Source organism: Streptomyces sp. NPDC054757 (genome assembly GCF_053612185.1).
The window spans coordinates 1-82,501 of the sequence record NZ_JBSHBW010000033.1 but is presented as its reverse complement, the minus strand read 5'-3'; the positions used below and the strand labels follow the sequence as shown (position 1 = coordinate 82,501).

Genomic DNA, 82,501 nt, shown 5'->3' with positions numbered 1-82,501 from the left:
GCACAGGTCGCCGGGCCCCCGGCGAAGAGGGCCCGGCACAGGCGTACATCAGAGCCGGTCGAGGATCTTGTGCATCGTGTCGACTTCGGCCCGCTGGTTCTTCACCACGGCGGCGGCGAGCTTCTTGGCCCGGCTGTTGCGGCCCTTCTTCTGCTCGTCCTCGGCCATGGTGATCGCGCCCTTGTGGTGACCGATCATCATCTCGGTGAACCTCTTGTCGAAGTCCTTGCCCCTGGCCGCCTTGAGCCCGGCCATGTCCTGGGCGGACATCATGCCGGGCATGGTCTGGCCACTGCCGTGGTCCATGCCCGGCATGCTGTGGTCCATGGACGGGGAGGCCGGCTTGCCCCACGAGGAGAGCCAGCCCCGCATCGTGTTGATCTCGGGGCCCTGAGCCTTCTCGATGTCCCCGGCCAGGCTCTTGACCTCCGGGTCCGCTGCCCGGCTGTCGGCCAGCTCGGCCATCGAGACGGCCTGCTGGTGGTGCGGGATCATCATCTGCGCGAACGTCACGTCCGCCGCGTCGAAGTCCCCCGGCGCCGAGGCGGCAGGGCTGCTTCCGTGGTGCGCGTCATGTGCGGACGTGTGCTTCTCGCCGGAGCCGCAGGCCGTGAGCCCGAGAGCGAGAGCGGTGGCAACACCCGTGGCCAGGGCGGCACGACGGGGTGCGAGGGAGAGGGAGTGCGGGAGAACAGGCATGGCAGGTCTTTCCGGGTGGGCGCGCCCGGAGGCGCGCGGGTGAACGGGGACCGTTGCCGGGAAACGCCGACCGTGACGGCCGGGTCCGGCGCGGCCCTGTCACACCCGCGCGATACAGACCTGCAGCAGCAGACTTCGCCCGCTTCCCGGCGGGCCTCCTTTTCCGGTCCGGCCCAGGAGCACGGGGCGGCCGTTCAGCACCCGCGCGGCGAGGAGTGCGACGACGGCAAGGGCGCTGAGTCCGGCCTGCCTGAGCGAGGTGTGGTCACGCGCGGGGGTCGACACACAGACCGCGCCGCGCATCGGCTGCTCGGGGCCGGCCCGGAACGCGGTATCGGCCCGGAGACCGGGCCCGGAGTGAACAGTGGCCTCATGGGCGCCTGCGGACGTCATCGCGCGGGCGCCATGGCCGGAGGCCATCGCAGTGGCGCCAAGGCCACCGGGCATCACCGCGTTCCCGGAGGGCGCGCCGTGGCAACCGCCGGCCGCGGTGGCCGGAGCACCGTGCATGAGGAAGAGGCCGAAGAGCACCGCGCACACCGCGGCCAGCCGCGCAGTGGCGCGTCCGCGTGCGGCTCCCCTGCTCACCCGGCTCCCCACTCTCCGTATCCGGTGTCCGGCTTGGCGGCCGTTCCGGTTGGCTCCGGCGTTCCAGCCGTCCGAGCCGCTCTGGTTGGCTCCGGCGTTCCGGCTGTCCGCGCCGTTCCGGTTCGTCCGGGCGTTCCGTTCTGCCGGCGTGCGCTTGTCAAGGGCGGCTGCGACCGCCCGGCCCGACCATACCCCGGCGCGGTATTCAGCGCCCGGTCGGCCCCTGGCCCCGGCCCCGTGCACCGCCCAGTCCCCTGCCCGTACCGGCCTGGTCGCCGGGGTTCCGGCGGCGCCGCTAACGACACTGGTAACCGACATCGGTGCAGCCTTTGCACGGGTGGCCCCTGCTGAGGTTCACTGCCCGTCTCCGACCGCACAGGGGGACACGACGTGAGCAGCCACGATCATCACCATCCGGGCTCGGGCGACCACGGGCACAGCCACGGCGTGGCCCGGGACGCCGACCGCCGCTGGCTCGGCGCGGCGCTCACCCTGATCGTCGTCTTCATGGCAGGGGAGGTCGCCGTCGGGCTGGCGGCACACTCCCTGGCCCTGCTCTCCGACGCGGCCCACATGCTGACCGACGCCGCGTCCATCGTCCTGGCGCTGGTCGCGATGCGGCTGGCGGCCCGGCCCGCCCGGGGCGGCTACACGTTCGGCCTCAAGCGCGCCGAGATCCTCTCCGCCCAGGCCAACGGCATCACCCTGCTCGTACTCGCCGCATGGCTGGCCTACGAAGCGGTGCGCCGCCTGATCGACCCACCCCCGGTGACCGGCGGACCGGTCCTGGTCACCGCGCTCGTCGGGGTCGTCGTCAACCTCGTGGCCGCCTGGTGCATCTCCCGGGCGAACCGCAGCAGTCTCAACGTCGAGGGCGCCTACCAGCACATCCTCACCGACCTGTACGGCTTCATCGCCACCGCCGTCGCCGGTGTGGCCGTGCTGACCACGGGGTTCGAAAGGGCCGACGCCATCGCCACCCTGGTCGTGGTCGCGCTGATGCTCCGGGCCGGCACCGGTCTCGCCCGCGCCTCGGGCCGTATCTTCCTCGAAGCGGCGCCGGCGGGCACCGACCCCGACGTACTCGGCGACCAGCTCGCGGCCCAGGAAGGTGTCGTGGAGGTCCACGACCTGCACGTCTGGCAGATCAGCTCCGAGCAGACCGCCCTGTCCGCGCATGTGCTGGTCACCCGCGCCGGGGACTGCCATGCCGTACGCCGCGACCTCGAACGCCTTCTGGCCGACCAGTGGGCCATCACCCACACGACCCTCCAGGTCGACCACGCCCACGCGGTCGCGGCCGGACAGGAGCTCACCATCGGCTCCGCACCGCCGCCCGTGACCGGGGGCGGCGCCCACTGCGAGGACGCCCACGGCCCCACCCACCACGCGGGACCGCACGACCACTGATCCGGAACGGGCGGGGTGACGACCGGAGGGACAGGCGGGACGGGCAGGCCGAGCATCGGGGGAATACCCCCCTTGGGTATGGTGTTCCTGTGATCGGGAAGGCGGAGACCACAGGCAGCCCCTGTTCCGCCCCCGACCGGCCCACCCACAGCGATCCTTAAGGACGATGCGATGACCCCCCAGGCAGACTCCCGCTCCAGCGCCGCGACCGACATCACGGGCGGCCCTGTCACCACCACGTACCGGGTGTCGGGCATGACCTGCGGCCACTGCGAAGGAGCGGTAACGGAGGAGATCTCGGCCCTCTCCGGTGTCACCTCGGTCGAGGCCGCCGCCTCCACCGGCCAGGTCACGGTCACCTCCGCCGCGGCCCTGGACGACGAGGCCGTCCGCGCCGCCGTCGACGAGGCGGGCTACGAGCTCGCCGGCCGTCTCTGACGTTCCGTACCGCCCGGGGCCGCTCCGCCCCGGGCCCCGGATTCCACTCCGGTCCGTGCCGCCCCGCTGATACGGAAGCCGTACGCACCGGACTCCCCCAGGAGACCAGCAATGACCACTACGGTTCACGAGCACCCGGTGGCTCCGGCCGCCCAAGTCGAACTGTCCATCGGTGGAATGACCTGCGCGTCGTGTGCGGCGCGCGTCGAGAAGAAGCTCAACCGGCTGGACGGGGTCACCGCCACGGTCAACTTCGCCACCGAGAAGGCGAAGATCTCGTACGGCGGAGACCTGGACGTCTCGGACCTGATCGCCACCGTCGAGAAGACCGGCTACACCGCCGAGGAGCCCACGCCGCCGGCCGCCGAGCCGCGTACGGAGCCGGGACCCGCACCCGTCGGCGATGAACAGGCCGCACTCAGGCAGCGGTTGCTCGTCTCGCTGACGCTCTCCGTACCCGTCGTCCTGATGGCGATGGTGCCGGTCCTCCAGTTCGACAACTGGCAGTGGCTCTCCCTCACGCTCGCCGCGCCCGTCGTGGTCTGGGGCGCGCTGCCGTTCCACCGGGCCGCCTGGACCAACGCCCGGCACGGCGCGGCCACGATGGACACCCTCGTGTCCATCGGCACGCTCGCCGCGCTCGGCTGGTCCCTGTGGGCCCTGTTCTTCGGCCGGGCGGGGATGACCGGCATGCGGCACGGGTTCGAGTTCACCGTGGCGCGGGCGGACGGATCGTCCTCCATCTATCTGGAGGCCGCCGCCGGGGTGACCACGTTCATCCTCGCCGGCCGCTATCTGGAGGCGAAGTCCAAGCGGAAGGCGGGCGCCGCGCTGCGTGCGCTGCTTGAGCTGGGCGCCAAGGACGTGACCGTGCTCAGGGACGGCCGTGAGTCCCGGATCCCGGTCGCCGGGCTGGCGGTCGGCGACCGCTTCGTGGTGCGCCCCGGGGAGAAGATCGCCGCCGACGGCACCGTGGCCGAGGGGGCGTCGGCCGTCGACGCGTCGACGCTGACCGGTGAGTCGGTACCGGTCGACGTGAAGGCGGGCGACACCGTCACCGGTGCCACCGTGAACGTCTCGGGCCGGCTGGTCGTCCAGACGACCCGGGTCGGCGCGGACACCCAGCTGGCCCGGATGGCGCGGCTGGTCGAGGAGGCCCAGAACGGCAAGGCCGAGGTACAGCGTCTGGCCGATCGGATCTCCGGGGTGTTCGTGCCCGTCGTCCTCCTCATCGCCCTGGGCACGCTGCTGGCCTGGCTGGTGACGACCGGGGACGCGACAGCCGCTTTCACCGCGGCCGTCGCCGTACTGATCATCGCCTGCCCGTGCGCCCTCGGCCTGGCCACACCGACCGCGCTGATGGTCGGTACGGGGCGCGGCGCGCAGCTGGGCATTCTGATCAAGGGCCCCGAGGTGCTGGAGTCCACCCGCCGGGTCGACACGGTCGTGCTCGACAAGACCGGCACCGTCACCACCGGGCGGATGACCCTCCTGGATGTCTTCCCGGTGCCGGGCGGCGACCGGGAGGAACTGCTGCGGCTGGCCGGCGCTCTGGAGCACGCGTCCGAGCACCCCATCGCCCAGGCCGTCGCGGCGGGAGCCGGAGAACTGGCAGGTCCGCTCCCCGTACCCGAGGAGTTCGAGAATGTCACGGGGCTCGGAGTGCAGGGCGTCGTCGACGGGCACGCGGTGCTCGTCGGCCGGGAGAAGCTGCTGGCCGAGTGGGCCATCGCGCTGCCGCCGGCACTCACGGAGGCGAAGGCCGCGGCGGAGGCGGAGGGCCGTACCGCGGTCGTCGTGGCCTGGGACGGGGAGGCCCGGGGCGTCCTCGGGGTCGCCGACGCCGTCAAGGAGACGAGCGCCGACGCGGTCGCCCAGCTGCGTGCGCTCGGCCTCACCCCGGTACTGCTGACCGGCGACAACAGGGCGGTGGCCGATTCGGTGGGCCGCGCCGTCGGTATCGACGAGATCATCGCCGAGGTGCTGCCCCAGGACAAGGTGGATGTCATCAAGCGCCTGCAGGGCGAAGGCCGTTCGGTGGCGATGGTCGGTGACGGCGTGAACGACGCGGCCGCACTCGCCACCGCCGATCTGGGCCTGGCGATGGGCACCGGGACGGACGCGGCCATCGAGGCCGGGGATCTGACGCTGGTCCGGGGCGATCTGCGCGTGGCGGCGGACGCGATCCGGCTCTCGCGCAGGACGCTCGGCACGATCAGGGGAAATCTGTTCTGGGCCTTCGGCTACAACGTAGCGGCTCTGCCCCTGGCCGCGGCGGGGATGCTCAACCCGATGATCGCGGGGGCCGCGATGGCCTTCTCCTCGGTCTTCGTGGTGACCAACAGCCTCCGGCTGCGCTCCTTCAGGTAGCCCGGGGACAAGCAGGAAGCCCGGCGGACACGCCGGGGGCGGCCCGGCGAAGACCCCCGGCCGCGGTCCCGGCGCCTTCCGGGCCGCGGCCGGGTGCGCCGCCCATCAGGGTGCCGCTTCCACGGCCGCGGCGCTTCAGTCCTCGTCACCCGCGGCCGGCCGTTCCCCGCGCAGCCGTGCGATGTAACGGTCGGCCGAGCGGCGGACGGCCGCGGCGCCGTCGCCGATCACCACGCGTCCCCACCAGCCTCCGTAGACGCGGTCGAAGGCGAAGCGCCCGACCCGGTGGGCGATGCGGTCCACGGTGTGCTCGTCGAGAGGGATGAAGTTGGGGAAACTCCACATGAAGCTGACCCAGCGCCGGTCCTGTACAACGGCGACGGTGTCACCGGTCAGCAGCGCACCCCGGCCGGCCGAGCCCGCGGGCCAGTGCAGCACCGAGGCGCCGTCGAAGTGGCCGCCGATCCGCGCCAGGGTGATCCCGGGGACAGGCTCGACCTCGTCGTCGAACAACTCGATGCGGGGCGAGGGCCGTTGGATCCACTGCCGGTCCGCGCGCGGGATCAGGACACGGGCGTCGAAAGCCTCGGCGAACTCGATGTGGGCGCCGTAGAAGTGCGGGTGGGACATACAGATCGCGTCGATCCCGCCCAGGCCGTCGATCTGCCGCTTCGCCTCGCCGTCGAGCAGCGGGACGCAGTCCCACAGCACATTGCCGTGCGGCGTACGGACGAGGAGCGCGCGCTGCCCGATCGCGACCGACGGGCGCACCCCGATGCCGACGAGATCCGGTTCCTCCTCCCGCAGTTCGTTGCTGTGGCCGCGGGCGAGTTCGCCCGTCGTGGTCCAGCGCTGTCCCTCCGGGCCGACGTACTGACGCTCGTCCTCGCAGACCGGGCAGTGCGCCGGCGGCTGTTCCGTGTCCGGGTACTGCACGGCACAGGTCAGACAGATCCAGGCAGGCATACGGCCGGTTCTCCTCTCCTTCGGCCCCCGGCGACGCCAGGGTCCTATGACGCGTCGCCCGCTTCGCGCACGGCGGCCAGGTCCTGGTGTCCGCTTTCGCCCTCGACGGTCCCGGGGCCCGGCTGTGCGGGCGGCCGCCATTCGATGAGCAGGATGGTGGCGTCGTCGCGGAGTGCGTCGCCCTGGCGTTCCAGGATGGAGTGGATCAGCTGCCGGAGCGCCTCGGACGCGAGCTCTCCCGCCGATGTGGCGCGGATGATGGAGCCGGTGAACCCGGTCAGCCCGAACTCGGCGCCGTCGTCGATACGGGCTTCGGTCACGCCGTCGGTGTAGAGCAGCACCCGGTCGCCCGGCTCCAGCGTGGTCCGGTGCACCTCGCGGGCGATGCCCGCCAGTTTGGCCGGCATACCCAGCGGAGGCTCGCCCGCACGCTCCAGCGCCTGGTCGAGCACCTGCTGGTCCCGGATCAGCAAGGGCGGCGGGTGACCGCAGTTGACCCAGGTCAGGACACCCGTGGACAGCTCAAGACGTACCGCGATACCGGTGCAGAACTGGTCCGGCAGCCAGGCGGCGAGCGCGTCGTCGACGGCACCGACACACTCCCGCAGGCCGGCGTCACTGCGGCGGGAGCTCCTGAAGCCCGCCATGGCGATCGCGGTCGTCAGCCCGGACGCGAGGTTGTGGCCCATGGCGTCGAGGATCACGGCGTGCAGTGCCGACTCGGTCAGCGAGTGGTCGAAGGCGTCTCCGCCGAGCTCATAGGCGGGTTCGAGTACCGCGGTGGAGACCGCCCGTTCGTTGCCGATGGTGCGCGGCGGCAGCAGGGTGCGCACCATCTCGGCCGGGAGGGTCATCGTGCCGCTGCGCGCCCGCTGCACGAGCCGGTCGCTGAAAGCACGTTTGGAGGTGATGACCATCGCGAGGATCGAGGCCAGCGCCCGGCAGCGGTCCAGGAGCGCGCTGTCCAGCGAGTCCATGTGCACGCCCATGACGCCCAGCCGCTCCACGCCGTCGACGAGGGGAAGCCAGGCAACCAGCACACCGTCGGCGGTCGCTTCCATCCGCAGGTCGAGCGCGCGGTAGGCGCGGCCCGCCCTGGAACGTTCCACGGAGAGCTGCTCTCCGCCGGAGAGGGGCGTCAGATGCCGCTGCTGGAGGTCGACCAGGTAGATGACGGCTTTACGGACACCGACCCCCACGGCGTAGCTGTCGACCAGGGACGGCAGCCCCGTCGGCTCCGTGATGTGCACCGCGGCCAGGAATTCCTGGAGCAGCCGCTCCCCCTGTCCCACACCCGGAACGCTCATCCCCGGCATCCCGGCGGCCATCCGGGCCGGGCGCCGCCCCGGGCCACCGGAGGCGGGGCGGGGGGAGCTGGTACGCGGAACATGGGGTCCTCCACGGGAGGCGGGGCCGGGGACCGGTCGCCGGCGGTCCGGCGCGAGCAGCCACGGGGCCTGCTGCCCTCCAGCCAAGTGCCCGTGCGTGCGTCGGCGCCATCCGGCTGGACCATACGGCGGACGGTTCCGCCCGCGGTGGGGGGGGCGGGGACCAGCCGGAGGGCCTCCCCCGCTACTTCAGGCCGTCCCCGCGGCGATCGAAGCGGGGACGGCTTCCTCCCCAGCGTCTTCGGCCGCCCGCACCTGATGGCGGCCCACCCGCCCGGGTGGCGGCCGGTGGTGCAGTACCGCCGCCGAGTCCGGTCATGGACCCGTGAACGTTCAGCAGGCGGCGCCAAGGCAGACCTCAGGCGAACGGCCGTGATTGCGGCACGCGCCGACGGCGCCACCGACAGCTTTCCTGGGCGACTCATGTCGGTGAGGCGTGACCTTCGGGGGCAGCCGTTCGATACTGACCCGCCGGGCAGCGCCCGGCCCGCCGGGACCGGCTACCGTCCGAACCCGGCTTGCGCTGTCACAACGCAGGTCAGCGCCCGAACTGCCCGCCTCACCAGGAGGTACTTATGAACATGCTGATCAATGTCCCGGAAACCGTCGTCGCGGACGCCCTGCGCGGAATGGCCGCCGCCCATCCGGAGCTCTCCGTAGACGTCGAGAACCGGGTGATCGTACGGCGTGACGCGCCGGTGGCCGGAAAGGTCGCGCTGGTATCGGGCGGCGGGTCCGGGCACGAGCCGCTGCACGGCGGGTTCGTCGGGCGGGGCATGCTCTCCGCCGCCTGTCCCGGTGAAGTGTTCACCTCGCCGGTCCCCGATCAGATGGTGCGGGCCGCGGCAGCCGTCGACAGCGGTGCGGGCGTGCTGTTCGTCGTGAAGAACTACACCGGTGACGTGCTCAACTTCGACATGGCGGCCGAGCTCGCGGAGGATGAGGGCGTCCAGGTCGCCAAAGTGCTGGTCAACGATGACGTGGCGGTGAGCGACAGTACGTTCACCGCGGGCCGGCGCGGCACGGGGGCCACTCTCTTCGTGGAGAAGCTGGCGGGGGCGGCGGCCGACGAGGGCGCGCCGCTGGAGCGGGTCGAGGCCATCGCCCGTCAAGTATGCGGGAGCGCACGGTCCTTCGGGGTCGCCCTGACCGCGTGCAGTACGCCGGCCAAGGGCGGCCCCACCTTCGACCTGCCGCCGGGACAGCTGGAGTTGGGCGTCGGGATCCACGGTGAGCCGGGGCGCGAGCGGCGGGGGATGATGACCTCGCGGGAGATCGCCGACTACGCGGTGGACGCGGTCCTGGAGGACCTGCGGCCGGAGCTCCCGGTGATCGCGCTGGTGAACGGCGCCGGGGGAACTCCCCTGCTGGAGCTGTACGGCTTCAATGCCGAGGTGCACCGCGTGCTGGCCGAGCGTGGGGTGCCCGTGGCCCGTACGCTCGTGGGGAACTATGTGACCTCGCTCGACATGGCAGGCTGTTCGGTGACGCTCTGCCAGGTGGACGAGGAGCTGCTGCGGTTGTGGGACGCGCCGGTGAGCACCGCCGCGCTGCGCTGGGGCTGCTGACCGTCCCGTGCACCGACTCACCAAGGAGGACCTGTGCTCGACGCCGAATTCTTCCGCCGCTGGATGGCCGGGGCGGCCGCAGCCGTCGACCGGGAGGCGGACCGGCTGACCGAGTTGGACTCGGCCATCGGCGACGCCGACCACGGCAGCAATCTGCGGCGGGGATTCGCCGCCGTGCGGGACGCACTGGAGAAGGAGGACCCACAGACGCCCGGTGCGGTCCTCGCGCTGGCCGGACGGCAGCTCATCTCCACGGTCGGAGGGGCGTCGGGGCCCCTGTACGGGACGCTGCTGCGCCGTACCGGAAAGGCGCTCGGCGACAGCCCGTCCGTGGACAGGGAGCAGCTGGCCGCGGCGTTGAAGGCCGGGACCGAGGCAGTGGGCCGGCTCGGCGGGGCCGCGGCGGGCGACAAGACGATGCTCGACGCGCTGCTGCCGGCCGCCGACGCGCTCGGGGAGTCCTTCGCCGCCGCGGCGGAGGCAGCGGACGCCGGCGCGCTCGCGACCGTACCGATGCTGGCGCGCAAGGGCCGGGCGAGCTATCTCGGTGAGCGCAGCGTCGGCCACCAGGATCCGGGGGCCACCTCGTCGGCACTGCTGTTCACCACCCTGGCGGAGGCCGCCGCATGAGCGCGCTGGTGGGGATCGTCCTGGTGTCGCACAGCGCACCGGTCGCTGCGGCCGTGGCGGAGCTGGCCACCGGACTGACGGGCGGGGCGACGACGGCGCCGGTCGCCGCCGCCGGCGGCACACCGGACGGCGGGCTCGGTACCAGCTCGGAGCTGGTCTCGGCGGCGGCCGCCGAGGTGGACCGGGGCGCGGGCGTCGCGGTCCTCGTCGATCTCGGCAGTGCGGTGCTGACCGTGAAGGCGCTGCTGGCCGAGGGTGACGAACTGCCCGAAGACACCCGGCTCGTGGACGCGCCGTTCCTGGAGGGTGCGGTGGCCGCCATGGTGACCGCTTCGGCGGGCGGCGATCTGGACGCGGTGGAGGCCGCGGCCGTGGAGGCGTACGACTACCGGAAAGTCTGAGGGCCGCGCCCTCCGAGGACGCTGTTGGTTCCCTCCGAAGTCCTGCCCCTCCCCCGCACACAGAACTGCCGGCGTCCCGCTCAGGGGCGCCGGCAGTCGTGCTGGAGCAGTTCCGGTGGATCAGTTCTGGCTGCTGCGGCGCTTGCGCGCGGCGAACATGATGCCGCCACCGGCGAGGATGACGACAGCGGCCGCACCCGCGATGAGCGGCGTGGCGCTGGAGGAGCCGGTCTCCGCCAGGTCCGACGGCGCACTGGCGCCCGGAGACGGCGCGGGGGCCGCGGCGGCCGGGCTGCTGGGGGCGGAGCTCGGGCTCTTGGCCGGGGCGGGGGCCTCGGAGCTGGGGGCCTGCGCCGGGGTCGTGGCGGGCGGCGCCGAGGGGGGCGGTGTGTCGCAGACGGGCGCCGTCTTCGTGTCGTCCTTCGAGAACCGGTCCCCGTCGCCCGCCTTCACTGCGAGGTGCACGGTGAGCGGCTTGCTGTGCTCGCCCAGCGGCAGCGTCTTGCTGAACGACGAGCCGAACTTCTCGGCGGGAAGGATGTCCTTCCCGTCCACGCTGACGGTCACGGTGTTGGTGACGCCCGCGTTGTACGCCGTCAGGTCAAGGGTGACCTCGGAGCACGAAACGCTCCACGTCGGAGTGTGCGCCTGAGCCGGGACAGCACACAGACCGACGCCGACCACACTCGCCGCTGCGGCTATGAAGGCCCCCCGGAGCCGCCACGATCCATTGGAAACGGTCACAAAATCCTCCACACTTGCTGAGCCGCCCGTTTGGCGGTGCGCGCGCAGGGTACCGCTACGGCACCACGGCTCACACAGGCGCCCCGTACTTCACTCGGGCACCAACGAAAGCTGTTCTCCGGCCAGTTGGTGCAGGGGATTCCTGGGCTCTTTCGCCCCGGGGGCATTCCCTACGCGTCCAGACGGGCTGTCAGGCCCTGACGGGCTGGAATCCTTTCACCTTCCGAACACGCAACTCGGACACATATCCCTTTTCACTTCCATGCGTTCAGACATGAATTCACCTTTCCACCGGGTGGTACAGACCAAGACCTTGACAGCGGGTTGGTTCACTTCTTAAATCTCGAAGTGAACCGCGCGCCCCCCACCCCGGTCGCCGCATTCCACGGGCGACCTCGTTGCGCATGTCTGTCATATCCATGTCAAACATGCCCATTCAGTGCACCTGATCCGTGCACCGGAAGGGAGAACCATGGCCTCCACACGCCTGACCCGGCGGCTCCTCGTCGCCACCGCGTCCGCCCTGCTCCTCGCCCCGGTCATCGCCTCCACCGCGAGCGCCGACAACCCCTCCCCCACCGGCCGTACGGCGGCGAAGGCGGCAGCGTCGACCTTCTCCGACACCTTCGACGGGCCGGCCGGTTCCGCTGTCGACGGCAGCAAGTGGCAGACGGAGACCGGCGACAACGTCGACAACCACGAACGCGAGTACTACACACCGGGCACGAACAACGCCTCGCTGGACGGTCAGGGCCATCTGGTCATCACGGCGCGCAAGGAGAACCCCGGCAACTACCAGTGCTGGTACGGCTCGTGCCAGTACACGTCGGCGCGGCTGAACACCTCGGGCAAGTTCTCGGCCGCCTACGGCCATGTCGAGGCCCGGATGAAGATCCCCAAGGGGCAGGGCATGTGGCCCGCCTTCTGGATGCTGGGTGACGACATCGGGCAGGTCGGCTGGCCCAACTCCGGTGAGATCGACGTGATGGAGAACGTCGGCTTCGAACCGTCGACCGTCCACGGCACCATCCACGGACCGGGCTACTCCGGTTCCGCGGGCATCGGGGCCCCGTACACGCTCCCGGGTGGTGGGGCGTTCTCCGACGACTTCCACACCTTCGCCGTCGACTGGGCGCCCGACTCCATCAAATGGTCCGTGGACGGGACCGTGTACCAGACCCGTACGCCCGCCGATGTGGGCGGCAACCAGTGGGTGTTCAACAAGCCCTTCTTCCTGATCCTCAACCTGGCCGTCGGCGGAGACTGGCCCGGCGACCCGGACGGCAACACCGCCTTCCCGCAGCAGCTGGTCGTCGACGATGTGCAGGTCACCACCAGCAACGCCGCGCCCGCGGCCAAGGCTGCCGGGCAGCACTGAGGCGCCCCGCAGGGCAGGGAGGATACGGCCGGCCCGGCAGCCTTGAGCCGCCGTACGCAGGGGCGGACCCGTGACCACCCGGTCCGCCCCTACGGTACGCCCGGCTCCCGGCAGTGCCCCGAAAAAATCGCCCCACCGCGGACCAGGCCGGGCCGTCCGGCAGCCGCAGCGGCCGGAGTTCCTCAGTCCGGACCGGGACGGGTGCCGTCCCTGCCTCCCCCGGACCGTCCCTTCTCGCACCAGGCCACAGCCTCCTCGCGGGACGGGAACCGCCGCCAGGGCGTCAGCCGCGCCCCGGACGGGGCCCGCGGATCGACCACGACGGCCACCCGGTGCCCCTCCTCCTCCAGCCGGGTCAGGGCCGAGGCCAGGACCGAAGCGCCCGAGGGTTCGATGCTGGTGACGTCGAGGAGGTCGAGCACCACCCAGCCGCCGGACTCCGGGGCCACTTCGGACAGCCCGTGGAGCAGCCGTTCGGCCGCGGTGAAGTCCAGCGCGCCCTGTGCGGCGACCAGTCCCGTCCGCGTTCCGTGGTCCGCCTCCGTGATGGTGGGGGCGGACAGCGTGGGATGGCGCATCAGATGGAGCCCGAACCGCTCGGACAGCTCCCGCAGCGCCTCGATACCGCGCACCGGGGTGCCGGTGGCGTCGAGGGGCGGGCTGTGGACGGCGACCCCGAACCTGGCCGGGCTCACGGCGATCAGCCCGCCGGAGACCCCGCTCTTCGCGGGCAGGCCCACCCGCAGCAGCCACGCACCAGAGGCGTCGTACATCCCGCAGGACGCCATCACGGCGAGGACCTGACAGGCGACGGTCTCGGACACCACCGTCGCACCGGTCACCGGATTGACTCCGCCGTTGGCCAGGGTCGCCGCCATCACCGCGAGATCGCCGGTGGTGACCCGTACCGCGCACTGCCGGAAGTACGTGTCCACGACCGAGGGCGGTCCGGGCAGCGCCCCGAGGCTGCTCATCAGATACGCCAGCGCACGGTTGCGGTCACCGGTCTCGGCCTCCGACGCGTACACCGCCTCGTCGACGTCGAGCCGGCGGCCCGCGAAACGGCTCAGGCAGTCCAGGATCCGTTCGAACCGCTCCTCGTCGGTGGCGCCGGGCACCAGGGCCGTGGTCGCGATGGCCCCCGCGTTGATCATCGCGTTGTCCGGCCGCCCGGTGTCCGGCTCCAGGCTGATCGCGTTGAACCCCTCGCCGCTCGGCTCCGTCCCCACCCAACGCGTCACTTCGTCCAGCCCGAGCAGCGAGAGGACGAGCGCGTAGACGAACGGCTTCGACACCGACTGGACGGTGAACGGCAGTTCCGCGTCGCCCGCCTCGTACCGGTGCCCGTACATGCTCACCAGCGAGAGCCCGAACGTGCCGGGGTCCGCGAGTGCCAGCTGCGGGATGTAGTCGGCGACCGCGCCGTCCCGCAGTGCGCCGAGCCGGTCGTGGAGCTCGGCCAGGGATTCCGTCACCACGTCGAGTACCGGGCTGTCCTTCGCCATGCGGAATGCTAATCACGGATGGCGGCGGGCCGCGTCCGGATGCAGCCGTGCGGCGGCTGGTGGATCGTGAAGGGGCACCAGAACCAGAAAGGGAGTCATGGAAACCAACGCTCTGACGCCTGCGGTCCTGCAGAGCCTGCGCAAGAAGCAGCCCCGCCCGGTGGTGTCCGTCAGTATGCCGACGCACCGGCGCGAGCCGGACAACGCCCAGGACGCGGTACGGCTGCGCAATCTCGTGGCCGAGGCGGGCCGCCGGATCGACGCCTGCCCCGACTCCGGCGAGCCGCTGTCGCGGGAGGTACGGGCCGGTCTCCGGGCCCAGCTCGACCGGGCACACGCGGCGGTCGATCTGCGGTACTCCCTGGACGGCCTGGTGATCTTCGCGAGTACCGACGCGTACCAGACCTGGGAGCTGCCCAGGGAGGTCCCGGAGCGTGTGGTGATCAGCGACAGCTATCTCACCAGGAATCTGGTCGCCGCACGGGCCCGCGCCACCCCCTACTGGGTGCTCGTCGTCGCGGCGAACCGCGCCACGCTCTGGCACGGGACCCAGGAGGCGGTGCGCGAGTACACGGGCAACAGCTTCCCGCTCACCCCGGACGAGGTGCAGACCGATGTGGAGCGCGAGGAACGCATCGGCGACACGGCCAGCACCTTCCGGGACGAGGAGACCCGGCGGTTCTTCCGTGACGTGGACAGCGCGCTCGCCGCGGTACTCGCCGCCACCCCCCGGCCGCTCTACGTGGTGGGGCTCGCTCCGGCCCTGAGCCTTCTGGAGGACGTGGGGACCGCGACCCGCGACGCGGCAGCCAGGATCACCACGGGCGGCCTGGTCAACGGTCCGGGGCCCCAGCTGCTCAAGGAGCTCGGACCGAGCCTGCGCGAGTCCCGGGAGCGGACCGCCCGGCGGACCGCTGACCGGCTGGACGCGGCGCGCGGCAGGCGGACCTTCGCGGCGGGGCTCGACGAGGTGTGGGAGTCGGTGCGGGAGGGGCGTGTCGCCCTGGTGGCCGTCGAGGAGAACTTCCAGCGGACCGTACGGGTGAAGGAGGGCCATCTGGTCCCCGTCGGCCCGGAGGAACCCCAGGTGCCCGCCACCGACGGTGAGACCGTCCGCGAGGACATCGTCGACGAGCTCGTGGAGCTGGCCCTCGACACCGGGGCCGAGGTCGTCTTCGTCCCCGACGGCACGCTCGGCGACCATGACCGGATCGCGGCGGATCTGCGCTACTGACTCATGACCCACTGCTGACTCCCGGCGGGCGCACCTCCGGGCCCCAAGCCCCGGGACGCGGGGTCCCCGCCGCAGGTCTCAGCCGGTCTCAGTCTCAAGCCAGTCCCAGCCGGTCTCAGTCACCGGCCGGGAGCCGCCCCGGAGCCTCGGCCTGCGGCTCGCCCACCAGGTGCACGGCGGCCTCCTCGGCGGAGGCCGCTCCGCCGTCGACGCCCACGTCCTCGGCGAGCATGTCCTTCTCGGCCTCCTCGTGCGCCCCTTCGTCCGGTGCCACCAGCCGCCCCGAGCGGTCGTCGCCGACCTCGTCGTCCAGCGGCTCACCGTCGCTGTCGGACGCGTCGCCGATACCGTCGCCGCCCGGTGCGCGGAGCAGCGCGGGGTCGGGCACTTCCTCGGCCAGGCGCTGGTCCAGCGTCTCGCCCTCCTCCTGCTCCTCCTGCGTGGTGCCCGCGTGGTCGACACCCAGCGGCCGTTCCGGCGGGGACCACCCCTCGTCGTACGGGTCGGACGCACGGCCGGTCAGAGTGTCCTCGCGGTCGAGAATGCCCGAGTCATCGGTGACCTCACTGCCGTCCGGCTGATAGACGTCGTCACCCCTGGCCTCTTCCGCTCCCATCGCCACGGTGTGCTCCTCCGTCCGTCCCTCGGTGCGTCCGTTCGTGCCTCCGGGCCGCTCGCCCGCAGAACCGCCCCGTCCTTCCAGCGTGCTCGCATATCCGTGTCACGACAACGCCGCAGGTCCCGGACGGCCCAGTGCGGGCTCCGGCCTGGGTGGGCAGCAGCCCATACGGCCGGGCGGCACTGTACGGGATATGTGGTACGGTGCCATCAGCACTTGTGTACGCCCCTTCGATGGGCGCCGGTGCCAGTTCGCATCAGTACCGCATATCGCGCCAGTACCGCTTATTGCGTACCGCGTTCTTCTGCTGCCGCGCCTTTCCTCTCATGATCGGCGATTCGGCTCACCAGCACCACCTCTCCCGGCCCTGGGCCCTGCGGCCCTCCGCACGGGGCGTGACGAAGCACCGCCCCCGCCGGGTCTCTTGTCCGCATGTCCGCGAGACGGCATGCCCGCGAAAGGATTCGCCATGACCACCACACTCGAACGCCCGCCTGCCCAGCAGGAACTGTCCGTCGCCGCCTCCGGTGTCCTCGATGTCACCGGACGGGGGCACGGCCTGCTGCGTACCCACGTGAGGCCGGGCTCCCGCCCGTCGCCCGACGATGTCCAGGTGACGGCTGCTCAGGTCCGCCAGTTCGGCCTGCGTGCAGGTGACTTCGTCGAAGGAACCTGCCCGCGTCCCGGCGCCCCCGCCCGGGTCGACCGGGTCAACGGCCGACCGCCCGAGGCCCTTCGGGGCCGTCGGCACTTCCGCGACCTGACACCCCTGCACCCCCGCGAGCGGCTGCGCCTGGAGACTGCGGGCGGCCCCGCGGCCACTCGCCTCGTGGACCTGGTCGCCCCGGTCGGCAAGGGCCAGCGCGGTCTGATCGTCGCGCCGCCCAGGACCGGAAAGACCGTACTGCTGCAGCAGTTGGCCGCCGCCGTCGCTCAGAACCATCCGGAGTGCCATCTGATGGTGGTGCTGCTCGACGAACGGCCCGAGGAGGTCACCGACATGCGCCGCTCGGTACGGGGCGACGTTCTCGCATCGACCTTCGACCGGCCGGCGAAGGAGCACATCGCCCTCGCCGACCTGGCCGTGGAGCGTGCCAAGCGCCTTGTCGAACAGGGCGAGGACGTCGTCATCCTGCTGGACTCACTGACCAGGCTCTGCCGGGCCCACAACAACGCGGCGGCCTCGGGCGGCCGTACCCTCTCGGGCGGTGTCGACGCCTCGGCGGTGCAGGGCCCCAAGCGGCTCTTCGGCGCCGCGCGCCTCGCCGAGGAGGGCGGCTCGCTGACCATCCTCGCGACCGCGCTGGTCGACACCGGCTCCCGCGCCGACGACTACTTCTTCGAGGAGCTGAAGAGCACCGGCAACATGGAGCTGCGGCTGGACCGCGCCCTGGCCGACCGGCGTGTCTTCCCGGCCGTCGACATCACCCCTTCGGGCACCCGGCACGAGGAACTGCTGCTCAGCGATGACGAGTTGACCGCCGTACAGGCCCTGCGCAGGGCGCTGCGCTCGCGCGACGGGCAGACCACACTCGAAGCGCTGCTCGACAGGATCCGGCACACCCCCGACAACGCCGCCTTCCTGCGCCGGATCCACTCCACGGTCCCCGGCGCCTGACCTCCGGCGCACCGGTTCCCGCTGCTGTCGTCAGCCCGCGAGAGCCGCCGAGACGACGGCCTTCGCCTCCTCCTGGACCTGGCTCAGATGACCGGCCCCCTGGAAGGACTCGGCATAGATCTTGTAGACGTCCTCGGTGCCCGATGGCCGGGCCGCGAACCAGGCGTTCTCCGTGGTCACCTTGATGCCGCCGATGGGCGCGCCGTTGCCCGGCGCCTCGGTGAGCACAGCCGTGACCGGCTCCCCCGCCAGGGTGTCCGCGGTGATCTGCTCGGGCGAGAGTCTGGCGAGCACCGCCTTCTCCGTACGGTCGGCGGGTGCGTCGATCCTGGCGTAGGCGGGCGCGCCGAACCGCTCGGTGAGCGCCGTGTAGTGCTCGGACGGGGTCTTCCCGGTGACCGCGAGGATCTCGGAGGCGAGCAGGGCCAGGATGATGCCGTCCTTGTCGGTGGTCCACACCGATCCGTCGCGGCGCAGGAACGAGGCTCCGGCCGACTCCTCGCCGCCGAAGCCCAGCGAGCCGTCCACCAGCCCGTCCACGAACCACTTGAATCCGACGGGTACTTCGACCAGTTCCCGGCCGAGATCGGCCGCGACCCGGTCGATCATCCCCGACGAGACCAGTGTCTTGCCGATGCCCGCTCCCGCGGGCCACTGCTCCCGGTGCGGGTACAGATACGAGATCGCGGCCGCCAGATAGTGGTTGGGGTTCATCAGCCCGGCGTCGGGCGTGACGATGCCGTGCCGGTCGGCGTCGGCGTCGTTGCCGGTGGCGATCCGGTACTCCTCGCACCGCTCGATCAGCGACGCCATCGCGTACGGGGACGAGCAGTCCATCCGGATCTTCCCGTCCCAGTCCAGGGTCATGAAACGCCAGGTCGGGTCGGCGAGCGGGTTGACCACGGTCAGGTCGATCCGGTGCTGTTCGGCGATGCGGCCCCAGTACGCGACAGAAGCGCCGCCCAGCGGATCGGCCCCGATCCGCAGACCGGCGGCGCGCACCGCGTCCAGGTCGACGACGGCCGGCAGATCGCTCACGTACGCGTCGAGGAAGTCGTAGCGGCCGGTCGTGGCAGCGGCCAGCGCCCGGGTGTACGGGAGTCGGCGCACGTCCTTGAGACCGCCGGCGATGATCTCGTTGGCGCGGTCCTGGATCCAGCCGGTCGCGTCGGATCCGGCCGGGCCGCCGCTCGGCGGGTTGTACTTGAACCCGCCGTCGGCGGGCGGGTTGTGCGAGGGGGTGACCACCACACCGTCGGCGAGGCCCGTGGTCCGGCCGCGGTTGTGGGTGAGGATGGCGTGCGAGACGGCCGGGGTCGGGGTGTACCCGTCGGCGGAGTCGATGAGCAGGGTCACCCCGTTGGCCGCGAACACCTCGATGGCGGTCACCCTGGCCGGCTCGGAGAGCGCATGGGTATCGGCGCCGACGAAGAGCGGGCCGCTGGTCCCCTGCCGGGTGCGGTACTCGCAGATCGCCTGGCTGGTGGCCGCGATGTGGTCCTCGTTGAACGCGGTGGCGAAGGACGAGCCGCGGTGCCCCGAGGTCCCGAACGCCACACGCTGGGCGGGCTCGTCGGGGTCCGGGTGCAGCGCGTAGTACGAGGTCACCAGCCGCGCGACATCGGTGAGGTCCTCCGGTCGCGCCGGCTGTCCCGCTCGTTCGTGCGCCATCTGCTCACTCCTCCGCTTCGGTCGTCACGCTCAGTTTGTCAGCTCATCGTCCCGGGTCTGCGGCGTGTTCGGAGGATGACCCGCCGGACGGCTGCCCGGCTACGTGGACGGGCGGGTCGGCCGGACGGCACGGACGGGCGGTCCTCGGTGGCGCCGTGCCGGTGTTCCTCGCCGGGCGGGCAGGCCGCCGTCTCACCCGGGTGGGCCTCGTACACAGTCTTCTCAGGGGCGTGCGCCATCCCCGTACGAGAGCGGACTCCCGCGTAGAGCCGCTCCGGTCACACCCGGCGGGCCACGACGAGACGGCAGTTGGGGCTGCCGTCCGGGCGCCGGCCGAACTCCTCCAGCGGCAGCAGCTCGACCGCGAACCCGGCACGGACCAGATCGTCCCGCACGGCGCCCAGCGGAAAGGTCCGGTAATACATGACGAACCGCGGCCGCCACACCAGGTTGCGCACCCGCATCACCGAGTCGAAGCCGAGCAGCGTCCAGTACAGCGGGTCGCGGAAGGACTGCGGCGCCCCGATGGGGAAGGCGAAGATCCCGCCGGGCCGCAGCACGCGGTGCACCCCGGCGAAGAGGCGGGGGCGTTCGGCGGGCAGGAAGTGACCGAACGCGCCGAAACTCACCGCCAGATCGAAGGCGTTCCGGAACGGGAGCTCCCGGGCGTCGGCCCGCAGCCACTCGGCCTCCGGCGCTCCCGCACCGGTCTCCGGCACCCCCGCATCCGCCTCCGGCGCCCCGGCATCCGCCTCCGCCAGACGTGCGGCTGCCAGCATCCCCGCACTGAAGTCGACCCCGGTGACACGCTCCGTGCAGAGCGGGCGCAGCACCCGGACCCCCGCCCCTGTCCCGCAACAGACATCGAGCCCGGCCCCGAACGGGCCGAGCGGGCGCAGAGCGCCGCCGACCGCGTCCAGGACGCGGTCGGGTGTACGGAACGGAGTCCGGTCGAATGTGGGCGCCAGGAGGTCGTACCCGTGCTCGATCGAGGAGAGCGCCTGCACCGTCAGCTCCCGGAAGGTCGGGCCCTGCGGGGAGAACGGCCGGCCCGCCCCCGCCAGCTGGGCTGCCGCACGGGAGAGGAGCGTCCGGGCGCCGCGGTGCGCGGGCTCTTCGGCGAGTGAGGGCATGGGCCGGGCCACCTTTCGGAGTCTTCAGATTACGCGGACGAGCAGGCGTGGCCGGCGCCGTTCTTGCGGGCGCCCGACGGGGGTGATTCAGTGGTACGAAGATATGAATCGTGATTCATACCATCGTGTCAGACCGTACCGATCCAGACCGTAACCGGGGTTCAGACCATGGCCTACCGACCGACGGCCCGTACCGAGGCGACCCGTGCCGCCCACCGCGAGCGGCTGCTCGAAGCCGCCCGCGGCCTGCTGGCAGAAGGGGGCTACGCCGCCGCCGGTGTCGCCGCGCTGGCGGCGCGAGCCGGTGTCTCGACCGGGAGCGTGTACAACCACTTCGCCTCCAAGCAGGAGCTGCTGGCGGCGGTCTTCCGGCACACCGCGGGTCATGAACTCACCGCGGTACGCGAGGCGGTGCGGGCCGAGGACTCCGCGGCGGCCCGGCTCACGGCCCTGGTCGAGGTCTTCTCGTACCGTGCGCTGAAATCTCCGCGGACCGCCTGGGCGCTGCTCGCGGAGCGGGTGGATCCGCTGGTGGAGGCGGAGCGCCGTACGTATCGCAGCGGGTACCACGGGCTGGCCGACGAGATCATCGCGGCCGGGGTCGCCGGGGGTGAACTGCCCGAGCAGGACCCCGGTCTCTCGGCCGCGGCGGTCATCGGCGCGATCGGTGAGGCGCTGCTCGGACCGCTCTCGCCGGTCGGCGACCAGCAGGAACCGGGGCCCGTGGTCGCCGCGATCACCTCGCTCTGTCTCCGGGCCGTCGGCGCCCGGCACCCGGGCTGATCCCCCGTCACACCCCTCTCCGGCCGCCTCCCGGCAAGCCACCTCCCGGCAAGCCACCTCCCTACAAGCAGGCAACAGACAGCAGACAGGATCCAGTTATGACGGAGCACTCCTTCCCCGCCGCCGGACTCCCGGCCGCCCCCGCACCGCGGCTCACCCACGAGGTCGTCAACCAGGTGCCGCCCCGCGTCGGTGTCGACGAGTACGGGGCCAACACCCCGCTGACCGCGGCCGTCCAGGAGTTCGGCGCGGCCCATCACGCACCCGAGCTGCACGCGATCGGCGCGCTCGTCGGCTCCGAGGAGTTCCAGGGCTGGGCCGAACTGGCCCACACCAGCCCGCCCGTACTGCGGACCCACGACCGGTACGGCAACCGCGTCGACGAGATCGACTTCCACCCGGCGTACCACGAGGTGATCGGCGCCTCGGTGCTCCACGGCACCCACACCGCGGCCTGGGCCGACCCCAAGCCGGGCGCGGCGGTGGCGCGGGCGGCCTCCTTCATGCTGTTCGCCCAGATCGAGCCGGGTCACGCCTGCCCGATGTCCATGTCGCACGCCGTGGTGCCGGTCCTTCAGCGGGACCCGGATGTGGGCCGCGACTGGCTGCCCGGTCTGTTCAGCCGTACCTACGACCCGCGGCTGATCGCGCCGGACCGCAAAGCGGGGCTGACCTTCGGGATGGGGATGACGGAGAAGCAGGGCGGCTCCGACGTACGGTCCAACACCACCCGGGCGGTCCCGCTCCCGTCGGATCCGGACGGCCGGGCCCATCTGCTCACCGGCCACAAGTGGTTCTTCTCGGCCCCGCAGTCCGACGCGTTCCTGGTCCTGGCGCAGGCCGAGGCGGGGCTCACCTGCTTCCTGGTCCCCCGGGTGCTGCCCGACGGCACGCGCAACACGGTGCGCATACAGCGCCTCAAGAACAAGCTGGGCAACAAGTCCAACGCCTCGTCCGAGGTCGAGTTCGACGGCACCTGGGCCCAGCAGGTCGGCGAGCCGGGGCGCGGGGTGCCGACCATCATCGAGATGGTGAACCGCACCCGGCTGGACTGCGTGCTCGGCACCACTGCCGGTATGCGGCAGTCGCTGTCGGAAGCGGTGTGGCACGCCACCTACCGCACCGCCTTCGGTGCCCGGCTGGTGGACCAGCCGGCGATGACCGCTGTCCTCGCCGATCTGGCGCTGGAGACGGAGGCCGCCACCTGGACCTCGCTGCGGCTGGCCACGGCGTACGAGGAGGAGAGCGGCGAGTCCGAGACGGCGTTCCGGCGGCTGGCGACCGCGGTGTCCAAGTACTGGATCTGCAAGCGCGGCCCGCAGCACGCCTATGAGGCCCTGGAGTGCCTGGGCGGGAACGGCTACACCGAGGACTGGCCGCTGGCGCGGCGCTACCGCGAGCAGCCCGTGATGGCCGTGTGGGAGGGGTCGGGCAATGTGATCGCGCTCGACGTCCTGCGCGGTATCGCCAGGACTCCCCGCTCGCTCGACGCCTTCTGGGGCGAGCTGGCGAAGACGTCGGGGGCGCATCCGGTGCTCGACGCGCACATCGGGCGGCTGCGTCGGGAGCTGACCGCCGACCTGCGCGACCCGGTCGCCGCACAGACCCGCGCGCGGGCCACGGTCGAGGGGATGGCACTGGCGCTCCAGTCCTCGCTGATGCTGCGGTACGCACCGGAGGCGTCGGCCGCCGCCTTCATCGGTGCCCGGCTCGGCGAGGACCGCGGACACCAGTACGGCGTCCTGCCGCGCTCCACGGACGCCGCGGCGATCGTGGCGCGGCACTCCGGTACGCCGGGAGCGGCCCCTGCGTGACGAAGGGCATCAGTCAATATTTTGCGTGCTCTCCTTTGTTTCTTGCGCAGACTCATAGACTTCCTGCGGAACCACTTCTAGCCTTTCGGCGTCCGCAGAAGCCACGAGCCGCAAGGACGTAAGCCTGTGACACCTCCCCCCAGACGCCGCCTGCTCCGCCGCGGCCTCTCCGTATCGCTCTCCATGGCACTCGCCGTGGCCGGAACGGCCGCAGCGATGGTGCTCTCCAGCGCCCCCGCCGCCCGCGCGGCCGGGGTGCCCGCCCCCTCCCCCGTGGGCATCTCCGGCCGGGGCGCCACCGTGCCCTTCAAGGAACAGGAGGCCGAGTACGCCGCCACCAACGGCACGCTGATCGGCCCCGACCGCCTCTACGGCCACCTCCCGTCGGAGGCTTCGGGCCGTCAGGCGGTGACGCTCGACGCGACGGGTGAGTACGTGGAGTTCACGCTCACCGCACCGGCCAACGCGATGTCCTTCCGGTACTCGCTGCCCGACACGGCGGACGGTGCGGGACGGGACGCCTCCATCGATCTGAAGGTCAACGGCAGCCGGCTCAAGAGCGTGCCGGTCACCTCCAAGTACAGCTGGTACTACGGCGGTTACCCCTTCAACAACAATCCGGGCGACACCAACCCGCACCACTTCTACGACGAGACGCGCACCATGTTCGGCTCGACCCTGCCGGCCGGGACCAAGGTCCGCCTCCAGGTCGCTTCGACGGCGCAGTCACCGACCTTCACCATCGACCTGGCCGACTTCGAGCAGGTCGCCGCACCGATCGCCAAGCCGGCCGGCGCGCTGGACGTGGTGAGCGACTTCGGCGCCGATCCGACCGGGGCCGCCGACTCGACCGCGAAGATCCAGGCGGCCGTGGACGCGGGCAAGGCGCAGGGCAGGACGGTGTACATCCCGCAGGGCACCTTCCAGGTACGGGACCACATCGTGGTCGACAAGGTGACGCTCGCCGGGGCCGGCCCCTGGTACAGCGTGCTGACCGGCCGCGACCCCACGGACCGCAGCAAGGCCGTGGGTGTGTACGGGAAGTACGCGTCGGCGGGCGGCAGCAGCGGCGTCACGCTCAAGGACTTCGCCATCATGGGCGACATCCGGGAGCGCGAGGACAACGACCAGGTGAACGCGATCGGCGGGGCGCTCTCGGACTCCACGGTCGACGACGTGTGGATGCAGCACACCAAGGTCGGTGCCTGGATGGACGGCCCGATGGACCACTTCACCGTCAAGAACAGCCGCATACTCGACCAGACGGCGGACGGCGTCAACTTCCACATGGGCGTCACCAACTCCACCGTGACCAACACCTTCGTACGCAACACGGGTGACGACGGGCTGGCCATGTGGGCGGAGAACACCCCGAACGTCAACGACAAATTTACGTTCAACACCGTGGTGCTGCCGATCCTGGCGAACAACATCGTGACCTACGGCGGCAAGGACATCACGCTCTCCGACAACGTGATGGCGGACACCATCACCAACGGCGGCGGCCTGCACATCGCCAACCGCTACCCGGGCGTCAACTCCGGTCAGGGAACGGCTGTCTCCGGCACCACAACAGCCGCCCGCAATACGCTGATCAGGACCGGGAACAACGACTTCAACTGGCAGTTCGGGGTGGGCGCCGTCTGGTTCAGCGGCCTCAACGAACCGGTGAACGGCAACATCAACATCACCGACAGCGAGATCCTGGACAGCTCGTACGCCGCGATCATGCTGATCGAGGGTGCGACGAACGGCCTGCACTTCAAGAACGTGAAGATCGACGGAGCAGGCACCTACGCCCTCCAGATCCAGGCACCCGGCACCGCCTCCTTCACCGATGTCACCGCCACCCACATCGCTCAGCAGAACCCGATCCACAACTGCATCGGTTCCGGCTTCGAGATCACCCAGGGCTCTGGGAACTCGGGCTGGTACGCCGACCCGCCGGTCTGCACCGGCACCTGGCCGGCCCCGGTGTGGACCAACGGCGGCGTACCGCAGGGCGGCGGCACGACCGACCCGCCGACCGATCCCCCGACCACACCTCCCACCGACCCGCCCACCACTCCGCCGGCCGACCCGGGCAACCTCGCCCAGGGCCGTCCGGTCACCGAATCGGGGCACGCCGATGTGTACACGGCGGCCAAGGCGGTCGACGGCAACGCCGACACGTACTGGGAGAGCACCAACCACGCCTTCCCGCAGACCCTGACGGTGGACCTCGGAGCGGCGAAGGCCGTGAAGCGGGTGGTGCTGAAACTGCCCCCGTCGGCGGCGTGGGCCACCCGTACCCAGACCCTGAGCGTCTCGGGGAGCACGGACAACTCCGCGTACAGCACGCTCAAGGCTTCGGCGGACCACACCTTCGATCCGGCGAGCGGCAACACGGCCACGCTCACGCTGCCGGGGACGGCGGTCCGCTATCTGCGGGTGACCGTCACCGCCAACACCGGCTGGCCCGCCGCACAGCTCTCCGAACTGGAGGCGTACACGAGCTGACCGGCGCGGCGTCCCGGCCGGACCGTCCACCGGTCACCACGACTGCGCCCGCCGTGCGGCACCCGCAGGGCGGGCGTAGCCTCGTCGTGTACGTCCCACCGGCCTTGACCAGGCACATCTCAGGAGGCGACGTTGACAGGACACCGCATGGCCAGGCCACTGGCGGCGGGCGCGGCAGCAGTCGTTCTGACGATCGCTGCGGGCAGCTCAGCCGTGGCGGACGGCGGGACAGGGTCGCTGCCGGCCCAGGAGATCGCCAACAAGGCACATGACGCCCTCTACGGGACCTCATCGCTGCACATCAGCGTCCACGGGCGCTTCGGTTCCAGGGGCACCCCCACCACCATGGACCTCACCCTCGACCGGCAGGCCAACTGCCGGGGCTCGGTGAGTCTGGGCGGACAGGGCTCCGTCCAGATCATCAAGCGGGGCGGCAAGGTCTGGATCAAACCGGACGCCGCCTTCTGGAAGAACCAGGTACCCGGAGGCGACGCGGCCCGGTCGGTTCTGCACGGCCGCTATCTGACCGGGTCGTCGCAGAGTCCGCCGCTGCAGGGCCTCGCGAACGTCTGCGACCTGGACTCGTTCCTCAAGACCAGCACCGAGTCGGGTACCTCCGGCGGCGCCCCGCTGACCAAGGGGAAAGTCACGAAGATCCATGGAACCGAGGTCGTCCCGGTCAGCGCGGAGCGCGGCGGCCGGCTGGAGACCCTGTACGTGGCGACGCACGGCAAGCCCTATCCGGTGCAGGTCTCGGTGAAGGCCAAGGACCGGACCACCCTGGCGACCGTGGGGTTCTCCGGCTTCGACAAACCGGTGCCGTCGAGCACACCCTCGCCCGACCAGGCGGTGGACATCTCGAAGCTGCGGACCCAGGTGGGCCCGGCCGCCTCCACCTGAGGACGCGCGCGGGTGGGGAAAGCCCTCCCGTACGGACTGACGCCGGGGACCTGGCCGCGACGGCCCGGTCCCCGGCGTCCCTTCCGTACGGCTCAGGCCGCGCCCCGTCCGGTACGGCGGCGCACCGCCAGGGTCACGCCCGCACCTCCGACGACCACGGCCGCCAGCACGCCCGCGGTCAGCAGACCGGGCTGGGATCCTCCGCTGCCGGAGAGGTCCTGGAGGGCGACGTTCTGCCGCTGCGGGTCGGTGATCTCGGCGGCGACCGGTGCCACCGGCCTGATCGGGCCGGCCGACTTGACGGAGCCGTCCTTGTTCAGGAGCACCTGCTTGCCGTTGGGGTGCCGGAAGTCGAGCATGCCGGCCAGCGATCCGGCCCGGGTGTCGAAGGAGTGGTCCCCGATGCGTTCGGTGTGCCAGTTCTCCTCGACGAACTTGATGATGGAGGTCTGCTCGGTCCGGGTGTGGTCGATCTTGTTGACCTTGCCGAACGGCGAGATGACCATCAGCGGCTGCCGGGCGCCGGGCCCGCACCGGTCGGCATAGCCGCCCGCGGCCTTCGGGCCCTTCCGGCAGGCCGGTGAGTCCACCGTCCTGCCGTTCGTCTGCTTGCTCGTGTCCCGGGAGCCGTTGCTCGGCTTGGCGTACACGTGGTCGTACCAGCCGTCCGAGTCGTCGTAGGCGAGGACGACCGCGGTGTCCTTCCACTGCGGGGCCTGCTGGATCTTGTTGATCTGGCCGATCAGGAAGTCCTGTTCATCAGCGGGGTCGGAGTATCCGGCGTGCCCGTCCTGGTAGGAGGGGGCCTTGAGGAAGCTCACCGACGGCAGGTGGCCCGACTTGAGGGCGGCGTCGAAGTCCGTCAGGTCGTAGTTGTGGTTGGCCTGTCCGGCGTGACCGATCTCGGCGACCGACTTGGGCGCCACGTGGTGCGGGTTCGCCGTCGACCGGTAGTACTGGAAGGGGTCGTGGTGGGGGCTGTAGTCCACGACCTGCTCACCGCCGACGTTGGCGTGCGTGGTGCCCCCGCACTTGGCGAGGTGGTCCGATGTGCCGTCCCACGGGGTGCTCGGCCGGAAGCCGCCCTGGAACCATCCCCAGCTGACGTGCTTCGCGTTGAGGCGGTCGCCGATGTTCTTGCCGCCCAGCTCGGCGAGGGAGGACTTGCTGGTGTGGTCGTTGCCCGAGCAGTCGTCGTAGGCCGGGTCCGGGTCGGTGATCATGGTGCCGACGCCGTGCGCGTCCGGCGACGCGACCGCGGCCGGGTCCGGCTTGTCGGTCCGCTTCGGATGCTCGGTGGACGAGGCGGGGTCGGTGGAGACCACACCATGGGTCTGGCCGGAGACCAGCTCGATGGCGCCCGGTGTCGAAGGGCCGTACGCCGAGCCGAAGGAGTTGTCGTTGAGCGCGTAGTGCTGGGCGTAGTTCCACAGGGCGGTGACGGTGTTGCCGTCGTAGTAGTCCATCGCCAGGCCGGGTTCACCGAAGAGGTTGCCCGAGCACTTTCCCGAGTCGGTGTTCTGGACGAACTTGTCGGCCTTGCCCGCGTTGTACGCGTACTGCTCGGGGCCGTACGAGTGGTTCTGGTCGCAGGTCATGGCCTGGTCGGGGGTGAGCCGCTTGGGCAGGTACTGGTTGGGGTTCTTGTCGAGCAGCCCGGCCGTACGGAGGTTGTCGATGTCGTGCGGGGTGCGCGGGGACGGGGTGAACTTCGTGCCGTCGGTGTTCGCGGCGTGCGGGTAGGTCGCGAAGTAGTGGTCGAACGAGATGTTCTCGTCGAAGAGCACCACCAGGTGTTTGACGGGTGTCGCCGTGGCACTCCCGTGATGCGCTGTGGCGGGCGCCGCCGCCCAGGCGGGCGCGGCGCCGCCGAGTACGGTCAGCGCGGCGGCGCCGGCCAGCGCTCCCCAGCGTCGCGCGCCCGCTCCTCTGCCCTTGCTGCCCATGCGGTTCCGCCTTCCACGTCCGACGGTGCACCCTGTCATGCACCTCTCAATATGCTGACACGATGCAACACCATGACACGGGAGTGAACATCTGGCATCCGGTGGGAAAACAAAATTGAGCAAACAAACTGTTGAGCAGCGTGCTTGGCGAGGACGGCCCGTCAGGAGCCGTACCAGGAGGGGCCGTCAGGACGACCGTCGTACGTCGCAGAGCGCCGCGATGTCCGCCAGCCGCTCCACCAGTCCGCTCAGAGCCGCGTTCACCTGCTCGCGCCGGGCGCGGCCGAGCCGGGCGGGCGGGGTCCAGTGCCCGTCGTGCTCCTGTCCGTCCAGCACCGCCTGGGTGCGGTCGAGTTCACCGTCCAGCTCCTTCAGCCGCGGGTACCTGCCGGTGAGCACCGAGCGCAGCCGGGACAGGACCACCCGGGTGCCGTCGAGATTGGCGCGGGCCGTCGCGAGACTGCTGCCGCTGCCGTAGTCGGTGCGGCCCGTCAGCTCGAACTGCACGGTGTTCTCCAGGATTTCGTGCGCCCGCAGCCCGAGGTCGAGCGGGTCCATCCGGGCCTGCCCCCATGCCGTACGCAACTCCCCCACATCCTTGACCAGCCGGTCGGCGAACGGCCGCAGAGCGGGGGTGGACTCGCCGTGCCACAGCCCGTACTCGATGCGGTGGAAGCCGGTGAAGTCCCGGTCGTGGACGCCGCCCGACAGCCCCGCGGTGGTTCCGTTGATCGCCGCGTCGGCGTCGCCGAACGTGCCGTAGGCGGCGCCCAGCCGCTCGTAGTCGAGGTGCGCCGTGAGCCAGGCCTTCCTGGCCCGTGCCGGGTCGCCGGAGCGGATCGCGGTGCCGAGCTCACGGGTGTCGCCGAGGAGGGTGCCCATCCGGCCGGTGACCCACTTCTGGTAGCTCAGGGTCGGCGGGATCAGATCGTGCTGGCTGACGGGCACGGCCGCGGGCCCGCCGCCGCTGCCGGTACCCGGCACCCGCACGGTGGGCCCGGTGACGGATGCGGCGTCGTCGGGGAAGCAGCCGAAGGCGTAGGAGCCGGCCGCGATGGTCGCCCGCAGCGCCCGGGTGGTGCCGGGACCGAGCCCCTCCACCTCGCCGTAGACCGCGCCGCTCTTCGCGTCCTTCAGATACACCTCGACGGGGGTGGTCGACGTGTTGTGCACATCGAAGACCTGGGTGCCGGGGCGCGGGTCGCTCCAGCCCGTACCGCAGCTGCCCGCCGAAGCGTCGACGGCGGTGTGCGGCAGGCCGTCGGAGTGCGCGGCGGCGGAGTGGCCGCCGCCGCTGAGCAGTCCGGCGGCTCCGGCGCCCGCGAGCGCCAGCGCGGCGGCCAGTGCCGCACCGCCGATGACCAGCGCCCGGCGCGGACGGCGTACGGGCTCGCTGGGTACGGTCTTGCGGTCCGGCACACCGGCCTCCTGACGCAGCAGCACGCGGAAGAACGACATCGTAGACCCGCGGTGGATCAGCGGGACGGGGTGGTGGCGTCCTCACTGTCCCCGGAGGGCCTCGGGATCACCCGCCCCGCCGCAGTCACCGCCCGCCCGGCTCCTCGTCGGCGGCCCGCCGCTTTCCGGACGGACGCGCGCGCACGTGCATCCGCTCCCCCTGCTGGCCGAAGAGGCTGAGGAACTCCACGGGCTCCGGGCCTGCGGCGGCCCAGGCGTGCGGCGTGCGGGTGTCGAACTCCGCCACCTCGCCCGCGGTGAGGACCAGTTCATGCTCGCCCAGGACCAGCCGGAGCCGCCCGGACAGGACGTACAGCCATTCGTACCCCTCATGCACCCGGGGTTCGAGCTGGTCGGCGGTCCGCCGCCCGGCCGGGATGATCTGCTTGTACGCCTGCAGTCCTCCGAGGTGCCGGGTCAGCGGGATGAAGGTCATTCCGTACCGGTGGACCGGGCGCGGATGGACGCGCGGGTCACCGGTCGGCGGGGCGTCGACCAGCTCGTCCAGCTGTACCCCGTACGTCTTCGCCAGCGGCAGCAGCAGCTCCAGCGTGGGTTTGCGCCCTCCTGACTCCAGACGCGACAGCGTGGAGACCGAGATCCCCGTCTCCTCGGCCAGCCGGCCGAGGGTGAGGTCGCGCTCCCGGCGCAGCGCCCGCAGCCTGGGGCCCACCGCCGTGAGCGCGGATTCCAGGTCGTCGCCCGTCATGCTTTCGGCCATGTTCCGCTCCTTCCGCCCGTCCTGTCCCCGGGCCCTTCTTATTTGCCATCTCGGCAATGGATTTTGTCAAACGGAACGGCACTGGTGGACCATCTTGCACAGATGGAGGTAACGCACATGAGTGACGAAACAACACAGAACATCCCTGGTGCACCGGGTCGGCCGGATTTCGATGTCGTGGTGGTCGGCGGTGGCGCCGCCGGGCTCAGCGGGGCGCTCGCCCTCGCCCAGGCGCGGCGCTCCGTGCTGGTGATCGACGCCGGGCAGCCACGCAACGCACCGGCCTCCCATGTCCACAACTACCTCTCCAACGAGGGGATCTCACCGGCCGAACTACTGACGCGGGGACGTGCGGAAGTGCGGGAACACGGCGGACGGATCCTGGAGGGCAGGGTCCTGACCGCCGGGCACCGGCCCGCGGGAGATTTCCGGCTCGGGCTCGCCGACGGGTCGGAGGTGACGGCCGGGCGCCTCCTTGTGACCACCGGGCTGACCGACGAGCTGCCCGCCGTGCCGGGGCTCGCCGACCGCTGGGGCCGTGAAGTGCTGCACTGCCCCTACTGCCACGGGTGGGCGGTCCGCGACCGGCCCATCGGGATCCTCGCGAGTGGTCCCATGGCGGTGCACCAGGCACTGATGTGGCGTCAGTGGAGCGCCGACATCACGCTGTTCCTGCACACGGCGCCGGAGCCGACCGACGAGGAGTACGAGCAGTTGGCCGCGCGTGGCATCGGCGTGGTGGACGGCGAGGTCACCGGAGTGGAAGTGACGGCCGACCGGCTCACCGGAGTGGTCCTGGCCGGCGGCCGGGTGATCAGCCGTCAGGCCCTGGTGGTGGCACCCCGCTTCACCGCCCGCGCCGGGTTCCTCTCCGGTCTGGGGCTGGAAGTCACCGAGCAGGAGATGGCGGGGCAGGTGATCGGCTCGTACATCGCCGCTGATCCGGCCGGGGCCACGGGGGTGCCCGGTGTGTGGGTGGCGGGCAATGTCACCTCCCTGACCGAGAACGTGATCGGCTCGGCAGCCGCCGGAATGCGCGCGGCGGCGGCGATCAACACCGACCTGATCACCGAGGACACCCGGCACGCGGTCGACGCCCGCCGGGCCCCCGGCCTGGCGCCCGGAGGCACCGGACAGCGGGCGGGCGAGCAGGCCGCGGAGCCGGCGTTCCCCGCCGCCGAGCCGGCGTTCTCCGCGGCGATGGAGCGGGAGGTCTGCACGCGCGTACTGGGCGACCGGCGGCACGGCCTCTGACCGGCCTCGTTGGTAACCTCCCCGGGTGACGATCGCAGCAGAGGCGGATGAACCCGCGCAGGGGGAGCCCGCAGCCGGTTCCGCGCAGCCACGCCAGTTCATCGTGACGGTGTACGGCCTGTACTCAAGGGCCGGCCTGGACTCGGAGACCGGCGCTCACGCGGAGTCCGGAGGCGGCGGCTGGCTCTCGGTGGCCACCCTGATCGGGCTCCTCGCGGACCTGGGTATCGAGGCTCCCGCCGTACGGTCGTCGATCTCCCGGCTGAAACGGCGGGGCCTCCTGCGGTCCGAACGGCGGAACGGCTCGGCGGGGTACGCCCTCTCCGATGAGGGCCTCGCGGTCCTGCGGGAGGGCGACCGCCGGATCTTCCGCAGGGAGCGCGCGACACCGGACGACGGGTGGCTGCTGGCGGTCTTCTCCGTACCGGAGTCCGAGCGCAGCAAGCGGCATCTGATGCGTTCCCGGCTGACCCGGCTCGGGTTCGGCACGGCCTCGGCGGGCGTCTACATCGCTCCGGCCCATCTGTACGGCGCCACGGCCGAGATGCTGCGCCGGCTGGACCTGGACGGCTACGCGGATCTCTTCCGTGCAGACCACCTGGCGTTCGGCCCGCTGGACGAGAAGGTCCGTGAGTGGTGGGACCTGGACCAACTGGAGTCCCTGTACGGCGAGTTCGTACGGAAGCATGCCCGGGTACTGGACCGCCTGCCGACCGGCGCCGGGGCGGAAACGGACTCCGGGGCGGGATCCGGAGCTGATCCCGGGGCGGATCCCGGCGCGGCCGAGCGGGACGCCTTCGTGGACTACGTACGTGTACTGACCGACTGGCGGCAGCTCCCCTACCTCGATCCGGGCCTCCCGGCGGAGCTGCTCCCGGACCACTGGGTGGGCATCCGGGCCGCCGAGCTGTTCTTCACGCTCCAGTCCCGGCTTGAGGCCGGTGCGCGCGCCCATGTCACCCGGGAGTCCGGCCACGGCCGGGGCCGGGCCGGGAGCTGACGGGCGGGGTCACGGAACCCGGAAAGCCCGCCGGTAGGCGCCGGGGGTCGTTCCCGTCCGGGCGAGGAAGCGGCGGCGGAGGTTGACCGCCGATGTGAGGCCGACCCGGGCCGCGACCGCCTCGACCGGCAGGTCCGTCTCCTCCAGCAGGGTGCGGGCCGCGGCCACCCGCCGGGAGAGCAGCCAGGCGCCCGGACTTGTGCCGAGCCGGTCGGTGAAGCGCCGGACCAGGGTGCGGTACGAGACACCGAGGTGAGCGGCCAGATCGTCCACCGACAGAGGTTTCCCGAGGTGTTCGTCGGCCCATCCGAGCAGGCCGTCGAGCGCGTCCCCGGGCGGCGGCGGGGGCGCGTGCCGCGCCTCGCCGCCCTCGCGATGCGGCGGCAGCACCATGTGCCGCGCGAGCAGGGCTGCGTACGCGGCCCCGTGGTCGTTCCGGACCAGATGCAGACACAGGTCGAACCCCGCACCGGCTCCGGCGCTGGTGGCGACGTCGCCGTGATCCACGTAGAGCATGCCCGGCTCCACCCGCACCTGGGGGAACTCACGCCGCAGCTGTTCGGCCCGCGCCCAGTGCGTGGTCGCCGAGCGGCCGTCAAGGAGACCCGTGCGGGCCAGCGCGAACACACCCGAGCAGATCGTCACCAGCCGCGCTCCTCGTGCGTGTGCCTGCAGCAGCGCCTGGTGCACAGGGCCGGACAGCGGCTCCTCAACCGGCAGCCAGCCCGGGATGATCACGGTGTCCGCTGCCCGGAGTGCCGACAGGTCCCGGGTGACGGACATCGCGTACCCGGCGGTGGTCGGTACCGGCCCGGGTGTCTCCGTACACACCTCGAACGCGTAGTGCTGCGGCACCCCGGGCCGCTCCGTTCCGAAGATCTCCACGGCGCAGCCGAGTTCGAACGTCGACTGCACCGGACGTACCAGGGCCACCACACGATGCATGGCATGAAAATACCCCTCGTTGTCAGCGGAGGCCCTGTCCGGTACCGGCCCGCCCACGGCACTGTTTCCGGCATGCACACTGAGATCCTCGCCCAGGAGGGCTACACCTCCGTCACCGTCGACGAATCCCCCGTCCGGGAGCTGTTCCCCGGGATCCGGCTGCGTCCCCTGTGGACGGGACCGGCCGGCGCCAAAGCCAACGTGCTGGAGATGGAGCCAGGCACCTCCTGGCCGACCCGCGATGTCCATGAGCCCGGCCCGGAGGAGGTCTACGTCGTCGCCGGCACCTTCAACGACGGTGCACGCGACTACCACCCCGGCACCTTCCTGCACGCCCCGGCCGGATCGTGGCACGTGCCGTCGACCACCACCGGCTGCACCCTGTTCGTCTTCTATCCGGAGGGCTGAGAGCCCTCAGAGGTCCTGACACGACTGCGCACGAGGCGGGGCTGCCCGCAGCCGTGGAGCCGCGGCGGGCAGGAGCGATCCGGCCGGTCTTCCACGGCTTCGGCCCACGGGCGTTACCGCGCCCGGCGGACCGGCCGACGCAATCCGATCAGCCGCGTCAACAACCCCGCGGGTCAATACACCTAGCGCGCGCTCCACCCGCCGTCGAGCGAGAGCGACGTACCGGTGACGAACGCGGCCTGCGGGGTGCAGAGGTAGGCGACGGCCTCGGCGACCTCGTCCGGTTCGACGAGACGCTTGAGCGCCGACTCCTTCAGCAGCACCTCGCTGACCACCCGCTCGGGCGGGATCCCGTGGGCCTCGGCCTGGTCGGCGATCTGCCGTTCGACCAGCGGGGTACGGACATACCCGGGGTTCACACAGTTCGAGGTCACACCGTGCGGGGCGCCTTCGAGCGCCGCGGTCTTCGAGAGCCCTTCAAGACCGTGTTTGGCCGACACATAGGCGGACTTGTACGCGGAGGCGCGCAGCCCGTGCACCGACGAGAGGTTGACGATCCGGCCCCAGCCCTGTCCGTACATGTGCGGGAGCGCGCCCCTGATCAGCCGGAAGGGGGCTTCCAGCATCACGGTGAGGATGGTGTGGAAGACCTCGGGCGGGAACTCCTCGATCGGCCGCACGAGTTGCAGGCCCGCGTTGTTGACGAGGACGTCCGTACCGGCGGCGGCCCGCTCCGCCGCATCGAGGTCGGTCAGGTCGAGCCCGTACGGTTCGACGGCGCCGGGCAGCCCGGTGGCCCGGCCCGCCAGCGCTTCGAGCCCCGCCCCGTCGAGGTCGACGGCTCGCACCGTGGCCCCGGCCGCGGCGAGGCGGAGCGCACAGGCGGCACCGATACCGCCGGCGGCCCCGGTGACCAGTACGGTACGGCCCGCGAGATCCAGGGCAAGCGGGGCGGGAGCGGGAACGGAATGCGCAGTCATGGGGCCACAGCCTAAGGGCCGTCCCGTCGTTCCTGGCGGGCGCACGAGGGGTTACTGGACCGCCCTCAGGCGTCGGCGGCGGGAGTGAAAGTGGCTGGTTCGAACCAGGTCGGGCCTTCGCTGAGGGCCCGCTTGATCCGGGACAGCGCGAAGTCGGCAAGCTCCGGCAGGGCGTCGACCGGGAACCAGCCGACGTCCAGGGACTCGTCGTCATTGACCCGGGGCGCTCCCCCGGTGGCCCGGCAGAGCAGGCTGATGTCCATGAACTGGCAGTGGTCACCGTTCGGGTACTGGATCTTCTTGAGCGCCTGGACGAGGAGGACCCGCTCCACCACGCACCGTACGGCCGTCTCCTCGTAGACCTCCCGGACCGCCGTGTCGGCGGGCTGCTCGCCCGGCTCCGGGATACCTCCGATGATCGCCCACTTGCCGGTGTCGGCGCGCCGGTTCAGCAGCACCCGCCCCTCCTCGTCGAAGACGATGGCACTCACGCCGGGCAGCAGAAGCAGCTGGTGGCCGGCGGTGGCGCGGATCTCTCGGATGAAGTCAGGAGTAGCCATGCCCCGACCCTAATGCCGCGGCGGGTACCGGTTCCTGTCCGGTACCCGCCGCTCAGCCGCGCTCCCTCACGCCTTGCGCCGCTGCACCGAGCGGGTGACCGCCCAGCCGAAGCCGCCCGCGGCGAGCGCCACGAGCAGCCACTCGGGGAGCGTTCCCATCCGGGTGGCCGGGGTCTGCGCCGAGCGCTTCGGCACGTCCGCGACCAGCGCGTCGGCGGTGAACATTCTGGTCTTCTGCGCAACCGAACCGTCCGGCCTGATGACCGCGCTCACCCCGGTGGTGACGGGGACCATCACGGCCCTGCTGTGCTCGACGGCCCGCACCCGCGACATCGCGAGCTGCTGGTAGGTCATCTCGCTGCGGTCGAAGGTGGCGTTGTTGCTGGGTACGGAGATGATCTGCGCCCCCGCCCGCACCTGGTCCCGTACCGCCCAGTCGAACGCGGCCTCGTAGCAGGTCACAGGGCCGACCCTGGTGCCCGCCATGTCGAAGTCGGCCGCCTTGTGCCCGGGTACGAAGTCCTTGCGGACCAGGTCCACGTCGGAGCTGAACAGCCGGAAGAACGACCGGTACGGCATGTACTCGCCGAACGGCTGGAGCTGGCGCTTGTTGTACGTGTCGACCGGGCCCTTCCTGGGGTCCCAGAGGATCTGCTGGTTGAGCGGCGAACCCGCTCCGTTGTCCGGGGTGACGACAGCGCCGACCGAGATGGGCGCCTTGATCGCCTTGGCCGCCTCGTCGATCGCGTCGTAGGCATCGGCGTTGAGGTACGGGTCGATGTCCGAGGAGTTCTCCGGCCAGAGCACCAGGTCGGGCTGTTCGGCCCGGCCCGCCTTCACATCGGCGGCCAGCTTCAGCGTCTCCTTGACATGGTGGTCGAGCACCGCGCGCCGCTGGGTGGCGAAGTCGAGTCCCATCCGGGGCACGTTCCCCTGGATGAGGGCGACCGTGGCCGTCCCGTCCTGCGCGCCGGTGCTGACCAGCGGGAGCGCGGCGAATCCGGCCGCGACCGGCGCGACGGCGAGGACGGCCGCGGTGACGATCCCGCGGTCCGCGAAACGCCGCAGATCCGCCCAGCGGCGTACCAGCTCCCCCAGACCGAAGCCGCACAGGACGACAGCGAAGCCGAGCAGTGGTGTCCCGCCGACCGCGGCAAGCGGCAGGAAGACCCCCTCGGGCTGTCCGAAGGCCACCTTCCCCCAGGGGAATCCGCCGAACGGCACCCGGGCACGGGCCGCTTCGACGGCGATCCACACCGCGGCGGCCCAGAGCGGCCCGAGCGGCAGCCGGGAGACGTACGCGATCCCCGCGCCCGCGACCGCGATGAAGAGCGCTTCGACCGCCGCGAGGCCCAGCCAGGGGCCGGGGCCGACCTCGACGCCCGTCCAGACCAGGAGTGGCAGCAGATAGCCGAGGCCCGCCAGATAGCCGAGGCCGAGTCCGGTACGGGCGCGGCGCCCGTACAGGGCCGCCCCCAGCACGGCGAAGGCGAGGGGCGCCAGCCACCACAGAGGCCGCGGCGGGAAGCTGGCGTACAGCAGGAGACCGGACGCCGCGGCGGCGACGGGCCGTACGAGACGACGGGCCAGCCGCCGTGCGCGTGGCTCTTCGGCGGACGGCGGGGCGAGCCGCTCGGACTCGTCCGTGGGTGTGGTGGGGGCGCTCACCAGGCGGAGTCTACGGTGGCGCGCTGTGCGTACGGCAAGCGCGGGCAGCGGAAAGCGGCGGACGGATGCTCCCGGGCGAAGCGCGCGCCGGGTGGGGCCGGGGTGGACCGGTGCCAGCTGTACGTCAGCCGCCGGGGACGGGCGTACGGCAACCGGCGGGACGGCCTCCGTACCCGGCCGGCCGCTCCCGGCGGCCGTCAGCCCGGCGAGAGACGCAGCCGGTCGCGGATGATCCGTACGGCCGCCTCCGCGTCGTCGACCGTGACGGTGAAGCTCCGGCCGTCCCCCAGGGTCAGGACCAGGCCCTCCCCGCGGCGGACCACCACGGCGGTCCCCTTCTCGGGGCGCCACCGGTATCCCCAGCCGCCCCACTGGCGCGGGGTCACGGCCGGGTCGAAGTCGGCGCCCACCACGTGGTCGAGCAGGATGCGGCGGCGCGGCAGACCGATGTAGCCGCAGCGCACTTCGAAGGAGTGCTCGTCGACCTTCACGGACACATGGACGAAGGCGAGCGTGCCGTAGAGCATCAGCAGGCCGACCAGCACACAGCCGATCACGGCCATCAGCAGCGGCGCGCGGTCCGCCGTCCAGGCGGAGTCCACAGCCAGCTCGATCCCGAGCGCCAGGCACGCGGCCCCGGCGAACGAGAGCAGCCACTGCACATGGTTGGTCGCCTGGCCGGTCCAGACCCGGGGGCCGGGCTCGCTGTGGTCCCTCATGCGTAGCAGCCTACCCACCTTCCGCGGAGGCGGCGGGGCTCAGGCGGAGGGCGCGGCGCTCAGAGCGCGGGGCTGACGGCCTGGAGCAGGCGGCCTTCCAGATAGGTCAGCGCGGCGGCCGGAAGCGCTCCCTCGCGTCCGCTGAGGAGCACGGTCAGGCGGGCGCCAGGTGCGCCGTCCGACGTGGATCCGGCCCCGGTACGGCGGAGTGCCTGGGCGGCCACCGCCCCGGCCGAGCCGTACAGCTCGGCACCGGGGCTGCCCTTGCGCCTGACGGCGTCCGCGATCCGCTCGCCGACCAGTTCGTAATGGGTGCAGCCGAGGACGACGGCCCTTACGCCGGACGGGGTGAGCGCGGACGCCGCGGCCACGGCCTGGTCGATGGCGGCCTCGTCGGCGTGCTCGATCGCGTCGGCGAGGCCGGGGCAGGGCACTTCGGTGACGTCGGCCCTGCCTGCGAACTCGCGGATCAGTCCGCGCTGGTAGTCACTGCCGGTGGTCGCCGGGGTCGCCCAGATCGCGACGGATCCGCCGTCGACGGCGGCCGGCTTGATGGCGGGCACCGTGCCGATGACCGGGATGTCCGGTTCGAGCGCGGCGCGGATGGCCGGGAGGGCGTGCACGGATGCGGTGTTGCAGGCGACGATCAGGGCGTCCGGCCGGTGGGCGGCCGCCGCGCGGGCCACGGCAAGGGCGCGGGCGGTGACGTCGTGGGGGGCGCGCGGCCCCCAGGGCATGCTGCCGGGGTCGCTGGAGAGCACCAGATCGGCGTCGGGCTGCTGGCGGCGTACGGCGGCGGCGGCCGCGAGCAGGCCGATTCCGGAGTCCATGAGCGCGATCTTCACCCGGTCACCCTAGTCGACGGCTCGTCGCGGCCCGCCCCGGTGGGGCAGACTTCGCCGGATGAGCGCCCTTGCCTGGATCGCCGTGTGTTCGCTGGCCGTGTGGATGTGGCTCCTGCTGGGGCAGGGCCTCTTCTGGCGTACCGACCAGCGACTTCCGCCGCGTGCCGCCCCCGCCGACTGGCCGTCCGTGGCCGTGGTCGTACCGGCCAGGGACGAGGCCGGTGTCCTGCCGCTGAGCCTCCCCTCGCTGCTGGCCCAGGACTATCCGGGCGAGGCCGAGGTCTTCCTGGTCGACGACGGCAGCTCGGACGGGACCGGCGAACTGGCCGCGCGGCTCGCGGCACACCACGGCGGGCTCCCGCTGACGGTCCTCTCCCCCGGTGAGCCGGAGCCGGGCTGGACCGGGAAGCTGTGGGCGCTGCGGTACGGGATCGGCCGTGCGCGTGCCAGGGAACCGGAGTATCTGCTGCTGACGGACGCCGACATCGCCCATGCGCCGGACAGTCTGCGGGAGCTGGTGGCCGCCGCCGGTTCGGCACGGCTCGACCTGGTGTCCCAGATGGCGCGGCTGCGCGTGACGAGCTTCTGGGAGCGGCAGGTCGTCCCGGCCTTCGTGTACTTCTTCGCCCAGCTGTATCCGTTCCGGTGGATCAACCGGCCGGAGTCCCGGACAGCGGCCGCTGCCGGGGGCTGTGTGCTGCTGCGGACCGAGGCGGCCGAGCGGGCCGGGGTCCCGGACTCCATCAGGCAGGCGGTCATCGACGATGTGTCGCTGGCCCGTGCGGTGCGGCGCAGCGGCGGCCGTATCTGGCTGGGGCTGGCCGAGCGGGTGGACAGTGTGCGCCCGTACCCGGCCCTCGGCGACCTGTGGCGGATGGTGTCGCGCAGCGCGTACGCCCAGCTCAGGCACAGCGTCCTGCTGCTGGCCGGCACGGTGCTCGGTCTCGCCCTGATCTATCTCGCGCCGCCGCTCACGCTGGCCGCCGGGCTGCTGTGGCGCGACGCCCCCGCCGCGGGGGCGGGCGGGCTCGCCTGGCTGGTGATGGCGGGCACCTATCTGCCGATGCTGCGCTACTACCGGCAGTCGCCGCTGCTCGCCCCCGCGCTGCCGTTCACCGCGCTGCTGTATCTGCTGATGACGGTCGACTCCGCGGTGCAGCACTACCGCGGGCGCGGCGCGGCATGGAAGGGGCGGACCTACTCCAGGCCGGAACCCGAGCCGGGACCTGAGCCGACAGCGGAACCCGAGCCGGCCCAGGAACCCGAGCCGGCGCCGGGCGCCGCACCGGTACCGGGCGCCGGTGCGGCGGACTGCCGGGCCGGGCTCGACGTCCCTCCCGAGGCGGCGCGGGAGCTCTGAGCGCCGCTCCGTCCCCCGCGGGCGTTCCTCCACGGGGGGCGGCGGGTGGTCACTTCCTGCCGGGCGTCCAGTTCATGCCCCAGCCGTAGGCGCGGTCGACGGTGCGCTGTGGGCTGACACCCCGGTCGGGCACCAGATAGCGGGCCTCACGCTGGACGACGAGGTCCCCGCCCTCGTTGGTGAGGAGCGCGAGCGCGCAGACGGTGGACGGCACGGTGCACTCGTCGAGCGAGAAGTCGACGGCTGCGCCGTTCTGCGGCTGGAGCGTCACCGTGGCGTGCAGATCGGCGAAGCTCTTCGCCCCCTCGTAGATCGTCACGAAGATGAGGATCCGTCTGATGCTGCTCGTGCGGTCGAGGTTGACGGTGAGGTTCTCACCGGCCGAGACGGAGCCGGTGCGGTCGTCGCCGTCGAGGTGGATGTACGGCGGCGCGCTCAGCGATCCGAACGCGTTGCCCAGGGCCTGTACGACGCCCTTGCGCCCGTCGGTCAGTTCGTAGAGCGCGCACAGGTCCAGGTCGATACCGGAGTTCAGCGCCTTGCCGAGCTTGGCCGCCCAGCCCTTGGGCTGCTGACGGGTCTCCCAGTTGAGGTTGACCCGCATGGCCCCCGATGTCCCGCCCTGCTTCGCGAGGGAGACCTTGGGCGCTTCCTTCGTGAGGGTGACCTTGCTCAGCCGTACGGGTGTGAGCGGCGCGGGAGGCGCGGCGGGCGGTGGCGGTGGGGGCGCCGCAGCGGCGCTTTCCGGCGCGGCGGGAGGGGCCGGCGGAGCGGCCGGCGGTACGGGCGCGGCCGGTGGTGCGGAAGGAGGCGCGGACGGCGCTGAAGGTGCGGCCGGAGCCTGCGGCGCGGGCCGCTGTGCGTCGTCCACGCTGATCCCGAAGTCCGTGGCGAGCCCTTCGAGACCGCTGCCGTACCCCTGCCCGACCGCACGGAACTTCCAGGCGCCCTGCCGCCGGTAGAGCTCACCGAGGAGGAAGGCGGTCTCCACCGTCGCGTCCTGGCTGTCGAAGCGGGCGATCTCCGTGCCGTCGGCCGCGTCGAGCAGCCGGACGTACAGCCCGGGGACCCGGCCGAAGCTGCCCCCGTCGGCCGATGCCGCGAGGACTACCCGCTCGATGGTGGGCTCCACCAGCGCGAGATCCACCGAGAGGACGTCGGTCGCGGTGTCCGTCGTGGTCGTCTTGCCCTCGTGGCGGACCGCACCCGATGCGTGCTGCGGCTGGTTGTAAAAGACGAAGTCGGCGTCCGTGCGCACCTTTCCCGATGCGAGCAGCAGGGCCGAGGCGTCGACATCCGGCACCCCGGGGCCCGGCCGCCATCCCAATTCGACCCGCACGGCCTGGGCCGACACCGGAACATTGGTTCCCTTAAGCATTGACATGCTCGCCCCCAACTGGCGCGGTGAAGCCGTAGATTTCAGTACGGCCAACCTAATCCCGGGCGCTGTCGAACGCTCCGGATGAGCCCGGGAAGATCGTTGCGCCATCCGGCGGCAACTTGCCGGTAACCCACCCACGAGCAGGCCACTACCCGATCAGAGTCAGGCCTGACGACCGTTTTTGGCAAGTTCGCTCGCATTGGCGATCCACAGTCACCCGGAACGCGCCAAACAACCCTCTTATCGGGCTCCCCAATCAGCACATCGTGGGCTTTACTTATGTGCCATGACGTCCCCCCGTGCAACCTACGGTGGCGGGTACTACTCCGCACCATCCTTCCCGGACACCCCTATCTACGATTCTCTTGTCGCAGAGCGGGGCACCCCTCAGATCGCTCCGATCAGAGTCCCCTCGGCTTACGACACCGGCAACAGCTATCTGCCCGCGCTGCCCTCGGCGCTGCCCGCACTGCCGGCCGGCCCCTCGCAGCAGGCACCGTCCTACGGTTACCCGCAGCCGATGGCGCAGCCGCAGTCGATGCAGCACGCGCCCGCTCCGTACATCCCGCAGCAGGCCTCGGCCCCGCGCGGCTACCCGGGACCGCAGGCGCAGCCCCAGCGGCCGGTCGGCGGCGCCGGTTACGAGGCGATGCGTCCGGCCGCGCAGCGGCCCGCGCCCTCGCCGTACGAGGATCCGTACAACCGCCCGTACCAGGGCCGCGGATACTGACCGGTCCTCCGGCGCGCCAGGGCCGGATGGCAGGATGACTGCCGTGTCGCAACCGCTTCAGACAGTTCTGCACGGAATCCACATCCATCCGGTCAAGTCCCTCGCGGGGTGTGCGCCGGGTTCGGCCGCGGTCGAACCCTGGGGGCTTGCCGGTGACCGGCGGTGGATGCTCGTGGACGAGGACGGCAAGGCCGTCACCCAACGCCAGCAGCCACGGCTCGCGTTGGCGGCAGCGGAGCCGTTGCCCGGCGGCGCGGTCAGGCTGGCAGCGCCGGGACGCGAGCCGCTGACGGTCGCGGTGCCGGAGCGGGTGGGCACGGTCGGGGTGCAGCTCTTCCGGGACAAGGTCGACGTCGCACCGGCCGGACCTGCGGCCGATGACTGGCTCAGTGCGTATCTCGGCGCGGCCGTGCGCCTGGTCCACCTCGACGAGCCCGCGGTGCGGCGTCCGGTCGATCCGCGGTTCGCCCGGCCCGGCGAGACCGTCAGCCTGGCGGACGGCTATCCGCTGCTGCTCACGACTCTCTCCTCGCTCAGCGCCCTCAACTCCCTCATCGCGGGCGGCGACCTGCCGGCCGAGGGGCCGCTTCCGATGGACCGTTTCCGGCCAAATGTCGTGGTGTCCGGCTCGTCGCCGTGGGCCGAGGACGACTGGACCCGGATCGCGATCGGCGAGGTGGTCTTCCGGGTCGCCAAGCCCTCGGGCCGCTGCGCGGTCACCACCATCGACCAGCTCACGGCCGAGCGCGGCAGAGAGCCGCTGCGCACCCTCGCCCGGCACCGCCGCGTGGACAATGATCTGCTGTTCGGCCAGAATCTCGTCCCCGAGACCACCGGTGTCCTGCATGTCGGTGATCCGGTTCACATCCTCGGATGAGACCCGTTTCTCCCGAATGAGACCTCCTTTCCCAGGGAACTCACAGATACGGCAGGCTCGTTGCAGGGAGTGGGAACGATCTCACTGTGTCCAGTCGTACGGGCCGTGCCAGTGGGGCCAGGACGGATGCGGAAGGGGGTGCGGGAGCGTGCGAGCAGCAGCCGGTGTGTGGCGTTGGCGGCGCAACCCCCTGCGCCGTGGGACGGATCTCGCCGAGGCGTGGGTGGCGCTCGTCGCGCTGTTCCTCATCGCCGTCGCGGCGCCCCTGGCGGGGTGGGTCTGCGGCTCCCTCACCGACAGCGCCCTCCAGGACACCGCCCGCGTCCAGCGCCGGCACCGGCATCCGACGACAGCCACCGTCGTACGGGCGCTGCCGGAGCGTTCGGTGGTGGCCGCCAACCCCGACGGGATCTCGGACGCCGTGCCCCGCGGCCGGGCCGCCGCCGTCTGGTCCGGTGTGGACGGCAGCCGGCAGAGCGGGGTGCTCTCCACGTTCAAGGGCGGCAACCTCCCCGGTGACCGCCTGCTCGTCTGGACCGACGACCGCGGACACCTCGTCAGCAGACCCATGAAGCCGCGTACGGTGCGGGCACGCGCGGTGCTCGCGGGGTTCGGGTCGGCCGCGGCGACGGCGGGGCTGATCGTGGTGGGGCGCCGTCTCGTCGTATGGCGACTGGTACGGCGGCGGTACGTGAGACTCGACCGTGCCTGGAGCGAAGCCGGTCCCGAGTGGGGCCGTACGGGCACCGGCAGCTGAGACCGGCTCTCGCGTCAACTCCCGCTCCCCTCGCGCGCTACGGTGGGGCCACATCCGTCGGGCACACGAGGTGAGGGCACAACAGCGCCATGGCACAGGGCACGGTCCAGGTGACGTACACCGGAACATCGAGGTGGCGGCGCCGCACAGGCGAGTACGTCTCCCTCTCCGCCGCCCTGGAGGCCGCAGGCGACGGTGACGTCCTCACGGTCACTCCCGGCACGTACCGCGAGAATCTCGTCGTGCAGCACGCGATCACGCTGCGCGGCACCGATGGCGCGTCCGGCTCGGTGCGGATCGCGCCCGCGGACGGGATCCCGCTCACCGTACGGGCGTCCGCGGTCGTCCAGGACCTCCAGATCGAGGGGCAGGACTCCTCGGCGCCCGCGCTGCTCGTCGAGGAGGGCACCCCCGAGCTGCTGGATCTGCGGATCGTCACCCGCTCCGCCGTCGGCATCGAGGTGCGCGGGGCGGCCCGGCCGACCGTGCGCCGCTGCACCGTCGACAATCCGGCGGGGGTCGGCATCGGCGTACTGGACGGCGCGGGCGGGGTGTTCGAGGAGTGCGAGGTGGTCGCGGCTGGCCAGTCGGGCATCTCGGTGCACGGCGGGGCCCACCCCAGGATCGAGCGCTGCCGTGTCCACCACGCGTCCGGGGCCGGGCTGAGTGTCTCCGGCGACGGCAGCGGCCTTGAGGCGTTCGGCTGCGAGTTCTACGAGGTCAAGGGCGTCGGCGTACAGGTCGCCGCGCGCGCGTCGGCCCATCTGACCGACTGCAGCGTGCACCGCACATCGGCCGACGGCGTCACCCTGGACACGGACGCGGTGCTGACGCTCTCCGACTGCGACATCCACGACATCCCGGAGAACGCGGTCGATCTGCGGTCCCGTTCGGTGCTGACACTGACGCGTTCGTCGGTCCGGCGCTTCGGGCGCAACGGGCTGTCGGTATGGGACCCGGGCACCCGGGTGGACGCCAACCAGTGCGAGATCCACGACAGTACGGGCGACTACCCGGCCGTCTGGGTCAGCGACGGGGCGACGGTGGTGCTGGACTCCTGCCGGGTGCACGACGTACCGGACGCGATCTTCGTATTGGACCGCGGCTCACGCGCCGACGTCGTCGACAGCGATCTCTCCCAGGTGCGGAACACGGCGGTCTCGGTGAGCGACGGCGCCACGGCGCAGCTGGACGACTGCCGTATCCGGGAGGCGTCCACCGGCGCCTGGTTCCGCGACCACGGCAGTGGCGGCACGCTGAGCGGCTGCACCATCGACGCGGTGCAGACCGGTGTCATCGTCACCAAGGGCGCCGACCCGAGGATCGAGCGGTGCACCGTGACCTCCCCCGCGGAGGCCGGCTTCTATGTGTCGGCCGAGGGGCGCGGCACCTTCCACAGCTGCCGGGTGACGGGCAGCGCAGGTTACGGCTTCCATGTCATAGACGGCTGCCGCACCACCCTGACCCGCTGCCGTACCGAGCGGTGCGCGCGCAGCGGTTACGAGTTCGCCGACGGCGGCGCCGCGGGTGAGGGCGGTACGGGCGGCCCCCTGGTCGAGGAGTGCAGCAGCGATGAGAGCGGCCTGCTGACCGAGGGGCACAGGGCCTCCGCCGCGGGGGCGCCCGCCGCGGCGACCGCGGTGCAGACGTCCGGCCTGCTCGGCGCGGTGCCCGGCCCCCGGACGGCCCAGGCCGCCGCCCCGGCCGCCTCCGCCCCTGCCGCCTCCGCCGACGAGCCCATACGCTCCTCGGTGGACGTGCTGGGCGAACTGGACACCCTGGTGGGCCTGGAGAGCGTCAAGCGCGAGGTGCGCGCCCTCACCGACATGATCGAGATCGGCAGGCGGCGGGCCGCAGCGGGCCTCAAGGCCGCGTCCGCCCGCCGCCATCTGGTGTTCACGGGCTCCCCCGGCACCGGCAAGACCACGGTGGCCCGGCTGTACGGCGAGATCCTCGCCTCGCTCGGGGTGCTGGAGCGCGGACATCTGGTCGAGGTCTCCCGGGTCGACCTGGTGGGAGAGCACATCGGCTCGACGGCGATCCGCACCCAGGAGGCGTTCGACCGGGCCAGGGGCGGGGTGCTCTTCATCGACGAGGCGTATGCCCTCTCCCCCGAGGACTCCGGCCGGGACTTCGGCAAGGAAGCCATCGACACCCTGGTGAAGCTGATGGAGGACCACCGGGACGAGGTGGTGGTGATCGTCGCCGGGTACACCGCGGAGATGGAGCGCTTCCTGGGGGTCAACCCCGGTGTGGCCTCGCGTTTCTCCCGCACCATCACCTTCGGCGACTACGCACCGGAAGAGCTGCTGCGGATCGTCGAGCAGCAGGCCGACGAGCACGAGTACCGGCTCGGCGAAGGGGCGCCCGAGGCTCTCCTGAAGTACTTCACAGTGCTGCCCAAGGGCCCCGCCTTCGGCAACGGCAGGACCGCCCGGCAGACGTTCGAGGCCATGGTGGAGCGGCACGCGGGCCGGGTGGCCCAGTTCACCGAGATGTCGACCGACGATCTCAGTCTGCTGTTTCCGGAGGATCTGCCGGAACTGCCCTGACCTGCCCGGGAGCGGCCTGGGCGGCCCCGGGCAGGTCAGGTGCCGGGCCCCCTACGGGGTCCGGCACCGGGCTCCGGTACGGCGCCTGGTGGGGCACCGTCGCCGCCAGCCGGTCGAGCAGCGCCGCTCGCTCCTCCGCGAAGGCGGGGTCGGCCTGGTAGTCGGAGTGGCCCAGGATCGGATCGGGCAGCGGGTGTTCGCGGGTCCTGCCGTAGGCGGCCGGATCGCGCAGCGGCCCCCGGTCGATGTCACCACCGCGCATCACCCAGCCCCCGATGGGATCCGTGGCCCGCCACAGATTGCGCCAGCAGGGCACTTCCCGGTGCAGCCCGTCGAGGCAGTCGGGCCCGAAGTACGCCGGGAACCACCGCCCGTACAGCCGCTCCAGCGGGGAACCGTAGGTGAGCAGGGCGACCCTGCGGCGGGTACGGGCGGGCAGCTGCCAGACCGCGGCCGCGGCCAGCACGCTGCCCTGCGAGTGGCCGGAGATCACCAGCCGCCCGCCGGTGCGGTCGGTCCAGGTGAACATGCGCCAGGTCAGGTCGGGCACCGCGCGCTCGGCGTAGCAGGGCGGTGCGAAGGGGTGCGCGGCGCGCGGCCAGAAGGTGCCCACGTCCCAGAGGATCCCCACGCTGCGCCGGGCCGAGGCGTCGCGGTACGCGCGCCTGCCCAGGGTGACGAAGAGGATGAAGCCGAGCCCGACCAGCCAGGACCCGGCCGCCTGCACGGCGTCGGCGGCGGACGCGATGAAACCGGGCGCCGTGTCGGCGGCCCGGCCCGGCACCTGGTCGCTGAGCCAGGAGCCGACGAGCGCGCCCCCGCCGAGCAGCAGCGTGGCCGCCGAGACGATGCCGACGAACGGCGGTGCGGCGTCGGTGAGCTGGGCGCGGGCGCGGACCCCGGCGATCTGCCGGGTGCGCACCCGGTCCGGCTTCTCCCCCGGGTACTCCGTCATGAGGGTCCGGGCGATGCGGCGCTCCCGGCGAAGGGTCCGCAGGGCGTAGTACGCGACCGGGAGCAGCAGCAGGAAGAGCAGGACCGGGATGACGGAAGCCTGCCAGCTGAGCAGCACCGGGGGGCCCGTGATGGAGCTTCTGCTGCCCATGCCCGGGGTGCCCGGCCCGTCGAGCCAGTCGGCCACGCGCTGGGCGACACCGCCGGTCATCACTCCGCCGAGCGCGCAGGCCAGCAGGGCGACCGCGGGCCCGCCGAGGCCGCGCAGCGCGGTACGGGTGTGGGGAGCGCGGCGGTACATGACCAGGGCGACGGCGGCCAGTATGACGACGAGGGCGAGCTGGGCGAGGGTCAGGATGCCGAAGGTGCGGTCGCCCGGGAGGGTTCCGCCCGACCGCCAGCCGGGCCTCGACCAGGCGGCGTAGACGACGGAGAGGGCGAGCAGGGCCAGCGCGCCGCCCGGCAGCAGGGTGACGACGGCCCGGTCGAGCTCTTCGTCGAGCCGGGTCTCGGTACGGCCTCTGCGGCAGACAACCCAGACCACAACTACCGCCGCGACCAGGAGCGTTGCCTGGAGCAGCCAGCCGATGGCCTCCAGGAGCGTCGCCGATGAGCGGCGGTCGAAGGTGGCGGCCGCGACGGTGAGGGCCGCGGCGACGGTGAGGAATCCGGCGGCGGTGTGCGCCGCGCGCAGCCGGGCGACCAGCCGGCGCCCGTACCAGAATCCCGGCCGGCCGAGCGCGGGGAAGCCGCCGTCCCCGCCCTCACCGTCCGCTGCGGCGTCCGCCGTCCTCGCGTCGTCGCTCAGCGGCTGCTGGGACTCGTACGCGCTCCAGGTGCGGTTGGAGAGGTACCAGAGCAGCGTTGTCAGAGCGGTAGGCACGAGCGCAGCCACGGCCAGCCTGCGGCCCGGCTGGGCCCACCAGCCGCCGCGTGCGGCGGCCAGGAACCCGAGCCAGGACTTCCCGTCCGAGCAGCCGGCCGACCCGGCGCACTGCCAGGCCGTCAGGTCGAGTGCCACCTCGCAGGCGGACGCGACGAGCAGCACGGTGAGGCTCAGCGCGACGAGCCGTACCAGCACCCCGTACAGCCGGACGGCCCGTCCCCCGCCGCGGCCCGACGGCAGCATCCAGTGGGCGAGGTTGACGACCATGAAGGGGAGCAGCAGCAGCCAGAGGGCGCGGGCGCTGTTGCCCGAGGTCAGGTTGGACCAGACGTACGCCTCGGGGACCGGGGCCTCCGGGGTGCCCTGCGGATGCGGCCCGGCCCCGGTTCCGGTGGCATCGGCTTCTGTGTCGTCGGCACGGCGGTAGACCGCTGCCGTCTCGTCGCCGGTGACCCGGACGGTGCGCGCGTCACCGAGCATCTCCTGCGGGGTGGCTCCGCCGACGCCGTGAACGAGGAGTTCGAGGGCGGGGGCGCCGCTCTCACCGGGGGGCGGGGGTGGGGGCACGGCGGTGGCTCGCTCTCGTGGAGGGGACGGTCGGCGGTGTCCGCCCAGAATCCTGGACAGCGGCCGCCCGCCGCACGGCTCTTACTGAATCTCCCCCCGGAAGAGGAGCGGCAACCAGTGGCGCGGCGGGGAACTCTGCGTGCGAGGATGAGGGATCCCCGGTGGCCAGGGGACACCCCCCTGGCACCGCATCGGCGCGTGGAAGGACCGGACCCTGCGGTGAGCGACAATCAGAACCTGCTCGCGGAGCAGCGTCGCGCCCTGATCCTCGACGAGGTACGGCGGCGGGGCGGGGTCCGCGTCAACGAGCTCACCCGCAAGCTCAGCGTCTCGGACATGACGGTCCGCCGGGACCTGGACACCCTGGCGCGCCAGGGTGTCATCGAGAAGGTGCACGGCGGTGCGGTGCCGGTGGTCGAGGCGTCCACGCACGAGCCGGGGTTCGAGGCCAAGTCCGGTCTCGAACTGAGCGCCAAGGAGGACATCGCACGGGCCGCCGCCGCGATGGCCGCGCCGGGCAGCGCCATCGCCCTGTCCGGCGGGACCACGACGTACGCCCTCGCCCAGCACCTCGTCGACGTGCCCGATCTGACCGTGGTGACGAACTCGGTGCGCGTCGCCGATGTCTTCCACTCCGCCCAGCGCGTCACGGGCGGTGGCGGGCAGCGGCCGGGCGCCGCGACGGTGGTCCTGACCGGCGGGGTGCGTACACCGTCGGACTCACTGGTGGGCCCGGTGGCCGACCAGGCGATCCGGTCGCTCCACTTCGATGTGCTGTTCCTCGGCGTGCACGGCATATCGGCCGAGGCGGGGCTCTCCACCCCCAACCTCGCGGAGGCCGAGACGAACCGCAGGTTCGTGCGGTCCGCGCGGCGGGTGGTGGTGGTCGCCGACCACACCAAGTGGGGCACGGTGGGGCTGAGTTCGTTCGCGACGCTGGAGGACGTGGACGCCTTCGTCACCGATTCGGGGCTGTCCGCGGGCGTGCGCGAGGAGATCACCGAGTATCTGCCGGGTCTCGTCGTGGCCGGCGGCCGCGAGGACACGGGCTGACGGACGCCGGCCCGGCCGGTGGTCCGGTCGCCCGCTCCACGGTCCGACGGGGCAATCCGGACCGCCGCCTGCCACGAAGGACCACACGGGGCCCGTCGGGTACGGCGGTACGGGTCCCGGTGAGCGACCGGCCAGGAAAGGAAGTCCCGCACGTGTCCGAACCGCGGAACGACGGTGTGCGGCAGCCCACCGCCCTGACAGTCACCAGGCCCTGCACTGCGCCGCGGGCCGCGGTACTGCTGCTGCACGGCGGCCGGGCCGACGGTCTGCGCCCGCCGCCGCCATGGAACCTGCCGGAGGCCCGGATGCGGCCCATCGGCGCGCGGATCGCCGAGGCCACCGCGGGGCACTCCGTACTGATGGGCCGGGTCCGCTACCGGTACCGGGGCTGGAACGGCACCCGCGCGGACGCCGCGTACGACGCACGGCGCGCCCTCGACGAACTCGCCGCGACCGCGGGCTCGGTCCCGGTGGTGCTCGTCGGGCACTCCATGGGCGGCCGTGCGGCGCTGAGCGCGGCATCGCACCCGCTGGTGCGCGCGGTGGTCGGCCTGGCCCCCTGGTGCCCGCCGGACGAGACGGCCGATCATCTGGACGGGCGCACGATCGTGCTGCTGCACGGCGACCGGGACCGTACGACCGACCCCGCGGGAAGCGCCGACTTCGTACGCCGGGCACGGGAGTCGGGCGCCCGCGCCTGCGCTCTGACGGTCACCGGCGGGGACCACGCGATGCTCCGCAGGCCCGGACTCTGGCACTCGCTCACGGCCGGTACGGTCGCGGGCCTGCTGAAACTGGCCCCGCTGCCCCGGGCCGTGGACCGGGCGCTGGACTCCGGGGCGGCGCAGACGGTCTGAGACCGGGACAGCCTGCCCGACACCTCTGAGTCCGGCACCACCGTGCCGCGTCAGCGCCCCGTGTCGGCGCCCGTGCCGGCGCGCCGCGCGGTCCGGCTCACCTTCTCCGCCCAGGCCACCAGCGGCAGTTGGAGCGGCAGCCGGGCGAGCGCCGCCGCCTTGAGCGGGGCGGGGCGCTTCCGCCAGTCGTACGCCATCTGCACATTGGCGGGGAAGACCGCCACGAAGAGCCCGGCGGCGGCGCGTGCGCTGACTCTGCGCGTGGCGGGCACCGCCACACCCGCCGCGAGCAGCAGCTCGACCGCCCCGCTGACCCGGGTGTACGTCCGGGCCCTGCCGGGGAGCCAGGGCGGCACCGTGGTGTCGAACGGGCGCGGGACGAGGAAGTGGGCCGCCCCCGCGCCCGCCAGAAGCGCGGCGAGGTACGTGGTCGGACGGTCGGCGATCGGCATGGAACCTCCGGAGTTCGGTGCGCTGCTCGCACAGGTGCGCGTACGGGGTGATTCTTACCGACCGGTAGCCCGGTGGGGAAGCGGGTGGCTCACCCGTGCACGGCGGCCTTCCGGGGATGTGCGGCGGGCTCACGCGGTACTGACAGCTGATAAAGCGTCAGCTATGGTGTGCGGGCCCGTCCCCCACCGACCTCTGGAGGTGCGGCCCGATGGCTCGCCGACTCCGCTCCGTCGGCCTCGACTTCGTCGGGACCGCACCCCTGCGGCTGGTCTTCGCCGCCGGGCTCTCCGCGCCCCCCGACGCCGTCTACCGGGCCCTGGCCGAGGATGTCGCGGGCTGGCCCTGCTGGTTCCCGGCGGTCACGACGGCCCGTGCCACCGAGGGCGGCCGCGAGGTGCGGCTCAAGGGCGGCACCCGCTTCCTGGAGTCCGTGGTCGCCGCCGAGCCGTCCACCCGGTACGCCTACCGCGTGGACGAGACCAACACACCCGGTCTGCGGGCCCTCCTGGAGGAGTGGCGGCTCACCGCCACGGACTCCGGGACGCGTGTCCAGTGGACGTTCGCGGCGGACGGCCCCGCTCCGCTGCTCGCCGGGATCCGGCTCGGCCGGTCCGGACTGGGGCGGGCCTTCCACGGAGCCGCACGCAGCCTGGACAGCCGGATCGCCACGGCCGCCTGAGCCGGAACCGCGGGAGGCGCGCCCCTCCCGCAACGGGCGGACCGGGCCTACTCGGTCCAGACGCCGGTGACGAGCAGCCGTTCGATGGCCGCGGCGTACGGTGTGATGTCCAGGCCCTGCTCCTCCAGCCAGCTGTCGGAGTAGTACTTGTCCAGATAGCGGTCGCCCGGGTCGCAGAGCAGGGTGACCACACTGCCCGTGCGCCCCTCGGCCACCATCTCCGCGACGATCTTCAGCGCGCTCCACAGCCCCGTACCGGTCGATCCGCCCGCCTTGCGTCCGATGACCCGGTCGAGGGCGCGTACGGCGGCGACGCTGGCCGCGTCCGGCACCTTCATCATCCGGTCGATGGCGCCGGGCACGAAGCTCGGCTCCATCCGGGGCCTGCCGATGCCCTCGATGCGCGAGCCGCAGTCGCTGGTCGCCGCCGGGTCGTTCCGGGTCCAGCCGTCGAAGAAACAGGAGTTCTCCGGGTCGGGGACGCAGATCCGGGTGTCGTGCTGCATGTAGTGCACATAGCGGGCGATCGTCGCGGATGTGCCGCCCGTCCCCGCTGTCGCGACGATCCAGGCGGGCTCGGGGTACCGCTCCAGTCTCAGCTGCTGGTAGATGGATTCGGCGATGTTGTTGTTGCCGCGCCAGTCCGTGGCCCGCTCCGCGTACGTGAACTGGTCGATGTAGTGACCGCCGGTCGACGCGGCCAGCGACGCGGCCTCCTCGTACATCCGCCGGGAGTCGTCCACGAAGTGGCACCGCCCCCCGTGGAATTCGATCAGCCGGCACTTCTCCGCGCTGGTGGTGCGCGGCATGACGGCGATGAAGGGGACGCCGATCAGCCCCGCGAAATATGCCTCGGAGACCGCGGTCGAACCGCTGGACGCCTCGATGACCGGCTTCCCGGGCCTGATCCACCCGTTGCAGAGTCCGTAGAGGAAGAGCGAACGGGCAAGGCGGTGCTTCAGGCTGCCCGTGGGGTGGGTCGACTCGTCCTTGAGGTAGAGGTCGATGCCCCACTCCTCGGGGAGCGGGAACCTCAGCAGATGGGTGTCGGCGGACCGGTTCGCGTCGGCCTGGACCTTGCGGACGGCCTCCTTGAGCCAGGCCCGGTACTCCGGGTCGCTGCGGTCCACATCGGCGGTCGCCGCGGCTCCGCCCCCGGATCTCTCTGTGCTCGTACTCACCGTTGCCGCCCCTCATGGTTTCCGCTTCGGTCTCCGCCCGTGACCATACCGGCCCCACCTGCACAAACATTCACTTTGACCACCCATAGGGCTGACTTGCGGAACAGCGGGACATACCGGCATGAGCCAAATGCGGCCCGGTTACCCCCGGTGTACTGGTGCGCGGGCCCGTGGCCCGGCACACTTCCGGGAGGGAGACCAGCGGAAGAGGGCGGGGAGAACGATGTCGGATGCGGAATTCACCGCGACGGGTGTACGGATCGAACGGTGGACCCGTTCGCTCACCCGGGCCGGACAGGTACTGATCAAGGACGGCAGACTGGCCCTGCTCACCAGCAGCGGGCGCGAGATCGACAGCGCCCCGCTGACCACGGTCAGCGCGGGGAAGCCGTGGTTCGCCAAGGTCGGACGCATGGTCGCGACCGTCAACGGCACCCGCTACCGGCTGACCATGGGCCAGCGGAATCTGCCGCTCGACAGCTCCAGGTCGGTCGCCCGATTCCTGGACGCGGTCCACCGGGGCAGCAGGCGCTGACACGGGCGCGAGTTGCGAAGCAGCACCCCCTGGGTGACTCTGGTGTCACATCACTAACGGTTTACCGGCGGTCACGCTGAGACCAGCTCTCCGCCGGACCACTTCGTCTTCTTCCGGACCTCATTCGGGGAGTCGCAGCCGTGATCACCCAGCCCACCAGGCACTGCGCAGTAGAACTCCAAGCCCTGCCGTCCCGTATCGGGCAGGTCCGCAGAATCGTATCGGCGCAATTGCGCTACTGGCATCTCGATCCGCTGATCGACCAAGCGGCCCTGGGCGTCACCGAGTTGCTCACCAACGTCCACCGCCACGCCCAGCCGGACAAACTGTGCACCGTCGAGATGGATCTGCTGCTCGACCGGCTCACGGTCTCCGTCCACGACCACGACCCCCGGATGCCCCTGGTGCGCGACGCCGAGCAGTTCGCGACCTGCGGGCGCGGACTCTCGCTGATCGCCGCCGTCAGTGAGTGCTGGGGCGTACGGCCGCACGGGCCGACGGGCAAGGTCGTGTGGTTCACCCTTCCGGCCGCGCCGCCCACCGGCCCCCTGGCCCATCACACTCCGGTGTACGGCGCGACGACTTCGGGGCCGTTCGCCGACGACCGCCCGGCGGCCCGGACGGTGCTGGTCAGCTGACCGGGCCCGTCCGGCCGTGGGGCGGGTCCGCAGCGGTGCTGTGGGCCCGCCCCACGGCCGGACGGGTGCGGTCAGCTCAGGCAGGACCGCTCCTGGAGGCGGAGCCGAACTGTTCGTCCAGGACGGACAGCCGGCGCCAGTACTCCTCCTCGTCGATCTCACCTGCGGCGAATCGGCGGCCGAGCACCGCGATCGGTGCGTTCTCGCCGTGGGCCGGGAGCGGCCGGCCTGGGCCCTGCCACGGGCCTCGCCCGCCGCCGCGTCGCCACACGGTGCGGCGCAGAACGGTGACGACGGTGAGAATGACCGCCGCCCAGAGGAACGGGACGAGCAGGATCCACGGCCCGGGTCCCGCGAAGGCCAGCGTGTTCATATCGGTTCAGCTCCTCGGTGGGAGGGTCCCCTACTGGTTCCCTGCTGCTTTCGAGCCTCCCTCCGCGAGGGGCCGCGGGCGTCGTACGGGCGGCGGCTGTCCGGCTGCGCCGACAGCAGTACGAGGGGGGGTCCGGGGCGGCCTCCTGCCCGAGGCGGCCCTACTGCCCGGGGCGGGTCTCTCCCTCCCCCCCCCTCGGGGGGCCGGCCTCAGCTCGCGTGGACGCGCTCGCCGCCGACGTAGGTCAGCGCCACCCCCGTGCTGCCGATGGACTCCACGGGCCCCGCGAACGGGTCGCGGTCGAGTACGACGAGGTCGGCGAGGGCGCCTGCCCGGATCGTGCCTCCGTCGTCCAGACCGTTCACATGGGCCGACCCCGCGGTGTAGGCGGTCAGCGCCGTACGGAGGTCGAGACGCTGTGCGGGGAGGAACGGCGGGCGGTCTTCGCCGTAGGCGGTCCTGTTGACGGCGACATGGATGCCCTGGAGCGGGTCGGGGCTGCTCACCGGCCAGTCGCTGCCCGCGGCCAGCCTCGCCCCCGCGCGCAGCAGGTCGGCGAACGGGTACTGCCGGGAGGCGAGTTCACCGCCGAGGAAGGGGATGGTGAGTTCGTCCATCTGCGGCTCGTGGGTCGCCCACAGCGGCTGGAGGTTGGCGATCGCGTCCAGCCGGGCGAAGCGCGGCACGTCGTCGGGGTGGACGACCTGGAGGTGGGCGAGGTGGTGCCGGTTCCCGCGGCGGCCGTTGGCGGCCAGAGCCGCCTCGACCGCGTCCAGGGCCTCACGGACGGCGCGGTCGCCGAGCGCGTGGAAGTGGACCTGGAAGTCCAGCGCGTCCAGCGCGGTGACATGGTCGCGCAGCGCGGCCGGGTCGACGAAGCTGAGGCCGCTGTTGGCGGTGACGCAGCCGCAGGAGTCCAGATAGGGGGCGGTCATGGCGGCCGTGAAGTTCTCCGTGATGCCGTCCTGCATGATCTTGACCGAGTCGGCGCGGAAACGTCCGGTACGCAGCTTCGTACGCCGTTCGACCAGTTCGGGGATCTGCTCGGCGCCCCGCGAACGGTCCCACCACAGTGCCCCGTTGACGCGGGCGGTGAGGCGTCCGTCGCGGGCTGCGGTGAGGTAGGCGTCGGAGACGTCGGGCCCGCCGTTGAAGACGCCGAGGATGGCGTCCTGCCAGCCGGTGATCCCCATCGAGTGCAGGACGGACTGGGCGCGCAGCAGTCCGGCGACGCGCTCGGCGGTGGTCGTCGGCGGGATCAGCCGGGCGACCAGCCCGGTGGCGCCTTCCTGCAGCATGCCCGCAGGGGTGCCGTCGGGCTCGCGCTCGATCCGGCCGTCGGCGGGGTCGGGGGTGTCCGCGGTGAGGCCGGCGAGTTCCAGGGCGCGGGTGTTGGCCCAGGCCCCGTGGTGGTCGCGGTTGAAGAGCAGGACCGGCCGGTCGGCGACGACGGTATCGATGAGCTGCCGGGTGGGCACTCCGCCGCTGAAGGACTCCATGGACCAGCCGCCGCCGGTGATCCACTCCCGTTCGGGACGGGCCGCGGCGTAGACGGCGATCCGGCTCAGGTACTCCGTGAGATCGGTGGTGCCGGTGAGGTCGCACTCGCCCAGCTCGACACCCGCGAAGACGGCGTGGACATGGGCGTCGGTGAAGCCCGGGACCAGCAGCCGCCCGGCCAGGTCGACCACCTCGGTGCCGGGGCCGATCAGGTCGCGCACCTCGCTCCCTCCGACGGCGGCGATCCGGGCGTCGCGTACGGCCACCGTGTCGGCGCCCTGCCCGGAGGGGCCGGCGGTGAAGACGGGGCCGCCGGTGAGGACGAGGTCGGCGTGGGTGGTCATGCGGTACTCCGTACGTAGTCGGGTGGCCCGGGGAGGGGCCGGACGGGACAGCTGCGGGGCCGGACGGTGGGGTCAGACGGTGGTGGGTCCGGGGGCGAGCAGGTCGGGGGCGTCGGCGTCGGTGGCCAGGCCGGTGCTGAAGTACGGGGACCCGCGCCCCCACTTGGCCCAGGCGGCCGCCAGTACACCGGAGATGACCATCAGCACCGGCACCATCAGGGCGAACCAGCCGTTGTCGGCGCTGAGTGCGAAGTGGTCGGTGGAGGTGGCGTATCCCCAGCACATATAGCCGCCCAGCGCGAACAGCACCAGGGCGCTCAGCACGGGAGCGATCACGGAGCCCAGCGCCTCCCGGGGTGCGTGGCGCAGCAGACCGCGGAAGCGGACGGCCGCCGCGAGCGCGGTGAGGCCGTAGTACAGGGCGACGACGATGCCGATGGCGTTGACGGCCGCGCTGATCAGGTCGCTGACCCTGGGGATGACGAGGGAGAGTACGGCGACGAGCGCGGCGATCGCGCCGACCAGGACGGTGCCGGCGGCGGGCGTGCCGTGCCTGGGGTGGATCCGGGTCCAGACGGGCCCCAGGGTGCGGTCGCGGCCCATGGCGAACATCCCGCGCACCGTCGGGATGACACCCGACTGCAGGGAGGCCACGGCCGAGAACATCAGCGCGATCAGAGGGAGCGCCGCCAGGGGCTGGTGGGCCAGCCGGTTGCCGAAGTAGGTCAGCCCTTCGGCGCCGTGGTCGGCCAACTCCGCTGGGGAGAGCACCCGTTGGAAGGCGGTCCCGCCGAGCAGGAACAGGGTCACCATGGTGACCAGGGCGATCATCCCGCCCCGGGATGCGTCGCGTGGGTCGCGTACCTCCTCCGAGACGCTGAACGCGGCGTCGAAGCCCCAGTAGCAGAAGACCGCCAGGACCATTCCCTGGGCCAGCCCGGAGAGGGACGGGATGGTGAGGGGGTTGAACCAGTCGGAGCTGAAGGGGTGGGAGCCCGCGAAGAGTCCGTAGCCGCAGAAGCCGAGCAGCACCAGGTACTCGAACACCAGCAGATAGCGCTGGATACGCGCGGCCACGTCGATACCGGTGACCGCGGCGGCGGTGACACCGGCCAGGACCACCATTCCGATCAGGGTGGTCTGCAGGGTGTTGCCGGGGTCGAGGCCGAGCCCGGCGAAGGAGCGCAGTCCGGCCTCGGCGGCCAGTTGCAGCAGCACCGAGCCGGTGACGGTGGTGGTGTAGGCGAGGAAGACCACGGTGCCCACGATGTTCACCCAGCCGGACAGGAATCCCAGCCATGGGCTCAGTGAACGCCCCACCCAGACATAGCTGTTGCCGCAGTTGGGCTCGGTCCGGTTGAGCCGGGCGAAGGCCGCTGCGATGCCCAGGACGGGCAGGAAGGCCAGCAGCATGATGACCGGCAGATGCAGCCCGACCGCTCCGGCGATCAGGCCCATGCCGATGCCGATACTGGATGTCGCGGCGGTACTCGACGCGGCGATCACCACGCCGTCCACGACGCCGAGGGACTTCTCCAGGTCTGCCGCCATCGGGTCACCGCTGCTTTCGCTCGTGCCGCGGCAGGCAGCGTCTGCCTGTCAAGGAGCGGCGTCCGGTGTGTGCTCCCGGGGTACGCCGGTCACTGCCGCCGTCCGCCGGAGCCACATGGAAACGTGCGCCCCCTTACCGGGTCAACGGTGTTGACATAAGGTCGCGGCCATGACGGACGGAAGTGAACGGCAGGCCACGACCGGAGCGCGGCGGCGGCGCACCAAGCAGGGCACGGTGCTCTCGGAGGAGCTGATCGTGGAGACCGCGCTGCGGCTGATCCGGCAGCACGGCGCGGCGGCGCTCACCGTACGGCGGCTGGGTGCGGCCCTGGGGGCGGACCCCAGCGCGCTGTACCGCTACTTCCCGAACACCGACGGGCTGCTGCTGGCCGTCGCCGACGAGCTGATCGGACAGTCCTTCGCGGGCTGGGAGCCGACCGGGGACTGGCGCAAGGACCTGCGTGAGCTGGGGCTGCGGATCCACGCGGCCTACCAGAAGCATCCGCAGGCCGCGATGCTGGCGGCGCACCGGGTCACCGGGCGGCCGCACGAGACGCACGCGATCGAGTCGATCCTGGGTGTACTGCGCGACGGCGGCTTCCCGGACCCGGAAGCGGTGCGGATCTATCACAGCTTCGTCGACACGTCCCTCGCCTTCGCGGCTCTGGACGCGAGCAGTGTCGCGCTGCCACCGCGGGCGAGGGAAGCCGAGCGGCAGGTCTGGCACCGCACCTACGCCGCGCTGCCGGCCGGCACCCACCCCCATATCGCGGCGACTTCGGGCCTGCTGCTGGCGGAGATGCGGCGCACCGCCTACGCACAGAGCCTGGAGCTGCTGCTGGAGGCGGCGGCCGCACGGCTGACTCAACGGCTCGGACCGCACTGCTGACTCAACAGCTCGGACCGCACGGCTGATCCGACGCATCGGGCCACCGCACCGGTCCGGACGGCGGCCCCCGCTCTCAGCCGATGATCGAGAGCGGGTCGTCGAGCACCGGCTGCCAGGCCAACTCGGCGGCTCCCACGAGGTTGTTGTGGTCCAGCGTGCACGGCAGGATCGGTACGCCGCCGCTGCGCCCCCACAGGCTCCGGTCGGCGACGACCGCGCGCAGCCGCTCCGGGTCCGCGTCGAGCAGTTCGCGGTGGAGGCCGCCGAGGATGATGCGGTCCGGGTTCAGGATGTTCACCAGCCCGGCAAGACCGAGCCCGAGGCGGTCGACGATCTCCTGCGCGGCGACCCGTACCCCCGGGTCGTCGTACTCCGTACGGAGAATGTCGCGGGACTGCTGGAGCAGCGAGCCCTCCGGGCCCGGTGCGCGTCCCGCGGCGGTCAGGAAGGCGAGCGGGTCGGTCTCGACGTCGAGACAGCCCCGGCTTCCGCAGTAGCAGGCGCGGCCCTCGGGGTTGACCGTGACATGTCCGACCTCCAGGGCGAGCCCCGAACTCCCTGTGTGCAGACGGCCGTCGAGGACCAGCGCGCCGCCGACACCGCGGTGCCCGGTGGCCACGCAGAGCAGATGCTGTGCGCCGCGGCCCGCTCCGTGGCGGTGTTCGGCGAGTGCCGCGAGGTTGACGTCGTTGCCGGTGAAGGCGGGACCCGTGATGCCCGCCGCCCGGACCCGGTCGGCGAAGATGTCACGTACCGGCGCCCCCGCGGGCCACGCCAGGTGCAGCGGGTTGAGCGCGGTGCCCTCCGGTTCGGCGACGGCCGACGGCACGGCGAGCCCCGCCCCCACACAGCGCAGGCCGCTGTCGCGCAGCAGGGCGGCCCCCTCGTCGACGACCTCCCCGAGTACCTGCGCGGGATCGGCGGAGACCGCGACACAGCCGGGCGAGGTCATGACCGTCCGGCCGCCGAGGCCGACGAGCGCGGCGCGGAACCCGTCCGCGTGCACCTGGGCGGCGAGTACGACGGGCCCGGCGCTGTTGACCGAGAGCCGGTGCGATGGCCTGCCCTGGGAGCCCGCCGCCGCGCCGGGGCGCGAGTCGACCTGGATCAGCCCGAGGGATTCGAGCTCGGCGGCGACCGCGCCCGCCGTCGCGCGGGTGACTCCCAGCTCCGCCGTGAGCACGGCCCGGGTGGGCGCGCGGCCCGTGTGGACCAGTTCCAGCGCCGGTCCCAGCGCGCTGCGGCCACGCTCCAGCTTCGTCCGGTTGGTCGTCACCTTGCCGTTCATGGGGGCGAGTCTCCCATGGTCCCGGGCGGCCGAAGACGAACCGGCACCGCCCTTGTTCCCCGCCTGCGCTCCCCCTATCCTTCTTTTGTGCCGAATCTAAACAAAGTCGGGGCGGCTCTCTCGGGGGGCCTCGGCGAGAACAGCGCCATACCCTCCCTGCTCCGTCTGCGGATCACCCTCACCACCTTCTTCGCCCTGGACGGCTTTCTCTTCGCCGGCTGGGTGGTCCGTATCCCCGCCATCAAGCAGCAGACCGGGGCTTCCGCGAGCGCGCTCGGGCTCGCGCTGCTCGGTGTATCGGCGGGCGGCGTGATCACGATGATGCTCACGGGACGGCTGTGCCGGCGCTTCGGCAGCCATCCGGTCACCGTCGCCTGCGCGGTCCTCCTCTCCCTGAGCATCGCGCTGCCGCCGCAGATGCATTCGGCGCCGGCCCTCGGCCTGGTCCTGCTGGTCTTCGGCGGTGCGTACGGCGGTCTGAACGTCGCGATGAACAGCGCCGCCGTCGATCTCGTCGCCGCGCTGCGCCGCCCGGTGATGTCCAGCTTCCACGCCGCGTTCAGTCTCGGCGGCATGGTCGGGGCGGGCGCGGGCGGGCTCGTCGCCGGCCGGCTCCCGGCCTCGTCCCATCTGCTCGGCCTGACCGTCGTCGGCCTCCTGGTGACCCTCTTCGCCGGCCGCGACCTGCTCCGGCACCCCGTCCCGTCGGCGCCGCATACCGAGGTACGGGACACGGCGCCCCGCCGCCTCGACAGCCACAGCCGCCGACTGGTCCTGGTCTTCGGGACGATCGCCCTGTGCACCTCGTACGGCGAGGGCGCCATGGCCGACTGGAGCGCCCTGCACCTGAAACAGGATCTGCACGCGCATCCAGGGGTCGCCGCTGCCGCCTACTCGCTCTTCGCCCTGGCCATGACCGTCGGCCGGCTGACCGGCACCGCGCTTCTGGAACGTTTCGGCCGGACCCGCGCCCTCGTCGGGGGCGCCACCGTGGCGGCCGTCGGCCTCCTCGTCGGAGCGCTCGCGCCGACCACCTGGCTCGTGCTGACCGGCTTCGCGATGGCGGGGCTGGGACTCGCCAACAGCTTTCCCGTGGCGATCGCCCGGGCCGGCGCCCTGGCAGGCCCCGGCGGGGTCGCCACCGCGTCAACGCTGGGTTACGGAGGCATGCTCATCGGCCCGCCCGTGATCGGCTTCCTCGCGGACTGGCTGACGCTGCCCATCGCGCTGACCACGGTGGCGCTGCTCGCCGCGGTCGCGGCCCTGATCGGGTACGCCACCCGCAACGCTTCGGCCCCCGAGCCCGCCTGAGACTGGCACAATCGCCCGTATGGAGTCCCTGCCGGCCGGCGTACTCGTCCCGGCCCTCGACCGTGAAGGCCGTCTGCTCGCCGCCGCGGCCGCCCGGTCAGGCACGGGTGCCACCGTGCCCACCTGCCCCGGCTGGCGGGTACGGGACCTGCTCCGGCACACCGGCGCTGTGCACCGCTGGGCGACGGCCCTCGTCGCCGAGGGACACACCCGCTTCCGCAGGTCCGGCAGCGGGCCCGCGCTCGACGGGGACGAACTCCTCGACTGGTTCCAAGAAGGACACCGTGCGCTGGTGACGACGCTCACCGCCGCGCCGGACGACCTGGACTGCTGGACCTTTCTGCCCGCGCCTTCACCGCTCGCCTTCTGGGCAAGGCGGCAGGCCCATGAGACAGCCGTGCACCGGATGGACGCCGAATCGGCCCTGGGCCTCGAACCGGGCGGCCCGGCACGGAGCAGCTCGGCGCAGGGCGGCCCCGAACCGCACCCGCCGGAACCGGAGTTCGCCGCAGACGGCATCGATGAGCTGCTGTGCGCGTTCCACGCGGGCTCCAGGAGCCGGGTGCGTACGGAGCGACCGCGGGTACTCCGGGTACGGGCCACCGACACCGGGGACGTCTGGACCGTACGCCTCTCCCCTGCGCCTCCCCGCACCGAGCACACCGGCGAGGGCCCCGCCGACTGCGAGTTGAGCGGGGATGCCGCGCTGCTCTACGCGACGCTCTGGAACCGCCGTCCGCTCTCCGCGGTCTCCCTGACAGGCGACACGTCCCTGGCCCGGCTCTGGCGGGAGACCTCCGCGATCGGCTGACCGGGCGGCGTACGGCGTATCAGCTGAGGACCTCACCGGAGGATACGGAGGGCGGGGCCTCAGCCCAGCCAGCCGGGGCGTACCAGGCCCGACTCATAGGCAAGCACGACCAGTTGGGCACGGTCGCGGGCGCCGAGCTTCACCATGGCGCGGCTCACATGGGTCTTCGCGGTGAGCGGGCTGACGACGAGACGGCGGGCGATCTCGTCGTTGGAGAGGCCGATGCCGGCCAGGGCCATCACCTCACGCTCACGTTCGGTGAGCCGGCCGAGGCCGACGGCCGCGGCCGGCTCCTTGGAGCGGGCGGCGAACTCGGCGATGAGGCGGCGCGTCACTCCCGGCGAGAGCAGGGCGTCGCCGTCGACCACCGCCCTTACCGCGCGGAGCAGTTCCTCCGGCTCGGTGTCCTTGACCAGGAAACCGGAGGCCCCGGAGCGGATCGCCTCGAAGACGTACTCGTCCAGTTCGAAGGTGGTGAGCATGACCACCTTGACCTCCGCCAGCTCCGGGTCCGCGGTGATCTTCCGGGTGGCGGCCAGACCGTCGAGCAGCGGCATCCGGATGTCCATCAGCACGACGTCCGGCCGTAGTTCGCGTACGAGCGCCAGTCCCTCGGCGCCATCGGCGGCCTCCCCGGCCACCTCGATGTCCGGCTGGGCGTCGAGCAGCGCCCGGAATCCCGCTCTGACCAGGGACTGGTCGTCGGCGAGCAGGACACGGATCACGGTGACTCCTTCGGTACGGAGGGCGGAGCGGCGCGGGGAGCCGCGTCCGTAGCGGCGGCCGGTCCTGAACCTGGCGCGGCGGCACCGCCGTTGAGCGGGATGGCGGCCTCGACCCGGAACCCGCCGCCGGGGCGCGGCCCCGCGTCGACGGTGCCACCCAGCGCGGCCGCCCGCTCCCGCATGCCCACCAGGCCGTTGCCGCTGCCGCCCGCCTCGTCGTGGGTGGCGGGCCCTTCGTCCTCGATCCGCAGGACCAGCCGGTCCGAGCCGTAGTCGAGAGTGACACGGGCGGTGCGGGACCCGGAATGGCGCACCACATTGGTCAACGCCTCCTGGACGATGCGGAAGGCGGCGAGATCGGCGCCGGGCGGGAGCTCCTTCCGTACGCCCTCGGTCACGGTGTCCACCGTGAGGCCGGCGGCGGACGCCTGCTCCACCAGCTCGCCGAGCCGGTCGAGTCCCGGGGCCGGCGCCCTCGGGGCCGCGCCGGGTGCCCGCAGGGTGTCCAGCACCTGTCGCACCTCCCCCAGCGCCTCCTTGCTCGCGGCCTTGATGGTGGTCAGGGCGGTACGCGCCTGCTCGGGGTCGGAGTCCAGGAGGGCGAGCCCGACTCCGGACTGCACATTGATGACCGAGATGCTGTGGGCCAGTACGTCATGGAGTTCACGGGCGATGCGCAGCCGTTCCTCGTCGGCGCGGCGCTTCTCGGCGGCCCGGCGTTCGGCACGTTCGCGGGCCCAGCGCTCACGGCGCACCCGGGCCAGCTCGGAAGCGGCGAGGATCGCCACCACCCAGGCGGCGACCGCCAGTTCCTGCCCCCAGGGGGCGGCGTGGTCACCCGCGGGCGGCAGCCGGCGGTAGAGCCAGTGGGCGGCCAGGAGGTGTCCGGCCCACAGCATGGCGACCGCGGACCAGGCGGCGTAACGGTGACCCGCGACGATGGCGCCGAAGCAGCCGACGGCGACGGTGAGGAAGACCGGTCCGTACGGATATCCGGCGCCCAGATAGACCATCGCGCAGGCCGCGGTGGCGAAGGCGGTGACGACCGGGTACTTGAGGCGGAGCAGCAGGAACGCCTGTCCTGCCACGAGGAGCAGCCGGGCCCAGACGTCGAGCGGGGCACGGTAGCCGGCCTGCCCGTGGGCGGCGATGCTCGTCCCCACCAGGACGATCACGGTGAGGAGCAGCGTGGAGCGCCAGGGCAGCCGGTCCGCGGGCGCCCCTTCCCACGGCGGCTGCCATCGGCCACCCGGGCCGCCCCGCTGCCACTCCCGGCGGCCCATGCCTCGTCCGTCACGTCCGGCACGGGACCGTCCGCCACGCCCGCCGCGCCTCCGTGCCGGACGGTCGCGGCCGGACCTGCCGTGAGGCCACGACGGTCCGCCCCTCAGGGGTCCGCGTCGCTCGTCGGTGCCCGGCTCGTCCATGGAAGCAACGCTAGACCGGCGGAGGTGCCCCGGACGTCAGCCCGGCGTGGCGGTCACGTCTACTCCCTGCGGAGTAGACCGACGGAGTCGGCGAGGTTCTCGGCTGCCTGATCGAAGAAGGCATCATGGTCCGTCACCACCCGGTTGAACTGGCCGAAGACCTCGAAGAGGATCAGCCCGAAGAGCTGCGCCCAGGCCGCGGTGAGTGCGAGGGCCGCGGCGGGTGGGAGGTCCGGGGCGATCTCCGCCGCGAGGCGCTCGGCCTCGGGCCGCAGCGCGGGGGGCACCGGCGGGAGCGCGAGGCCGTCGCCGCGGTATGCCTCGGCCGCGATGGAGATCAGGACGAGGGCGACCCTGGACGCGGGGCCGATGGTGTCGCTGGGCGCGGTGTATCCGGGAACCGGGGAGCCGTAGATCAGGGCGCACTCGTGCGGGTGGGTGAGGGCCCAGCCGCGTACCGCCGCGCAGACGGTGACCCAGCGGACACGGGCGGAGACCTGGCCGGCTCCGGCGAGTGCCGCCTCCGCCGTGTCGCCGGCCGCGTCGTAGGCGTCGATGATCAGAGCGGTGAGGAGGTCATCACGGCTCGGGAAGTACCGGTAGAGAGCGGAGGAGACCATGCCCAGTTCGCGGGCGACCGCGCGCAGGGAGAGTTTCGCTGCGCCCTGGTCGGCGAGCTGTCTGCGCGCCTCGTCCTTGATGGCCGTGGTGATCTCGGTGCGGGCTCGTTCTCTGGCTCCTCGGACAGCACTCATGGCGGCCAGTCTGCCAGATTCCAGATCACTGACCAACAATGAGAGCAGTGCTCTTGCTTTGGATCGGCAACCAGAGGCACACTGCTCACGAACGAGAGCAGTGCTCACACTTCGCTGAGGGAGAACCCGATGACCACGTACGTCAGACAGCCCGGCTGGTTCACGGTCAAGGTGCTCAACAGGACGGTCGCCTGGCTGACCAGACGCGGGGTCAGCGTCTGGGGATCGCGCATTCTCGCGGTGCGCGGACGGAAGAGCGGCCAGTGGCGTCGCACCCCGGTCAACCCGCTGACGCTGGACAGCGGGGAGTATCTGGTCGCCGCGCGCGGCCACGTCCAGTGGACCCGCAACATGCGCGCGGCAGGCGGCGGCGAGCTGCTGCTCGGCCGCAGATCACAGCCCTTCCACGCGGTCGAGGTCCCGGACGAGGAGAAGCCGGAGATCCTCCGCGCCTATCTGAAGCGCTGGAAGATGGAGGTCGGCGCCTTCTTCGACGGGGTCGGCCCCGACTCGCCCGCGGCGGAACTCAGCCGGATCGCCCCGGACCACCCGGTCTTCCGCATCACCGCGTCGCAGTGAGATCCGCGTCTGGAGGGCGGGCATCCGGCGCGGGCCTGCTGTCGGTCCTGACGCCGGTTCCAGGCAGCGAGTCGGCGCGGCGGGTACGGCTGCTGTCCGACTGGGCCGATGGGCGTCCGTCGCCGGCTGCGTCGGAGGGGATGGGCTGAGCGTCTGCCCTCTGTCCCGAGCCGTGGTGCTTCCCGGGGCAGGTCAGGAGCGGGCGGGGTCTTCGTTGTGGGTTTGTTCGTGGTCGGTGGCGGTCCAGGAGGCGAGCAGGCGCAGTGCGTCGTGGTCGGGTGTGCCGGGCTCGACGCTGTAGGCGGTCAGGGTGAGGCCGGGGTGTGCGGGCAGTTCCATGGCGTCGAAGTCGAGGGTGATCCTGCCAATGGCCGGGTGGCGGAAGGACTTGCGGCCGGTGTGGTGGAGGCGCACGTTGTGCTTGGCCCAGGCGGTGCGGAACTCTTCGCTGCGGGTGACGAGTTCGCCGATCAGTCCGGTCAGCTCGGTATTGCCCGGGGCCCGGCCGGCTTCGGTGCGCAGGAGGGCGACGGTGGTGTTGACGGAGGCGTTCCAGTCGGGGAAGAAGTCGCGGCTGGTGGGGTCGAGGAACTGGAAGCGTGCGATGTTGACCGGACGGGTTCGGCCGGTGAACAGGGGGGCGTAGAGGGCGCGCCCGAGCGGGTTCACAGCCAGGATGTCGAGGCGTCCGTTGCGGATGAAGGCCGGAGCATCGGTCATGGAGTCCAGGACGCGGGTGAGGCTGGCCGGGACGGACGTTCCGGGCTTGCGGGCGGCGCGGCGTGGTCCGCGGTGGCGCTGGGCGGCGGCCAGATCGTGCAGGTGGGCGCGTTCGGCTTCGTCGAGCTGCAGGGCCCGGCAGACGGCGTCGAGGACTTCTTCGGAGGCGCCGGCGAGCTGGCCGCGTTCCAGGCGGGCGTAGTAGTCGATGCTGACGCCGGCCAGCAGGGCGACCTCTTCGCGGCGTAGTCCGGGCACCCGGCGGTTGCCGCCCGCGATGGCCGGCAGGCCGGCCTGCTGCGGAGTGATCTTGGCGCGGCGGGTGGCGAGAAACTCGCGGATCTCGTGGGTGGTGTCCATATTTGCCAGGCTAAGCGCGGTGGGGCAGAGCTGGGGGGTTCTGTCAGTACACGTATCAGCAGTGCCTTCCGCACGGCTGTGAGCTGCTGTTTCCTCGTTGGTGGCAGCGGATGAGGTCCGAGCCCGCAGGTGGTGGGAACCCGTCTGCGGGTGCCGCCGGGCCCGGCAGGGCCGACGGTAGGAAGTACCGCATCCCTATGTTCGGATCACCACAGGGAGTCGTCCATGGCGAAGCAGTCCGCACCGCAGGAACTGGCCGGTATCGCGCCGAAGCTGGTCGAGATCACCAACGAGGTGCTGTTCGCAGACGTGTGGGAGCGGCCCGGCTTGTCGCCGCGGGACCGCAGCCTGGTCACCGTCAGCGTGCTGGCCGCCCTGTACCGCAGCGAGCAGCTGCCGTACCACCTGGGCGTGGCCCTGGACCACGGGCTGACCGTGGAGGAGCTGTCCGAGGCGATCACACACCTGGCTTTCTACGCCGGGTGGCCCAACGGCATGACCGCGATCACCCTGCTGAAGAAGATCGCCGACGAGCGTTCCGCCTGACCAGGGGCGTGCGTAGCGCAGGCGGTGCCCCGCATGGTCAGCGGGGCGTGCGTGCCGAATCAACGGAAAGGAACGAGATGGCTTTCAACGGATTTGATCAGATGTTCCCCCTCGGGGAGAAGAACGACGCCTTCGCGCAGTACTTCATAGGCCAGAGCTACCTGGCTCCGCTCGCCTCGGGGAGCGTGCCCGTCAGCAACGTCTCCTTCGAGCCCGGCTGCCGGAACAACTGGCACATCCATCACGGCACGGGCGGCGGCGGGGAGCAGATCTTGCTGTGCACGGCAGGCAGCGGCTGGTACCAGGCGGAGGGTGAGGGTCCGGTCAGCATGGAGCCGGGAGCGGTGGTCCGTGTCCCGGCGGGCACGAAGCACTGGCACGGCGCGAAGGCCGACTCGTGGTTCTCCCACGTCGCCTTCATCACCCCGGGTGAAGGCGTCAGCAACGAATGGCTCGAACCCGTCACCGACGAGGCGTACGGGCAGCTGCCGAAGAACGGAGCGAGCACATGACCGTCCTGGAAGAGACCTACACGCTGGCAGGCGGCGCCGAGATTCCGAGGCTGGGACTCGGCACCTGGTTCATCGACGATGACCGGGCGGCCGACGCGGTCCGCGCGGCCGTTCAGATCGGCTACCGCAACATCGACACCGCGCAGGCGTACGGCAACGAGCACGGGGTGGGCGAAGGTGTGCGCACCTCGGGGGTGCCTCGCGAGGAGCTGTTCGTCTCGACCAAGCTCGCCGCGGAGATCAAGGACTACGACCAGGCGCTCGCCGCGGTCGACGGCTCTCTGGAGAAGCTGGGACTGGAGAGCGTCGACCTGATGCTGATTCACAGCCCGCAGCCGTGGGACGACTTCCGCGGCGGCGACTACGCCCAGGGCAACCGCGAGGCATGGCGTGCCCTGGAGGACGCCCACCGGGTCGGCAAGATCCGGTCGATCGGCGTCTCCAACTTCCAGCAGCACGACCTGGAGAACATCCTGCAGGGTGCGAGCGTCGTCCCGCACGTGAACCAGCTGCTCGTGCACGCGGGCAACACCCCCTCCGACCTGCTGGCCTACTGCGAGAGCAAGCAGATCCTCGTCGAGGCGTACTCGCCGATCGCCCACGGCACGATCCTGAAGAACGCCGAGATCCAGGCGATGGCGGAGAGGTACGGCGTGTCCGTCCCCCAGCTGTGCATCCGCTACACCCTGCAACTGGGCACGGTGTCGCTGCCCAAGACGGCCAACCCCGAGCACATGCGCTCCAACGCCGAGGTCGACTTCGAGATCTCCGGCGCCGACATGGACATCCTGCGAGACCTGCGCGACGTGGACTACGGCGAGCACAGCGCCTTCCCCGTCTACAGCGGCAAGTGACGCCGGACGCTACCGCGCCGAGTACGGCCGCTGCACCGGCTACGTCGAACCCGTGACCGCCGAGCAGCCCGCGCCACCACCCCGCGCGCGGCCCCGCGGACCTGACCCGGATCAGTCACTCGCGCGCACACCGGACGGCCCGAGATCCACACTCGGTACCCGGCCCGGTCGGCCAGCAGTCGCCTAGTCGACAGGGCTGGCCTTCCGGCCCGCTTCCTCGCCGCTGTCCTCGGCCGCCTCGTCCTGCGGGTCCGCGTCCGGCGCCCGCCCCGCCGACCGGCCGGCTTCCTTGCGGTCCAGCACCCCGAGTGCCCGCTGCGCCAGCGGATGCGTACGCACCAGCTCGCCCAGCGACGTCGAACCGCGGGTGATCCCGGCGAACGCCTTCCAGGCCGGGCGGAATCCGGTGATCGCCGCGTGCAGCACCATCGGACGGCGCTCGAACACCTTGAGCATCCGGCGCCCGACCGCCATCTCCACACCGAGACCGGCCTTGATGGCGAAAGCGTAGTTCAGCGCCTGACGGCGGGCGTCCACCGCGTCGTGCGCCTCGGCGACCCGGACCGCCCACTCCCCCGCGAGCCTGCCCGAGCGCAGCGCGAACGAGATGCCCTCACGTGTCCACGGCTCCAGCAGCCCGGCCGCGTCCCCGCACACCAGCACCCGGCCGCGGGACAGCGGTGAGTCCTCGCTGCGGCACCGGGTGAGATGGCCGGAGGAGACCGACGGCTCGAAACCGGCCAGCCCCTGCCGGGCGATGAAGTCCTCCAGATACCGCTTGGTGGCCGCGCCCTCACCGCGCGCCGAGATCACGCCGACCGTGAGGGTGTCGCCCTTGGGGAACACCCAGGCGTAACTCCCCGGGATGGGACCCCAGTCGATGAGTACGCGTCCTGACCAGTCCTCGGCGACCGTCGGCGGGACCGGGATCTCGGCCTCAAGGCCGAGGTCCACCTGGTCCATCTTCACCCCGACATGGGCCCCTATCCGGCCGGCGCTGCCGTCGGCGCCGACGACCGCACGTGCCAGCACCGTCTCGCCGTCGGCCAGGACGACCGCGACCGTGCGCCGGTCGGGCACCGCGGATCCGTGCTGCTCCACGCGGAAGACCGCGACCCCGGTGCGGACCTCGGCGCCCGCCTTCTGCGCCTCCTCGACCAGCCCCTGGTCGAACTCGGGGCGGTTGATGAGCCCGAAGAGCATCTGCTTGGACTTCCGGGTGCGGGTCATCCTGCCGTTCATCGAGAACGTCACCGCGTACACCCGGTCGCGCAGCGGCAGTTCGAATCCCGGCGGCAGGGAGTCGCGCGACGGGCCGATGATGCCTCCGCCGCAGGTCTTGTAGCGCGGCAACTCGGCCTTCTCCAGGAGGAGAACCCTCCGCCCGGCCACCGCCGCGGCATAGGCCGCCGAGGCCCCCGCCGGACCCGCGCCGACCACCACCACATCCCATACCGGCCGGTCGTGCTCCGTGCTCGCGTCTGCGTTCTCGCTGCTCACGATGTGTTGCTGCTCCTGATCCGACCAGTGGCCCGTGCTTGTCGACGGCATACTACGGCGCGCTGCCGGCCGCTCCCGCTGTGGGAGGATCGGTCAGCCCGCAAACGAACGCATGTGTGCACACACGCACACGTACTTCAACGTCGCACCCACGAGGAGCGTGCCCATGACCGCGAATCCGATTGCCGAGACCGTCGCCTCGCTGATGCCCCGCGCGCGGGCGGAGCTGACCGAGCTGGTGGCCTTCCAGTCGGTCGCGGACCCCGCGGTCTTCCCCCGGAGCGAGTGCGAGGGCGCGGCGGAGTGGGTCGCCGGGGCGCTGCGTACCGAGGGCTTCCAGGACGTCGCGCTCCTCGACACCCCCGACGGCTCCCAGTCCGTCTACGGTCTCCTGCCCGGCCCCGAGGGCGCGCCCACCGTGCTGCTGTACGCGCACTACGACGTCCAGCCGCCGCTCGGCGAGGACGCCTGGCTCTCCCCGCCGTTCGAGCTGACCGAGCGGAATGGCCGGTGGTACGGGCGCGGGGCGGCCGACTGCAAGGGCGGGTTCATCATGCACCTGCTCGCGCTGCGCGCCCTCAAGGCGAACGGCGGCGTCCCGGTCTCGGTGAAGGTGATCGCCGAGGGCTCCGAGGAGCAGGGCACCGGTGGTCTCGAACGGTACGCCGAGGCGCACCCCGAACTGCTCACGGCCGACGCCGTCGTCATCGGCGACACGGGCAACTTCCGCGTCGGCCTGCCGACCGTCACCGCCACACTGCGCGGGATGACGATGCTCCGGGTCCAGCTGGACACCCTCGAAGGCAATCTGCACTCCGGCCAGTTCGGCGGCGCGGCCCCCGACGCGCTCGCCGCGCTGATCCGGCTGCTGGACTCGCTGCGCGCCGATGACGGCTCGACGACGGTCGACGGTCTCGCGGCGGACGCCGAGTGGGACGGACTCCAGTACCCGGAGGACGAGTTCCGCCAGGACGCGAAGGTGCTCGACGGTGTGGAGCTGATCGGCGGCGGCACGGTGGCGGACCGGGTCTGGGCGCGCCCCGCCGTCACCGTCATCGGCATCGACTGCCCGGCCGTGGTGGGCTCGACGCCGTCGGTGCAGGCGAGCGCGCGGGCCCAGGTCAGCCTGCGGGTGCCGCCGGGCTCCGACGCGGCCGAGGCGACGGAGCTGCTGACCGCGCATCTGAAGGCGCACACCCCGTGGGGTGCGCGGCTCACGGTGGAGCAGGTCGGCCAGGGCCAGCCGTTCCGCGCCGACACCAGCAGTCCCGCGTACACCTCGATGGCCGAGGCGATGCGGGTGGCGTACCCGGGCGAGGAGATGCAGTCGGCGGGCATGGGCGGCTCGATCCCGCTCTGCAACACACTGGCCACGCTCTACCCGCAGGCCGAGATCCTGCTGATCGGGCTGAGCGAGCCGGAGGCGCAGATCCACGCCGTCAACGAGAGCGTCTCCCCGGAAGAGCTGGAGCGGCTCTCCGTCGCCGAGGCGCACTTCCTCGTCAACTACGCGCGTTCACAGCAGACGCAGTAGGCGTATCAGGCACAGCAGGAGCAGAAGGCACAGCGCGCGCAGCAGGCGTGCCTCTGCGCGCATCAGCCCACCGGCACCCCGGCCTCCAGATTGAGCACGGCTGAGCGCTCCCGTGCGCGCAGCGCCCAGCGCAGCCGCTGGTAGCGGTGGGGAGGCAGCAGATGCGCCGCCTCCTGTTCGCTGACGAAGCGCCAGCCGCGCAGTTCGGAGCCGGGCAGCAGCAGCTGCCCGGCCTCCGTGCTGTCGAGCCGGCCGCCGTCGAAGAGGAGCCGCAGACCGCCGTAGCCGGGGGGCCTCGGCGGTTCCCAGTCGACCACCAGGAGGCTCGGTACCCGGGTGAGGTGTATCCCTATCTCCTCGGCCACCTCGCGGATGCCCGCCTGCGCCGGGGCCTCACCGTTCTCGACCACCCCGCCGGGGAACTCCCAGCCCGGCTTGTACGTCGGGTCGACGAGCAGCACCCTGTCCTGCTCGTCGAAGAGGAGGACACCCGCGGCGAGCGTCTCGGATGCCGGTTCCGGGGTTTGGACGATCTCGCAGGCCGTGGCGGTCCCGGAGCGCAGCGCGGCGGCGACCTGCTCGGCGGTCCCGGCCGGTGACAGCGCGGTGGTGTCGACGGTGTGGGCGTCGGCGGTGAGCCAGCCGAGCGCCGTCCGGTACGGCTCGATGTGGTCGTAGGCCCACTGCCGGACGCGTTCGCTGCCTTCCGGGTCGCCCGGCAGTTCCTCGCGTCGGCCGATCCGTTCGCGCAGGATCGTTTCCTCCGTTGCCAGGAGCACATGACAGACCGGGATCCGGCGGGAGGCCAGCCCCCCGAATATCTCATCCCGGTACTCCTGGTTCAGCAGGGTCATCGGCACCACGAGCACCCCGCCGACATCGGCGAGGAGCGCGGCCGCCGTGTCGACCACCATGCGCCGCCAGACCGGCAGGTCCTGGTAGTCGCTGACCTCGTCCAGCCTCTTCTGCGGCAGCAGCAGACGCAGTGCCCCGCCGAGCACCTCGGGGTCGTAGAAGGTGCTGTTCGGGATCAGATCGATCAGTTCCCGCGCAGTGCTCGTCTTGCCCGAACCGAACGCACCGTTGATCCAGACGATCACAGTTCCCCCTCTTCCGGCCTAGGGTCATTCCGCAACACCCTGCCACGGAAACCCGGTTGGGCGGCATGGTGCATCGGCCCGGCGATTCGCCGTACGGCCCCCGCCGGGGCCCTGGTCCCGGGCGGGGGCGGACAGCAGAGATGCCCAGGGCGGGCCCCGGGCATCTCCGTGCCGGCGGCCTGTGCCGCCCGCGGGTCAGCGGTTGAAGGACGATCCCAGCAGGGCGTTCGCCGGGTCGGTCCCGAGGGTGCCCGCGCCGAAGGTGATCGAACCGGTGCCTGTCGTGCCCGCGGCGCTGCCCGGCAGGACCCAGACGGATCCGGCGTCGTCGTTCTCGCCGGGCGAGCCGACCACGAGCTCGGAGCGGCCGTCGCCGTTGGCGTCCACCAGCGATGTCGCCGCGCCGAAGGCGTCATTGGGCTCCGCGGCGCCCTCGACGTCCGGGGTGTCCTGGTTGTACGCCTTGGAGCCGGTGCCGGTGGGGCCGGTCGCGCTGCCGGGCAGGACGATCACCTGTCCGGCCTTCGCCTTGGTGCCGAGGGCCTCACCGGGGAGGCCGACGGCGATGTCGCCGTAACCGTCGCCGTTGGTGTCGCCGACGGAGACCGCCGCGCCGAACTTGTCGTACTCCTCGGAGGCTCCGGGGACTCCCGGGCTGTCCTGGCTGAAGGCCTTGGCCTTGGTGCCCTGGGGTCCGGATGCGCCGCCCGGGATGTACATGATCATGCCGCCCTTGGCGAGCGGCAGGTTCAGGTCGCTGTCGTAACCCTCGATCGGACGACCGACAACGATGTCGGCGTAGCCGTCGTGGTTCACGTCGCCCGTGGTGACGGACTCACCGCCCTGGACCCGCTCGCCCTTGGCGTCCTCGACGGTCTTCGGCGCGCCGAGGCCGTTCGCCGTACCCGGCAGGAAGCGCACCCGGCGGGCGTCGTACTCGTCACCGTCGTGAATGGTGCCGACCAGGTCGGTGACGCCGTCACCGGTGATGTCGCCTGCCGCGATGTCGAGGTACCGGATGTCCTCGGTGTCGCGGACGACGGAGGTGCTCTTGGCCGATCCGTCCCGCTTGAACGGGCCGGAGAACACCCGCAGGTGCTGGTTGCCCGCGACGGTCACCACGTCCTGGCCGCCGTCGCCGTTGAAGTCGCCGACCGCCAGCCTGTCGCCGATGCCCCCGGTGTCGGTGTCGCCCTTGGCGAGCACCGCACCGCCCGAGAGGCCGGTGGCGCTCCCCCAGAGCACGGTGAGGGTGCCGAGCTTTCCGACGCCCGCGTCCTCCTTCGACGCACCCACGACGAGGTCCGTGTAGCCGTCGCCGTCGAGGTCGGCGGAGGCGATGGCGCTGCCGAAGGCGTCGCCCGACTCGGCCGAGTCGGGAACACCCGCGGAGTTCTGGTTGACGACCTGCTTGGAGGCCTTGTTCACACCGGACTTGGAGCCGTACATCACCCCGACGTATCCGGCGCCCTTCTTGCCGTCGACCGTGGCCGACGGTGCGGTGAAGGCGGTGTCGGCGTACCCGTCGCCGTTGAAGTCGGCCTTCTTGGCGGTACCGGCAGCCGGTGCGGCGTGCGTGGATCCTATGGACGACGGGGGCGTGGCTTGGGCTGCGGGCACCGCGACAGCGGCGGACACCACTGCCACAGCGATGGCCACACCTGCGCCCAGGGCTCGGGATTGCACACGAACTCCGATCATTTGGAAAGTGGTTCACCTCCCCTGACACACCAGAGCCCGGGATGGTTGCACCCGCCAATACTTTTACTTTGCCGGAGCATTCCGGTCCGCAGGGGACCGCTTGACCCTGCCCCGACGTCGGGGAGCACACCGGGCGCCTCGCCCTCCCCGTAACGTCCGCTACCGCGGGCTCACTTGGTGGAACCGAGTGTCAGTCCGGCGATGAAGTGCCGCTGCAGCAGCAGGAAGACCACGAGGGTGGGCAGGGCCACGATCACCGAACCGGCCGCCAGCAGGTTGTAGTCCGTGAAGAACTGTCCCCTGAGGTTGTTCAGCGCCGAGGTGATCGGCAGTTTGTCCCCGTCCGACATGAAGACCAGCGCCCACAGGAAGTCGTTGTACATCCAGGTGAACTCAAGGGTGCACAGCGCCGCGATGGCGGGGCGGCAGAGCGGCAGCGTGATCCGCCAGAACTGGGTCCACACCCCCGCGCCGTCGACGATCGCCGCCTCCAGGATCTCCTGCGGCAGGGTCCGCATGAAGTTCGCGAGGACGAAGACGCAGAAGCCGATCTGGAACCCGATCTGGACCAGGACGACCGCCCAGTACGAGTCGAACATCGTCATCGAGTCGGACATCCAGTACGGCAGCGGGATCCGGTTGAAGACGACGTACAGCGGGGTGACGATCACCTGCTGCGGCAGCAGGTTGCCCGCTGTGAAGAGCATGAGCAGGACGGTGCCCCCGCGCAGCCTGATCCTGGACACCGCGAAGGCGACGAACGAGGCGAGGAAGAGCGTGACGACGACCCCGGGCACGGCGATGATCAGGGTGTTGACGAAGTACTTCGTCATCCCCGAGTCGCTGAACGCCTGTCGGTAGTAGTCGAAGGAGAGATGGCGCGGCAGGGAGAAGTACCCGTACTTGGAGGTCTCGTCGTACGGCCTGAGCGAGGCGTAGACCGCGAGGAGCAGGGGCGCGAGGAAGGCGACCGATACGCCCGCCAGGAAGACGTGCAGCCCGATCCGGCCGGGGCGCGTCCCCCGCCGGCGGGCGGCGGGCGGCGCTGCCGGGACCGCGGTGGGCGGCGGAGCGGTGTCGACGGTCATCGGGACTTCTCTCCTCGGATCTCCTGCACCAGATACGTCACGACGAAGCCCATGGAGACGGCCAGCAGCACCACGGCGATGGCCGAGCCGAAGCCGATCCTGCTGGCCTCGCCGATGATGTTGTCGGTGACGAGCACCGAGAGCACTTCCAGGCCGTTGCGGCCGTGGTTGACCGCGTAGACGATGTCGAAGGCGCGCAGCGACTCGATGACGGTGATGACACCGACGATGACGTTGACCGGCCGCAGGGTCGGGAGGACGACCCGGAAAAAGGTCTGTGCCTCGCTCGCGCCGTCGATGGCCGCCGCCTCCTTGAGCGAGGGGTCCACGGCCTTCAGCCCGGCCAGATAGAGGATCATCACGTATCCGGTGTGCCGCCAGGCGGCGGCAAGCAGGATCATCCAGATGTTGAGCTTCGGGTCGCCCAGCCAGTCGGTGGGGTTTCCGGTGTTGCCGATGACGGCGTTGAGCACGCCCTGGTCGCGGGAGAAGATCAGCTGGGCGATGAAGCCGACGACCGCGAGCGAGAGCACCACCGGCATGTAGAGCGTCGACTGGTAGAAGCGGCTGAAGCGCACACCCCGGTCGATCAGTACGGCGAGCAGCAGCCCGAACGGCACCGCGACGAGACCGAGGAAGCCCAGCCACAGCAGGTTGTGCCGGACGGCGGGCCAGAAGGGCGGGTAGTTGGTGAAGAGGTTGGTGTAGTTCTGCGTCCCCACCCACTTGAGGGGTCCGACGCCGTCCCAGCTGGTGAAGGAGAGCACGACGGACGCGAGCGTCGGCCCCCATACGATGGCGATGTCGAGCAGGACGGGTATGCCCAGCAGCAGCCCGAGAACGACGAGGTCGCGCCGCGTGAAGCGGCGGCGGCCTCGTCGTGCGGAGCGCCGCGCGGTGTTGAGCGCCACGGTCTGTACTCCAGGGGGCTGTTCACTCGGAAGCGAAGATGGTCTTCTTCTGCCGCTCGATGTCGTTGCAGAGTCCGTCGACATCGTTCGGGGTGGAGATGAACTTCTGGATGGCCGGGATCATCACCGTCGACGCGAAGTCCGGGCGGGTGTCACGGTCCATGAACTGCGAGATCTGCTTCGCCCCGGATATCAGCTCGGCGGACTTCTTCTGCAGCGCGGTGTACTTCGACAGGTCGGCCCCGCTGTTGACCGCGATGTTGTTGGGGTCGCCGGCCAGGTAGATGTCCTCGGCCTTCGGCGTGGCCAGCCACCTGAGCAGGTCCTTGGCGCTCTCCATGGACTTCTTGTTCTTGAGTTCCTTGGACTTCTTCGCCAGCAGGAAGCCGTCGATGGGCGCCTCGACGGCGTCCTGGCCGTGCTCCGGGTTGATCTCGGGGAAAGCGAAGAAGTCGATGTCGGAGCGCTCGGCGGCGGGGAACTGCTGGCCGGGGTGGGGCATCCCGAGGACCACCATCCCGATCTCGCGCTTCTGGAGGCTCTGCCCTGTCTCCTGCCAGGTACGGCCGTTGGCGCCGGGCTGGCAGTACGGGAGCAGGCGCCGCCAGGTGTCGAAGACGTCCTTGACCCGCTTGTCGGTCCACGCCTCCTCACCCGCCATCAGGGACTTGTGGAAGTCATAGCCGTTGGTGCGCATATTGATGTAGTCGAAGGTGCCCATCGCGGGCCACCCGTCCTTGTCGCAGAAACCGATGGGGACGAGCTTGTCCTTCTTCATCTGCTTGGCGAGTGCGAGGTACTCGTCGAGCGTCTTCGGGGCCTGGTAGCCGTACTTGGTGAAAAGGCTCCGCCGGTGGAAGACCGCCCACGGATAGTAGTAATAGGGCGTGAAGTACTGCTTTCCGTCCGCCCCCGTCGACTGTGCCTTCAGCGCGGGCGTGAAGCCCTTGTACTCCTGCCAGAGGTCGCTGATGTCGTACAGCAGGCCCTTCTTGGCGAAGTACTGCATCCGGTTTCCCGCGAACCACATGAAGACTTCGTCGGGATTGCTCTGCAGATAGCGGTTGATGTTCTCCTGGAAGCTGTTGTGGTCAACGGTGTTGACCTTGATCTTCCGGCCTTCCTTGGACTGCTTCTCATAGGCGGCGAAGGCATGCGCGAAGGCCTTCTCCGGTACCGCGTCCGAGGAGTTCGATCCCAGTTTGATGGTCTTGGAGTCGCCGCCCGGCCCGCTGCTGCAGGCGGTCAGGAGCGAGGGCAGCGCCACAGCGCCTGCGCCGACGGCCGCGCCACGCAGAAGATTCCGCCGGGACATCCGATGTCCAGCCACACTTCCGGGCACGACAGAACCGTTGTACGAAGACTGCGCCATGTCCCCCTCCTCCAGGGTGAAACTCAACACAACCGAACGCGAGGATTGGATCTCACTCCCAAGTGACGTGCCAGTCAAGGGTTTTAGCGAGATAGCGAACAACCGTTACCGCGCCTCTTCCAACAGACTCAAACAAGCCCTACCGTAAACGCTCGCTATGACGCGTACATGAAGTCATCCGATCACGGTCCCGTACGGAGGCACGTAACGATGCGTCACCTTCACCTCAGTCACTCCCGTCCCAAGCGTCGAAGAATCCTCGGAGCACTGGTCACCGCGGTGCTCTGCGCCGGCGGACTCGCCACACCCGCCGCGGCGGGAACCGCACCGCGAGCCGTGACACCGAAGGCCGACAACGGCCTGGCGCTCACACCTCCGATGGGTTTCAACAACTGGAACTCCACCCACTGCCGCGCGGACTTCAACGAGGCGATGGTCGAGGGCATCGCCGACCTCTTCGTGAGCAAGGGACTCAAGGCCGCCGGGTACCAGTACGTGAACCTCGACGACTGCTGGGCGCTCCCCCAGCGGAACGACGAGGGGAAGCTGGTGCCGGATCCGGTGCGCTTCCCCCACGGCATCAAGGCCGTCGCCGACTACGTCCACTCCAAGGGGCTCAAGCTCGGCATCTACACGAGCGCGGGCACCAGGACCTGCGACAGCACCGGGCTGCCCGGAGCCCTGGGCCACGAGGTCAGCGACGCGCGGCAGTTCGCCGACTGGGGCGTCGACTACCTCAAGTACGACAACTGCAACAACCAGGGCGTGGACGCCGTGCAGCGCTACACGGCCATGCGCGACGCCCTCGCCGCCACCGGCCGCCCCATCGTCTACAGCATCTGCGAGTGGGGCTCCAACAAGCCCTGGGAGTGGGCCGGTGATCTCGGGAACCTCTGGCGTACGACCGGTGACATCAGCGACAGCTGGGCCTCGATGCTCTCCATCATCAAGCAGAACCTGCCGCTCGCCGCGGCCGCGGGCCCGGGGCACTGGAACGACCCGGACATGCTGGAGGTCGGCAACGGCGGGATGACGGACACCGAGTACCGCACGCACTTCTCGATGTGGTCGGTCATGGCGGCGCCGCTGCTGATCGGCACCGATCTGCGCAAGGCGTCGGACGAGACCTACGGCATCGTGACCAACAAGGAGGTCATCGCCGTCGACCAGGACCCGCTCGGCCGGCAGGGCACCGTGCTCTCGTCCGACGGCGGGCGCTGGGTGGTCAGCAAGGAGATGAAGGACGGCAGCCGCGCCGTGGCGCTCTTCAACGAGACGGACAGCCCGCAGCGCATCTCCACCACGGCCACCGCCTCCGGGCTCCCGAAGGCCGCCGCCTACACCGAGCGGGACCTGTGGCAGCACCGGACGTACAGCACCGCGGGGACCCTCGCCGCCACCGTGCCGGCGCACGGCACGGTGCTGCTGCGGGTCGCCGCCGACCGCAGGTGGACCGCGTACCCGCCCGCCGTCGACACCGGCATCAGCGGACCGCTGACCGCCGAGGCGGGCAAGGCCACCGCGGTGACCACCACCGTCACCGACCTGGGCCGTCTCCCGGCGCTCCGGGTGAGCGCCTCGCTCACCGGGCCGGCCGGCTGGCGGGTACGGGCCCTCTCCGGGGCCTCGGCGCCCGTCCTGGCGGCCGGGAGGTCGTTGCGTACCTCCTGGCGGGTCACCGCCCCCGCGGGGACGCCTACGGGCGCCTACGAGCTGCAGCTGGCCTCGGAGTACCGCTCACCCGCCGGTGAACCCGTGAAGTCCCGGCAGTCCGTCCCGGTGCATGTCGTCGTGGCACCGCCCGCCGGGGACTCCTATCTCAGCGATCTGCCGGAGATGTCGTCCGCCAACGGCTGGGGCCCGGTGGAGAAGGACACCAGCAACGGTGAGGACCGGGCCGGCGACGGCAACCCGATCACGGTCGGCGGGACCGTGTACGCCAAGGGGCTCGGGGTGCACGCGCCGAGCGCCGTCGAGTACTACACGGGCGGCGCCTGTTCCCGGGTGAGCGCCCAGGTGGGGGTCGACGACGAGAAGGGGGCGAAGGGCACGGTCACCTTCGAGATCTGGGCCGACGGCAGGAAGGCCGCATCGACCGGCGTCCTCACCAACGACATGCCGGCGCAACCGCTCTCGGCCGATGTGAGCGGCGCACGGACCGTACGTCTGGTGGTGACCGACGGCGGGGACGGGAACGACTCCGACCACGCCGACTGGGCCGCGGCGCGGCTCAGCTGCTGACCCCGGCTCAGCCGCCGACGGCCGCCGCCGCCCCGTCCGGTTCGCCGAGCGAGGCGGCGGCGGCCGCGCCGACCAGCCCGGCGTCGTTGCCCATGAGCGCGGGCGCCACCTTCAGCTGCTGTACGAAGGAGAGCGTGGCGTACTCCCGCAGGGCGCGGCGCAGCGGGTCGAACAGCACATCGCCCGCGCCCGCCACTCCCCCGCCGATCACCGCGATGTCGATCTCGACCAGGGTCGCGGTGGCGGCGATCCCGGCGGCGAGCGCCTGGGCGGCGCGCTCGAAGGACGCGACAGCGGTGGGGTCGCCCGCGCGCGCCGACGCGGCGACCGCCGCCGCGGTCGTGTCACCGTCGGGGCCCGGCCGCCAGCCGCCGGCCAGCGCCCGGCGGGCGATGTTCGGGCCGCTCGCGATGCGCTCCACACAGCCGCGCGAACCGCACGGGCAGGCGTCGCCGTCCAGATCGACGCTGATGTGGCCGATGTGCCCGGCGTTGCCGCTGGGGCCGGCGCGCAGGGTGCCGCCCAGGACCAGACCGCCGCCCACACCGGTGGAGACGACCATGCACAGCGCGTTGTCATAGCCGCGGGCCGCGCCCTGCCAGTGCTCGGCCGCGGTCATCGCGACGCCGTCCCCGACGAGCGTGACGGGCAGACCGCCCACCGCTTCGCGCACCCGGTCGACGAGCGGGTAGTCGCGCCAGCCGGGCACATTGACCGGGCTGACGGTGCCCGCGGACGCGTCCACCGGCCCGGCGCTGCCGATCCCGACGGCGGTCACGCGCCCCCAGCGGGGGTCGGCGGCGAGCCCGTCGAGCACGTCACCGACGGCACCGAACACGGTGTCGCCGTCCTCCTTGGCGGGGGTCGGCGCCTGCGTGCGTACGAGAATCTGCCCCGTGCCGTCCACCAGCGCGCCGGCGATCTTTGTGCCGCCGATGTCGAGCGCGGCTACGAGGTGGTTGTGCATTGCTGTCGGATCTCCAGGTGGCAAGGGGTGATGAGGAGTGCAAGACGTCAGTCTCCATTCACCTGACAACGTTGTCCAGGCCCTATGCTCGACACGCATCTCCCACCGCACCCCAGCCGACGACAGGACAGCGCACCGTGGACCGGACCGCCAGCCACTCCGAGCCCCGCTACGGCAACCGGCCGACGATGAAGGACGTCGCCGCGCGCGCCGGAGTCGGCCTCAAGACCGTTTCGCGGGTGGTGAACGGCGAGGCGGGCGTCACACCCGACACCGAGCGCCGGGTCCAGGAGGCGATCGAGGCACTCGGGTTCCGCCGCAACGACAGCGCGCGCGTGCTGCGCAAGGGGCGCACCGCGAGCATCGGGCTGGTCCTGGAGGACCTCGCCGACCCGTTCTACGGGCCGCTGAACCGCGCGGTGGAGGAGGTGGCCCGCGCCCACGGCGCCCTGCTCATCAACGGATCGAGCGCCGAGGACCCGGAGCGGGAGCAGGAGCTGGTCCTCGCGCTCTGCGCCCGCCGGGTGGACGGGCTGATCGTGATCCCGGCCGGGGACGACCACCGCTATCTGGAGCCGGAGATCGCCGCCGGGGTGGCCACCGTCTTCGTGGACCGTCCCGCCGGGAGGATCGACGCGGACATGGTGTTCTCGGACAACTTCGGCGGCGCGCGCGACGGTGTCGCCCATCTGATCGCGGGGGGCCACCGCAGGATCGGCTTCATCGGTGACCAGCCGCGCATCCACACGGCCACCGAGCGGCTGCGGGGCTACCACGCGGCCATGGCGGATGGCGGGCTCGACGTGGACGACGCCTGGGTGTCGCTCGGTGTCACGGAGGCCGACCGGGTGCGTACCGCGGTCGAGACGCTGCTGGACGGGCCGTCGCCGGTCACCGCGATCTTCGCGGGCAACAACCGGGTGACGGTGACCGCGGTGCGGGTCCTGGCCGAGCGCGAGCGGCAGGTGGCCCTCGTCGGGTTCGACGACATCGAGCTGGCGGACCTGCTCGGGATCACGGTGATCGCCCAGGACTCGGCGGCGCTGGGGCGCACGGCGGCCGAGACGCTCTTCCGCAGACTGGACGGCGCGAGCGACGCGCCCGCGCAGAAGGTGCTGCCGACCCGGCTCATCGCACGCGGCTCGGGCGAGGTCCCGCCCGCGTGACAGCCCCGCTCCGCGGCATCACCGACAGCGCCGCCCCCGCCGGGAGAACCGGCGGG

74 protein-coding genes are annotated in these 82,501 nt (G+C 71.6%); 37 read left to right on the top strand and 37 right to left on the bottom strand.

The annotated features are described in order from the left end of the window. Positions 1–48: 48 nt before the first annotated feature. On the bottom strand, positions 49–699 hold the full coding sequence (locus ACWGKJ_RS29675) for a DUF305 domain-containing protein (protein ID WP_385034025.1): 651 nt from the start codon (positions 697–699) through the stop codon (positions 49–51). Positions 700–798: 99 nt separating this feature from the next. Then, positions 799–1,287, bottom strand: coding sequence for a hypothetical protein (locus ACWGKJ_RS29670; RefSeq protein ID WP_385034028.1), 489 nt, complete (start codon positions 1,285–1,287; stop codon positions 799–801). A gap of 390 nt (positions 1,288–1,677) precedes the next feature. On the opposite strand from ACWGKJ_RS29670, the gene ACWGKJ_RS29665 reads away from it, so the two are divergent. The 3 genes from ACWGKJ_RS29665 to ACWGKJ_RS29655 all read left to right on the top strand — a co-directional run bounded on the left by ACWGKJ_RS29665 (position 1,678) and on the right by ACWGKJ_RS29655 (position 5,505). After that, positions 1,678–2,697, top strand: coding sequence for a cation diffusion facilitator family transporter (locus tag ACWGKJ_RS29665; protein WP_385034031.1), 1,020 nt, complete (start codon positions 1,678–1,680; stop codon positions 2,695–2,697). A 171-nt stretch (positions 2,698–2,868) separates the two neighbouring features. Then, a complete protein-coding gene (locus ACWGKJ_RS29660; RefSeq protein ID WP_385034034.1) occupies positions 2,869–3,135 on the top strand; it encodes a heavy-metal-associated domain-containing protein in 267 nt (88 codons plus the stop codon). Between the two features lie 111 nt (positions 3,136–3,246). After that, entirely contained in the window at positions 3,247–5,505 is a 2,259-nt protein-coding gene (locus ACWGKJ_RS29655; protein ID WP_453315866.1) for a heavy metal translocating P-type ATPase, read from the top strand. A 135-nt stretch (positions 5,506–5,640) separates the two neighbouring features. Here ACWGKJ_RS29655 and ACWGKJ_RS29650 read toward each other — a convergent pair whose 3' ends face one another. Beyond that, on the bottom strand, positions 5,641–6,471 hold the full coding sequence (locus ACWGKJ_RS29650; protein WP_385029664.1) for an MBL fold metallo-hydrolase: 831 nt from the start codon (positions 6,469–6,471) through the stop codon (positions 5,641–5,643). A gap of 44 nt (positions 6,472–6,515) precedes the next feature. Next, the gene (locus tag ACWGKJ_RS29645; protein WP_385029661.1) at positions 6,516–7,778 is read right to left on the bottom strand and encodes a PP2C family protein-serine/threonine phosphatase; all 1,263 of its coding nucleotides are present in this window, start codon (positions 7,776–7,778) and stop codon (positions 6,516–6,518) included. An 81-nt stretch (positions 7,779–7,859) separates the two neighbouring features. Here ACWGKJ_RS29645 and ACWGKJ_RS29640 point away from each other — a divergent pair, with 81 nt between their 5' ends. Genes ACWGKJ_RS29640 through ACWGKJ_RS29625 form a run of 4 tightly spaced genes read left to right on the top strand, consistent with a single transcriptional unit; the run spans position 7,860 to position 10,458 of the window. Further along, positions 7,860–8,438 carry a DUF5937 family protein gene (locus ACWGKJ_RS29640; protein ID WP_385029658.1) on the top strand — a complete coding sequence of 193 codons (579 nt, stop codon included), beginning with the start codon at positions 7,860–7,862 and terminating at the stop codon, positions 8,436–8,438. Then, a complete protein-coding gene (gene dhaK, locus ACWGKJ_RS29635) occupies positions 8,435–9,427 on the top strand; it encodes a dihydroxyacetone kinase subunit DhaK (protein WP_385029655.1) in 993 nt (330 codons plus the stop codon). Before ACWGKJ_RS29640 ends, dhaK begins: the two co-directional genes overlap by 4 nt. 33 nt (positions 9,428–9,460) lie before the next feature. Next, the gene (dhaL, locus tag ACWGKJ_RS29630; RefSeq protein ID WP_385029652.1) at positions 9,461–10,057 is read left to right on the top strand and encodes a dihydroxyacetone kinase subunit DhaL; all 597 of its coding nucleotides are present in this window, start codon (positions 9,461–9,463) and stop codon (positions 10,055–10,057) included. Beyond that, positions 10,054–10,458 carry a PTS-dependent dihydroxyacetone kinase phosphotransferase subunit DhaM gene (locus ACWGKJ_RS29625; protein WP_385029649.1) on the top strand — a complete coding sequence of 135 codons (405 nt, stop codon included), beginning with the start codon at positions 10,054–10,056 and terminating at the stop codon, positions 10,456–10,458. The genes dhaL and ACWGKJ_RS29625 overlap by 4 nt, the downstream gene beginning before the upstream one ends. A 120-nt stretch (positions 10,459–10,578) precedes the next feature. On the opposite strand, the gene ACWGKJ_RS29620 is transcribed toward ACWGKJ_RS29625, so the two are convergent. Then, positions 10,579–11,202 (bottom strand): LAETG motif-containing sortase-dependent surface protein, encoded by a 624-nt coding sequence (locus ACWGKJ_RS29620; protein ID WP_385029646.1) that lies wholly within the window; start codon positions 11,200–11,202, stop codon positions 10,579–10,581. 472 nt (positions 11,203–11,674) lie between these two features. Here ACWGKJ_RS29620 and ACWGKJ_RS29615 point away from each other — a divergent pair, with 472 nt between their 5' ends. After that, entirely contained in the window at positions 11,675–12,580 is a 906-nt protein-coding gene (locus tag ACWGKJ_RS29615) for a glycoside hydrolase family 16 protein (RefSeq protein WP_385029643.1), read from the top strand. Positions 12,581–12,762: 182 nt separating this feature from the next. Here the strand turns inward: ACWGKJ_RS29615 and glsA are convergent, their stop codons facing one another. Further along, positions 12,763–14,085, bottom strand: a complete 1,323-nt coding sequence (gene glsA / locus ACWGKJ_RS29610) for a glutaminase A (RefSeq protein ID WP_385029640.1) — start codon at positions 14,083–14,085, stop codon at positions 12,763–12,765. A 97-nt stretch (positions 14,086–14,182) separates the two neighbouring features. On the opposite strand from glsA, the gene ACWGKJ_RS29605 reads away from it, so the two are divergent. Continuing rightward, the gene (locus tag ACWGKJ_RS29605; RefSeq protein ID WP_385029637.1) at positions 14,183–15,319 is read left to right on the top strand and encodes a baeRF3 domain-containing protein; all 1,137 of its coding nucleotides are present in this window, start codon (positions 14,183–14,185) and stop codon (positions 15,317–15,319) included. Positions 15,320–15,434: 115 nt separating this feature from the next. Here ACWGKJ_RS29605 and ACWGKJ_RS29600 read toward each other — a convergent pair whose 3' ends face one another. After that, positions 15,435–15,935: a DUF5709 domain-containing protein gene (locus ACWGKJ_RS29600; protein WP_385029673.1), complete on the bottom strand. Its 501-nt coding sequence runs from the start codon at positions 15,933–15,935 to the stop codon at positions 15,435–15,437. 472 nt (positions 15,936–16,407) lie between these two features. Here ACWGKJ_RS29600 and rho point away from each other — a divergent pair, with 472 nt between their 5' ends. Next, on the top strand, positions 16,408–17,556 hold the full coding sequence (gene rho, locus ACWGKJ_RS29595; protein WP_385029634.1) for a transcription termination factor Rho: 1,149 nt from the start codon (positions 16,408–16,410) through the stop codon (positions 17,554–17,556). A 30-nt stretch (positions 17,557–17,586) separates the two neighbouring features. Here rho and pgm read toward each other — a convergent pair whose 3' ends face one another. Both pgm and ACWGKJ_RS29585 read right to left on the bottom strand, forming a co-directional pair. Continuing rightward, the gene (gene pgm, locus ACWGKJ_RS29590) at positions 17,587–19,227 is read right to left on the bottom strand and encodes a phosphoglucomutase (alpha-D-glucose-1,6-bisphosphate-dependent) (RefSeq protein WP_385029631.1); all 1,641 of its coding nucleotides are present in this window, start codon (positions 19,225–19,227) and stop codon (positions 17,587–17,589) included. Positions 19,228–19,505: 278 nt separating this feature from the next. Continuing rightward, the gene (locus ACWGKJ_RS29585; protein WP_385029628.1) at positions 19,506–20,360 is read right to left on the bottom strand and encodes a class I SAM-dependent methyltransferase; all 855 of its coding nucleotides are present in this window, start codon (positions 20,358–20,360) and stop codon (positions 19,506–19,508) included. 168 nt (positions 20,361–20,528) lie between these two features. Here ACWGKJ_RS29585 and ACWGKJ_RS29580 point away from each other — a divergent pair, with 168 nt between their 5' ends. The 4 genes from ACWGKJ_RS29580 to ACWGKJ_RS29565 all read left to right on the top strand — a co-directional run bounded on the left by ACWGKJ_RS29580 (position 20,529) and on the right by ACWGKJ_RS29565 (position 26,356). Next, positions 20,529–21,143: a TetR/AcrR family transcriptional regulator gene (locus ACWGKJ_RS29580; protein WP_385029625.1), complete on the top strand. Its 615-nt coding sequence runs from the start codon at positions 20,529–20,531 to the stop codon at positions 21,141–21,143. Positions 21,144–21,241: 98 nt separating this feature from the next. Further along, positions 21,242–22,957, top strand: coding sequence for an acyl-CoA dehydrogenase family protein (locus tag ACWGKJ_RS29575; protein ID WP_385029622.1), 1,716 nt, complete (start codon positions 21,242–21,244; stop codon positions 22,955–22,957). Between the two features lie 126 nt (positions 22,958–23,083). Continuing rightward, complete coding sequence (locus tag ACWGKJ_RS29570) at positions 23,084–25,456, top strand: discoidin domain-containing protein (protein ID WP_385029619.1); 2,373 nt, start codon at positions 23,084–23,086, stop codon at positions 25,454–25,456. A gap of 147 nt (positions 25,457–25,603) precedes the next feature. Beyond that, the gene (locus ACWGKJ_RS29565) at positions 25,604–26,356 is read left to right on the top strand and encodes a hypothetical protein (RefSeq protein WP_385029616.1); all 753 of its coding nucleotides are present in this window, start codon (positions 25,604–25,606) and stop codon (positions 26,354–26,356) included. A 92-nt stretch (positions 26,357–26,448) separates the two neighbouring features. Here the strand turns inward: ACWGKJ_RS29565 and ACWGKJ_RS29560 are convergent, their stop codons facing one another. The 3 genes from ACWGKJ_RS29560 to ACWGKJ_RS29550 form a co-directional block, all read right to left on the bottom strand. After that, the gene (locus ACWGKJ_RS29560) at positions 26,449–28,302 is read right to left on the bottom strand and encodes a phospholipase C (protein WP_385029613.1); all 1,854 of its coding nucleotides are present in this window, start codon (positions 28,300–28,302) and stop codon (positions 26,449–26,451) included. A gap of 186 nt (positions 28,303–28,488) precedes the next feature. Further along, on the bottom strand, positions 28,489–29,760 hold the full coding sequence (locus tag ACWGKJ_RS29555) for an EfeM/EfeO family lipoprotein (RefSeq protein ID WP_385029610.1): 1,272 nt from the start codon (positions 29,758–29,760) through the stop codon (positions 28,489–28,491). Between the two features lie 85 nt (positions 29,761–29,845). Next, entirely contained in the window at positions 29,846–30,469 is a 624-nt protein-coding gene (locus ACWGKJ_RS29550) for a helix-turn-helix domain-containing protein (RefSeq protein ID WP_385029670.1), read from the bottom strand. A 129-nt stretch (positions 30,470–30,598) separates the two neighbouring features. Between ACWGKJ_RS29550 and ACWGKJ_RS29545 the strand changes: the two genes are divergently transcribed. Continuing rightward, positions 30,599–31,735: an NAD(P)/FAD-dependent oxidoreductase gene (locus ACWGKJ_RS29545; RefSeq protein ID WP_385029607.1), complete on the top strand. Its 1,137-nt coding sequence runs from the start codon at positions 30,599–30,601 to the stop codon at positions 31,733–31,735. A gap of 31 nt (positions 31,736–31,766) precedes the next feature. After that, the gene (locus tag ACWGKJ_RS29540; RefSeq protein ID WP_385029667.1) at positions 31,767–32,735 is read left to right on the top strand and encodes a PaaX family transcriptional regulator; all 969 of its coding nucleotides are present in this window, start codon (positions 31,767–31,769) and stop codon (positions 32,733–32,735) included. A gap of 9 nt (positions 32,736–32,744) precedes the next feature. Here ACWGKJ_RS29540 and ACWGKJ_RS29535 read toward each other — a convergent pair whose 3' ends face one another. Beyond that, the gene (locus ACWGKJ_RS29535) at positions 32,745–33,680 is read right to left on the bottom strand and encodes a GlxA family transcriptional regulator (protein ID WP_385029604.1); all 936 of its coding nucleotides are present in this window, start codon (positions 33,678–33,680) and stop codon (positions 32,745–32,747) included. A 72-nt stretch (positions 33,681–33,752) separates the two neighbouring features. On the opposite strand from ACWGKJ_RS29535, the gene ACWGKJ_RS29530 reads away from it, so the two are divergent. After that, a complete protein-coding gene (locus tag ACWGKJ_RS29530; protein WP_385029601.1) occupies positions 33,753–34,088 on the top strand; it encodes a cupin domain-containing protein in 336 nt (111 codons plus the stop codon). A gap of 182 nt (positions 34,089–34,270) precedes the next feature. Here the strand turns inward: ACWGKJ_RS29530 and ACWGKJ_RS29525 are convergent, their stop codons facing one another. The 5 genes from ACWGKJ_RS29525 to ACWGKJ_RS29505 all read right to left on the bottom strand — a co-directional run bounded on the left by ACWGKJ_RS29525 (position 34,271) and on the right by ACWGKJ_RS29505 (position 38,860). Continuing rightward, entirely contained in the window at positions 34,271–35,068 is a 798-nt protein-coding gene (locus ACWGKJ_RS29525) for a 3-hydroxybutyrate dehydrogenase (protein ID WP_385029598.1), read from the bottom strand. A gap of 65 nt (positions 35,069–35,133) precedes the next feature. Next, positions 35,134–35,628, bottom strand: coding sequence for an NUDIX hydrolase (locus tag ACWGKJ_RS29520; RefSeq protein ID WP_385029595.1), 495 nt, complete (start codon positions 35,626–35,628; stop codon positions 35,134–35,136). Between the two features lie 66 nt (positions 35,629–35,694). After that, complete coding sequence (gene lnt / locus ACWGKJ_RS29515; RefSeq protein WP_385029592.1) at positions 35,695–37,296, bottom strand: apolipoprotein N-acyltransferase; 1,602 nt, start codon at positions 37,294–37,296, stop codon at positions 35,695–35,697. Positions 37,297–37,493: 197 nt separating this feature from the next. Further along, positions 37,494–38,015 carry a hypothetical protein gene (locus ACWGKJ_RS29510; RefSeq protein WP_385029589.1) on the bottom strand — a complete coding sequence of 174 codons (522 nt, stop codon included), beginning with the start codon at positions 38,013–38,015 and terminating at the stop codon, positions 37,494–37,496. Positions 38,016–38,074: 59 nt separating this feature from the next. Beyond that, positions 38,075–38,860, bottom strand: a complete 786-nt coding sequence (locus ACWGKJ_RS29505) for a glutamate racemase (protein ID WP_453315865.1) — start codon at positions 38,858–38,860, stop codon at positions 38,075–38,077. Positions 38,861–38,918: 58 nt separating this feature from the next. On the opposite strand from ACWGKJ_RS29505, the gene ACWGKJ_RS29500 reads away from it, so the two are divergent. Further along, the gene (locus ACWGKJ_RS29500) at positions 38,919–40,220 is read left to right on the top strand and encodes a glycosyltransferase (RefSeq protein WP_385028203.1); all 1,302 of its coding nucleotides are present in this window, start codon (positions 38,919–38,921) and stop codon (positions 40,218–40,220) included. 49 nt (positions 40,221–40,269) lie between these two features. On the opposite strand, the gene ACWGKJ_RS29495 is transcribed toward ACWGKJ_RS29500, so the two are convergent. Further along, the gene (locus ACWGKJ_RS29495) at positions 40,270–41,604 is read right to left on the bottom strand and encodes a TerD family protein (RefSeq protein ID WP_385028200.1); all 1,335 of its coding nucleotides are present in this window, start codon (positions 41,602–41,604) and stop codon (positions 40,270–40,272) included. Positions 41,605–41,887: 283 nt separating this feature from the next. Between ACWGKJ_RS29495 and ACWGKJ_RS29490 the strand changes: the two genes are divergently transcribed. From ACWGKJ_RS29490 to ACWGKJ_RS29475, 4 genes are all read left to right on the top strand, one after another. Continuing rightward, positions 41,888–42,331: a DUF6643 family protein gene (locus ACWGKJ_RS29490; RefSeq protein WP_385028197.1), complete on the top strand. Its 444-nt coding sequence runs from the start codon at positions 41,888–41,890 to the stop codon at positions 42,329–42,331. A gap of 43 nt (positions 42,332–42,374) precedes the next feature. Next, positions 42,375–43,208, top strand: a complete 834-nt coding sequence (locus ACWGKJ_RS29485; protein ID WP_385028194.1) for an MOSC domain-containing protein — start codon at positions 42,375–42,377, stop codon at positions 43,206–43,208. A gap of 148 nt (positions 43,209–43,356) precedes the next feature. Then, positions 43,357–43,965 carry an Rv1733c family protein gene (locus ACWGKJ_RS29480; protein WP_385028191.1) on the top strand — a complete coding sequence of 203 codons (609 nt, stop codon included), beginning with the start codon at positions 43,357–43,359 and terminating at the stop codon, positions 43,963–43,965. A gap of 89 nt (positions 43,966–44,054) precedes the next feature. After that, the gene (locus ACWGKJ_RS29475) at positions 44,055–46,517 is read left to right on the top strand and encodes a right-handed parallel beta-helix repeat-containing protein (protein WP_385028188.1); all 2,463 of its coding nucleotides are present in this window, start codon (positions 44,055–44,057) and stop codon (positions 46,515–46,517) included. On the opposite strand, the gene ACWGKJ_RS29470 is transcribed toward ACWGKJ_RS29475, so the two are convergent. After that, the gene (locus ACWGKJ_RS29470; protein ID WP_385028185.1) at positions 46,477–48,924 is read right to left on the bottom strand and encodes a hypothetical protein; all 2,448 of its coding nucleotides are present in this window, start codon (positions 48,922–48,924) and stop codon (positions 46,477–46,479) included. The genes ACWGKJ_RS29475 and ACWGKJ_RS29470 overlap by 41 nt on opposite strands. Before the next feature lie 219 nt (positions 48,925–49,143). Between ACWGKJ_RS29470 and ACWGKJ_RS29465 the strand changes: the two genes are divergently transcribed. Both ACWGKJ_RS29465 and ACWGKJ_RS29460 read left to right on the top strand, forming a co-directional pair. Next, entirely contained in the window at positions 49,144–49,977 is an 834-nt protein-coding gene (locus ACWGKJ_RS29465) for a DeoR/GlpR family DNA-binding transcription regulator (protein ID WP_385028182.1), read from the top strand. A 152-nt stretch (positions 49,978–50,129) separates the two neighbouring features. Beyond that, on the top strand, positions 50,130–50,834 hold the full coding sequence (locus ACWGKJ_RS29460) for an alpha/beta hydrolase (protein ID WP_385028179.1): 705 nt from the start codon (positions 50,130–50,132) through the stop codon (positions 50,832–50,834). A gap of 50 nt (positions 50,835–50,884) precedes the next feature. On the opposite strand, the gene ACWGKJ_RS29455 is transcribed toward ACWGKJ_RS29460, so the two are convergent. Continuing rightward, entirely contained in the window at positions 50,885–51,286 is a 402-nt protein-coding gene (locus ACWGKJ_RS29455) for a DoxX family protein (protein WP_385028176.1), read from the bottom strand. 209 nt (positions 51,287–51,495) lie between these two features. Between ACWGKJ_RS29455 and ACWGKJ_RS29450 the strand changes: the two genes are divergently transcribed. Further along, positions 51,496–51,966: an SRPBCC family protein gene (locus ACWGKJ_RS29450; protein WP_385028173.1), complete on the top strand. Its 471-nt coding sequence runs from the start codon at positions 51,496–51,498 to the stop codon at positions 51,964–51,966. A gap of 47 nt (positions 51,967–52,013) precedes the next feature. Here ACWGKJ_RS29450 and ACWGKJ_RS29445 read toward each other — a convergent pair whose 3' ends face one another. Further along, complete coding sequence (locus ACWGKJ_RS29445; RefSeq protein WP_385028170.1) at positions 52,014–53,147, bottom strand: L-cysteine desulfhydrase Cds1; 1,134 nt, start codon at positions 53,145–53,147, stop codon at positions 52,014–52,016. A 223-nt stretch (positions 53,148–53,370) separates the two neighbouring features. Between ACWGKJ_RS29445 and ACWGKJ_RS29440 the strand changes: the two genes are divergently transcribed. Continuing rightward, entirely contained in the window at positions 53,371–53,682 is a 312-nt protein-coding gene (locus tag ACWGKJ_RS29440) for a hypothetical protein (RefSeq protein ID WP_385028167.1), read from the top strand. A gap of 140 nt (positions 53,683–53,822) precedes the next feature. Beyond that, a complete protein-coding gene (locus tag ACWGKJ_RS29435) occupies positions 53,823–54,320 on the top strand; it encodes an ATP-binding protein (protein WP_453315864.1) in 498 nt (165 codons plus the stop codon). A 76-nt stretch (positions 54,321–54,396) separates the two neighbouring features. Here the strand turns inward: ACWGKJ_RS29435 and ACWGKJ_RS29430 are convergent, their stop codons facing one another. The 3 genes from ACWGKJ_RS29430 to ACWGKJ_RS29420 form a co-directional block, all read right to left on the bottom strand. Beyond that, on the bottom strand, positions 54,397–54,693 hold the full coding sequence (locus ACWGKJ_RS29430; RefSeq protein ID WP_385028164.1) for an SHOCT domain-containing protein: 297 nt from the start codon (positions 54,691–54,693) through the stop codon (positions 54,397–54,399). 209 nt (positions 54,694–54,902) lie between these two features. Continuing rightward, positions 54,903–56,537 carry an amidohydrolase gene (locus tag ACWGKJ_RS29425; RefSeq protein WP_385028161.1) on the bottom strand — a complete coding sequence of 545 codons (1,635 nt, stop codon included), beginning with the start codon at positions 56,535–56,537 and terminating at the stop codon, positions 54,903–54,905. Positions 56,538–56,609: 72 nt separating this feature from the next. Next, positions 56,610–58,088, bottom strand: coding sequence for an APC family permease (locus tag ACWGKJ_RS29420; protein ID WP_385028158.1), 1,479 nt, complete (start codon positions 58,086–58,088; stop codon positions 56,610–56,612). Positions 58,089–58,257: 169 nt separating this feature from the next. Between ACWGKJ_RS29420 and ACWGKJ_RS29415 the strand changes: the two genes are divergently transcribed. Further along, positions 58,258–58,977, top strand: a complete 720-nt coding sequence (locus ACWGKJ_RS29415; RefSeq protein WP_385028155.1) for a TetR/AcrR family transcriptional regulator — start codon at positions 58,258–58,260, stop codon at positions 58,975–58,977. Between the two features lie 73 nt (positions 58,978–59,050). Here ACWGKJ_RS29415 and ACWGKJ_RS29410 read toward each other — a convergent pair whose 3' ends face one another. Then, complete coding sequence (locus tag ACWGKJ_RS29410; RefSeq protein ID WP_385028152.1) at positions 59,051–60,265, bottom strand: ROK family protein; 1,215 nt, start codon at positions 60,263–60,265, stop codon at positions 59,051–59,053. An 87-nt stretch (positions 60,266–60,352) separates the two neighbouring features. Here ACWGKJ_RS29410 and ACWGKJ_RS29405 point away from each other — a divergent pair, with 87 nt between their 5' ends. Both ACWGKJ_RS29405 and ACWGKJ_RS29400 read left to right on the top strand, forming a co-directional pair. Beyond that, positions 60,353–61,576 carry an MFS transporter gene (locus ACWGKJ_RS29405; RefSeq protein ID WP_385028149.1) on the top strand — a complete coding sequence of 408 codons (1,224 nt, stop codon included), beginning with the start codon at positions 60,353–60,355 and terminating at the stop codon, positions 61,574–61,576. 19 nt (positions 61,577–61,595) lie between these two features. Further along, complete coding sequence (locus ACWGKJ_RS29400; RefSeq protein WP_385028146.1) at positions 61,596–62,387, top strand: maleylpyruvate isomerase family mycothiol-dependent enzyme; 792 nt, start codon at positions 61,596–61,598, stop codon at positions 62,385–62,387. Between the two features lie 59 nt (positions 62,388–62,446). Here ACWGKJ_RS29400 and ACWGKJ_RS29395 read toward each other — a convergent pair whose 3' ends face one another. From ACWGKJ_RS29395 to ACWGKJ_RS29385, 3 genes are all read right to left on the bottom strand, one after another. Beyond that, positions 62,447–63,112: a response regulator gene (locus ACWGKJ_RS29395; RefSeq protein ID WP_385028143.1), complete on the bottom strand. Its 666-nt coding sequence runs from the start codon at positions 63,110–63,112 to the stop codon at positions 62,447–62,449. Beyond that, positions 63,109–64,395: a sensor histidine kinase gene (locus ACWGKJ_RS29390; protein WP_385028140.1), complete on the bottom strand. Its 1,287-nt coding sequence runs from the start codon at positions 64,393–64,395 to the stop codon at positions 63,109–63,111. Before ACWGKJ_RS29390 ends, ACWGKJ_RS29395 begins: the two co-directional genes overlap by 4 nt. A gap of 203 nt (positions 64,396–64,598) precedes the next feature. Then, a complete protein-coding gene (locus ACWGKJ_RS29385; RefSeq protein WP_385028137.1) occupies positions 64,599–65,294 on the bottom strand; it encodes a TetR/AcrR family transcriptional regulator in 696 nt (231 codons plus the stop codon). Positions 65,295–65,423: 129 nt separating this feature from the next. Between ACWGKJ_RS29385 and ACWGKJ_RS29380 the strand changes: the two genes are divergently transcribed. After that, positions 65,424–65,873, top strand: a complete 450-nt coding sequence (locus ACWGKJ_RS29380) for a nitroreductase family deazaflavin-dependent oxidoreductase (protein ID WP_385028134.1) — start codon at positions 65,424–65,426, stop codon at positions 65,871–65,873. A gap of 192 nt (positions 65,874–66,065) precedes the next feature. Here the strand turns inward: ACWGKJ_RS29380 and ACWGKJ_RS29375 are convergent, their stop codons facing one another. After that, complete coding sequence (locus tag ACWGKJ_RS29375; protein WP_385028131.1) at positions 66,066–66,953, bottom strand: helix-turn-helix transcriptional regulator; 888 nt, start codon at positions 66,951–66,953, stop codon at positions 66,066–66,068. Positions 66,954–67,178: 225 nt separating this feature from the next. On the opposite strand from ACWGKJ_RS29375, the gene ACWGKJ_RS29370 reads away from it, so the two are divergent. The 3 genes from ACWGKJ_RS29370 (at position 67,179) to ACWGKJ_RS29360 (ending at position 68,865) form a co-directional block, all read left to right on the top strand. Continuing rightward, positions 67,179–67,499 (top strand): carboxymuconolactone decarboxylase family protein, encoded by a 321-nt coding sequence (locus ACWGKJ_RS29370; protein WP_385028128.1) that lies wholly within the window; start codon positions 67,179–67,181, stop codon positions 67,497–67,499. A 77-nt stretch (positions 67,500–67,576) separates the two neighbouring features. Further along, on the top strand, positions 67,577–68,011 hold the full coding sequence (locus ACWGKJ_RS29365) for a cupin domain-containing protein (RefSeq protein ID WP_385028125.1): 435 nt from the start codon (positions 67,577–67,579) through the stop codon (positions 68,009–68,011). Further along, complete coding sequence (locus ACWGKJ_RS29360; protein WP_385028122.1) at positions 68,008–68,865, top strand: aldo/keto reductase; 858 nt, start codon at positions 68,008–68,010, stop codon at positions 68,863–68,865. Before ACWGKJ_RS29365 ends, ACWGKJ_RS29360 begins: the two co-directional genes overlap by 4 nt. 183 nt (positions 68,866–69,048) lie before the next feature. Here the strand turns inward: ACWGKJ_RS29360 and ACWGKJ_RS29355 are convergent, their stop codons facing one another. Next, the gene (locus ACWGKJ_RS29355) at positions 69,049–70,365 is read right to left on the bottom strand and encodes a geranylgeranyl reductase family protein (RefSeq protein WP_385028119.1); all 1,317 of its coding nucleotides are present in this window, start codon (positions 70,363–70,365) and stop codon (positions 69,049–69,051) included. 166 nt (positions 70,366–70,531) lie between these two features. Between ACWGKJ_RS29355 and ACWGKJ_RS29350 the strand changes: the two genes are divergently transcribed. Beyond that, positions 70,532–71,899, top strand: a complete 1,368-nt coding sequence (locus ACWGKJ_RS29350) for a dipeptidase (RefSeq protein ID WP_385028116.1) — start codon at positions 70,532–70,534, stop codon at positions 71,897–71,899. 62 nt (positions 71,900–71,961) lie between these two features. Here ACWGKJ_RS29350 and ACWGKJ_RS29345 read toward each other — a convergent pair whose 3' ends face one another. The 5 genes from ACWGKJ_RS29345 to ACWGKJ_RS29325 all read right to left on the bottom strand — a co-directional run bounded on the left by ACWGKJ_RS29345 (position 71,962) and on the right by ACWGKJ_RS29325 (position 78,014). Next, a complete protein-coding gene (locus ACWGKJ_RS29345) occupies positions 71,962–72,999 on the bottom strand; it encodes an NUDIX hydrolase (protein WP_385028113.1) in 1,038 nt (345 codons plus the stop codon). A gap of 195 nt (positions 73,000–73,194) precedes the next feature. Continuing rightward, a complete protein-coding gene (locus ACWGKJ_RS29340) occupies positions 73,195–74,685 on the bottom strand; it encodes an FG-GAP and VCBS repeat-containing protein (protein ID WP_453315863.1) in 1,491 nt (496 codons plus the stop codon). 185 nt (positions 74,686–74,870) lie between these two features. Then, on the bottom strand, positions 74,871–75,788 hold the full coding sequence (locus tag ACWGKJ_RS29335) for a carbohydrate ABC transporter permease (protein WP_385028107.1): 918 nt from the start codon (positions 75,786–75,788) through the stop codon (positions 74,871–74,873). Next, entirely contained in the window at positions 75,785–76,699 is a 915-nt protein-coding gene (locus tag ACWGKJ_RS29330; protein ID WP_385028104.1) for a carbohydrate ABC transporter permease, read from the bottom strand. The genes ACWGKJ_RS29335 and ACWGKJ_RS29330 overlap by 4 nt, the downstream gene beginning before the upstream one ends. A 22-nt stretch (positions 76,700–76,721) precedes the next feature. Further along, the gene (locus tag ACWGKJ_RS29325) at positions 76,722–78,014 is read right to left on the bottom strand and encodes an ABC transporter substrate-binding protein (protein ID WP_385028206.1); all 1,293 of its coding nucleotides are present in this window, start codon (positions 78,012–78,014) and stop codon (positions 76,722–76,724) included. A gap of 267 nt (positions 78,015–78,281) precedes the next feature. On the opposite strand from ACWGKJ_RS29325, the gene ACWGKJ_RS29320 reads away from it, so the two are divergent. Next, positions 78,282–80,312: an NPCBM/NEW2 domain-containing protein gene (locus tag ACWGKJ_RS29320; protein ID WP_385028101.1), complete on the top strand. Its 2,031-nt coding sequence runs from the start codon at positions 78,282–78,284 to the stop codon at positions 80,310–80,312. Positions 80,313–80,319: 7 nt separating this feature from the next. Here the strand turns inward: ACWGKJ_RS29320 and ACWGKJ_RS29315 are convergent, their stop codons facing one another. Beyond that, complete coding sequence (locus ACWGKJ_RS29315) at positions 80,320–81,279, bottom strand: ROK family protein (protein ID WP_453315862.1); 960 nt, start codon at positions 81,277–81,279, stop codon at positions 80,320–80,322. A gap of 137 nt (positions 81,280–81,416) precedes the next feature. On the opposite strand from ACWGKJ_RS29315, the gene ACWGKJ_RS29310 reads away from it, so the two are divergent. After that, complete coding sequence (locus ACWGKJ_RS29310; protein ID WP_453315861.1) at positions 81,417–82,445, top strand: LacI family DNA-binding transcriptional regulator; 1,029 nt, start codon at positions 81,417–81,419, stop codon at positions 82,443–82,445. Positions 82,446–82,501: the final 56 nt, after the last annotated feature.

Bases quoted from the DNA above. Each gene is read 5' to 3' on its own strand.
- ACWGKJ_RS29675 (WP_385034025.1), bottom strand. From the start codon at position 699: ATGCCTGTTCTCCCGCACTCCCTCTCCCTCGCACCCCGTCGTGCCGCC.
- ACWGKJ_RS29660 (WP_385034034.1), top strand. From the start codon at position 2,869: ATGACCCCCCAGGCAGACTCCCGCTCCAGCGCCGCGACCGACATCACG.
- ACWGKJ_RS29655 (WP_453315866.1), top strand. From the start codon at position 3,247: ATGACCACTACGGTTCACGAGCACCCGGTGGCTCCGGCCGCCCAAGTC.
- ACWGKJ_RS29650 (WP_385029664.1), bottom strand. From the start codon at position 6,471: ATGCCTGCCTGGATCTGTCTGACCTGTGCCGTGCAGTACCCGGACACG.
- ACWGKJ_RS29645 (WP_385029661.1), bottom strand. From the start codon at position 7,778: ATGAGCGTTCCGGGTGTGGGACAGGGGGAGCGGCTGCTCCAGGAATTC.
- ACWGKJ_RS29640 (WP_385029658.1), top strand. From the start codon at position 7,860: ATGGGGTCCTCCACGGGAGGCGGGGCCGGGGACCGGTCGCCGGCGGTC.
- dhaK (WP_385029655.1), top strand. From the start codon at position 8,435: ATGAACATGCTGATCAATGTCCCGGAAACCGTCGTCGCGGACGCCCTG.
- ACWGKJ_RS29625 (WP_385029649.1), top strand. From the start codon at position 10,054: ATGAGCGCGCTGGTGGGGATCGTCCTGGTGTCGCACAGCGCACCGGTC.
- ACWGKJ_RS29615 (WP_385029643.1), top strand. From the start codon at position 11,675: ATGGCCTCCACACGCCTGACCCGGCGGCTCCTCGTCGCCACCGCGTCC.
- glsA (WP_385029640.1), bottom strand. From the start codon at position 14,085: ATGGCGAAGGACAGCCCGGTACTCGACGTGGTGACGGAATCCCTGGCC.
- ACWGKJ_RS29605 (WP_385029637.1), top strand. From the start codon at position 14,183: ATGGAAACCAACGCTCTGACGCCTGCGGTCCTGCAGAGCCTGCGCAAG.
- ACWGKJ_RS29600 (WP_385029673.1), bottom strand. From the start codon at position 15,935: ATGGGAGCGGAAGAGGCCAGGGGTGACGACGTCTATCAGCCGGACGGC.
- rho (WP_385029634.1), top strand. From the start codon at position 16,408: ATGACCACCACACTCGAACGCCCGCCTGCCCAGCAGGAACTGTCCGTC.
- pgm (WP_385029631.1), bottom strand. From the start codon at position 19,227: ATGGCGCACGAACGAGCGGGACAGCCGGCGCGACCGGAGGACCTCACC.
- ACWGKJ_RS29585 (WP_385029628.1), bottom strand. From the start codon at position 20,360: ATGCCCTCACTCGCCGAAGAGCCCGCGCACCGCGGCGCCCGGACGCTC.
- ACWGKJ_RS29580 (WP_385029625.1), top strand. From the start codon at position 20,529: ATGGCCTACCGACCGACGGCCCGTACCGAGGCGACCCGTGCCGCCCAC.
- ACWGKJ_RS29575 (WP_385029622.1), top strand. From the start codon at position 21,242: ATGACGGAGCACTCCTTCCCCGCCGCCGGACTCCCGGCCGCCCCCGCA.
- ACWGKJ_RS29565 (WP_385029616.1), top strand. From the start codon at position 25,604: ATGGCCAGGCCACTGGCGGCGGGCGCGGCAGCAGTCGTTCTGACGATC.
- ACWGKJ_RS29560 (WP_385029613.1), bottom strand. From the start codon at position 28,302: ATGGGCAGCAAGGGCAGAGGAGCGGGCGCGCGACGCTGGGGAGCGCTG.
- ACWGKJ_RS29555 (WP_385029610.1), bottom strand. From the start codon at position 29,760: ATGTCGTTCTTCCGCGTGCTGCTGCGTCAGGAGGCCGGTGTGCCGGAC.
- ACWGKJ_RS29550 (WP_385029670.1), bottom strand. From the start codon at position 30,469: ATGACGGGCGACGACCTGGAATCCGCGCTCACGGCGGTGGGCCCCAGG.
- ACWGKJ_RS29545 (WP_385029607.1), top strand. From the start codon at position 30,599: ATGAGTGACGAAACAACACAGAACATCCCTGGTGCACCGGGTCGGCCG.
- ACWGKJ_RS29535 (WP_385029604.1), bottom strand. From the start codon at position 33,680: ATGCATCGTGTGGTGGCCCTGGTACGTCCGGTGCAGTCGACGTTCGAA.
- ACWGKJ_RS29530 (WP_385029601.1), top strand. From the start codon at position 33,753: ATGCACACTGAGATCCTCGCCCAGGAGGGCTACACCTCCGTCACCGTC.
- ACWGKJ_RS29525 (WP_385029598.1), bottom strand. From the start codon at position 35,068: ATGACTGCGCATTCCGTTCCCGCTCCCGCCCCGCTTGCCCTGGATCTC.
- ACWGKJ_RS29520 (WP_385029595.1), bottom strand. From the start codon at position 35,628: ATGGCTACTCCTGACTTCATCCGAGAGATCCGCGCCACCGCCGGCCAC.
- ACWGKJ_RS29510 (WP_385029589.1), bottom strand. From the start codon at position 38,015: ATGAGGGACCACAGCGAGCCCGGCCCCCGGGTCTGGACCGGCCAGGCG.
- ACWGKJ_RS29500 (WP_385028203.1), top strand. From the start codon at position 38,919: ATGAGCGCCCTTGCCTGGATCGCCGTGTGTTCGCTGGCCGTGTGGATG.
- ACWGKJ_RS29495 (WP_385028200.1), bottom strand. From the start codon at position 41,604: ATGTCAATGCTTAAGGGAACCAATGTTCCGGTGTCGGCCCAGGCCGTG.
- ACWGKJ_RS29490 (WP_385028197.1), top strand. From the start codon at position 41,888: ATGACGTCCCCCCGTGCAACCTACGGTGGCGGGTACTACTCCGCACCA.
- ACWGKJ_RS29475 (WP_385028188.1), top strand. From the start codon at position 44,055: ATGGCACAGGGCACGGTCCAGGTGACGTACACCGGAACATCGAGGTGG.
- ACWGKJ_RS29455 (WP_385028176.1), bottom strand. From the start codon at position 51,286: ATGCCGATCGCCGACCGTCCGACCACGTACCTCGCCGCGCTTCTGGCG.
- ACWGKJ_RS29450 (WP_385028173.1), top strand. From the start codon at position 51,496: ATGGCTCGCCGACTCCGCTCCGTCGGCCTCGACTTCGTCGGGACCGCA.
- ACWGKJ_RS29440 (WP_385028167.1), top strand. From the start codon at position 53,371: ATGTCGGATGCGGAATTCACCGCGACGGGTGTACGGATCGAACGGTGG.
- ACWGKJ_RS29430 (WP_385028164.1), bottom strand. From the start codon at position 54,693: ATGAACACGCTGGCCTTCGCGGGACCCGGGCCGTGGATCCTGCTCGTC.
- ACWGKJ_RS29425 (WP_385028161.1), bottom strand. From the start codon at position 56,537: ATGACCACCCACGCCGACCTCGTCCTCACCGGCGGCCCCGTCTTCACC.
- ACWGKJ_RS29420 (WP_385028158.1), bottom strand. From the start codon at position 58,088: ATGGCGGCAGACCTGGAGAAGTCCCTCGGCGTCGTGGACGGCGTGGTG.
- ACWGKJ_RS29415 (WP_385028155.1), top strand. From the start codon at position 58,258: ATGACGGACGGAAGTGAACGGCAGGCCACGACCGGAGCGCGGCGGCGG.
- ACWGKJ_RS29410 (WP_385028152.1), bottom strand. From the start codon at position 60,265: ATGAACGGCAAGGTGACGACCAACCGGACGAAGCTGGAGCGTGGCCGC.
- ACWGKJ_RS29400 (WP_385028146.1), top strand. From the start codon at position 61,596: ATGGAGTCCCTGCCGGCCGGCGTACTCGTCCCGGCCCTCGACCGTGAA.
- ACWGKJ_RS29390 (WP_385028140.1), bottom strand. From the start codon at position 64,395: ATGGGCCGCCGGGAGTGGCAGCGGGGCGGCCCGGGTGGCCGATGGCAG.
- ACWGKJ_RS29385 (WP_385028137.1), bottom strand. From the start codon at position 65,294: ATGAGTGCTGTCCGAGGAGCCAGAGAACGAGCCCGCACCGAGATCACC.
- ACWGKJ_RS29380 (WP_385028134.1), top strand. From the start codon at position 65,424: ATGACCACGTACGTCAGACAGCCCGGCTGGTTCACGGTCAAGGTGCTC.
- ACWGKJ_RS29375 (WP_385028131.1), bottom strand. From the start codon at position 66,953: ATGGACACCACCCACGAGATCCGCGAGTTTCTCGCCACCCGCCGCGCC.
- ACWGKJ_RS29370 (WP_385028128.1), top strand. From the start codon at position 67,179: ATGGCGAAGCAGTCCGCACCGCAGGAACTGGCCGGTATCGCGCCGAAG.
- ACWGKJ_RS29365 (WP_385028125.1), top strand. From the start codon at position 67,577: ATGGCTTTCAACGGATTTGATCAGATGTTCCCCCTCGGGGAGAAGAAC.
- ACWGKJ_RS29360 (WP_385028122.1), top strand. From the start codon at position 68,008: ATGACCGTCCTGGAAGAGACCTACACGCTGGCAGGCGGCGCCGAGATT.
- ACWGKJ_RS29350 (WP_385028116.1), top strand. From the start codon at position 70,532: ATGACCGCGAATCCGATTGCCGAGACCGTCGCCTCGCTGATGCCCCGC.
- ACWGKJ_RS29335 (WP_385028107.1), bottom strand. From the start codon at position 75,788: ATGACCGTCGACACCGCTCCGCCGCCCACCGCGGTCCCGGCAGCGCCG.
- ACWGKJ_RS29325 (WP_385028206.1), bottom strand. From the start codon at position 78,014: ATGTCCCGGCGGAATCTTCTGCGTGGCGCGGCCGTCGGCGCAGGCGCT.
- ACWGKJ_RS29320 (WP_385028101.1), top strand. From the start codon at position 78,282: ATGCGTCACCTTCACCTCAGTCACTCCCGTCCCAAGCGTCGAAGAATC.
- ACWGKJ_RS29315 (WP_453315862.1), bottom strand. From the start codon at position 81,279: ATGCACAACCACCTCGTAGCCGCGCTCGACATCGGCGGCACAAAGATC.